General features: G+C 35.8%; 97 protein-coding genes and 1 other RNA gene (1 of these 98 running past the window's edge). 39 read left to right on the forward strand and 59 right to left on the reverse strand.

Annotated elements, in window-relative coordinates; all coding sequences use genetic code 11:
* A partial coding sequence (locus tag DDY94_RS02740) for an Ig-like domain-containing protein (protein ID WP_232817805.1) occupies positions 1-4,774 on the reverse strand: 4,774 nt, incomplete at its 3' end.
* Positions 4,775-5,140: 366 nt separating this feature from the next.
* Here DDY94_RS02740 and DDY94_RS02745 point away from each other — a divergent pair.
* The 4 genes from DDY94_RS02745 to DDY94_RS02760 all read left to right on the forward strand — a co-directional run bounded on the left by DDY94_RS02745 (position 5,141) and on the right by DDY94_RS02760 (position 9,225).
* Positions 5,141-5,626: a SixA phosphatase family protein gene (locus tag DDY94_RS02745; RefSeq protein ID WP_111682517.1), complete on the forward strand. Its 486-nt coding sequence runs from the start codon at positions 5,141-5,143 to the stop codon at positions 5,624-5,626.
* A complete protein-coding gene (gene ppk1 / locus DDY94_RS02750; protein WP_111682518.1) occupies positions 5,626-7,680 on the forward strand; it encodes a polyphosphate kinase 1 in 2,055 nt (684 codons plus the stop codon). The genes DDY94_RS02745 and ppk1 overlap by 1 nt, the downstream gene beginning before the upstream one ends.
* A 1-nt stretch (position 7,681) precedes the next feature.
* A complete protein-coding gene (locus tag DDY94_RS02755; protein ID WP_111682519.1) occupies positions 7,682-8,587 on the forward strand; it encodes a Ppx/GppA phosphatase family protein in 906 nt (301 codons plus the stop codon).
* Between the two features lie 107 nt (positions 8,588-8,694).
* Positions 8,695-9,225: a porin family protein gene (locus DDY94_RS02760; RefSeq protein WP_111682520.1), complete on the forward strand. Its 531-nt coding sequence runs from the start codon at positions 8,695-8,697 to the stop codon at positions 9,223-9,225.
* 51 nt (positions 9,226-9,276) lie between these two features.
* Here DDY94_RS02760 and DDY94_RS02765 read toward each other — a convergent pair whose 3' ends face one another.
* Genes DDY94_RS02765 through DDY94_RS02780 form a run of 4 tightly spaced genes read right to left on the reverse strand, consistent with a single transcriptional unit; the run spans position 9,277 to position 13,344 of the window.
* On the reverse strand, positions 9,277-10,410 hold the full coding sequence (locus DDY94_RS02765) for an META domain-containing protein (protein WP_111682521.1): 1,134 nt from the start codon (positions 10,408-10,410) through the stop codon (positions 9,277-9,279).
* Between the two features lie 37 nt (positions 10,411-10,447).
* Entirely contained in the window at positions 10,448-11,029 is a 582-nt protein-coding gene (gene miaE, locus DDY94_RS02770) for a tRNA-(ms[2]io[6]A)-hydroxylase (RefSeq protein WP_111682522.1), read from the reverse strand.
* 1 nt (position 11,030) lies between these two features.
* Complete coding sequence (locus DDY94_RS02775) at positions 11,031-11,618, reverse strand: hypothetical protein (RefSeq protein WP_157957220.1); 588 nt, start codon at positions 11,616-11,618, stop codon at positions 11,031-11,033.
* Positions 11,611-13,344 (reverse strand): DNA polymerase III subunit gamma/tau, encoded by a 1,734-nt coding sequence (locus tag DDY94_RS02780; RefSeq protein ID WP_111682524.1) that lies wholly within the window; start codon positions 13,342-13,344, stop codon positions 11,611-11,613. Before DDY94_RS02780 ends, DDY94_RS02775 begins: the two co-directional genes overlap by 8 nt.
* Before the next feature lie 100 nt (positions 13,345-13,444).
* On the opposite strand from DDY94_RS02780, the gene rnpB reads away from it, so the two are divergent.
* An RNA gene (rnpB, locus tag DDY94_RS02785) (RNase P RNA component class A) lies at positions 13,445-13,761 on the forward strand.
* A 50-nt stretch (positions 13,762-13,811) separates the two neighbouring features.
* Here the strand turns inward: rnpB and DDY94_RS02790 are convergent.
* The 5 genes from DDY94_RS02790 to DDY94_RS02810 all read right to left on the reverse strand — a co-directional run bounded on the left by DDY94_RS02790 (position 13,812) and on the right by DDY94_RS02810 (position 17,475).
* Entirely contained in the window at positions 13,812-14,339 is a 528-nt protein-coding gene (locus DDY94_RS02790; protein WP_111682525.1) for a nuclear transport factor 2 family protein, read from the reverse strand.
* Positions 14,340-14,418: 79 nt separating this feature from the next.
* Entirely contained in the window at positions 14,419-15,180 is a 762-nt protein-coding gene (locus DDY94_RS02795; protein WP_157957221.1) for a hypothetical protein, read from the reverse strand.
* Between the two features lie 225 nt (positions 15,181-15,405).
* Positions 15,406-15,939 carry a 16S rRNA (guanine(966)-N(2))-methyltransferase RsmD gene (rsmD, locus tag DDY94_RS02800; protein ID WP_111682527.1) on the reverse strand — a complete coding sequence of 178 codons (534 nt, stop codon included), beginning with the start codon at positions 15,937-15,939 and terminating at the stop codon, positions 15,406-15,408.
* Positions 15,939-16,745 carry a DUF3822 family protein gene (locus tag DDY94_RS02805; protein WP_111682528.1) on the reverse strand — a complete coding sequence of 269 codons (807 nt, stop codon included), beginning with the start codon at positions 16,743-16,745 and terminating at the stop codon, positions 15,939-15,941. The genes rsmD and DDY94_RS02805 overlap by 1 nt, the downstream gene beginning before the upstream one ends.
* A gap of 4 nt (positions 16,746-16,749) precedes the next feature.
* Positions 16,750-17,475: a hypothetical protein gene (locus DDY94_RS02810; RefSeq protein ID WP_111682529.1), complete on the reverse strand. Its 726-nt coding sequence runs from the start codon at positions 17,473-17,475 to the stop codon at positions 16,750-16,752.
* A 121-nt stretch (positions 17,476-17,596) separates the two neighbouring features.
* Between DDY94_RS02810 and DDY94_RS02815 the strand changes: the two genes are divergently transcribed.
* From DDY94_RS02815 to DDY94_RS02835, 5 genes are all read left to right on the forward strand, one after another.
* Positions 17,597-19,039: an ATP-dependent DNA helicase gene (locus DDY94_RS02815; RefSeq protein WP_111682530.1), complete on the forward strand. Its 1,443-nt coding sequence runs from the start codon at positions 17,597-17,599 to the stop codon at positions 19,037-19,039.
* 55 nt (positions 19,040-19,094) lie between these two features.
* Positions 19,095-19,808 carry a 3-deoxy-manno-octulosonate cytidylyltransferase gene (gene kdsB / locus DDY94_RS02820; protein ID WP_198658915.1) on the forward strand — a complete coding sequence of 238 codons (714 nt, stop codon included), beginning with the start codon at positions 19,095-19,097 and terminating at the stop codon, positions 19,806-19,808.
* Entirely contained in the window at positions 19,799-20,503 is a 705-nt protein-coding gene (locus DDY94_RS02825; protein ID WP_111682532.1) for an HAD family hydrolase, read from the forward strand. Before kdsB ends, DDY94_RS02825 begins: the two co-directional genes overlap by 10 nt.
* A gap of 117 nt (positions 20,504-20,620) precedes the next feature.
* Positions 20,621-21,703: an iron-containing alcohol dehydrogenase family protein gene (locus DDY94_RS02830; RefSeq protein ID WP_232817806.1), complete on the forward strand. Its 1,083-nt coding sequence runs from the start codon at positions 20,621-20,623 to the stop codon at positions 21,701-21,703.
* 1 nt (position 21,704) lies between these two features.
* The gene (locus DDY94_RS02835; protein ID WP_111682533.1) at positions 21,705-22,253 is read left to right on the forward strand and encodes a 1-acyl-sn-glycerol-3-phosphate acyltransferase; all 549 of its coding nucleotides are present in this window, start codon (positions 21,705-21,707) and stop codon (positions 22,251-22,253) included.
* A 118-nt stretch (positions 22,254-22,371) separates the two neighbouring features.
* Here DDY94_RS02835 and DDY94_RS02840 read toward each other — a convergent pair whose 3' ends face one another.
* The 4 genes from DDY94_RS02840 to DDY94_RS16080 form a co-directional block, all read right to left on the reverse strand.
* On the reverse strand, positions 22,372-22,848 hold the full coding sequence (locus DDY94_RS02840) for a nuclear transport factor 2 family protein (RefSeq protein WP_111682534.1): 477 nt from the start codon (positions 22,846-22,848) through the stop codon (positions 22,372-22,374).
* A gap of 152 nt (positions 22,849-23,000) precedes the next feature.
* Positions 23,001-23,969, reverse strand: coding sequence for a sodium-dependent bicarbonate transport family permease (locus DDY94_RS02845; protein ID WP_111682535.1), 969 nt, complete (start codon positions 23,967-23,969; stop codon positions 23,001-23,003).
* Between the two features lie 44 nt (positions 23,970-24,013).
* A complete protein-coding gene (locus DDY94_RS02850; protein WP_111682536.1) occupies positions 24,014-24,325 on the reverse strand; it encodes a hypothetical protein in 312 nt (103 codons plus the stop codon).
* A gap of 30 nt (positions 24,326-24,355) precedes the next feature.
* A complete protein-coding gene (locus tag DDY94_RS16080) occupies positions 24,356-24,577 on the reverse strand; it encodes a hypothetical protein (RefSeq protein WP_157957222.1) in 222 nt (73 codons plus the stop codon).
* Positions 24,578-24,682: 105 nt separating this feature from the next.
* On the opposite strand from DDY94_RS16080, the gene DDY94_RS02860 reads away from it, so the two are divergent.
* On the forward strand, positions 24,683-25,606 hold the full coding sequence (locus DDY94_RS02860) for a LysR family transcriptional regulator (protein ID WP_111682538.1): 924 nt from the start codon (positions 24,683-24,685) through the stop codon (positions 25,604-25,606).
* Here the strand turns inward: DDY94_RS02860 and DDY94_RS02865 are convergent.
* Complete coding sequence (locus DDY94_RS02865) at positions 25,603-26,694, reverse strand: heparan-alpha-glucosaminide N-acetyltransferase domain-containing protein (protein WP_111683033.1); 1,092 nt, start codon at positions 26,692-26,694, stop codon at positions 25,603-25,605. The two genes, DDY94_RS02860 and DDY94_RS02865, sit on opposite strands and share 4 nt — an antisense overlap.
* Positions 26,695-26,965: 271 nt before the next feature.
* Between DDY94_RS02865 and DDY94_RS02870 the strand changes: the two genes are divergently transcribed.
* The gene (locus tag DDY94_RS02870; protein WP_157957223.1) at positions 26,966-28,003 is read left to right on the forward strand and encodes a hypothetical protein; all 1,038 of its coding nucleotides are present in this window, start codon (positions 26,966-26,968) and stop codon (positions 28,001-28,003) included.
* A 101-nt stretch (positions 28,004-28,104) separates the two neighbouring features.
* On the opposite strand, the gene DDY94_RS02875 is transcribed toward DDY94_RS02870, so the two are convergent.
* The 9 genes from DDY94_RS02875 to DDY94_RS02915 form a co-directional block, all read right to left on the reverse strand.
* Positions 28,105-28,437 carry a hypothetical protein gene (locus DDY94_RS02875; protein ID WP_111682540.1) on the reverse strand — a complete coding sequence of 111 codons (333 nt, stop codon included), beginning with the start codon at positions 28,435-28,437 and terminating at the stop codon, positions 28,105-28,107.
* Between the two features lie 21 nt (positions 28,438-28,458).
* A complete protein-coding gene (locus tag DDY94_RS02880) occupies positions 28,459-29,001 on the reverse strand; it encodes a VOC family protein (protein ID WP_232817807.1) in 543 nt (180 codons plus the stop codon).
* A gap of 15 nt (positions 29,002-29,016) precedes the next feature.
* Complete coding sequence (locus tag DDY94_RS02885; protein WP_111682541.1) at positions 29,017-29,412, reverse strand: VOC family protein; 396 nt, start codon at positions 29,410-29,412, stop codon at positions 29,017-29,019.
* Between the two features lie 38 nt (positions 29,413-29,450).
* A complete protein-coding gene (locus tag DDY94_RS02890; protein ID WP_111682542.1) occupies positions 29,451-29,849 on the reverse strand; it encodes a helix-turn-helix domain-containing protein in 399 nt (132 codons plus the stop codon).
* A 211-nt stretch (positions 29,850-30,060) separates the two neighbouring features.
* Positions 30,061-30,807 carry a YebC/PmpR family DNA-binding transcriptional regulator gene (locus DDY94_RS02895; protein ID WP_111682543.1) on the reverse strand — a complete coding sequence of 249 codons (747 nt, stop codon included), beginning with the start codon at positions 30,805-30,807 and terminating at the stop codon, positions 30,061-30,063.
* 127 nt (positions 30,808-30,934) lie between these two features.
* Complete coding sequence (locus DDY94_RS02900) at positions 30,935-31,222, reverse strand: 4a-hydroxytetrahydrobiopterin dehydratase (RefSeq protein ID WP_111682544.1); 288 nt, start codon at positions 31,220-31,222, stop codon at positions 30,935-30,937.
* Between the two features lie 54 nt (positions 31,223-31,276).
* Complete coding sequence (locus DDY94_RS02905) at positions 31,277-32,107, reverse strand: sugar nucleotide-binding protein (RefSeq protein WP_111682545.1); 831 nt, start codon at positions 32,105-32,107, stop codon at positions 31,277-31,279.
* A 27-nt stretch (positions 32,108-32,134) separates the two neighbouring features.
* A complete protein-coding gene (gcvT, locus tag DDY94_RS02910) occupies positions 32,135-33,217 on the reverse strand; it encodes a glycine cleavage system aminomethyltransferase GcvT (RefSeq protein WP_111682546.1) in 1,083 nt (360 codons plus the stop codon).
* A gap of 154 nt (positions 33,218-33,371) precedes the next feature.
* Positions 33,372-33,848 carry a hypothetical protein gene (locus DDY94_RS02915; protein ID WP_111682547.1) on the reverse strand — a complete coding sequence of 159 codons (477 nt, stop codon included), beginning with the start codon at positions 33,846-33,848 and terminating at the stop codon, positions 33,372-33,374.
* Between the two features lie 105 nt (positions 33,849-33,953).
* Here DDY94_RS02915 and DDY94_RS02920 point away from each other — a divergent pair, with 105 nt between their 5' ends.
* Positions 33,954-36,866, forward strand: a complete 2,913-nt coding sequence (locus DDY94_RS02920; RefSeq protein WP_111682548.1) for an FAD-binding and (Fe-S)-binding domain-containing protein — start codon at positions 33,954-33,956, stop codon at positions 36,864-36,866.
* Here DDY94_RS02920 and DDY94_RS02925 read toward each other — a convergent pair.
* Positions 36,863-37,714, reverse strand: coding sequence for a UDP-2,3-diacylglucosamine diphosphatase (locus DDY94_RS02925; protein ID WP_111682549.1), 852 nt, complete (start codon positions 37,712-37,714; stop codon positions 36,863-36,865). The genes DDY94_RS02920 and DDY94_RS02925 overlap by 4 nt on opposite strands.
* A gap of 206 nt (positions 37,715-37,920) precedes the next feature.
* Here DDY94_RS02925 and aroC point away from each other — a divergent pair, with 206 nt between their 5' ends.
* From aroC to DDY94_RS02960, 7 genes are all read left to right on the forward strand, one after another.
* Positions 37,921-38,985 carry a chorismate synthase gene (aroC, locus tag DDY94_RS02930; protein ID WP_111682550.1) on the forward strand — a complete coding sequence of 355 codons (1,065 nt, stop codon included), beginning with the start codon at positions 37,921-37,923 and terminating at the stop codon, positions 38,983-38,985.
* Position 38,986: 1 nt separating this feature from the next.
* A complete protein-coding gene (locus DDY94_RS02935; RefSeq protein ID WP_111682551.1) occupies positions 38,987-39,478 on the forward strand; it encodes a hypothetical protein in 492 nt (163 codons plus the stop codon).
* Between the two features lie 23 nt (positions 39,479-39,501).
* Positions 39,502-40,824 (forward strand): dicarboxylate/amino acid:cation symporter, encoded by a 1,323-nt coding sequence (locus DDY94_RS02940; RefSeq protein WP_111682552.1) that lies wholly within the window; start codon positions 39,502-39,504, stop codon positions 40,822-40,824.
* A 63-nt stretch (positions 40,825-40,887) separates the two neighbouring features.
* On the forward strand, positions 40,888-41,925 hold the full coding sequence (gene gshB / locus DDY94_RS02945) for a glutathione synthase (protein WP_111682553.1): 1,038 nt from the start codon (positions 40,888-40,890) through the stop codon (positions 41,923-41,925).
* Positions 41,915-42,283: a hypothetical protein gene (locus DDY94_RS02950; protein ID WP_111682554.1), complete on the forward strand. Its 369-nt coding sequence runs from the start codon at positions 41,915-41,917 to the stop codon at positions 42,281-42,283. Before gshB ends, DDY94_RS02950 begins: the two co-directional genes overlap by 11 nt.
* On the forward strand, positions 42,283-43,113 hold the full coding sequence (locus DDY94_RS02955; protein ID WP_111682555.1) for an N-formylglutamate amidohydrolase: 831 nt from the start codon (positions 42,283-42,285) through the stop codon (positions 43,111-43,113). Before DDY94_RS02950 ends, DDY94_RS02955 begins: the two co-directional genes overlap by 1 nt.
* A complete protein-coding gene (locus DDY94_RS02960) occupies positions 43,113-44,273 on the forward strand; it encodes a flavohemoglobin expression-modulating QEGLA motif protein (protein ID WP_111682556.1) in 1,161 nt (386 codons plus the stop codon). The genes DDY94_RS02955 and DDY94_RS02960 overlap by 1 nt, the downstream gene beginning before the upstream one ends.
* Positions 44,274-44,543: 270 nt before the next feature.
* Here DDY94_RS02960 and DDY94_RS02965 read toward each other — a convergent pair whose 3' ends face one another.
* The 3 genes from DDY94_RS02965 to DDY94_RS02975 all read right to left on the reverse strand — a co-directional run bounded on the left by DDY94_RS02965 (position 44,544) and on the right by DDY94_RS02975 (position 49,690).
* A complete protein-coding gene (locus tag DDY94_RS02965) occupies positions 44,544-46,691 on the reverse strand; it encodes a DUF4139 domain-containing protein (RefSeq protein WP_157957225.1) in 2,148 nt (715 codons plus the stop codon).
* A gap of 350 nt (positions 46,692-47,041) precedes the next feature.
* Positions 47,042-47,464: a thiol-disulfide oxidoreductase DCC family protein gene (locus DDY94_RS02970; protein WP_111682558.1), complete on the reverse strand. Its 423-nt coding sequence runs from the start codon at positions 47,462-47,464 to the stop codon at positions 47,042-47,044.
* A 60-nt stretch (positions 47,465-47,524) separates the two neighbouring features.
* Positions 47,525-49,690: an endonuclease MutS2 gene (locus DDY94_RS02975; RefSeq protein ID WP_111682559.1), complete on the reverse strand. Its 2,166-nt coding sequence runs from the start codon at positions 49,688-49,690 to the stop codon at positions 47,525-47,527.
* Positions 49,691-49,793: 103 nt separating this feature from the next.
* Between DDY94_RS02975 and DDY94_RS02980 the strand changes: the two genes are divergently transcribed.
* Positions 49,794-50,465 (forward strand): uracil-DNA glycosylase, encoded by a 672-nt coding sequence (locus DDY94_RS02980; protein WP_111682560.1) that lies wholly within the window; start codon positions 49,794-49,796, stop codon positions 50,463-50,465.
* 374 nt (positions 50,466-50,839) lie between these two features.
* On the opposite strand, the gene DDY94_RS02985 is transcribed toward DDY94_RS02980, so the two are convergent.
* The 5 genes from DDY94_RS02985 to DDY94_RS03005 are packed head-to-tail and all read right to left on the reverse strand — an operon-like array spanning position 50,840 to position 54,808.
* A complete protein-coding gene (locus DDY94_RS02985) occupies positions 50,840-51,694 on the reverse strand; it encodes a substrate-binding domain-containing protein (RefSeq protein WP_111682561.1) in 855 nt (284 codons plus the stop codon).
* 23 nt (positions 51,695-51,717) lie between these two features.
* On the reverse strand, positions 51,718-52,590 hold the full coding sequence (locus tag DDY94_RS02990) for a nucleoside phosphorylase (protein ID WP_111682562.1): 873 nt from the start codon (positions 52,588-52,590) through the stop codon (positions 51,718-51,720).
* A complete protein-coding gene (locus tag DDY94_RS02995; protein ID WP_111682563.1) occupies positions 52,580-53,521 on the reverse strand; it encodes a DUF1835 domain-containing protein in 942 nt (313 codons plus the stop codon). Before DDY94_RS02995 ends, DDY94_RS02990 begins: the two co-directional genes overlap by 11 nt.
* Positions 53,522-53,524: 3 nt before the next feature.
* Complete coding sequence (locus DDY94_RS03000; protein ID WP_111682564.1) at positions 53,525-53,857, reverse strand: translation initiation factor; 333 nt, start codon at positions 53,855-53,857, stop codon at positions 53,525-53,527.
* Complete coding sequence (locus DDY94_RS03005) at positions 53,858-54,808, reverse strand: isopenicillin N synthase family dioxygenase (RefSeq protein WP_111682565.1); 951 nt, start codon at positions 54,806-54,808, stop codon at positions 53,858-53,860.
* Between the two features lie 146 nt (positions 54,809-54,954).
* Here DDY94_RS03005 and DDY94_RS03010 point away from each other — a divergent pair, with 146 nt between their 5' ends.
* The gene (locus DDY94_RS03010) at positions 54,955-56,955 is read left to right on the forward strand and encodes an alpha-ketoacid dehydrogenase subunit alpha/beta (RefSeq protein WP_111682566.1); all 2,001 of its coding nucleotides are present in this window, start codon (positions 54,955-54,957) and stop codon (positions 56,953-56,955) included.
* A gap of 580 nt (positions 56,956-57,535) precedes the next feature.
* Here DDY94_RS03010 and DDY94_RS03015 read toward each other — a convergent pair.
* The gene (locus DDY94_RS03015) at positions 57,536-58,102 is read right to left on the reverse strand and encodes an ExbD/TolR family protein (RefSeq protein ID WP_111682567.1); all 567 of its coding nucleotides are present in this window, start codon (positions 58,100-58,102) and stop codon (positions 57,536-57,538) included.
* Positions 58,103-58,239: 137 nt separating this feature from the next.
* Here DDY94_RS03015 and DDY94_RS03020 point away from each other — a divergent pair, with 137 nt between their 5' ends.
* Both DDY94_RS03020 and DDY94_RS03025 read left to right on the forward strand, forming a co-directional pair.
* On the forward strand, positions 58,240-59,748 hold the full coding sequence (locus DDY94_RS03020; protein WP_111682568.1) for a DEAD/DEAH box helicase: 1,509 nt from the start codon (positions 58,240-58,242) through the stop codon (positions 59,746-59,748).
* Positions 59,749-59,846: 98 nt separating this feature from the next.
* Positions 59,847-60,584, forward strand: a complete 738-nt coding sequence (locus tag DDY94_RS03025; RefSeq protein WP_157957226.1) for a hypothetical protein — start codon at positions 59,847-59,849, stop codon at positions 60,582-60,584.
* Here DDY94_RS03025 and DDY94_RS03030 read toward each other — a convergent pair.
* A complete protein-coding gene (locus tag DDY94_RS03030) occupies positions 60,574-61,131 on the reverse strand; it encodes a pseudouridine synthase (protein WP_394347005.1) in 558 nt (185 codons plus the stop codon). The two genes, DDY94_RS03025 and DDY94_RS03030, sit on opposite strands and share 11 nt — an antisense overlap.
* A 283-nt stretch (positions 61,132-61,414) precedes the next feature.
* Here DDY94_RS03030 and DDY94_RS03035 point away from each other — a divergent pair, with 283 nt between their 5' ends.
* Positions 61,415-64,564: a beta strand repeat-containing protein gene (locus tag DDY94_RS03035; RefSeq protein ID WP_157957227.1), complete on the forward strand. Its 3,150-nt coding sequence runs from the start codon at positions 61,415-61,417 to the stop codon at positions 64,562-64,564.
* A 41-nt stretch (positions 64,565-64,605) separates the two neighbouring features.
* Here DDY94_RS03035 and DDY94_RS03040 read toward each other — a convergent pair whose 3' ends face one another.
* Positions 64,606-65,421 (reverse strand): DUF1853 family protein, encoded by an 816-nt coding sequence (locus DDY94_RS03040; RefSeq protein ID WP_111682572.1) that lies wholly within the window; start codon positions 65,419-65,421, stop codon positions 64,606-64,608.
* A gap of 131 nt (positions 65,422-65,552) precedes the next feature.
* Here DDY94_RS03040 and DDY94_RS03045 point away from each other — a divergent pair, with 131 nt between their 5' ends.
* A complete protein-coding gene (locus DDY94_RS03045) occupies positions 65,553-67,673 on the forward strand; it encodes an elongation factor G (protein WP_111682573.1) in 2,121 nt (706 codons plus the stop codon).
* 12 nt (positions 67,674-67,685) lie between these two features.
* A complete protein-coding gene (locus DDY94_RS03050; RefSeq protein WP_111682574.1) occupies positions 67,686-68,066 on the forward strand; it encodes a hypothetical protein in 381 nt (126 codons plus the stop codon).
* 72 nt (positions 68,067-68,138) lie between these two features.
* Here the strand turns inward: DDY94_RS03050 and DDY94_RS03055 are convergent, their stop codons facing one another.
* The 3 genes from DDY94_RS03055 to DDY94_RS03065 form a co-directional block, all read right to left on the reverse strand.
* A complete protein-coding gene (locus DDY94_RS03055; RefSeq protein WP_111682575.1) occupies positions 68,139-73,040 on the reverse strand; it encodes a PQQ-dependent sugar dehydrogenase in 4,902 nt (1,633 codons plus the stop codon).
* 225 nt (positions 73,041-73,265) lie between these two features.
* Positions 73,266-73,859 carry a hypothetical protein gene (locus DDY94_RS03060; RefSeq protein WP_111682576.1) on the reverse strand — a complete coding sequence of 198 codons (594 nt, stop codon included), beginning with the start codon at positions 73,857-73,859 and terminating at the stop codon, positions 73,266-73,268.
* Positions 73,860-73,863: 4 nt separating this feature from the next.
* Positions 73,864-74,427, reverse strand: a complete 564-nt coding sequence (locus DDY94_RS03065; RefSeq protein WP_111682577.1) for a YceI family protein — start codon at positions 74,425-74,427, stop codon at positions 73,864-73,866.
* A gap of 191 nt (positions 74,428-74,618) precedes the next feature.
* Here DDY94_RS03065 and DDY94_RS03070 point away from each other — a divergent pair, with 191 nt between their 5' ends.
* Positions 74,619-75,407, forward strand: a complete 789-nt coding sequence (locus DDY94_RS03070; RefSeq protein ID WP_232817808.1) for a winged helix-turn-helix domain-containing protein — start codon at positions 74,619-74,621, stop codon at positions 75,405-75,407.
* On the opposite strand, the gene DDY94_RS03075 is transcribed toward DDY94_RS03070, so the two are convergent.
* The 6 genes from DDY94_RS03075 to DDY94_RS03100 all read right to left on the reverse strand — a co-directional run bounded on the left by DDY94_RS03075 (position 75,402) and on the right by DDY94_RS03100 (position 90,892).
* Entirely contained in the window at positions 75,402-76,391 is a 990-nt protein-coding gene (locus DDY94_RS03075) for a PorP/SprF family type IX secretion system membrane protein (protein ID WP_111682579.1), read from the reverse strand. The genes DDY94_RS03070 and DDY94_RS03075 overlap by 6 nt on opposite strands.
* Positions 76,392-76,419: 28 nt before the next feature.
* Positions 76,420-84,636 (reverse strand): T9SS type B sorting domain-containing protein, encoded by an 8,217-nt coding sequence (locus tag DDY94_RS03080; RefSeq protein WP_111682580.1) that lies wholly within the window; start codon positions 84,634-84,636, stop codon positions 76,420-76,422.
* 65 nt (positions 84,637-84,701) lie between these two features.
* Positions 84,702-87,329 (reverse strand): PorP/SprF family type IX secretion system membrane protein, encoded by a 2,628-nt coding sequence (locus DDY94_RS03085; RefSeq protein ID WP_111682581.1) that lies wholly within the window; start codon positions 87,327-87,329, stop codon positions 84,702-84,704.
* A gap of 1 nt (position 87,330) precedes the next feature.
* Positions 87,331-88,800, reverse strand: a complete 1,470-nt coding sequence (locus DDY94_RS03090; RefSeq protein WP_111682582.1) for a T9SS type B sorting domain-containing protein — start codon at positions 88,798-88,800, stop codon at positions 87,331-87,333.
* 51 nt (positions 88,801-88,851) lie between these two features.
* Entirely contained in the window at positions 88,852-90,171 is a 1,320-nt protein-coding gene (locus tag DDY94_RS03095; RefSeq protein ID WP_111682583.1) for a hypothetical protein, read from the reverse strand.
* A 250-nt stretch (positions 90,172-90,421) separates the two neighbouring features.
* Complete coding sequence (locus DDY94_RS03100) at positions 90,422-90,892, reverse strand: hypothetical protein (protein WP_111682584.1); 471 nt, start codon at positions 90,890-90,892, stop codon at positions 90,422-90,424.
* Between the two features lie 431 nt (positions 90,893-91,323).
* Between DDY94_RS03100 and DDY94_RS03105 the strand changes: the two genes are divergently transcribed.
* From DDY94_RS03105 to DDY94_RS03140, 8 genes are all read left to right on the forward strand, one after another.
* Complete coding sequence (locus DDY94_RS03105) at positions 91,324-91,908, forward strand: hypothetical protein (protein ID WP_111682585.1); 585 nt, start codon at positions 91,324-91,326, stop codon at positions 91,906-91,908.
* A gap of 135 nt (positions 91,909-92,043) precedes the next feature.
* Complete coding sequence (locus DDY94_RS03110) at positions 92,044-93,495, forward strand: MltF family protein (RefSeq protein WP_111682586.1); 1,452 nt, start codon at positions 92,044-92,046, stop codon at positions 93,493-93,495.
* 246 nt (positions 93,496-93,741) lie between these two features.
* Complete coding sequence (locus tag DDY94_RS03115; protein ID WP_157957228.1) at positions 93,742-94,236, forward strand: TlpA family protein disulfide reductase; 495 nt, start codon at positions 93,742-93,744, stop codon at positions 94,234-94,236.
* Positions 94,237-94,312: 76 nt separating this feature from the next.
* Complete coding sequence (locus DDY94_RS16260; RefSeq protein ID WP_232817824.1) at positions 94,313-94,375, forward strand: hypothetical protein; 63 nt, start codon at positions 94,313-94,315, stop codon at positions 94,373-94,375.
* 88 nt (positions 94,376-94,463) lie between these two features.
* Positions 94,464-94,886 (forward strand): ABA4-like family protein, encoded by a 423-nt coding sequence (locus DDY94_RS03125; RefSeq protein ID WP_111682588.1) that lies wholly within the window; start codon positions 94,464-94,466, stop codon positions 94,884-94,886.
* Positions 94,883-95,680: a hypothetical protein gene (locus DDY94_RS03130; protein ID WP_111682589.1), complete on the forward strand. Its 798-nt coding sequence runs from the start codon at positions 94,883-94,885 to the stop codon at positions 95,678-95,680. The genes DDY94_RS03125 and DDY94_RS03130 overlap by 4 nt, the downstream gene beginning before the upstream one ends.
* 58 nt (positions 95,681-95,738) lie before the next feature.
* On the forward strand, positions 95,739-96,494 hold the full coding sequence (locus tag DDY94_RS03135; protein WP_111682590.1) for a helix-turn-helix domain-containing protein: 756 nt from the start codon (positions 95,739-95,741) through the stop codon (positions 96,492-96,494).
* 728 nt (positions 96,495-97,222) lie between these two features.
* The gene (locus tag DDY94_RS03140; RefSeq protein ID WP_111682591.1) at positions 97,223-99,418 is read left to right on the forward strand and encodes an amino acid permease; all 2,196 of its coding nucleotides are present in this window, start codon (positions 97,223-97,225) and stop codon (positions 99,416-99,418) included.
* Here DDY94_RS03140 and DDY94_RS03145 read toward each other — a convergent pair.
* Together DDY94_RS03145 and DDY94_RS03150 are read right to left on the reverse strand one after the other, a co-directional pair.
* A complete protein-coding gene (locus DDY94_RS03145; protein ID WP_157957229.1) occupies positions 99,415-100,014 on the reverse strand; it encodes a DUF4251 domain-containing protein in 600 nt (199 codons plus the stop codon). The genes DDY94_RS03140 and DDY94_RS03145 overlap by 4 nt on opposite strands.
* A 116-nt stretch (positions 100,015-100,130) precedes the next feature.
* The gene (locus tag DDY94_RS03150; protein ID WP_111682593.1) at positions 100,131-100,577 is read right to left on the reverse strand and encodes a DUF2452 domain-containing protein; all 447 of its coding nucleotides are present in this window, start codon (positions 100,575-100,577) and stop codon (positions 100,131-100,133) included.
* A 61-nt stretch (positions 100,578-100,638) separates the two neighbouring features.
* Here DDY94_RS03150 and DDY94_RS03155 point away from each other — a divergent pair, with 61 nt between their 5' ends.
* A complete protein-coding gene (locus tag DDY94_RS03155) occupies positions 100,639-100,998 on the forward strand; it encodes a DUF2237 family protein (RefSeq protein WP_111682594.1) in 360 nt (119 codons plus the stop codon).
* A gap of 1 nt (position 100,999) precedes the next feature.
* Here DDY94_RS03155 and DDY94_RS03160 read toward each other — a convergent pair whose 3' ends face one another.
* From DDY94_RS03160 to DDY94_RS03195, 8 genes are all read right to left on the reverse strand, one after another.
* On the reverse strand, positions 101,000-102,643 hold the full coding sequence (locus tag DDY94_RS03160) for a S41 family peptidase (protein WP_111682595.1): 1,644 nt from the start codon (positions 102,641-102,643) through the stop codon (positions 101,000-101,002).
* Positions 102,644-102,761: 118 nt separating this feature from the next.
* Positions 102,762-103,268 carry a Pycsar system effector family protein gene (locus DDY94_RS03165; protein ID WP_111682596.1) on the reverse strand — a complete coding sequence of 169 codons (507 nt, stop codon included), beginning with the start codon at positions 103,266-103,268 and terminating at the stop codon, positions 102,762-102,764.
* Positions 103,269-103,272: 4 nt separating this feature from the next.
* Complete coding sequence (locus tag DDY94_RS03170) at positions 103,273-105,075, reverse strand: adenylate/guanylate cyclase domain-containing protein (RefSeq protein WP_232817809.1); 1,803 nt, start codon at positions 105,073-105,075, stop codon at positions 103,273-103,275.
* A 12-nt stretch (positions 105,076-105,087) separates the two neighbouring features.
* The gene (locus tag DDY94_RS03175; RefSeq protein ID WP_111682598.1) at positions 105,088-105,543 is read right to left on the reverse strand and encodes a hypothetical protein; all 456 of its coding nucleotides are present in this window, start codon (positions 105,541-105,543) and stop codon (positions 105,088-105,090) included.
* Positions 105,544-105,575: 32 nt separating this feature from the next.
* Entirely contained in the window at positions 105,576-106,007 is a 432-nt protein-coding gene (locus tag DDY94_RS03180; protein WP_111682599.1) for a hypothetical protein, read from the reverse strand.
* 15 nt (positions 106,008-106,022) lie between these two features.
* Complete coding sequence (locus DDY94_RS03185; protein WP_111682600.1) at positions 106,023-106,430, reverse strand: hypothetical protein; 408 nt, start codon at positions 106,428-106,430, stop codon at positions 106,023-106,025.
* 15 nt (positions 106,431-106,445) lie between these two features.
* Positions 106,446-107,585 carry a Kelch repeat-containing protein gene (locus DDY94_RS03190; protein WP_111682601.1) on the reverse strand — a complete coding sequence of 380 codons (1,140 nt, stop codon included), beginning with the start codon at positions 107,583-107,585 and terminating at the stop codon, positions 106,446-106,448.
* 274 nt (positions 107,586-107,859) lie between these two features.
* Positions 107,860-109,413 carry a DEAD/DEAH box helicase gene (locus tag DDY94_RS03195; RefSeq protein ID WP_111682602.1) on the reverse strand — a complete coding sequence of 518 codons (1,554 nt, stop codon included), beginning with the start codon at positions 109,411-109,413 and terminating at the stop codon, positions 107,860-107,862.
* A gap of 120 nt (positions 109,414-109,533) precedes the next feature.
* Here DDY94_RS03195 and DDY94_RS03200 point away from each other — a divergent pair, with 120 nt between their 5' ends.
* Complete coding sequence (locus tag DDY94_RS03200) at positions 109,534-110,457, forward strand: M23 family metallopeptidase (RefSeq protein WP_111683035.1); 924 nt, start codon at positions 109,534-109,536, stop codon at positions 110,455-110,457.
* On the opposite strand, the gene DDY94_RS03205 is transcribed toward DDY94_RS03200, so the two are convergent.
* Genes DDY94_RS03205 through DDY94_RS03220 form a run of 4 tightly spaced genes read right to left on the reverse strand, consistent with a single transcriptional unit; the run spans position 110,452 to position 115,162 of the window.
* Complete coding sequence (locus DDY94_RS03205; protein ID WP_111682603.1) at positions 110,452-110,919, reverse strand: GyrI-like domain-containing protein; 468 nt, start codon at positions 110,917-110,919, stop codon at positions 110,452-110,454. The genes DDY94_RS03200 and DDY94_RS03205 overlap by 6 nt on opposite strands.
* A 10-nt stretch (positions 110,920-110,929) precedes the next feature.
* Positions 110,930-112,210: an FAD-dependent oxidoreductase gene (locus tag DDY94_RS03210; RefSeq protein ID WP_111682604.1), complete on the reverse strand. Its 1,281-nt coding sequence runs from the start codon at positions 112,208-112,210 to the stop codon at positions 110,930-110,932.
* Between the two features lie 25 nt (positions 112,211-112,235).
* The gene (locus DDY94_RS03215) at positions 112,236-112,679 is read right to left on the reverse strand and encodes a hypothetical protein (protein ID WP_157957230.1); all 444 of its coding nucleotides are present in this window, start codon (positions 112,677-112,679) and stop codon (positions 112,236-112,238) included.
* A 5-nt stretch (positions 112,680-112,684) separates the two neighbouring features.
* On the reverse strand, positions 112,685-115,162 hold the full coding sequence (locus DDY94_RS03220) for a zinc-dependent metalloprotease (RefSeq protein WP_111682606.1): 2,478 nt from the start codon (positions 115,160-115,162) through the stop codon (positions 112,685-112,687).
* A gap of 154 nt (positions 115,163-115,316) precedes the next feature.
* Here DDY94_RS03220 and DDY94_RS03225 point away from each other — a divergent pair, with 154 nt between their 5' ends.
* On the forward strand, positions 115,317-115,343 hold the beginning of the coding sequence (locus tag DDY94_RS03225; protein WP_111682607.1) for a DUF3817 domain-containing protein. 267 nt of this gene lie beyond the right edge of the window; 27 of the gene's 294 nt are visible here — the first part of the coding sequence; the start codon lies at positions 115,317-115,319; the stop codon falls past the right edge of the window.

The raw sequence follows: 115,343 nt of genomic DNA on the forward strand, positions 1-115,343 counted from the left end.
CACAAGTATCAGAACCTGTAGCGACACCAGTATTGGCAGAAGACTCATCATCAGTACACTCAATAGTGATATCGGCAGGAACATTAATAATAGGATCAGTCGTATCGATAACAGTAATAGTCTGATCTGCAGAAACAGCGTTTCCACACTCATCAGTTACTGTCCAAGTACGCACAATAGTTTTAGTATTACCACAAGCGGCAGTCTCAACGTCAGACTCAGTGATGGTCACTGTACCACAAGTATCAGAACCTGTAGCGACACCAGTATTGGCAGAAGACTCATCATCAGTACACTCGATAGTGATATCTGCAGGAACATTAATAATAGGATCAGTCGTATCGATAACAGTAATGGTCTGATCCGCAGAAACAGCGTTTCCACATTCATCAGTTACTGTCCAAGTACGCACAATAGTTTTTGTATTACCACAAGCGGCAGTCTCAACATCAGACTCAGTGATGGTCACTGTACCACAAGTATCAGAACCTGTAGCGACACCAGTATTGGCAGAAGACTCGTCATCAGTACACTCAATAGTGATATCTGCAGGAACATTAATAATAGGATCAGTCGTATCGATAACCGTAATAGTCTGATCAGCAGAAACAGCGTTACCACATTCATCAGTTACTGTCCAAGTACGCACAATAGTTTTAGTATTACCACAAGCGGCAGTCTCAACATCAGATTCAGTGATGGTCACTGTACCACAAGTATCAGAACCTGTAGCGACACCAGTATTGGCAGAGGACTCATCATCAGTACACTCGATAGTGATATCGGCAGGAACATTAATAATAGGATCAGTCGTATCGATAACCGTAATAGTCTGATCTGCAGAAACAGCGTTTCCACACTCATCAGTTACTGTCCAAGTACGTACAATAGTTTTTGTATTACCACAAGCTGCAGTCTCAACATCAGATTCAGTGATGGTCACCGTACCACAAGTATCAGAACCTGTAGCGACACCAGTATAGGCAGAAGACTCATCATCAGTACACTCAATAGTGATATCTGCAGGTACATTAATAATAGGATCAGTCGTATCGATAACAGTAATAGTCTGATCTGCAGAAACAGCGTTACCACATTCATCAGTTACTGTCCATGTACGCACAATAGTTTTTGTATTACCACAAGCGGCAGTCTCAACATCAGACTCAGTGATGGTTACTGTACCACAAGTATCAGAACCTGTAGCGACACCAGTATTGGCAGAGGACTCATCATCAGTACACTCAATAGTGATATCTGCAGGTACATTAATAATAGGATCGGTCGTATCGATAACAGTAATAGTCTGATCTGCAGAAACAGCGTTACCACATTCATCAGTTACTGTCCATGTACGCACAATAGTTTTCGTATTACCACAAGCGGCAGTCTCAACATCAGACTCAGTGATGGTTACTGTACCACAAGTATCAGAACCTGTAGCGACACCAGTATTGGCAGAAGACTCATCATCAGTACACTCAATAGTGATATCTGCAGGTACATTAATAATAGGATCGGTCGTATCAGCTACAGTTATGGTCTGAGTTGCTGTAGCAGTATTGCCACAATTATCTGTAATTGTAAATGTTCTTAATACAGTTATTGGACAATTATTAACCGAAGTAACAGAATCAATATAGTTTATGATTTGGATATTAAAATCATCAGAAGCATTATAATTTGGGTTCGAAGCAAAAATTGCTTGTACATCACCAGAACCAGTATCATTAAAATCAAACACGGAATTTGCACTCGTAATATCGGAAGTTGTGCAACCTTCTAAATCAATAGTAGAAGGAACTGAAATTTGAGGACTTTCTGTATCATTGATACCGATAATGCCATCAATAGATGCTGTACAATTATTTGCATCCGTAACTAAAATGGTATAAGTACCATTAGTCAGATTTTCAAATAAAACAGAAGACTGATTCGTCGTGCCATTGTCAATTGAGAATTCAAAAGGAGGAGTACCGCCTATTGCAGAAGCCTCAATGCTACCGCCATTAGCTCCAGAACAATCAACATTTGTTGTACTAACAATAACAGCTTCTAAAATATCTGGTTCACTTATAATTATATCAATAGTTTCTTCGCAGTCATTATCATCTTTTACATAAACTGTATAATTTCCAGCACTTAAATTTTCAAAAACACCAGTCGTATTACTAAAGTCAATATTATCTAAGCTGAACAAATATGGAGCTGTACCGCCAGTTGCATTAATAGTAAAAGACCCGTCAGATTCTCCATTACAGGTTACATCTTCTTTATCAACTGCAGATTCAGTTAATTCAATATCGAATACTTCAACACTGAAGTCGCAAGTAAGTTGATCTGTACTACCATCTGGATAAGTATAAGTGGCAGTATATATAACTGTTGTATTTCCGTCAGGGAATGAATCACCAGGGTTAAAGTTCGAAGTAACAGCAAAATTTACTCCATCTAAACAAGCACTTTCTAAAAGTGTAGCATTATAGTATAATCGATCAACTTCGATTTGATCACTTGCATTTAGATTGGTACCATTATCATCAAAATTAAATCGTAATTTGTATGCACCGCTCGGTACAGAGCTAGGTATAATAATCGTCTGAAGACCAGAACTTGCGATGGCAAAAATAGTGCTAGAATAAACTACTGTTGTATTGTCTAATACTTCTATGGTCCAATCAAATGCACCGTTAGGAACTATAAGTTCCATATTAATATCTACACCTGAAGATGTATCAAAATAAGACAAGGGTGTAGTGAAATTTACATTTGTACCACTAGATTGAAATAGTCTTAAATTATTAGATCCAATACGTTGAACTCTATTGTATTCCCAACAAGCATTCCCACTCTCAGGCAAATCAAATTCAACATTAAATGAATAATCATCACCAGGTGAAGAAGTACAGCATTGATATGCAAAACTTGGCGGTGTCCAATATACCGGAGTACCTAAATCATCATTGCTACAAGAAATATCAACAGTTGGAGGGCAATTATCTACTGTTATTTGACAAGGAATTGCCACTGGTTCAGTAACTGTACCAGAATTTGTTGTTGTACAACCATTGGCATCTGTTATAGTTACAGTATAGGTTCCGGCAGTCAAATTTAAGATATCTTCAGTCGTTTCACCATTGCTCCATAAGTATGAATAAGGTGCGGTTCCACCGCTTACTGTTAAATCTATCGATCCAGTATTGTCACCATTACATAAAACATCTTCAATTGCTCTTGTTGAAGAAAGTTGTTGTGAAGGCTGATTAATTGTAAAGTTTTGAGATATTGTACATCCATTTGCATCAGTAACCGTAACAGTATAATTTCCTGCGATTACATTTGAAAGGTCTTCGGTTGTATCACCATTATTCCATGAAAAGGTATAAGGAGGTTCACCACCACCTACATTTATATCAATAGCACCGGTAGCCTCAGTTCTACATAGAACATCAGTCACTGAACCAGACAACTCCAAGTTACTTAATGTGATAGATAAGGCATTTTCGAGTGGACATTCGGTAAATCCACTTTTTACAGAAATTGAGTATGTACCTTCTGCAAGTCCAGTAAAATCTGTTGAAGATTGATAATTTCCACCATTGAGCGCATATTCAAATTCTGGTCCTAATGGAGACGTAATAGTTATGGTAAAATCATCACTTGTTGAACCACAACTTACACTAGCTGTCGGGGCTGGTGGGAGGTCAACAAAGTTCAGTGTTACCGTAGCCTGGTCACAGACTGATGTATTTGGTGCTGGTAAACAAACTTCAAAATCAAAAGTTACGGTACCTGTATATCCTGCAGTAGGAACATAGCTATATGTACCGTCTGCATTAAATGTAAAAGTATCTCCAGCTGGAGTTGGGCCTGAAATTAAAGTAAAAGTTGAGCCGTCAGGAGCATTGCTGGTTTCACCAAGATCTCCGATAACTTTTTGGTCTATACAGCCTGTTTTAAAATCATCAACGGCATATTTTTGAAGTAAAAAGAATTTACCATCGCCGTGGTCTCTTGTTGCAGCAACAAATTCAATTCTTGTGATATTAGAACCTGTAGGAGCGATTTCATTTAAATGGAATAATGCAACACCAATGGTTTGACCATTTTCATTGCATCGACCTGACTGCCAGTAATCCGAACCTGCATTAGGTGGACCAAAATTACAGTCTCTATAGTTATCAGAATTACGAACAAATGTTTCACCTAATTTTTGTTCTAAACCACCGCCAGCTGGTGTTCCGTATACTTCAATATAAAAACAGTTATTACCACCACGTTCTGTAACGGCTAGAACACCACCATCATTGGCAGGAATTGCAGGACTGTAAAATATAGTTTGTTTTTGAGGGCCATCGCCATCGTCCCAATCTTCTTCAATATCTTCAAGTTCATCAAAATCTGAACAGAAATCTTGACCGTTAGAACTTGCTTCGAAATAATGATTTAAGTTTTTGCTTTGAAAAGCCGTTGTAGCAGCAGAAACCCAGTTGGCTGCATTACTAGTACCAACAACAATTCCTCCATTTAATCGTATATTATTTGGATTATGACCATCTGGACCCAGTATGGTCAATTCATAACTTGTAGGTACTACAAAGGTGTTGTAAACAGTGCCATCAATAGTCACCGATCTTATGGTAGCAGGATCACTATTATTAGACTGCGTATCTTCCCATTGAAAAGTTACACCAGTTTGAATAGAAGGTGACTGCTGAGCTAAAAGTATGTTTGGCATTATTACCAATAGCAAAATAGCTAGTGCTTTAGCCATACTTACGTTTGAAATACAATTGTATTTGTTTCTCATACTGTACATAATAACTTATAATGTCTATGATGCACTAAATGATGTATGACGAAATACGCTTAATGTTGGGTACTATCAATCATTCAAAATTTAAGCAACACTTGTTGTTTCGTTAATTGCAAAAAAATAGAGGGAAGTTTAATTACTGTAAATGAAATCTTGAATGGATTAATATATTTTTGATTTGGGGTCATTTACATTAATTTTACAAAAACAAAAGAACTTATAACCAAAGTTTTACACAAACATTAGAGTTAAAGCGGCAAAATAATCGTTAAAACGGATATATGCAACATTTTATCGAAAAAAATTGCATTTAATCGAGAATACATGAAATCAATCGTACTAGTTAGACACGGAAAATCGTCATGGGAATTTAATGTTCCAGACGCTCAAAGACCTTTAAAACAGAGGGGTATCAAAGATGCGCAATTAGTTGCAAATGAGTTTTTTAAAAGTCATAAAATTCCTTCACAAATTTTTTCAAGTCCGGCTAACCGTGCACATTCTACCTGCAAAATTTTCGTTCAAACCTTTAATTTGTCAGAAAATTCTATTTCAATTCAAGATGATCTTTATGATTTCGGAGGTGAAAGTGTTATAAATTTTATCAAGAATTTACCTAATTCCTACGACGATATTATGATATTTGGTCACAATCATGCTTTTACTTCAATTGCCAATATTTTTGGTGATAAGTTTATTGAAAATGTTCCAACAAGTGGTTTAATTAAACTTAAATTTGACATTGACAATTGGAAAGATTTAAAACAAGGAACAACCGAATTAATTATTATTCCAAAGGAATTAAAATAATGACCAAAGACAAGAATATTTACATAAATCGAGAATTAAGCTGGTTACAATTTAATGCTCGTGTACTTCAAGAAGCCGCAGATCAAAGTGTTCCATTAATAGAGCGATTAAGGTTTTTGGGTATTTTTTCTAATAATTTAGACGAGTTTTTCAAAGTACGATATGCCACGGTTAAACGAATCGACGAAGCCGGTAAAGGTGGTAAAAGTGAGCTTGGTGGTATTAAGGCAAGCGATTTATTGGCTGAAATTACCAAAACAGTAATTGAACAGCAAAGTGAGAGTCTAGAGATTCTTGATGCTATAACTAAAGAATTACAGCGTGAGAAGATTCATATTATAAACGAGACCGACATAGACGCTGATCACCACGATTTTATAAAGAATTATTTCTTTCAGGAGATAAGTCCTGCTTTAGTAGTTATTGTCTTAAATGAAGACGTCGGAGTTCCAGAGCTAAAGGATAGTGCCGCTTACCTTAATGTGAAGATGTCGAGTAATACTGGGCCAAATAAATATGCATTGATAGAAATATCAAAAGCTATGGATCGTTTTATAGTTTTACCAAGTCGAGGCGATTCAAACTATATTATAATGGTCGATGACCTGCTTAGGTACTGTTTAGATGATATTTTTAATATCTTCAATTATGATGAGATTTCGGCACATATGATAAAGATTACCAGAGATGGCGAACTCGATTTTGATAGTGATCTAAGTAGAAGTTTTATTGACAAAATTTCACGTAGTGTAAAAGGCCGTGAAAGTGGTGATCCCGTGCGCTTTGTTTATGATAAAAGCATCGATGCTGATACCTTGAGTTTCCTGCTAGAACGTATGAATATTGAGTCTACTGATAGTATTATACCTGGAGGTAGATATCACAACAGAAGGGATTATATGGGATTCCCAAGCTTGGGTAGAAATGATCTTTTGTACGACAAGATAAAACCGTTGCCAGTTAAAGGTTTAAGTTTTCAAGAAAGTATATTCAAATCAATTGCCAAAAAAGACTATTTAGTTTACACGCCTTATCATACATTTTCATATATCGTTAAGTTTCTTCGTGAAGCAGCCTTAGATCCAGATGTGAAAACGATTAAGATCACCATTTATAGGCTTGCTCAGATTTCGCACGTAGCTAGTTCATTAATTAATGCTGCGAAAAACGGTAAGGAGGTTACAGTTTCAATAGAACTTAGAGCGCGATTTGATGAAGAGGCCAATATCAATTACGCTGAACAGATGCAGGATGCGGGAGTTAACATGTTGTTTGGTGTAACTGGATTGAAAGTACATTGTAAAATGTGTGTGATTGAGCGTGAAGAAAACGACAAGCTAGTTAGGTATGGCTTTATTAGTACAGGGAATTTCAATGAATCTACGGCGAAAATTTATACTGATTTTACACTTTTGACTTCAAATTCTAAAATACTTAAAGACGTTAATAAAGTATTTAACTTCTTTGAAGTTAATTATGTAGTTAGAAGATATAAACACATTATAACCTCACCGCATTATACACAAACCAAGTTATTTGCTCTAATAGATAAAGAAATTGAAAATGTAAAGCAAGGTAAACCTGCTTATATCAAGCTTAAAATGAACAGTATAAGCAGTTATAAGATGGTGGATAAACTGTATGAAGCAAGTAGAGCTGGCGTGAAAATACAAATGATTGTTAGAGGTTTATGCTGCTTAGTTCCTGGTGTTGAAGGGATGAGTGAAAATATCGAAGTGATCAGTATTATCGATAAATTCTTAGAGCATACAAGATTGTACGTTTTTGCAAATAATGACGAACCTAAATTATATATTTCTTCAGCTGATTGGATGACCAGAAATATTGATAATAGAGTAGAAGTGAGCTGTCCTATTTACGATGAAGACATTAAAAAAGAACTTTTAGACCTTTATGATATCTGTTGGAACGATAATGTAAAAGCGCGTTACATCAACCAAACGCAAGACAATACTTATCGCAGAAACGACCTACCTAAAGTTAGAGCGCAATTCGATACCTATAATTATTATTTAAATAAGTTAGAAGGATAACATGCTGAAGATACAGAAATATGCAGCTATTGACATTGGTTCTAATGCAGTACGTTTACTTATCTCTAATATTATTGAAGAGGACAACAAACTTGTGAAGTTTAAAAAGAACTCATTGGTTCGTGTTCCTATTAGATTAGGTGCCGATGTATTCATAAATGGTGAAATTTCAGAATATAACCAACAACGCATGGTTGATACCATGATGGCTTTTAGTTTATTAATGAAATCTCATGGAGTCGTTCGCTATAAAGCTTGTGCAACATCTGCTATGCGCGAAGCCAGTAATAGTGTGCCATTGGCAAAAACCATTTCAGAGCAATGTGGCATTAATATCGATATTATTGGAGGTGAAGAAGAGGCTGCAATAATTGCAGCAACCGATTTAAATACCTTTGTCGACCCTAACAAAACGTATCTCTATGTAGATGTTGGTGGTGGAAGTACCGAATTTTCTATCATTCATAACGGAAAGAAAATCATGTCTAAATCCTTTAGAATAGGTACCGTTAGACTATTGAACGATATTGTAACAGATGAAACCTGGAAAGAACTAGAACAATGGATTACGGAAAATACAAGCGCGTACGATAGCATCGCTTTGCTTGGTTCTGGAGGTAATATTAATAAGATTTTTAAAATCTCTGGTGTAGACCTTGGTAAGCCATTAACGTACTTCTATTTAAGTAACTATTATAAGACACTTCAAAGTTATACTTACGAAGAACGAATCACTAAGCTAGACCTCAATCAAGACCGGGCAGATGTTATTATTCCGGCTACTAGAATTTACTTATCAGCAATGAAGTGGAGTAAGGCCAAAGATATTTTTGTACCTAAAATTGGACTCTCAGATGGTATAATTAAAAGTATATATTACGAAACCGTTTCGAGCGTAATTGTATGATTATGAAACAGAAAAATTACAGTTGAACTAATTTATTACTACAAAAATCTATACATTTACCCAGAATTTAGAATTTAAACTATATTCGTCGTCTCAAATTTATTATTATGAAAAAACTTATTCTTACTATTATATGTGCATGTTTTATGTCTGTTGGAATTGCTCAGGAAATAAAATATGGTGTTAGAGGTGCTCTTAATATCTCTAATTTAGATTTCGAACCAGACGCTACTTTCGAAAATAAACATCGTAACGGTTTTGCATTTGCAGGATTTGTAGATTTTGGATTTTCTGAAGAATTATCTTTACATACCGAATTACAATGGTCTGCAGAAGGTGGGAAAGATGAAAACCTAAGAGCTGATTATATTCAAATGCCTATAATGTTAAAGTTGTCGGTTTCTGAAAGATTATCTTTTGGTGCAGGACCACAAATTGCATTGAAAACATGGGAAAACAACGATGGTTTTTCAACCTTTGCATTTTCTGGAGTGGTTGGCGCAGAATACATGATCACTGACGAACTTTTTATCGATGCCAGATTTTCTTACGGTGTAACCAATATACTTGACGAAGATTTAACGGACCTCGAAGCCAAAAATCACGTTATGCAATTTGGTTTCGGTATAAAAATTTAAAACAACTAGATTTTCAAAATATTTAAAGGCTTTAACCTCTGGTTAGAGCCTTTATTTTTTTATAAACTTGAGCGTAGTAAGTGGCTTGTTATTAGATTCTAGATTTAAGAAATACATTCCAGTATTCAATTGGGTTACATTTATTTGTCCATCATCAAAAACTCCCGAAGAAATCCGCTTCCCATCAATTGCAAAGATGGTATATTCTATGTTCTGGGTTACACTAAGATCATTATAAATAAGTTCAAGCTGCTCACTTACTGGGTTTTGTTTTAAGGAAATTGAAAAATTAGCAGGAGAAAAATCGCCTACAGATAAAGACTGTTTACTAAAAGATAAACTTGTTACACTCGAAGCTGACAATCGTCCACCGCTACTAGCAGGAATACTATTTAGTACTAATGTATTGCCATCGTTAATGATTTCAAAATTAAATTTATTAGCATCTTCATCATTTAATATTGAAAAGTAAATAGCCTCAAAATCACTTGAGGGATCGCATGTATTAGTTGTAGGAGAAAAATTTGAAAGATCAATTTCGTCACCCATTCCGAAGTAAATATGATAATCTCCGCTAAAAGTATTGCAATCGCCTTGTCCATTTAAGGCGATATTCCCGAAAAAATTATCATCATCTGTACTAAGAAATAATGTTGGTGAATCAGGAGAATTGATATTATATGTGATATTATTATCTACTATAGTCTCTAAATACCAAGTTCGTGTCAAAACTGCGAGATTTTCAACTTTCGAATACACAAGTTGATCTCCAATGGCATTGGTTAGAGTTAAGGTTTGCGTTTCACCAACGCCTTCAATCACATAGGTAAAACTATTATTAGGAGCTGAAATATTATCTAATACCGATAAGAATAAATATTCATATTGCCCTCTTGGTTCCTGACCGCAATCAACTAAGGTCTGGCCAGCATAGAGTTCTATTTCAGTCTGTGTATATGTATAATCTCCAAAAATAGCATTACAACCTGCCTCTCCATCAAATTGAAAACCGAGGTAACTTGGGTTTTCAGTAAGATTAAGCTGTAAATTTCCATAAACATTTTGATAGGTAAAATTATTAATAACCAAATGATCTAAATACCAGTTACCAACAAGATCTGATTGAGAGTTTAGATTAAAACTAATGCAAATAGACAGGAGTGAGATAAGACAGAGTTGTTTCATTTTAAGATGAGCTAATAACAACTCTAAGTTATTAAAATTATCCGTGAATTGTTTCTTTTTTCCCTAAGTCTTTCATGATTTTTGCTTCATAATCAAGGAGTTGCTTCCATTTTTCATCAACTTCTTGTCGTTCTCCATATTGTCTAGCAAACTTCAAAAACATGGTGTAATGACCGGCTTCACTAATCATGAGTTTTCTATAGAATTTGGCTAATTTCTTATCTTCAAGATGTTCTGATAACAGTCTAAAGCGCTCACAACTTCTAGCCTCAATTAATGCAGCATAAAGAAGTCGATGTACCAATTGAGTCGTTCTACTTCCGCCTTTTGGAAAGAATTTTAATAAGGCAATTACATAGTCATCTTTACGATCTCTGCCTAAAGTCCAACCGCGATCTAAAATTAGGTCATGAACCATTTTAAAATGACTCATTTCTTCATTGACCAGGTCTATCATTTCTTCAACGAGTTCGGTATATTCAGGAAAACTAACAATTAACGAAATTGCGGTACTTGCCGCTTTTTGTTCACAATAAGCGTGGTCAGTTAATATGTCTTCAATATTTTTTTCTACGATATTAACCCATCTAGGGTCCGTTGGCAGTTTTAATCCTAGCATTTTAATTATACGGTTTTCGTTCTATATTCATTAAACCCTCATCATTTATAATCATTGTATGCAAAGTCACCTTATTTGTATTTGGAATGGCATACATGATATCGATTTCAATAGATTCAGAAGTCGAGTAGTTTTCATTAAACTCTATTGATTTTAAGACGCCCAATTCATCAAAATCCTTTAAATCTGATGTCTCAGGATTTTCAAAACGGAATAGCTTATTTACACGTTTTTTATCAAACTGATCATTATAAATTGTTTTTCCATTTTTTTCAACTGAGATCAAAAACTTGAAATTTCTATAATAGGTCTGATAATTAATGGTGTCTTTAATTTGAGTAACTCGGACGGTATTTTCCATGTCTGAAAATGTCTTTATTTTCACTCTGTATCCTGAATGCAATAAGGTATCCACCTCACGCTCCACGTACGATTCAGGCTCATACACCAGGATTTCAACAGTAACAGAATTTCTAAATTCCTCAATATCTTCTGAAAGTGCTTGTGCTTTAGTTTTACGACCTTCACAACTGGTAAATGCAATGATCACTATAAATACAAAGCTTAGTATTCGACTTATTTTAGACATCTAGACCAAAGGTTTTTTTGAGCAATTCAATATTTGGGTTTTTCTCCTTAAGTTTTTCATACTTCTCCTGAGGTGTAAAGGCATATTTTTTGGCCACTTCCTCGTTGACGGTAATTTCTAGATATAGATCGTAATTTTTTAAGGTTCGGCGTAAATAGGAGAGAAGTGGATATTGTGCGCGCTCTAGTTCTATTTTATTCGTCTGGTTTGAATATTCCAATTGAATAGCAGTTCCCACGAGTTTAGGTTCGGCCATTTGAAGTATGGATGCCATGATCTTTTCCCCTTTTTTATCCATTGATAAGGCATAAGCATTCCAGGCTTCAGTGAGTTCTTCCTGATTAACAGGTTCTCTTGGGAGTTCTTCTTCATCAATAATAACGTCCATTTGACGTATCTGATGTTCTTTCTTTTCTTTAATACTTTTCAGTGAAAGGCCGGAAGTAGCAGATTTTGCTCTGTCAATTGATATTTTTGGAATAACAGCCGGTTTAACTGCAGTAGCAACAGGTTCTTCCTCTATAACGGTCTCCATTTCTTGTGGTTGTTCGGCTTGAGCAACCTGTTCTTTTTGAACCGTTTCAGGTTTAGACACTGGAACGGGAGTAATTCCTTTAGCTTCAAAATAAGCTGGTGGAATTATGAAATGTTTACTGTTTTTTTTTTCTCCATCATAAGTGATAGAGGCCAACTGCATAAGTGTTAATTCAACGAGTAAGCGCTGATTTTTGCTGGTTTTATATTTGAGATCACAATCATTGGCAAGTTCAATGCCTTTCATTAAAAATGCATTAGAGGTTTTAAGACATTGCTCAACGTATTTTTGTTGAGTTTCCTCACCAACTTCAAGTAAATCAATAGTAGACTGGTTTTTACAAACCATAAGGTCTCTAAAATGAGACGCTAAGCCAGCAATGTAATGATGACCATCAAAACCTTTTGATAATATAGTGTTGAATTGAACCAACAGCTCTGGGATTTTATTTTCCAGTATGAGATCGGTACTTTCAAAATAAGTTTCGTAGTCTAATACATTTAAATTTTCAGTAACTGCTTGTCTGGTTAAATTTTTCCCTGAGAAACTCACCACGCGGTCAAAAATAGACAGGGCATCACGCATGGCGCCGTCTGCTTTCTGAGCAATAATATGCAAGGCATCATCTTCGGCATTTATTCCTTGTTCTTCTGCAATGTATTTCAAGTATTCTTTAGCATCCTTAACGGTGATTCGTTTAAAATCAAAAATCTGACAACGCGATAAAATCGTTGGAATGATCTTATGCTTTTCAGTTGTAGCTAATATGAAGATACAATGTTTAGGAGGTTCCTCTAAAGTCTTTAAAAATGCATTAAATGCAGCTTGCGATAACATATGGACCTCATCAATGATATATACTTTGTATTTGCCTACCTGCGGTGGAATCCTAACCTGGTCGGTTAAGCTTCTGATGTCATCAACAGAGTTATTTGATGCGGCATCGAGTTCAAAAATATTGAAAGCAAAGTCTTCATCCTCACTTGTATTACCATCACTATTAATCATCTTAGCTAAAATACGTGCACAAGTGGTTTTACCCACACCTCGAGGCCCTGTAAAGAGTAGTGCCTGTGCTAGATGATTATTTTCAATTGCGTTAAGTAAGGTATTAGTAATGGCTTGTTGCCCCACAACATCCTTAAAGGTTTGAGGTCTATATTTACGTGCCGATACTACGAAGTGTTCCATTGAAAAATGACTGAATTACAAATTTAAGAATAACCTATAAATAGCCATTTGCGAAGGACAAAAATTAATAGGAGTTATTAACAATTTATGTACTTTTGCCCGAGTAGATCGCCTTATCGCTTCGCAGTTTGTTGTGGGGAGGAAAGTCCGAACACCACAGTGCAATATAGTGGTTAACAGCCACCAGTCGAAAGGCTAGGAAAAGTGCAACAGAAAGTATGTACAGGTAATGCTGTAGTGAAATCAGGTAAACTCTATATGGTGCAATGTCATGTATACCAACGCTTGAGAGCGGCACGTTCAATGTTGGAGGGTAGACAGCTAAAGTTTGCTGGCAACAGTAAACTGAGATAAATGATAAGGGTTGAGACGGTTATCGTTTCAATACAGAATTCGGCTTATAGATTTACTCAATTAAAAAACCTTCTGAAGTCAGAAGGTTTTTTAGTTTAATTAGAGATTCGTCTCTATTCGTCAGCCCCTTCATCGTCACTTCCTTCAGCTTCAGATTCTTCTTCGGCCTGCATTGCTGCCATTGCGGCGTTCATTTCAGTACCATCAAAGTAAATATGCTCTTCAATAATTTTACCTCCATCGAACTGAACAGCCAAATGCACAGGAATAGACAATTCTGTACCATTGGTCATTGTACCATTATGTTGACCCCAAAAATAGACCCAGGTTTCGTCTTCTTTGTCTAGCACCATTTCTATATAGCTAGATTCTTTATCAAAGCCATAAGAAGAAAAAGCTGCAGTCATCTCGGATAGATTTTTTGCCCTTGCATCTAAGGTCATTGGCTCTTTAGAATTTACATAGATCTTTGCAGTGTCTGCAAAGTGACCTTTCCATGTATCCCAATCACCACCTTCATAGGCGGCTATTCCAGCTTCTAAGGTTTTGGTTTCATCAGATTCGGCAAAATAGCGTTGTTTTTGTTCTTCACACGAACTTAGGAATATTACAAGAATTCCTAGCAATAATACATTTTTCATATTGTTGATTTAAGTTAGGATTATTAAATTTTAATATTAGGTTAAGCTGGTAGATCTGATTTTTGAATGTTACAATGAATTATTCTTCTGGCCAATAACTGAGGTCTGGTCTAAGATTACCTTCAACCTGATCGTAGCGCGTGGTAAGTTTAATAACATCCCAGAAAACGGCATCCTTTTCATCGCCTAATAATTTGTCATTTTCTTCGCCGCCCTTCACAATATCCATTTCCGAAGCTCCAGCTATTGCCACCATGTAGTAGCTTTCTTCACTTCCAAAACCACTGTGGTAAACTTCATATCCATTTTTCACTCCTTTTTCTTTAAACATCTCCTTTACTTTGGTCATAGCTTCGCCCATAGCTTTACTGTTTTTGGGTGCATAATACAAGAAATGATACTCTCTTTGGTTTTTGTCTTGTGTGCTGTAGCCTTCAGGAATATATGAAAGTGTAGGCATGTAGTGAATAATTTCATTACTATGAGAATCATAGCAATCATCCATTTCATCAAACATTTCATTCATTTTTTCCTCTCCAACTTTTTTAGCTACTTCTGCCATTGGATTTTCGTCTAGTTCAGCCATGTTCTTAATAGGTGTCACATGAACATATCTACCATCTTCAACACTAATGGTAGTCCAATTCATGTCTTTGACATTGTTCTCTTCGCACATGGTCTTGAATTTGAGTGAAAGCTCCTCGTATTTGGGCATCATTTCAAACTTTACATTGTCTGTATGTACTACAAACATGGTAGGTTGCTCTTCTTGGGAATTCGCAAAATTGAAAGTAAAAACTGCAGAGATAAGCAATAGCAGTCCCGTTTTAAATTTCCTCATAATAATTGATTTAATTGGTTAATATGATTTGTTAATAGCAAAACATAATTGGGTCAACCAAATAGTAAATCTACGGGCGGAAACTATAGTCTTATAACTCTAAGGGACGGGTATTGAGACCTTTAAGGTACTAAAAAAACTTATTTAGGATTAGTACTACAAATCTAAACCAATAATTTTTTTTGCAAATTTTTATGGAAATTGATGCAATGAACGTTCTGAAAATTATTCAAAAAAACTAAACATACTTCCGCCATACTTTTTTGAATTTGAGAAGTGATCTAGATGAGAAAGGTCTGTATGTTTTGAATGTTCAATGATCAAAAAACCATTGTCTTCTAAGAGGTTGTTCTGAAAAACTAGTTCAGCAATACTAGCAAATTGAGCCTCTTCAAAATCATACGGAGGGTCGGCAAAAATAATAGAGAATTGTTGATTACTATGTTCTAAAAATTTGAAGACATCGCTTTTTATAGCTTGTATAGGCATATTAAAATTTTCAGCCGTTTCGGTAATAAATTTCACACAACCGTAATTTCCGTCCACAGCTATGATTTGTTCTGTTCCTCGTGAAGCAAATTCATAGCTAATGTTACCTGTTCCTGAAAATAGATCTAAGACTGAAATATCATCAAAATAGTACTGGTTGTTTAAAATATTGAATAGTGCTTCCTTGGCCATATCGGTGGTAGGACGCACAGGAAGTTTTTTAGGAGCTGTTATTTTCCTGCCTTTGTATGTGCCCGAAATGATTCGCATTAAAAAGAATTTAAGATAAGAAGGTGTTTATGAAGATCATTTTGACTTACCGATTCTGAGAAATTAAAACTCGAATTTACATCTGAAATGTTTACGTGTCTAATATAGGTATAGACCAATTTAAAGAGCTCATCATCTTTTTCAATTTTACCACTGAGTTGAATAGCTATTGTCTCTACATCGAGCTCTAATTGCTCAAAAACAAAGAGGATATAATATATAAAATCTTCTTTGCTATAATACTCAAAGACATTGAATAATTGCAGTTGTCCTTCATTAACAACCAATATTTCAAGCATGGTTTCGTCTACGTGAACGAAGACTTCAGAATTACTTCCAGTAGTTGTTCTTTGTAAAATAGAGTCGATTAGAATAGTGGAGGAATGCTTATAAGTGAACTCTCCGAATGTATCAAAAATGTAATTATTGATATTTACATACGGAATATAAATATTGACACTTTCATTAATGCTAATATCGTCTTCAGTAATGTAATCTGTTTTCAAGATTTTAGCATTAAACTTCAAATAATTTGCCTTTTGATTTTCGTCATAAAGGTCTCTAGGGACCAATGTAGACAACTCATTTTGATGAATGACATTAACCGCAGTAAACGTATCAAAAAACTTAGAATTGGCACTCAATTCAGTTTTCAAACGGTTAAGAACATCGAATGGAGTAAGTTTGTTTCCAAATGTTATCGAATTTAGAAACTCTACTGAATTCGTTGTTCTGTTTAGTATACAAAAAGAAAGCCCATTCAAATTCACTTGAATGGACAGTTCTTTAATGTTTTTATTATTCAAAATGTTATTCCTTAACTGACAGGTCTTTACCCCAATTTCCACTGGTGTTAACTTCTTCCATCGAACCGATTTTCACAGTTTCACCTTTCACACCTGCGATAGAAACAGCTTGTCTTTCTTTTTCGATCAGGTATTTATCTTGACCATCTAATACAATGGCCTTATCTACGCTAGCTTCAAATACTGGGATCTCGTCTAACTTTCCTGCTTGAAGAGTAAATTTCGCTCCAGGTTTTCCAACGCCAACATCTGCCATAGTTTTATAGCGCATATCACCTTTGAAAATTGAATCTTTTACTGTGTAAAAATCTAAGGTATCTATTAATGTTAAAGTCTTAAAGGTTTCCACACCACCAAAAGCACGTGTTCTTTCTTCATCTAAAACTAAAGTATCTCTACGTTGCGTAATTGGCACTTTACCGTTTTCAACAAAATCAATTAGTTTATTAAAATCTCCAGCATATTCACCGTTCACTTCTTTATAAGCCAATTGTGAATCTCTAATATCCACTAAACGATCTATAACAACTTTGTAGCGATCTACTTTAAGTTTATTGAATTTAATTTCTTCATAAACCGAATTAAATGTTATGTATCCTAGAAAAATAATAAGTGCCCAAAGCAAAATATTGATAACTGGCTTTAATTTTTTAGGTACAAATTTATCTATTAACCACACGATTAACACGGTTAATATTATAATAACTACAACTGCTATAATTACTCTCATTTTAGTTTTATTAATTAGGTCTCTCGCAAATCTACAATTTTTTTTTAATGGTTAAAACTATCTAAATAAAAAATAAAGTTGCAACAAAGAATAATGCTATCTTGCCAATTATTTAACTTCTATGATTACCAATGCCTCAGCCTTTTATTCACTGTTAAAATCAAAGTTTCCCTTTGCACCAACATCTAAGCAAGATAGGGTACTCATGGACTTATCTCAGTTTATTTTTGATAAGTCTACCAACCATATCTATTTATTAAAGGGTTATGCAGGTACAGGTAAAACCAGCATTATTGGAACCATAGTGAGTAATCTTTGGCAAGCAAAAAAAAGTGCTGTGTTATTGGCACCGACTGGAAGAGCTGCCAAAGTCATTTCTAATTACTCAAAAAAGGAAGCGTTTACCATTCATAAGAAGATTTACTTTCCGAAGAAAGAAAAAGGAGGAGGTGTAAAATTTGTTATGCAGCCTAATAAACATCGTAACACCATTTTCATCGTTGATGAAGCCTCAATGATTCCCGATGTGCCATCAGACTCTAAGCTCTTCGAAAATGGTTCCTTACTAGATGACTTAATGCAATATGTATATTCTGGTCATCAATGTAAACTTTTACTAATTGGTGATAAGGCACAATTACCACCGGTTAAATCAGATTTAAGTCCTGCATTAGATGCAGGAAAATTAAGTTTGAATTATAACAAAGATGTTTCAGGCATAGAACTCGACGAGGTTGTTAGACAAGAACAAGATTCCGGGATATTAGACAATGCCACAGAATTAAGAGCCGTTTTAGAAACTGGTATTTTTGAAAGTTTTAAGTTCGATGTAAATCCTTATAAAGATATTGTTCGATTGGTTGATGGACATGAAATTATGGATGCTATAAATGACGCCTATCATAACGAAGGCTACGAAGAAACAGCTATTATCGTAAGAAGTAACAAACGGGCTAATCTGTACAACAAGCAAATTCGTGAACGTATATTATTTAATGAAAGTGAATTGTCGGCCGGTGATTATTTAATGGTCGTAAAGAACAACTATTTCTGGATCAAACCAACTTCTGAAGCCGGATTTATAGCCAACGGCGACATCATTGAAGTATTGGAGATCTTTAGTATAAAAGAATTATATGGTTTCAAATTTGCCGAAGTTAAAGTGAAAATGGTCGATTACCCGCGTATGCGCCCTTTTGAAACCGTTCTACTGTTAGATACAATTAATGCTGAAAGTGCCTCTTTGAGTTACGAGGAATCTAATCGACTATACCAAGAAGTAGCGCAAGACTATGCAAATGAAAGCTCTAATTATAAACGATTTCTCGGCGTAAAGAATAATAAGTATTTTAATGCACTTCAGGTTAAATTTTCATATGCTATTACCTGCCATAAATCGCAAGGAGGTCAGTGGAACACTATATTTATTGAGCAGCCTTATTTGCCAAATGGGCCCGATAAGGATTATATCCGTTGGCTTTATACGGCAGTTACGAGAGCAAAAGAAAAATTGTACCTTATCGGATTTAAGAATGACATGTTTACAGAAAACAGTCTCGATTAATGCAGAATATTTTATTTTTGAATACTGAATTAGCAGTTCTATGAAGATCATTTCAATGATTCCAGCACGATACAGTGCATCACGTTTTCCTGGTAAATTAATGCAAAATTTAGCCGGTAAATCTGTTATTCTCCGAACTTATGAGGCAACCGTTGCTACTAAGCTTTTTAGTGAAGTATATGTTGTAACAGATAGTGACATCATATTCAATGAAATAGTAAATAATGGAGGTAAAGCCATTATGAGCAAGGGCGAGCACGAATCTGGAAGTGATCGGATTGCAGAAGCCGTAGCAGATGTGGATTGTGATATTGTGGTAAATGTTCAGGGAGATGAACCCTTTACAGAGCGTGAAAGCTTATTTAAGGTTTTAGAAGTTTTTAAAGACGATACTGATAAAGAAATCGATTTAGCATCGCTTATGGTTGAAATTACAGATTGGGATGAGATCAATAATCCCAATACTGTAAAGGTCATTGTTGATCAGAATAATTTTGCATTGTATTTTTCGAGAAGTCCTATACCATTCCCACGAGATAAAGAAGCAGGTGCACGATATTTCAAACATAAAGGAATCTATGCCTTTAGAAAAGAAGCCTTATTAGATTTTGCAGTGTTACCGATGCAATTTATAGAAGCCACTGAAAAGATTGAGTGTATTCGATATTTAGAATACGGGAAGAAAATTAAAATGGTCGAAACCCAAGTTCAAGGTGTAGAAATTGATACTCCTGAGGATTTGGAAAGAGCAAAACAACTTTGGAAGTAAATTTTAAGGATATAAAGGTGATCGGCTTCGATGCCGATGATACCCTTTGGGTAAACGAAACTTATTTCAGGGAAGCTGAAGAGGAGGTTGGACGATTATTATCACATTATGAAACGCCCAATAAGATAGATCAGGAATTGTTTCTAATGGAAATTAAAAATCTTCCCACTTATGGATATGGCGTTAAAGGATTCATTTTATCAATAATTGAGCTTGCAATAGAACTCTCTAATGGTACTGTAGATAATCAAATTATAAGTAAGATATTAGATATTGGAAAAGGCATGATCAATAAACCCATAGAATTGTTAGATGGGGTGGAAGAAGTGTTGAAAACCTTATCTAAGGATTATAGACTAATAGTTGCTACAAAGGGAGATTTATTAGATCAGGAACGAAAATTAGAAAAGTCGGGTTTAATTCAATATTTCCATCACATTGAAGTACTGAGTGAAAAGCAAGAAGCTAACTATCAAAAGCTTCTCGATCATCTCGATATCAATCCAGGTAATTTCTTGATGATAGGGAATTCCTTGAAGTCAGATATTTTACCTCTGGTAAATATTGGGGCAAAAGCAATACATGTTCCTTTTCATACCACATGGGAGCATGAGAAAGTGTCCGATAAAAAGGCTAATGGCCAAGGCTACAAAACTGTTGAAAGTTTATCAGACATCATCGAATTACTAAAATGAAATTTGATGACGTCGTAGTTCAGAATAGAAAAAGACATTGTTGTCATAATATTAAAACAGACATGGTTAATAAATACCAAGTTTGTTGTTATTTTTGTTAAAGAATTTAAAGAGTAAATGATATATAAGAATTATCCAATGGTGTCCAGAGTAGTATTTGGACGTGGAAGTTTTAATCAACTAGACGAAATTCTAGCACCAAATCGCAAGGGGCGAAATGCTCCTTTCATATTTTATGTTGATGATGTTTTTAAAGGAAATCATTGGTTGACCTCTAGAATTATGCTATCCTACAAGGATAAGATCATTTACGTTCCAACGAAAGAAGAACCTAAGACGTCTCAAATCGATCAAATGGTCGAGGATATTATTTTAGAATTTAGTGAGCTTCCTTCTGGAATAATTGGTATTGGTGGCGGTATTGTAATGGATATTGCTAAGGCGGTGTCCCTGATGCTCACTAATAAAGGCGAATCTAAAGATTATCAGGGTTGGGATTTAATAAAAAATCCTGGGGTATATCATGTAGGAATACCAACAATTTCTGGTACTGGTGCCGAAGTTTCTAGAACTACGATATTAACTGGCCCTGAACGTAAATTAGGCATTAACAGTGATTACACACCTTTTGATCAGGTGATTTTAGATCCTGAATTGACTAAGGATGTACCTAAAGATCAATGGTTCTATACAGGAATGGATTGTTTTGTTCATTGTGTAGAATCATTAAATGGAACGTTCTTAAACTCCTTCAGTAAAACCTATGGTGAGAAGGCTTTTGAACTTTGTCAGGAAATTTTCTTATCAGATCATCTCAGCACCAAGGAAGCACAAGACAAACTTATGATGGCCTCTTGGCATGGCGGAATGAGCATAGCTTATTCGCAAGTGGGTGTTGCACATGCATTGAGTTATGGGCTTGGTTATTTACTAGGAGTTAAGCATGGCATTGGTAATTGTATCGTTTTTGATCATCTAGAGGACTATTATCCTGAAGGTGTTGCCATGTTTAAGAAAATGAAAGAAAAACATGGCATAGAACTTCCACAGCGTATTTGCGCAGACCTCGACGAGCATCAGATGAATACCATGATTGATGTTGCGCTAAGTTTGGAGCCTTTATGGGAAAATGCTGTAGGTAAAAACTGGAAAACTAAAATTACCAGAGATACGCTTTTAGAGTTGTACAAAAAGATGTAAGATGCGCTGGCTAGCGAAATTCATATACTTTAAACTTCTAGGCTGGAAAATAGTTGGCAATACTAATTTCTCTAAGGACTCATTAAAGAAAGTTGTGATTATTGCTGTTCCGCATACAAGTTGGCACGATTTCTACATCGGACTTTTACTTCGGAAAGTTGTAGACATAAGAGTAAATTTTATTGGAAAGAAAGAGTTGTTCAAATGGCCATTTGGATATTATTTTAAGGCTGTCGGCGGAAGACCAATAGACCGAACTCCTGGGCAAAATAAAGTTGAATCTATTGTGCAACTCTTTGAAAAAGAAGACGAATTCAGATTGGCGTTAGCTCCTGAAGGTACACGAAAGAAAGTAGATCAATGGAAAACAGGATTCTATTATATCGCTAAAGCTGCCAAGGTACCGATCATAATGTTTACGCTCGATTTCAAAAATAAACAGAATAAGATTTCCGAACCCTTTTATCCAACCGATGATAAAGAAGCTGATTTTTTATTTATGCGCTCATTTTATAATGGCGTTGAGGGTAAAATAAAAGCTTATAGCTAGTTCTACCTGATCCGTTAATTTGGCACGAGATTTGTTTATACTTTATGCAATGAAACATAAAGTAAACTAGTCTTAGTCCCTAAAAAGAAACATTGCATTAAAAAAAGCTGTCTTGGCCCTAATCAGATAGCTTTTTTTCATTTATAAACTTATCGAGTAAGTAGTTGGTTTGTTGGTTTAATTTTGTTTTGAAAAACCCCATACCGCCAAATAAAAAGCCTTTAAACCCCATAGCCTGTTTTGCCCAACGGTGAAGATTAAATTCATCTTTGTGGTTAATAATTAAGCCATCTTTGAATTCAAATTTGGCGTCGATCTTATTGTGAACTTTTCGTCCTGTTTTACTGAAGTTGTAGAATGCTTCCCAATGCGCTGACCCTTTCTCAGAATCACCTTCAATTTGAGATGCCACAATCTTGAAGTTCTTACCTTTTTGAGAAGCGCAGAGCATCTGCCACATGGCTTTTGCTTTATCACCCTTCAAAATACCAAAGGCAGGATCTTCAAAAACAATATCATCATGATAACATGCGCACATGGTAGCCGCATCAAGTTCATTAAACGCTCCATAAAACTTTTCAATAGTAGCTTTCATAAGTATTCAATATTTTGAAAAAACAAAATTCATAACGTTGGTTTCAACAAGAATGATCAAGTCCTGCTTCTAAAGGTAATCTAATTCTTTTAGGTTTGAAAAAGAAAAGGCTTCCAAAGTAGAAAGCCCTTTCAACCATTAACTTATATAATCTAAAACAAATTGCAAGCTTGAATAATACAGAGGTATAAAGGCATACCCAACGTAATATTAAATGGGAATGTAATCGCTAAAGCCATGGGTAAATACAAACTCGGATTCGCTTTTGGAACAGCGATTCTCATAGCTGCAGGTACCGCGATATAAGAGGCACTCGCCGCGAGAATAGCGAACAAAAGTCGATTCCCTTCACTATCAGTAAAGGTGGAGCTGACAACAGCAACTATACACCCGTTAATAATCGGAATGACTAAAGCAAATATGAGGGCAAACCATCCCTTTTTTATAAAGGCTGAAAGTTCCTTACCACTCGTAATTCCCATATCTAATAGGAATACGGCTAAGAATCCTTTGAAAATATCTGTGGTAAATGGTGCAATACCTTGCGCCTGTTGCTCGCTCGCTAAAAATCCTATTACTAAACTTCCTAAAATGAGTAATACAGATCCATTGGTTAAGGCATGCTTGGTTACTTTACCCATAGATAGTTTGATATTGGTCTTATCATATATAGAGATAAGTAATAGCCCAATAATTATCGAAGGTGCTTCCATTAAAGCCATAACAGCGACCATGTGTCCACCAAAAGTGATTTGTTCTATTTCTAAAAAGGAAATTGCAGTTACAAAGGTTACCGCACTTACGGAGCCGTAAGAGGCTGCGATGGCGCCGGCATTTGCTACATTGAACTTTCGTCTTAAAATAAAGTAGGTGTAAATTGGTACAGCCACGGCTAAGAAGATGCCAAATAAAAGCGACCAAATTATTTCCATATTGAGGTCGCTGTGTGCTAGTTCTTGTCCTCCTTTAAATCCGATTGAGAATAGGAGATAAAGGGAAATAAACTTCGAAGAATTCGGCGGAATCTCTAAATCACTCTTTAATTGAACGGCTATTATGCCTAGAAAAAAGAATAGGAGGGCTGGATTCGTTAAATTATCGAATAGTAAATGTAAGTCCATTTTAATAAATGATTACAAAAAATTGTATGTGAGGGTTAAGCTATTTACTTAACAAATGAAATGTTTAGAGTGCCGTTAATTACAACATTATATCCTTCTTTACGGGCAATTGAGATGTAATCTTTGGCTATTTGTTTTTCATTAAGTAATTCCTGAATACGATTGCTTTCGTAAGTGGTGTCAGCATCTTCGCATCCTTCACAGATTCTTAATTTTTGTAGTTTATGAAAATTGACTTTTTGCTCTATAAGTACATTAACGATGTGGTTAGCTTCTGAAGGCGTAAATAATCCTTCAACTAATTGTACTTCCTGAGTTGCTTTTTCTACGTTCTTTTCAATTTTTGTGTTTGACATGATAAAATGTGCTTGAGGTTTTAAATATTGTTAATTGGATTCCATTGATTTAATAATTGCTATGCATGAAATTATGAATGCACTCACAGCAATGTATTCCATAAAGATGTTGCCATTGATGTACGACAGTGTAATTAGCCCAATGAGGACTAGAAAGATCGATGCTGCTCTAATTTTAGACCTAAGAGCAGATTTTCTAACATCAGAATTCTTTAATTCTTTAAAAGTTGCATTGTTTTCAATTCTCGACATTCTAATTTTGCTATTAATTGTTAAATAATTTTACCGGTGCAAAGTTGGAACAAATTTTTTATTTATTTTTATATATATTTTTTATCATACATATAAACATTATTTATGAACTATACTTTGCATCAGCTTCAAATATTCCTTAAGATCACGCAGTTAAAGAGTATTACAAAGGCATCAGAAGCACTTTTTTTGAGCCAACCTGCCGTATCAATTCAGTTAAAAAAATTTCAAGATCAATTTTCAATTCCGTTAACTGAAGTGGTAGGACGCCAATTATATGTTACCGATTTTGGTTGGGAAATTGCAGAAGCGGCTGAGAAGATACTCAATCAGGTTCAGGCTATAAACTACAAAACCATGTCTTTTAAAGGACAGATTGCTGGTCGATTAAAGATCTCTGTAGTATCGACTGGTAAATATGTGATGCCCTATTTTTTATCTGATTTTACCAATCGGCACAGAGGTGTAGATCTTATCATGGATGTGACCAACAAAACTAGTGTTATTAAAAGTCTTGAGAATAATGAAGTAGATTTTTCTTTGGTTTCTGTAGTGCCCGAACAATTAAATTTGAATAGGGTAGAACTCATGGAGAATAAATTATACTTAGTTGGTGGCACTAAAGAGAAGTTTGATCGTAAGGTAAACAGTAAAAAAATCTTTGAAACCTATCCTATGCTTTACAGAGAGGATGGGTCAGCAACCAGAAATGCGATGGAGAACTTTATTGCCAGTCATAATATTTCAACCTCTAAACGCATGGAGTTAACATCGAATGAAGCATTAAAGCAAGCCGTGATCGCTGGGTTAGGATATTCTATCATGCCACTAATTGGTTTGAAAAATGAATTAAAAAATGGAGACATTCAATTAATACCATTTAAAGGCCTGCCGATTATCACAAACTGGAATTTAGTCTGGCAAAAGTCTAAGAATTTATCGCCTGTAGCTATGGCTTATCTCGACTTTCTTGAAGAGGAAAAGAACAGAATAATAAAAGAAAACTTCGACTGGTATGAGGCGTACTAATTGCCCTTAATACGATCGATAACTTTTCTAATTCCCTTATAAACAAAGGCATTAGTTTTTACGTAGTAAAATGCTATAAAACAGACCGTTGTTAAAAAAATTGCGGCTCCAATAATAGCTTGCCAAGGCTCAAGAGTTCTTCCGAAAATTTGTCTAAGACCAAGACCTGTAAAACTACCGTAAATTATTATGAAATGTATCACGTAGATCGACAAGGTTTTTTGTCCGATTTTTAATATCAAAGGCTGTTTAATATAGGTCTCAAACAGATAAAATATCGCGAATATTACCAGTACATTTCCTAGTCTGGTATACAAATAATTGAAATTGGCGACTTCCTTAAAAAGATTAACATCAAACCAATAATAAAGTTTAATAAACAGTAGCGAAGACTTATGAATTAGAAGTAATCCTAAGATGATAAACCCAGATACTATTGCTAATTTAAACCTTGGTCGTTCGACATATCTGTAAAATAAAGTTGAAATGAAAGCCCCAAAACACATATAACCAAACCAAGGAATTATTGTAAATATCGAACCATTTGCTTTAGTGAGATAATTGGCAAAAAACAATGGGACCTCATTAAGCTCTAAAAATCTGTAGAGTGGAGCAGTGGTAAATATTAAAATACCAAACAGCAGCATTATAATTGAAAACAGCAGCGTTTTTTTGCAAGTAAGGGTATAAATCACAACGATTAAAATGAGTGATAAACCAATACATTGCAATACATCGATCACTAAAAAGTAAGTTCTGAACTCACCAATTAACCATTCGAATATAGGGATACGTAATAAGTAACCAATCCCAATGAGCATAAGACCTCTCACCAATCCTTTCCGCATACGTTCCTTTGTATTTCCTTTCTGTTTCGCCCTAATTAAAAGATAGGAGAAAATAAGACCAGATATCGTAAAAAACGTGGGCGCAGTAATACCTCTGAAGTATTTCCAACATTTATAGACCATGTTGGTTTCATCTCTATACGATACATCTAATAAGGTATCAATAAAATGACCCTGCAGCATCATTAGAATTGCAAATGCCCTAACAGCATCAATAAAATAAAGACGGTTTGTACTCAAAGTTCGATTGGTTGAAAGACAAATATAATGGATAGATATTAATAAAATTTTAACATTCTGTTTTAATGACACCATATTTTCTATGTATAAAATGCCGCAAACGGTAGGTCATAATAGAGATTCTGACTGTTATAAATGTAATTCTGTTTGATGCTCAATTAATTACAGTAATTGTCAGAATTTGTTAAAGTATGTGTCATTCATCGAAAAAAAATGTAGATAAGCTTGGTTTTTATTAATTTCAGCTAACCAAATCTTTAAATAATCTACCATGAGAAATTTGCCCCTTCTATCATTGGCAATAATTTTCTCCCTCCTAGCTTGCGAAAATGAAGCCGACTCACAATTTAATCAACCATCATATGCTTACGACACAAGTCAGCAATATGTTACAACAGAATCATTCATTATTGATTTTGAAGAATTCAATCCTGGCGATATCGTTTCAGAAATAATGTTTATCGACCCATTTAATGAGGCCGCCGTCAATGGAATTACAATGGCATTTCCCAATGACAATGCCGCCATGATATTCGATTCTTCAAATCCTACTGGAGGCGACTTCGACATCGGTACACCAAACGAATTATATGGAGGTCCGGGCGTAGGAAATGGTGGAGCCAGCAATGATACTGCATTAGGTAATGTTCTTATTCTTTCTGAGGATCTAGACAGTAATGATCCTGATGATATTTTCGAAGTTGGTGCGCGATTTGTTTTCGACTTTAGCGCAAACGAAAATGTGACTTTAAACGGTTTTGATATCCTTGATATTGAAGAATCTAATAATCCTACAGTGGTCAGTTTGTTTGATAGCAACAATGTGCTACTTTTAAGTGAAGAGATTACTCCTGGTGGTGACAATTCAAAGACTTATGTAGATCTAATGAATACAGGAAATGTTGCTTATATGGAAATTGCTATGAATAGTTCTGGTGCTGTCGATAATATTGCTCTAGAATTGGAGACTGAAGAACCTTGCGTTGAATGCGATAGTAGTATTGTAGAATTGACCTTAAAGTATATCGGAAGTTTTCCAGAGGCCAACATCCGATTTGAAACAACCACAGGCGATATTATTTTCGATGAACTCGTGCAACTAGACGAAGAATTTACAATTACTGGTAATGCTGGCGATGGATCATTTAGTAGCGAACTTCTAATATTTGTTAATGATCAACAGGTTGATCAATTGATAACAGATTGTTCGCAAGTCATCGGACCAGGATTTTTCTTAGATAGTTTGGAAGTCATCGCAGGGACAACCTTAAGTGGCGGACAGTTGTGTCCTATCCAAATATTTTTTTAGAGATTAGATACAATCCCTCGATCTAACCTGATTGTTAAGGATGAGATAAAAGGTGAATGCTAATAGTTAATAGGTTAAGCTTTATTAATTTGAAGCGTATATCACCTCCAAGTGAACTGTTGAAATTTAATTTTATTTTTTCTCATAAAATCGCCAAACTCAGAATAGGCGTCATTACCATTGAAATGTTCTTTCACAGTATTTAGAAAGGTGAGTTGATCATTTAAATCTGTTTTAAGAAGTACAGCAATTTTCTTTACTTCTTCAAATTCAATGATGTATTTATATTCATAGTCTGAATCTCCCATCGATTGCTCTACAAAAGAACCGATATCATAACCATCAAATATGAGTTGCTCATCTTCATTGAAATACAACTCCATAGTAGATTTAACATTAGGTGATTCTAATTTGAAAAGGGTAACCTTTTGCATACCGATATGATCAACTGATTATTATTTCAAATTTAATTGCCAAGACACACCAAATTGGTCAACAACCCAGCTAAATTGCTGACTAAAACCATAGTTGCCAGGAGGCATGAAGATTTGTCCGTTTTCCGAAAGAGCCTTGAAAAATTTTTGAAGCTCATCATTGTCTTTGCACTCTACAAAATTTGAGATGGCAGGAGAAAAGTCCCATTTATGTATGGGTGGACTATCACTACACATATACATTTTACCATCTAGACTAAAAGTGGCTTTTTTTATGGTTCCAGCCTTTCCCGGTTCATTTTCATCCCAATGCTCCAACTTAATTATTTCCGAATTCTCGAAAAGATTCACATACATATTCATGGCTTTTTCGGCGTCTTCCTTTTGAAAGGTCATAAAAGAGTAGATCTTTTTATTCTTGGCGTCTGAATTTTCCAAACTTTGCTTTAAACTATCGAGTTCAATTTTTAAAGTACTTATTTCAGTTTCCTGCTGCTGATATTTGGCGTCATTACAACTAAAAGCGAACAGTAATAAAACGAGAATTATGAGGTGATTTTTCATATTGAAATAGTTTAATTAGAGTGTTTCTGCAATTTGAATATAATTACCACAAGTGTCGTTGAAAACAGCATACTTTACAGTACCGAAAGTTGATGGTTTAATGCTAAATTCTACACCTAAATTTGTTAGTCGTTCATATTCACTATCTACACTATCTACTTCAAATTGGGTGTAAGGAATTCCGGCTTTCACAAGTGCATCTTGAAAGACTTTACAGGGTTCAAAATGAAGAGGCGCAGGTTCTAGAAGAATTTCGATACCGTCCTGAGCATCCTTAGAAACAAGAGTTATCCAACGATTTTCACCATCGATCGGTGCGTCTTTCTTTTTGATAAACCCTAAAGTATTTGTGTAAAATTGTAGTGCTTTTTCTTGATCTCTAACAGGAATACTTATAATCGTAACTCTCATTTTTCTATTGGTTTTTAATTAGAAGACTAAGTTCTGAACTAAGAATTTAATTTGCTTCTCGAAAGTTGCTCTTTTCGATATTTGCTAGGTGTTTTCCCTGTTCTAGATTTAAATAATGTGCTAAATGAGCCTACGCTCTCAAATCCTACCGCGTAGCAGGTTTCAGTTACTGACATCCCATCAGACAGTTTTAATTTAGATTTTTCGATCCGTGTATCAATAAGGTATTGCCTTGGAGTTAATCCGTAGTACTTTTTGAATAAGCGCAACAAATGGTATTTAGAGACGTATCTGGTGTGCGATAAAAAGTCTAAATTCAATTTAGTATCATAGTTGTTATCGATGAAGTTTTTGATACCTATAACAGTTTCGATCTGTTTCTCGTTTGAAAAATTACTCTCTTTTATTCGTTTTATCTCTGATTCGAAAAATGTCATCGATCCTAAATTGTTGCCGAATTAAAGTTAGTAAAAAAGTAATAGGTGACAGCGGCAACAGGATTAAACTACTAGGTATTATATTCATTTTAAACACTTGATCGCTGATTGATTGTCAATTCATATTCAATTAAAGATAGAAAATATAACTAAGTAAAGCACAAAAAAAAGAGGGCCAAAGCCCTCATTTTCAAGTGTTATTTGATGATGGTTAGTCGGTTGTTTCTTCCATGGTATGATACACATTTTGAACGTCATCGTCTTCTTCAAGCTTTTCTAAAAGTTTTTCAACATCTTCCATTTGCTCAGCAGATAATTTCTTAGTCACCTGCGGAATGCGTTCAAAACCAGATGAAATAATTTCAATATTATTCTCTTCTAAATAGGACTGAATACTACCAAAACTCTCAAAAGGTGCATAGATCATAACGCTTGTTTGTTCGTTACCATCGGCATCTTCATCAGTGTCTTCAAAAATCTCTTCAACTCCAAAATCGATCAATTCTAATTCAAGTTCTTCCAAATCTAAACCTTCACCATTAATCTTGAAATTACACGTATGATCAAACATAAAAACCACTGAGCCTTGTGTTCCTAAGCTACCATCACATTTGTTAAAATAGCTTCTAACATTTGCAACGGTTCGTGTATTATTATCGGTTGCAGTTTCTATGAGAATAGCAATGCCATGCTGTGCATATCCTTCAAAAAGGACTTCTTTATAATCCCCTTGGCTTTTATCAGATGCACGTTTTATAGCACGTTCTATGTTGTCTTTTGGCATATTTACAGACTTGGCATTCTGTATAACTGCTCGTAGACGCGAGTTACTATCAGGATCAGGACCACCTTCTTTAACAGCTATCACAATATCTTTACCAATGCGCGTAAAGGCCTTGCTCATAGCTGACCAACGTTTCATTTTCCTTGCCTTTCTAAACTCGAAAGCTCTTCCCATTAAAATGTGTATTTGTAATTCCGTTCAAACGGAAATTGTATTAAACTAAATTTTTATCTGTTTTCTTCAGAAGATTTCAAATATAGTTCATTTGAAAATTTATACAAACTGAATAATTCTAAGAAAATTATTCGTCTGCCTCTACTATGGTTTCTATGGCTTCAGCTAGATCAAAGTCCTTCTGAGTGACACCGCCAGCATCATGAGTAGATAATGAAATTTTCAATACATTATAAACATTGCTCCAGTTGGGGTGGTGGTTTTGGGCTTCGCATTCAAAGGCAATTCTACTCATTGCACTGAAACAATCTTTAAAATTATCGAACTCAAGCTCAACATGAATGGCGTTATCAAAGTAATCCCATTCAGGAAAATGTAGTAATTTTTTTTCAATAGTAGCGTCGTCTAATTTCATAAGTCTGTGTTTTGATTACTCTAAATTTAGGAAAATACCCATTAGCTAACAAGCTTATTTTTTAAGTTCTTCTAAAACTTTATCACTCGTAATTTGAAGGTGTTTAGGTAACTTATTGAATTTAGGTAAAACTGCTAAATAACGATCTTCGTTGGTGGTGTATACGTGTTTGAGTAATACTTTTTTTGAGGATATTATTTCTAAAATATGTTTTAAAAACTCATCGTGGTGCACTAAATCAGTACTGCCTAAATGAAAGATGCCGTGTTTGTTACGATTAATGATATAATGGATCTGCTGCGTGATCTTCTTGTCGAGCGTAACGTTCATGATTAAATTTGGAAAAATCTCAACAGAGGTATCTTCAGAGATCAATTGCTTCATTTCCTGAATTCTAGGACAGTTTGTTCCAAAAACCATGGGCAATCTTAAAATTGCAACTTGGGTCTTGGGCAAACGAAGGAGCATATTTTCAATTTTAATTTTAAAATGCCCATAAATACTATGACTTAAGGTTTTATCGAGCTCATAGCTCGGATACTTGCTGTAGGCATCAAATGCATTTGCAGATGATAAGAAAATAATTTTTGAACCAAATTCTGAAGCGTATTCGGCAATGTGCTGATGTGCAATGGTCTGCGCATGAAAATCGCCACGCAACGCCGAAATAATTACTGTAGGTTTGGTGGCTTGAAGAATTTCGTAAACGTCATCTTCCTCAACCTTATAATGAAAAAATTGCTTATTTTTTTCGTATTCTCTTTTGGGCGTTTGGTAGGTACCATAGGTCTTGAAATAAGGCCCTAACTCTTTATAAATGGCATTTCCTATAAATCCACTCGCGCCAAGGATTAAGATTCTGTGTTTGCTTGAATTCTTCTTCATTTATCCAGCGACATTCAAATACTGTAGTTAGCCTTTGTAAAATGGTAATTTAACTACGGTAGCAGGAATAGCTTTTTTTCGCACCTGAATATTAATCTTGCTATCCACTTTAGCAAATACTTTTGGAACATATCCCAAACCTATACCAACTCCCAAACTTGGGCTCATGGTACCTGAAGTGACATTACCAATCGTTTTTCCACTATGATCTACGATGTCATATCCATGACGTGGAATTCCACGGTCATCAAGTTTAAAAGCAACTAATTTACGCTCTGGCGTGCGTTCTTTTTCAGCTTGTAAAGCTTCACTATTTGTGAAAGGTTTATTGAATTTACAGATCCAACTTAAACCAGCTTCAATAGGAGAGGTGCTATCGTCAATATCATTTCCATATAAACAATAACCCATTTCAAGTCGAAGTGTATCTCTTGCAGCTAATCCGATAGGTTTAATTCCAAAATCAGCACCAGCCTCCAAAACTTTATCCCAGATCTGTTTTACTTCTGAATTTTTACAGTAGATCTCAAACCCACCGCTACCTGTGTAGCCAGTGGCCGAAATTATCACATGGTCTATCCCAGCAAAATCGCCAACCACGAAATTGTAGAACTTGATTTCTGCTAAATCATGACTCGATAGCGACTGCATGGCCTCGACGGCTTTAGGCCCCTGAATTGCCAATAAGGAGTAGTCTTCACTGATATCTCTCATCTCAGCGCCTACATCATTTTTAGATGAGATCCAGTTCCAGTCCTTTTCAATGTTACTAGCATTTACTACTAATAAATAGGTTTCATCTTTGACTTTATAAATAATAAGATCGTCAACAATACCACCGTCGTCATTTGGCAGGCAACTGTATTGCGCTTTACCAATCTCTAATTTAGAAGCATCATTACTCGAAACTTTCTGGATCAATTCTAAAGCATGTGGGCCTTCAATAAGAAATTCGCCCATATGAGAAACATCAAAAACACCAACACCATTTCTTACGGTTTCATGTTCAATGTTAACGCCTTCGTACTGTACTGGCATTTTATAACCTGCAAAGGGAACCATTTTAGCTCCCAAGGAAATATGTGTTTCTGTTAATGCTGTATTTTTCATGAATTGTTATTTCTAATTTTTAGATGTGCAAAATTAAATAAATTTTATGGCAAATATGAACCTTTAACAATCGAGAATTTTGGCCAGATGTATATCTATTCAAAATAAAAAAGCCACCATAATCTGGTGGCCTTAATGTCATTTATTTTTTACTCTAGAATTGGTATCTAACACCCAAGGCAATATCAAAGCCAAGGTCGTCTCTAAAATCTCCAAATCCTAATTCTGGTCTAAAATCTAAGGATAATAACAGTGGAATATTGAAGTTGTATTCAATACCAATATCTCCTGCTAAGAAGAAAAAAGTATCACTGTCAATGGCATCGTTATCAAAGCTATAAGACCCTAAACCACCACCGGCACCAGCATACCAGTTAAAATTGCCATCGAGTTCCCAAACCCATTGGTATAGACCAGTAATTTTAAAGCCATCAAATCCGTCACCACTGCGCCAGCCTAAATTGGCTTCTAGTCGATTATTATCTCCAAGGGCGCGTTGATATGAAATTTCAGTTCCAAAACCGTCGTCATCGCCAATTCTTAAACCTATTGCATTATCTGATATCTCCTGTGCGTTAACAAATAATAAACCTGTAAAAATTGCAAACGTCGTTAAAAATAATTTTCTCATTGTATTTCGTTTTTTAATGATTTTATATTGATTTACAAAAATAACGCCAAAACTAATTTTATATTAGAATTCTTTATAGATTTATTAACAAATAAACACACATAAATGGATCAAAATAGGGCTTTAGAGGAATTAAGATTACAACTCGAAGGTGAACTTTATTTCGATGATCTTATGTTGAAACTTTATGCTACTGATGCTTCCGTCTACAGGATTTTACCAACCGCAGTTGCGATACCAAAAGATACTAGTGATCTCAAACTGTTAATTCAATTTGCTAAAAAAAATAAAACCCCATTAATTCCTCGAACTGCAGGAACTTCTTTAGCCGGACAAGCAGTAGGTCATGGCATCGTGGTAGATGTTTCAAAAAACTTTACGCGCATACTCGATGTAAATGAGAAAGCCAAAACCGTCACGGTTCAACCTGGTGTAATTAGGGATGAATTGAATAATTATTTGAAACCATTTGGCCTGTTTTTTGGGCCAAATACTTCGACTTCTAATCGTTGTATGATCGGTGGTATGGTTGGTAACAATTCATCAGGAACAACCTCTATACAATACGGTGTTACCCGAGATAAGGTATTATGTTTGAAAACACTATTGAGTGATGGAAGTATGGTAGAATTCAGTGAGCTAACTTCTGATGAATTCAAAAATAAGTTGCAATTAGATACACTTGAAGGTGATATCTATAAAACAATATACAACGAGTTAAAGTCTGAATCTGTTCAGAAGCATATTAAATCTAGTTTTCCAAAGCCAGAAATTCATCGTAGAAATACGGGTTATGCTATTGATGAATTGATCAATTCTGAAATCTTCGATGATTCAGATTCAAAATTTAATGTGTGTAAATTATTGACCGGTAGTGAAGGTACGCTGGCATTTACAACAGAAATTACTCTTCAGTTAGATGATCTGCCGCCAGATCACAATGCCATGATTGCTTTACATTTTGAAAGCATTGCCAACTGTCTTAAGGCCGTGAAACCCTTAATGCAGCATAATTTACATACCTGTGAGATGATGGACGATTCTATTTTGAATCTCACAAAACATAATAAATCGCAGCAAGAAAATCGAGTATTTATCGATGGTGATCCTGTTGCTATTCTAATGTGTGAATTGAAAGCTACTTCTGAAATAGAGCTTCAGAAAAAAATAGATGAATTCTTAACAACAGTCAGAGAAATCAATCTAAGTTATGCGCATCCCATATTGAAAGATGATTTGATCACAAAGGCATTAGAACTCCGAAAAGCGGGTTTAGGGCTTTTAGGAAACATGATCGGTGATAAGAAGGCAGTTGCTTGTATTGAAGATACTGCTGTTGCTTTAGATGATCTGGATAATTACATTTCAGAGTTTACTGAGTTGATGAAATCCTATGGTCAAAACGCTGTATACTATGCACATGCCGGCGCTGGTGAATTACACCTTAGACCAATTCTGAATCTTAAAAAATCGGAGGACGTTCAGCAATTTAGAGCGATCACTACTGACGTTGCAAAACTTGTAAAGAAATATCAAGGCTCAATGTCTGGTGAACATGGAGATGGCATAGTCCGTGCTGAATTTATACCGATGATGATTGGCGAGGCCAATTATGAGATTATAAAACGTATAAAATCAGTTTTTGATCCGGAATCGATTTTTAATCCAGGTAAAATTGTTGATGCGTTTGCTTTAGATGAAAATCTTCGTTATGATATTGACAGAGCAGAGCCAGAGATTGAAACGGTTATTGATTTTTCTGCATCTCAAGGTATTTTGCGAGAAGCTGAAAAATGCAATGGATCTGGTGATTGTAGAAAACTTCCAGAATTTGGCGGAACAATGTGTCCAAGTTACCGCGCAACACGAAATGAAAAAGATACCACTAGAGCGCGAGCAAATGCGCTACGAGAATTTTTAACTCATTCTGAAAAGGTCAATAAATTTAATCATAGCGAACTGAAAGAAGTCTTTGATCTTTGTTTAAGTTGTAAAGCCTGTGCTAGTGAATGTCCGAGCAGTGTGGATGTGGCGCTTTTAAAAGCAGAATTTCAGTATCATTATCAGAAAGCCAATGGTTTTAAGTTTAAGGACAAATTCTTTGCAAATGCGACTAAATACAATAAGATGGCTTCGCGAGCACCAGGGTTTTTCAATGCTTTATTTCAAACCAAATTTGTTTCAGGATTTATGAAACTAGGTGTTGGTATTCATCCAAAAAGAAGCTTCCCGGTGTTTTCTAAATCATTTTCAAAATGGGCAAATAAGAAATCATTTCTTGTAAAAAACCCAAAAAAAGAAGTGTATTTATTTATAGATGAATTTAGCAATTTCCTTGATTTTGAAATTATTTTAGATATTAAACGATTACTTTGGCAATTAGGGTATAACGTACATGATATTTGTAATTTAGAAAGTGGAAGATCATTTATTTCAAAGGGGTTTTTAGACGAAGCAAAGGCCATAGCAAACAAGAATGTAAACTATATAAATGATTTAGTGACTGATGATTTTATTCTCATCGGAATTGAACCTTCAGCTATACTAACATTCAAAGATGAATACCTTAAATTGGCTAATAACAAAACTACAGCTGAGCAAATTGCGGCTCGCACATTTTTGGTCGAAGAATTTCTTCAGCAGGAGATCGAATTAGGTAATATTACTTCTGAACAATTCACTACGGAAACACGCGAAATTAAGTTTCACGGTCATTGCCATCAAAAGGCGCTTTCAAATCAGAAGTCAAGCTTTGATATTCTAAACCTGCCTAAAAACTATACGGTCACTATTATTCCAAGCGGATGCTGTGGTATGGCTGGTAGTTTTGGTTTTGAAAAAGACCATTATGAGGTCAGTATGCAAATCGGTGAGCAGACTTTATTTCCGGCAGTTCGAAAAGCTTCAGAAGCTACAATTATTGCTGCGAACGGCACGAGTTGCAGACATCAGATCAAAGACGGTACATCAAGGATTGCAAAGCATCCAGTGACCATTTTACGCGAAGCATTGCTTTAATCTCTGCGCTTATTATTTGGAGATTCAACTATCGTTATTGCAGCAATAAGATCTTTAACATCCATTTCCTTAAGTTCTTCATCCGCAAAGAAAGGAGAGAGTTTGTCATTGTTGTAGTTGTATATTTTCCAACGTTTAAATTGATATTCTAAAGCCGTAAAATTTTCGACCCAATCGCCTGAATTGAGGTAGGTGGTTTTTCCTTTTTTGTTTTCTTTCACCACCATTTTTGGCTGATGAATATGTCCGCAGACAACATAGTCATATTCATTTTCAATGGCTAAATCCGTTGCTACAGTTTCGAAATCATTGATGTACTTCACCGCACCTTTTACACTGTTCTTTATTCGTTTTGATAAAGAATAGCGCTCTTTACCCATTTTTTCTAAACTCCAGTTAACACATCGATTTAATAAGATGAGTAAATCATAACCCCAACTTCCAAGTTTTGCTAACCACTTGGCGTTTTGGATAGAAATGTCGAATACATCACCATGGAAAAACCATGCTTTTTTGCCATCAAGATTTAAAACCAATTTATTGACTATGGAAATATTTCCGATTTCAGTATCAGTGAATTTTCTGAGCATTTCATCATGGTTACCTGTTATATAAATGACCTGGGTACCATTGGCGGCAAAATCCATTATTTTCTTAATCACACTCAAGTGAGATTTTGGAAAATACCGCTTTTTGAATTGCCAAATATCTATGATATCTCCGTTGAGAATTAATTTTTTTGGCTCAATACTGTTTAAATAGGTGAGTAGTTGCTTAGCATGGCATCCGAAGGTGCCAAGATGAACATCAGAAATAACTGCTATTTCAACTTTACGTTTTAGATTCAAGACAAAAGATTAATAGTGCAAATTACTTACTCAAGTATTAATTGATTGTAACGTCTGAATTATTAATCCGTCAGGAAAATGTTACTAATTTGTTACTAAATTTTTAGTGGATCAAATTGGGTTAACGTTGCAATAACATTGCAAAAAGAGAGGGCATATTTTTGTTTCTGTGATATTAGATTTACTTTAGCATAAAATAAGATTTAATGGCAGGAAATTCCTTCGGAAAATTATTTAGACTCACCACATTCGGAGAGTCGCATGGTGCAGCTATTGGTGGAATTATTGATGGTTGTCCGGCAGGATTAACACTTAACCTCGAAGCTATTCAGCATGAATTAGATAGACGAAGACCTGGTCAATCAAAGATCGTTACACAACGAAAAGAACCCGATACTGTTGAATTTCTTTCAGGCATTTTTGAAGGCGTTACCACAGGTACACCAATTGGTTTTGTTATAAATAATACCAACCAAAAATCTAAGGACTATTCGCATATTAAAGACGTTTACAGACCAAGTCATGCAGATTACACCTATGATAAAAAATATGGTGTCAGAGATTATAGAGGCGGTGGGCGCAGTTCAGCAAGAGAAACGGCTTGTAGAGTTGTAGCTGGAGCTATTGCAAAGCAATTTCTTAGCTCAATAAATATCAATGCATTTACCTCTTCCGTAGGTGATATATTTATGGACAAACCTTATCAAGATTTAGATTTTTCGAAGATCGATTCTAATGATATTCGTTGTCCAGATGAAGAAACCGCTGAACGAATGATCAATAGAATAAAGGAAGTAAAGAAGCAAGGAGATACCATTGGCGGGACAATTACTTGCGTAATACAAAATGTCCCAGTTGGACTTGGAGAACCAGTGTTTGATAAACTTCATGCGGAATTAGGGAAAGCTATGCTGTCTATCAATGCAGTGAAAGGTTTTGAATATGGTAGTGGTTTTAAAGGTGCCCAAATGAAAGGTAGCGATCACAATGATAAATTCAATGAAGACGGTACAACGCAAACCAATTTATCTGGTGGTGTACAAGGTGGTATAAGTAACGGAATGGATATTTATTTCACTGTTGCTTTTAAGCCCGTTGCCACAACATTACAAAAACAAGAAACGATCAATAGTTCTGGAGAAACCGTTGAAATGCAAGGAAAAGGAAGACACGATCCTTGTGTAGTGCCACGAGCAGTGCCCATTGTTGAATCTATGGCAGCCTTAGTATTAGCTGATTATTTCTTATTAGATAGAACCTCAAGATTATAGAATGAGTCCGAGAGATTTCTTCAAAATAGTTATTAAAGTGCTAGCCTTGTTAGTTATAGTGAATGGGATTGTGCCAGCTATAGCTAATGTCTTTCCGTGGTTTGGTTCAGAAATGTCTTCAGGTTTAATTTTACTAGGATTAGTTTTATTATTCTCGGCCCTAGTATATATCATGTTAGTGTACTCTGATACTATTGTCTCTTTCTTTGGACTTGATAAGGGTTTTGATTCTGAAAAGTTTGATTTTTCAAAAATGGAAAAATCTTATATTCTAGAGCTCGGTGCCGTAATAATTGGACTCAGTTTAGTTTTTAATAGTTTACCAACGCTATTATACGATGTGTTTGCTTATTTTAGGTCTGAAGTTCAAAACTATTCAGCATTAGAACCATTATACAACAACGAATACTTTTTATATCAGAATATAATTTCAATAATAGTAGGAATAGCATTAATTTCCGCTAGAAAACTAGTCACAAAATTATTTGATTAGTAAAGATTAAAGTAATTTAAAATATGAAGAAACTCGCACTACATTGGAAAATCCTTATAGGAATGGTATTAGGTATTCTATTCGGATTTGGAATGACGTACTGGGACGGCGGAAAGGAATTTGTAGCCGATTGGATAGGACCATTTGGTAAGATATTTGTCAATTTGCTTAAGCTCATTGCAGTGCCCCTTATATTAGCCTCTTTGGTAAAAGGAATTTCTGATCTTAAGGATATTTCAAAATTTCGGGATATTGGTCTAAGAACTATTGGAACTTATATCGTGACTACTGTGGTTGCAATTACTATAGGACTTCTGTTAGTAAATACAATAAAACCTGGTGATGGTATTTCTGAAGAAACTATAGCAAAGCTTGAAGCCACTTATGCCAATGATAGTGGGGTTCAATCAAAAATTATGGAAGCCTCCAAAGAAAGAGGACCACTGCAATTTTTAGTAGATATGGTACCAGATAATGCCGTAGCTGCTATGGGTGATAATAAAATGATGCTTCAGGTTATTTTCTTCACCATTTTATTTGCGATTTCAATGTTATTAATTGGTGAAAAGAAAGCAAAACCGTTGAAGAGTTTCTTCGACTCATTAAATGAGGTTGTGCTAAAAATGGTCGATGTCATTATGCTTTTCGCTCCGTATGCTGTATTTGCATTATTAGCTCAGGTAGTTGTAACTGCCGATGATCCTGAAATATTAGCCAAACTACTCAATTACTCTATGGTGGTGGTACTGGGATTAATTTTAATGATCGGTTTTTACCTAACTTTAATAGGTCTTTATGTGAAAAAGAACCCATTCTGGTTCTTAAAACAAATCAGCCCAGCGCAACTACTTGCATTTTCAACGAGCAGTAGTGCAGCAACCTTACCTGTAACTATGGAACGCGTTGAGGAGCATATTGGTGTAGACAAAGAAGTTTCGAGTTTTGTATTGCCGGTTGGAGCAACTATAAATATGGATGGAACAAGCCTATACCAAGCTGTAGCTGCGGTTTTTATTATGCAAGTTTTATGGCCTGAAGGATTGGTGTTCAGTAATCAAATGTATATCGTATTGACAGCGCTTCTGGCTTCTATTGGTAGTGCAGCTGTACCTGGTGCAGGAATGGTAATGCTCGTTATTGTTCTCGAAGCGGTTAATTTCCCTTCTGATCTATATCCTGTAGCATTGGCCTTAATCTTTGCGGTAGACAGACCTTTAGATATGTGCCGAACTGTAGTCAATGTAACAGGTGATGCCACAGTTTCTATGGTCGTTGCAAAATCGGTTGACAAGCTTGGCACACCAGATGTGAAGAATTGGGACGATAATTATGAAGCTGTAAAATAGTTTTTCATAACGCTGAAATTCATTACTTTTAAACTAAACATTAATCAACCTAAATATACGGAGATGAATATTTGCTTTATCATGTATCCTTGGGAAAAGATCGACCCTGAAAACGATACCAGTTTAGCTTTAATTAAAGAATGTGTAAAACGTGGTCATGGTGTCGCGATGTGCACACCTTCAAATTTAACAATCAGAGATAGTGTTACCAACGCCTTTTGTACCGTAATAGGTAGAATGGATAAGGTACCTTCAACTTTAAAATCGTTTTATAATAAGGCGAAATTAAGAGAAGAAATGTTACCATTAGCAGGATTTGATGCCATCTTTTTTAGAGCGAATCCACCTTTAGATCCTTTGATGCTTAATTTTCTAGATTCTGTGAAGGATGATGTTTTTATCGTGAATTCTTTACAAGGCATGCGCGAGGCAAATAATAAATTGTACACCGCAGCTTTCGGTGATGCGCACAGTAACATCATTCCTAATACGCATGTTTCGAAGAATAAAAAGTATTTGATTGAACAGATCAAAGAATCAAAGTGCGACAAGATGATTATTAAACCACTGAATGGTTTTGGTGGTTCTGGCGTAATTCTGATTGAAAAGTCTGCCATGAGCAATATTAATTCTTTGCTCGATTTTTACATCACTAATTCCGACGGCACATCCAACTACGTGATTCTTCAGGATTATATAGAAGGTGCAGATCAAGGCGATGTGAGAATCCTGTTATTAAATGGCGAACCTGTTGGTGCCATGAAACGCGTTCCTGGTTCAGATGATCATCGTTCAAATGTCTCTGCTGGCGGAAGTGTTCAAAAACACTCATTGACTAAAGCTGAAAAGGCACTGTGTAAACAAATAGGCCCGAAATTAGTAAAAGATGGTCTTTACTTTGTAGGTATAGACGTTATTGGCGGAAAGCTTGTAGAAGTAAATGTAATGTCTCCTGGCGGAATTACTTATATCAATAAGGTTTACAAGAATAAACATAAGGTAGAGGAGAAGGTTATAGATTTCTTAGAAAGTAAAGTCTTAGATCAACTTCAGGCGTTCGATAGACGTACACGTCTTCGCAAAGCTGTAGATGAAGCTTAACCTTTTATTTGTTCCACATTATATGAAAACAATGGACTGGACTAGAGATGAGCTTGTAGCCTACATTCTTTTGTTTGCTGCTCATTCAGATTTTAAAGAAGACAACCGCGAACGTGATGTGATCATTTCAAAAGTAGATATGAATACCTTTCAGGATATTCATGACGAATTTGATGGAGATAATGACTACCAAGGTATTCAGAAAATATTGACCAGTTTACGGCAGCATAATTACGATAAGGACGATGTGTCGCTATTGCTTGCCGATATTAAGACCTTATTCTTTTCAGACGGTGAATTTAATATCAACGAGCGTAACATGCTGAAATCTTTAGAACGCTTATTTAAATCATTATAATGCAACGACTTTCAATAGAGACTATTATTTCAAAAATTGAAAATGAAGACACCTTTCATGCAGTAGCTGAAGATTATTCATTCACACTAAAAATAGACGATTATGTGCCCTATGCTTGTGGGGCAGTGCATGATGGTCATCAATTTAGGCAAGACCTTTGGGAAAACTGTCTGCATTCGGCTTACGACCGTTGGTATGAAGAAGACCCGGAAACCAAAAACATGGTGAAATCGCATCCAATTCTTATCTCAGGCTGTGATTCTCGCTTTGAATATGATCTCAATAGAACGCCTGAAGAAGCCGTTTTCGAAACAGCTTGGGGCAAACAATTATGGAAACAACCTTTGCCAGAATCAGAAAAGCAATTGAGTCTTCAGAAGCACACAAATTTTTATAAGGTTGTTCATGCATTAATCGCAAAATTAGAGTCAAAATTCAATGTCTGTATCGTTTATGACATGCACAGTTATAACTGGAAACGATGGGATAGGGAAGTGCCTACTTGGAATTTAGGAACTTCAAATATCGATAATGATCGTTTTGGGGCACAAGTAGAATCTTGGAGACAAATGCTGGCAAGTATAGAATTACCTGACGATATTAAGCGAACAGCGAAGATCAATGATACCTTTCAGGGAAACGGATATTTTCTTAAATATATTACCAGAAATTTTCAAAATACCTTAGTTTTGGCGACCGAAATTGCTAAGGTGTATTGCGATGAATACAAGCAAATTATTTATCCTGAAGTAGTTACTGCTGTTGAACAGCAATTACTTACACTATTGCCAAAGCATGCTGAAGAATTTTACACGAGGTTTAGAGACTAATGGCACAAATAAGAACAACAGAAGAATTTCAGAATCTTTTTGATATCGATGCAAACCTGAATCGATTAGTTAAGAATATTGAACTTCTCAATTATATCAATCCACAGAATATTGCAGCCGAAAAGAAGAAATTCTTTTCATCTAAATACAATTACGAGCCTGAGTTTAAGTATCCTAAAATGCGATTTAACGGCTACAAACTTCATCGATTGTTTTTTTCGCAACGATTAGAGCGCATTGAAGATGATGATATACGTCAGTTGTACGAGGATATAATCTATGAATATTCAGGATTGATAGAATGTATCGAAACCATTGGTTATGGCCGGAAATTCTATTTCAATAGTTTGAAGAGTTTTGGAACGCCAACAGAAAAGGATATCGAAAATGCCAAGTTTATTCTTCGTTTTGACGATTCAGAATTTGATGAAGAAATGCTTCCTATGTACAATGCCACTGAAGCAAAAGAGTATTTTTCAGAGTTTTCAAAACGCTATGAATTTAACTATAATATAAAGATCTCCAACAATCTTTCAGCTGCTGCTATGGTTCTTAATAATACCCAAACATTGGTATTAAGGAAAAGCCATAAATACAGTTTGAATCAACTGAAGGTATTAACAAACCATGAGATTGGTGTTCATATGGTTACCACATTCAATGGGTTAGAACAGCCTTTGAAGGTCTTTTCAAACGGATTACCCAATAATGTAGAAACGCAGGAAGGCTTAGCAGTTTATTCAGAATTTATGAGTGGTTGTCTTACCATTGAACGTTTAAAAGAACTAGCGTTTAGAGTCATTGCTGTTGACAGTTTAAATAAAGGATATAATTTCTCTGACACGTTTCATCTGTTGCATAATCAGCATAAATTGAATAGAGATAAGGCGTTCGCAATAACGCTCCGTGTACATCGTGGAGGTGGTTTTACTAAGGATCATTTGTATTTGAAAGGCATTCGGAATATTTACAAATATGCGAAAGCTGAAAAGGACCTTGGGATTTTATTGACCGGAAAAGTAAGTTACGAATATATACCTACTATGGAGAAACTTATTGAGCTAGGTTTGGCTGTTCGACCTAAATACATGACCGACTCCTATCTTGAAAATAATAACACGAATCCTAACTTAGATTTTATTTTGAGTAGTTTAAAGTAAAAACCTCAAAGCTAAACATAGATCTATCACTATCATTTGATACCATAAAGGGGCTAGACTTCTTCCTGTATGGAATCCGACTCATTCCCAACTAACGGAAGCCAGGGTCGGATTAACATTATTTTGCTTTGAGGCTTATTGAATTACCAAGCTTAAAAACCATTAACAAAAAAATAAGCTCTTAGCTAAAATTAGGTAGTATTAACAATTAAAAAAACCTATTTCGAGTGAAATAGGTTTTTTTGTGAGTAAAGCGTCTTTTTGAATGAGTTAAAGATTAATTTTTTTCGTCTTGGGGTATTTTATGGAAAACGAATGTTCAAGCTTTTTAGTTTCACCAGAATTTAGTCTTAAGGACCATTTCAAAATACCCTTTTCACGATCATAATTTGAATTGCCTGTATCTATATCATCTAATTTAATGGCTCTGTTTTGAGTAATAGGGATTCTATCTAAGACAGTTAATTGAATTAAAGAGGTTTTATTGTTTCTAACCTCAATATCATAGGCTTTATAAACTACTTTGTTGTTTCCAATAAATGTAGTTTTCTTATAGTTGTTACGTTGTTTACGTTTTACAACGATATTAGGATCAACACCAAGTGAAATTGTTAGGCTATCAGTAGTGGCGCCAGGATTAATATTTGTTTTACCTGCATAGCTACCTTCAAAATAAATATTCGCCTCTGCTGGTAAAAGATTATACTGTTCCCAGTTACCTATTTTGGCTGTTAAAAATACATTTTCATTAAGAATTGGCGCCGTAAAATAATCATAAACGGCAGGAACAATAAACTCGTCTATTTCAATTACGGTGATATCGCCATTTGATGGAATAGAGTAGTTTTTATCTATTTCAAATCGGGTATTAGTAATTCCCGTTTCAACAACAATTCCAAAATTATTTTTTCTCTCTTCTGATTTATTTTTAGTTTTTATAACAATAACCCCGTTGTTGCCGCGATTACCATAAATGGCTGTCGCACTGGCATCATTTAAAACTTCGACTGAAGCTATTTTGCTTTCGTCTAAATATCTTAGATCATTATCACTAACAGGCGAACCGTCAATAATATATAACGGTTCAGCATTTCCATTTATTGATGCCACACCACGCAGTTGGACCAATGAATTTCCGCCAGGTTGTCCTGAGTAAGTATTCGCATTAAGACCTGCAACTTGACCTGATAAGGATTGAATAAATTCAGAATTTGGTTTGTTTGAGTTTGCTCTTCTAGATGAGGAGTTGTATCCAACTACAACAACTTCTTGGAGTGCAGAAGAGTCTTCATTTAAACTGACATTCATTATACTAGAATGAATTGGTAAAACCTCAGTTTGCATGCCGACATATGAGTATTCTAGTTCGTTTCCAGTTGTCGTTTTTATGGTATAACGGCCGTCAAAGTCTGTTTGTACACCATTTGATGTTCCTTTTTCTATGACGTTTGCACCAGGCAATGGTAAACCGTCAGATGACATTGTTACAACTCCTGATACCGTTTTCACCAATGGATTATATTTATAACTATAGGTTTTTGTAGCCCTTTGTGATTGATAATTGCTGTATCGATTTATAAAATTGAGGTACTTTGGATTTACGATTGGCTTTTCATTATTGGTATTTGGATCGCTAGTGGATAAAATTAGTTTTAGATTATTCCAGTCACAACCAGAATTCTGGTAAACATGTGCTTTATATTGAAGACTGAGAGGTTTATTTATTTTGTCAGCCTTTAGATCATATATTGGAAACCAACCCGCATTTTTAATACTGTAAGTTATTTTAAGCTCAAGTTTTTGTGATTGGTCAGTATTTAATTTTATTTTTATCTCTCCTGTTTGATCTTTTTCATCTACATTAAACTCATTAAGTTGATTAATTATTTCTTCTTTTTTCAATTCAAGGTTTTTGATGGTTTTATTTGCAGTTCGTGTATCGGTTCTCAACTGCGTTATTCGTACTCTATAATAGGTTGCAAATTTTTGAAGTTGCTCTAAGGTTACTACCTGAGTTTCGTTACCGAGACGTTTATTAGTTTGAATAAGGCTAATTTCTTCATTATACCCTGAAATGAGATGCATTTGTGTCTGAATGTCATCGTCTATTGATTTAATTTCATTTTGCAAGGTTATAATTGAATCCGACTCTCTCTGTTTCGATAAATAATTAATACCATAGTTAATTGATAAAATCGAAGCATCCTTCAAACCTGAAATTTGAATACTACTTTCTTCAATAAAGGGTGATAATTTATCAAGAACCAATTCGGTAGTACCTTTATTGATATTTATTGAAGCATTTCGAGTTATTTCAGCACCATCAAGATATACGGTGACTTCAGTTATAGTACTTGAGGTTTGGCAATTTGCAATGGCTATAAAGCATAGAATTAATAATTGAAATAAAATTTTCATATTTAGCATATTTAGTTTTCCCAAAATTATTTTCTATTGTCAAGCTTAGAAAGTTTAACTGAGTGAGTGGTTAATGAATTTTAGTGAAGTCTAATTTCTAGTTAGTATAACAGAAGATACACCTCATAGATATAATTTGCATTTTTAACATTTAAAACAATTAATATGGACTTATATCGAGTTTTTTTAATTTGAACTTCGTCCTTGTTTTATTTTTGAAGTAACAAAATGTGCTATTAACCATATTCGTTATTCCCTCAATAAGAATATGGATTTTGTTAAGATTAAATTAGTTTTAAGTAAGTTGTTAATTTAAGAAAGCCTGTTAGAATAGTTACTAACAGGCTTTTTTATGCAATAAATTTTGGTTTTAATTCTGGAGTAGGAATCATACAGCTTTCTTTTTTGCCATACCATTTGTAGCGGTTTCTAGCCACAAAATCGTACACCCAATTTCTTATAAATGTTGGGATAATAAAAAACACTACCGCTAAATTTGTTGGAAAATTCAACCATTTTGCCACGCGTAACGCCGCTGAAGACTTCTGATAAATTCTACGTTCTTTGGGATCAAAAAGAATTATAGAATCTGTTTCTTCGGTATCTATATTAAATGCATTAATAATCTCATGTCCGATATCACTTTGTAAGGGCGCAAATAAAAACTTGTTTTTACTATCGCGTTTTATAACGTAGAGAACACTGCTATTACAAAGGTTGCAAACACCATCAAATAAAATAAGCTGCTTGTCGTTTGGGATCTGGTCTAACATACTGCAAAGATAAGGCTTAGAAAAATTCTGATAAAACTATTAACAAGCCCTTAGGACAGACTATTTTTTAGCTTCCACCAACTCAAGGAGGTCTAGATTTATGTTGGTAGTAAACATTCCGTAATTTACAGTAGCCTTTCCTTTTTCAATAACATCAATACTACCTACGGCTCTACCATCGTGCATTCTAACGCGATCGCCAATTTTTAATACTGGTTTCGGAGGGGCAACAACTACTTCCTTAGCTTTTGCAGCCTTTTTCTTTTTGCGGATGACTTCAACCTTTTTATCAGCCTCTTGCTTGATCTGTTTTTCTTGAGCTTTCTGAGCGCGTTTCTGTTTGGCTGATATTTTCTTTCGTTTGGCATTCTCGATTTGAACCAAGCGGAATAATTCGGCCATAAGTTCGCGTTTCCGCTTATTGTCAAAGTATTTTTCAGCAAGATCGTTTACCTTTTGTCCGAGGTAAATGAGGCGTTGATTACTATCGTAAAGTTCTTGAAAGCTTTCTAATTTCTTTTGAATTTTAGCATTCGTCTCTTCGAGTTTCTCGGCTTCAGATTGCTTCTTTTTTTCATTGGCTTTTAGAGAGCGCTCAGTACGTTCTAACTTACTTCGTTCTTTCTGAAGTTTAGCAATGGTGGCATCAAATCGAACTTTACCACGTTCGATCTTTTTCTTAGACTTATTAATAAGACTATATGGGATTCCATTTTTCTGCGCTACTTCAAACGTGAAAGAACTTCCTGCCTGACCTGTTACCAGTTTATACATCGGCTCTAAACTCTTTTCATTGAAAAGCATATTTGCATTTTCCATATGTGGCAATTCGTTAGCCAATAACTTAAGATTAGAGTAGTGAGTTGTTATAATTCCGAAGGCTTTTTTATCATAAAATACTTCTAGAAAAGTTTCAGCTAATGCGCCTCCAAGTTCAGGATCACTACCTGTGCCAAATTCATCAATGAGGAAAAGGGTTTTGTTGTTTACCTTCTTCAAGAAATAATTCATCTGTTTTAGGCGATAGCTATAGGTGCTTAGATGATTTTCAATCGACTGGTTATCTCCGATATCACTAAGTACTCTTTCGAATAAACAAACAGCGCTGCGCTCGTGAACTGGAATGAGCATGGCACTTTGAAGCATAACTTGCAACAATCCTACGGTTTTAAGAGTGATACTCTTTCCACCGGCATTAGGACCAGAGATCACAATAATACGATTATCACTACTTAACTCTATAGTTTGAGGAAACGTCTTTTCACCTTTTTCTTTATTGGTTATGTAGAGTAGAGGATGATAAGCTTCTCGCAAATATAATTGCCTATCACTTGTTATTTCTGGTAAGATCGCATTGATATTTCGAGCAAATTTTGCCTTTGCTGATATAACATCAACTTTTGTTAAAAATGCTTGGTAGTCATGTAATAAGGGTAGAAAGAGTCGAATGTAATCCGTTAATTCTTTAAGGATTTTTATGACTTCTTCCTTTTCTTCATATTGTAAATTGTTAAGCTCCCGTGAATATTGCAAAGTCGTTTCGGGCTCTATATAAACAATACTTCCTGTTTTGCTACCGCCCATAATGGCACCTCTTACTTTACGGCGATACATCGCCTTTACAGCCAAAACACGTCTGTTCTCAACTACAGATTCTCTAATATCATCAAGATAATCAAGACCGTGATAACGATTTAAAGCTGAAGAAAAACTACTATTTATTTTCCCTTTCAATTTTTGAATTTCTCGTCGTAGCTCAAGTAATTGAGGCGAGGCATCATCTTTTATATCCCCAAAACGATCAATAACCGCATCAACCTGTTCGATGATACTAGTTGTAACCTCAATATGCTGACTGTATTGATGTAGTTTTGGGTAATATTCTTTGAATTTCGCTAAAAATTTCACAATCGAATTCGCCGTTAAGGAAATGCTTACGAGTTTTTGTAAACTTGAAATTTCGAGAAAGGTATTTTCAATTTCTAAAAGCTTCAATTCTTTTGAAATGGTTTCGAAGCCGTGATTCGGAATTCGATTATCATTATCAAATGAAGACAGATATTCATTGACATAATCTAATTCACGTAATAGCTGAGCTTCGACCTCAATAGGGCGTACAGCCAATACAGCCGCTTTTCCTAAAGCCGTGATGGTATGCTCTGCTATATGTTCCAAAACCGTAAAGAACTCGAGGTCGTTTAAGGTTTTTTCATGAATTTTGATCATGCCAAGGTTTAATTTTTGAATTGCAAATTTAGGGTAAATGTTGTGATAAGCCTAACATCGACTATTAGGATGCTAATGCTTATTTTTGAACAAACGTTTTTTTATGAATGTAGACATTCATCCGAGTTGGAAACCTCACTTACAAGCTGAATTTGAAAAACCTTATTTCAAGAGTCTTGTCGACTTTGTAAAGTCTGAATATCAGGAACATAAATGCTTTCCGAAAGGTTCTGATATATTTAATGCATTTAATCATTGTACATTCGAGGATGTTAAGGTGGTTATTATTGGGCAAGATCCTTATCATGGTATCGGCCAAGCTAATGGATTGTGCTTCTCGGTAAATGATGGTATTGCCCATCCACCATCACTTATAAACATCTTCAAGGAAATCGAACAAGATCTCAATATACCATATCCTCAATCAGGGAATTTAATGCCGTGGGCAGAACAAGGTGTCCTCTTACTAAATGCTACATTAACTGTTAGAGCGCATCAAGCTGGTAGTCATCAAAACAAAGGCTGGGAAGAATTTACGAATGCTGTGATTAAACTGATCAGTGAGAAACGTAATAACGTCGTCTACTTACTTTGGGGTGGCTTTGCTAAAAAGAAAAAGCGTTTGATAGATACAAATTTAAATTCTGTGTTAGAATCTGGACATCCTTCACCGCTCAGTGCTAACCGAGGGTATTGGTTTGGCAATAAACACTTCAGTAAAACTAACTACCTGTTGCAGCAAGCTGGCCTGCCGGTAATTGATTGGAAACTATAGTAGGAGTAGGTTTATCTGTGCGAATAATGCGCGGTTTTGTGCTTTCTGTTTTCTTAGAAGTTTTGTTGCAACTAAAGATTAATAGTAGGAAATTAACTGCAACTAAGAAAGATAGAATCAGAGTAATTGTTAGAATCATACAAGTCTTTTCTAGTGTTAATAGCACCAATTTGGTTAAACAAATGTAACTAAAAATTTGAAATACTGAAAGTTATGAACAGCTCTTGTGAGAAATTACCTAAATTACTTTAACATTTTTTAACGCTCTTTGTCGATATTTACTGGTGTTTCAGCGACTTCTGATAAAAAGTAAAAAACTGAATATTTTTCTGATAAAACGGTAGAAACTGTGGTTAATTAGGCATTTTTGGAGTTTAAAGCTTATGTATAAGCTCTGAATAATTGACTTTTTCAGGTATAATGTCTAAATGAAAAAGTTGATCTTGAACATTATTGATCGTTTCTTCATCAATTAAATCCTGAGACCATTCAGTAATAGAAAGCCATTCTTGTACATCTTCTAATTCTTGTTCATAACGATTGGCAATTGTGCGGTCGATACTTGGTATTGATTTAAACTCAGATGTCGTTTGATTTATAATATCTAATATGGTTCTTAAATCATCTTCATTATTCTCAATAAACTCATTTCTTACAGCAATAACAAAACATGGCCAGGGTGAAGGACAATCACCTATGCGTCTAAATGTACCGTCATCTACAAGTGGTTTAGTGGTAAATTTTTCCCACATAAAATAATCGGCCACGCCATTTGTTAAACCTTCTACAGCACCATTTAAATTTTGAATGACTTCAAATTGAAGATCGGTATCTAAATTCCAATTGTTTTGTTTTGCGTTTAGATAGGCCATGAGATGAGAGCCAGAGCCAAAACGACTAATGGCCGCCTTTGTTCCTTTAATGTCGTCTATAGTTTGATACTTCGACTTATCAGCAACATGTATACCCCAAATTAAAGGTGTTTTAACAAAGGTTTGAACTATTCTTGAAGGATTTCCTGCAATGATGTCTTTTATAATACCTTCAGTTAAAATAACCGCAATATCGATATCACCAGATCTAAGTCCTTTGCACATAGCACCAGTACCTCCAAAGTAGTCGTGCCATCTTAAATTAATCCCTTCAGCTTTATATTCTCCATTTTTTAGGGTAAGATACCAGGCCAAATTAAAATGCTCAGGAACACCGCCAATATTTACTTTCTTCATATGATTAGAACTATTATGATAGATTAAATATTAACGATACGCTCTAAGGCGTATAAGATTAATTTTTCAACAGTTTTTTTTGGATCTTTACTAAAGTCTCCGGTTGCCCTATTTGCAATAATGGCATTAAGTGAAAGGGCTTCATGTCCTAAGAGTTTCGAGAGTCCGTAGATCACAGAAGTCTCCATCTCGAAGTTTGTAATTCTGAACTCCTTGTAATTAAAGTTATCGAGTTTAGAATTCAAATTGGCATCGTGTAAAGGTAAACGCAGTACGCGACCTTGTGGACCGTAAAACCCACCAGCTGTTCCGGTCATACCTTGATAGATCTTGTCGCTTTCAAAATACTTTTGAAGATACTGACTGTTATTTATAATGATAGGTCGTGCCTTATTTTTATCCCAATTGGTGTGCTGAATAAAGGCGTCTTCGATTTCGGGATTACTGATGCCGTCAATTTGATAGAAGTGAAGCATCCCATTAACATCAAGTCCATGTGTACTCATTAAAAAGGCATCAACAGGAATATCAGATTGAAGCGATCCTGAAGTACCAATTCTAATAATATTAAGACTAGTGAGTTCTGTTTTTGGTTGACGCGTTTTAAGATCGATATTAACTAATGCGTCGAGTTCATTGAGAACAATATCAATATTATCTGGTCCAATACCCGTTGAAATAACGGTAATTCTTCGGTCTTTATAATAGCCTGTTTGTGTTTTGAATTCTCTTTTTTGAGTGCTGAATTCAATACTTTCAAAATGTTTGGTAATCTTTTCTACCCGATCCTGGTCACCCACGAATATGATGGTGTCCGAAATGTTTTCAGGCTTTAAATTAAGATGATAAACACTGCCATCTGGATTTAAAATAAGCTCAGAACTTTTAATTGACATGCAGTATAGTTTTTACAAGTTTATTTTGCTCAACACTAAACTGAAAACCTAAGCGTTCAACACCACCGTAGATCATGTTATTATTTAGTTCTGTCGCAAAATTATGAGTTCTAACTAAGGCTTCGTGGCCTTTTCTATTCAGTTTAAGACTTGATTCATCTTCGTCAAAAAAGATACTTAATTTGTCTATGAGTCGTCGGTGCTGAGTATCACCAAAACCATAGTATCCTTGATAATTCAAACTATAGCCTAAGAGATGATGTCTCGATTTTATTTCATTGTCTCTTACAATTCTAAGGATATTATCTTCAAGAACACTTAACCCACTTTTTTGATGAGGGAAACGTTTTAAATGAGCTTTCAAACAGTTGCTCATGTATTTAAAGCTAGAGACCGTAATAATATATGGTTTTAATATGTTGTGGTCTTTACCGCAATAAGTTCGCCATAAAGCAATGGCTAGTTCCTTGTCCTCGTGCGTCAGTAAAACACGATTATTATAATGGTCTAAGAGTTGTTCTGGCGATAATTCTCCGAGTCCCTTAAGATTCTTTTCACCTTCAACACGGCCGCTGCAAATGAGGTATAAAGGCTTATTTATTTCTTTTTGGTGAAGTAAATTAATGACACCCAATAGGTTGATATGACAAAAAAGATCGTATTCAAACCAAAGATGAATTTCATCATACTTGTCGACCTTGTCTAATTTTGAAAGCTCCGCCTGAAGTTCTTCGTTATCAACTTCAATATCATAATGATCTTTGAGAAACTGACTTCTTATTTTGAAAAATTCGTCCGAAGCAATAGCCGGAATTGTTGGTCCTTCGCATAGCATTTCTTGCCATGTTAAAATATCGTCTTTAAAATCGAGTTCTCTTAAATATTCAGTTAGTGAATTACCATTGGTAATATGTAGAATTTGCTTTGTCATAAATTAACCTCCAACACGTTTTACATTAAAACCTTTTTCTTTCAGTATGATCATGATCTTATCGCGATAGTCTCCTTGAATGATAATTTTATCATCTTTAAAACTACCGCCAACACTGAGCTTGGTTTTTAATTGTTTAGTTAGTTTTTTAAAATCTTCTGCAGCACCGTTATAACCCTCAATTATGGTTATAGGTTTTCCTTTTCGCTTTTCATATTTACAGAGAATTGGCTCATCTTGAAGCCAAATATCAGAAGGTGTATGAACAGGATTATCTGCAGATTGTTCTTCAACATGATCTGGAAATTGTTTCTTAAGCTGATCTTGTAAATCCATTTATTTCTTGATCAATCCGAGTTCAACAAGTCGCTCATTTAAGAAATCACCAGCAGTAATATCATCAAATTGCTTTGGGTTGTCTTTATCTATACAACTATCTAATACATCTAATTTCATTTCACTTATAGGATGCATAAAAAATGGGATAGAGTAGCGCGACGTTCCCCAAAGTTCGCGTGGCGGGTTAACAACACGGTGAATAGTTGATTTAAGTTTGTTGTTGGTATGTCTAGATAACATATCACCTACGTTGATCATTAATTCATCGGGTTCTGCAATGGCATCTAACCATTCTCCATCATGGCGTTGCACTTGTAAACCACGACCTTGAGCTCCCATAAGAAGAGTTATTAAATTAATATCTCCATGGGCTGCTGCACGTACAGCATTCTTTGGTTCTTGAGTTATTGGTGGATAATGAATTGGTCTTAAGATGGAGTTTCCGTTGTGTATATAACCATCAAAATAGGTCTCTTCAAGATCTAAATGTAAGGCAAGTGCTCGTAGAACATACTTGGCAGTTTTTTCAAGCATGGCATAGGCTTCCTTTCCTACCTCATTAAATTCTGGAAGTTCTTTCACTTCAACGTTTTCAGGATATTCTTTTCTTCGCTCTTCGTCATCTTCAACATACTGCCCGAAATGCCAAAACTCTTTTAAATCGCCTTCTTTTTTACCTTTAGCACTTTCTTTTCCGAAGGAAACATATCCGCGCTGGCCGCCAATTCCTGGAATCTCATAACTTTCTTTAACCTCTAACGGAAGATTGAAAAAGTTTCTCACCTCACCATATAATCTATCCACTAAATCATCCTCTAAAAAATGGCCTTTTAGCGCAACAAAGCCTATATCTTGATATGCTTTTCCAATTTCATCTATAAATTTCTGTTTTCGTTTAGGGTCTTCAGATAAGAAATCCTTTAAATCGACACTTGGTATTCTATCCATGAGAAGTATGCTTTAAATTTTAGTCAATATACAAATCTAACGAAAATGCTCTAAAAATATGATTTTGGAATCACGACATTTTCATCTTCATTTTAACAATTTTAATGCTTTTTAATTACATTTGATGCATTACACAATTCGAACTTATGCCTACCATAACCAAAAGTAATATTGATTACGACAAACGTAATTTGAGCGATAAAACCCTTTTAAAGCTCTATTACAACATGCTTCGTCCTCGATTAATAGAGGAAAAAATGCTGATCTTATTGCGTCAGGGGAAGATCTCAAAATGGTTTTCTGGCATAGGACAAGAAGCAATTTCTGTAGGCGTTACAATGGCCTTGAAACCTAGCGAATATATTTTGCCGATGCATCGTAATCTGGGTGTTTTTACTACGCGCGAAATTCCTTTACATCGCTTATTTTGTCAGTGGCAAGGTAAGGCGAGTGGTTTTACAAAAGGAAGAGACCGATCATTTCATTTTGGTACTCAAGACTACAATATTGTCGGAATGATCTCCCATCTCGGTCCGCAACTCGGCGTTGCCGATGGTATTGCTCTGGCAAATTTATTAAAAAAAAACGGACAGGTAACAGCTGTGTTTACTGGTGAAGGTGGAACAAGTGAAGGCGATTTTCATGAAGCTTTAAACGTTGCTTCAGTATGGCAACTTCCGGTGATTTTCTGTATCGAAAATAATGGTTACGGATTATCAACACCAACAAACGAGCAATATCATTGCAAGCATTTGGCAGATCGAGGTAAAGGTTATGGCATCGAATCATTTATTTTTGATGGTAATAATGTCATCGAGACCTACTCTAAAGTGAAAACCCTTGCTGAAAGTGTTCGAAAACGTCCGAGACCAATACTTATTGAGTTCAAAACTTTTAGACGTCGTGGACACGAAGAGGCAAGTGGAACAAAGTATGTTCCGGAACAATTAATGAAAGAATGGGAGGCCAAAGATCCCATTGAGAATTATCGTAGTTATTTATTTAGCAAAAAGATATTATCGGCAGAAATAGATAATAAATATGTTGATGAAATTAAGGCAGATATAGACAAAGCCTTAGAATCTGCATATGCCGAGGAACCAATAACTCCTAATTTAACCGAAGAATTAAATGATGTATTTAAACCATTTGAATACAAGGAAGTTAAGCCTAATAAAAAGACAAATGAACTACGCTTGATTGACGCCATTTCAGAAGGATTGAGGCAATCGATGGAGGCTCATGACGATCTCGTAATTATGGGTCAGGATATTGCCGAATATGGTGGTGTATTTAAAATTACCGAGGGCTTTGTGAAGCAGTTTGGAAAAGATCGCGTCCGCAATACGCCAATTTGTGAATCAGCGATCGTCGAGACCGGAATGGGATTGTCTATTGCAGGATTGAAAGCTGTAGTAGAAATGCAATTCTCTGATTTTGTTACCTCCGGATTTAACCCAATTGTAAATTATTTGGCCAAATCATATTATCGATGGGCGCAACAAGCCGATGTTGTTGTCAGAATGCCTTGTGGAGCAGGAGTTGCAGCCGGACCATTTCATTCACAAACTAATGAAGCTTGGTTTACAAAAACACCTGGTTTGAAAGTAGTCTACCCAGCATTCCCTTACGATGCTAAAGGATTACTAGCAACAGCCATCAATGATCCCAATCCAGTGTTGTTCTTTGAACATAAGGCGCTATATAGAAGCATTCGACAAGAGGTTCCTACAGAATATTACACTTTACCATTCGGACAAGCTTCGGTATTAAAAGAAGGTAATGATGTTACGATCATTAGTTATGGGGCCGGTGTACATTGGGCTTTAGATACACTCGAAAACAACGGTGATATATCTGCAGACCTTATAGACCTTAGAACCTTGCAACCTTTAGATAAAGAAGCAATTTTGAGTTCAGTAAAGAAAACAGGTAAGGCAATTATACTTCAAGAAGACTCTTTATTTGGAGGTATTGCTAGTGATATTTCAGCTTTGATCATGGAAGAATGTTTCGAATATTTAGACGCACCGGTAAAGCGTGTGGCTAGTCTTGAAACACCCATACCATTTGCTGCTCAGCTAGAGGATCAGTATTTGGCAAAAGGCAAGTTTAAGGAGGAACTGCTTAAATTGATCAACTATTAAAAACTAAAAAGACCAATACAACTTTTAGTATTGGTCTTTTCAATTCAACCTAATTGGGCGATTAATCCAATTCATAATTTAATTGTTTGTAAGTCATCATCGAGACTGTGCGATGTATTGACGATTTTTGATAATGCTCTCATGATTTATTGATTTTTTGATTGATGAATAACGTTAGTAACTATCTGTAACGTCTTTTACTGTTCCAAGTAAAGCTCTTTGTGTCTGTACCTGTGCTCGAAATTTGATTGTTGTTTAAAGTTCTCATAATTGTTTGTTTTTGATTGATGATTGATGATTTTTGATTTAGCGCTACGATTATGATCTGTAACGTCTTTTACTGTTCCAAGCAAAACTCTTTGTGTTTTCACTCGTATTCGTTAATTGATTGTTGTTTAAAGTTCTCATGATGTTTTTCGTTTTTTAATTGATTACACTTTATAGACGGCTAAAAAAGAAAAATGTTACAGTACTTTGCATAACATAGTAATGATTTAACAAATTTTAACTATTCAATCTGTAGAATAGGGGCAAGAAAAGGTGATGCTCAATGTGGAACTATCTCAGGAATACTAAAAGTTTAGTCGCGTTTTACCATTACTTCAGATACGGTAAATGGATAAGCGCTTTTTACTTTTTTAAATTCTGAATCTGTGATCTCATTAGGTGATTTATTAAATTTCACCCTTATATATGCTTCTCTCAGATCATAAAATGCCTTGGTAATTTCATCCTGAACCGAAATAAACAAATGGTATTTGGTTAAGGCATCATGACTTAATGAAATAACAGCTTCCTTTGGGTGATCTGACGAATCAGATTTTCCCTCACCATGACAATAGTCGCATTGGGATAAACCATTATTATCTACAAACGCCTTTACAAGGTTTTCAATATCTTCTAATTGCACCACTTTATCTTCGATAAATATTTCTTGTTCGTGGTTCAGTTCAATCCTTAGAATATTTCGCTCAGCCACTGTTCCTATACATTCATTAATGTCCAAGCATTCACTTGGTAATTGTCTTAGTATGCCTTTATCGGCCGAAATTGTGGTGGTCACTAAAAAGAAAATTAGTAGTAGAAAGGCAATGTCTGCCATGGAACCTGCGTTGACCGTCGCAGGTTGTCTTTGAAATGATCTCATAATGTAATTATTTAAAATGTTAATAATTTTTAAGTCACAAGAACAGTACCAATGTTGTTAAAGGTTATTAACAATTCAATAGAAAAACCCTTACAATATGCTATTTTTGCGAAATTAACATTCGACAGAATTAGTCTATGTCATCAGACACTATAAAAGAAACAGTTACAGAAAAAAGACTTTACGATTATCAGATCAAGGATTTGTATCGCATCTTTGATGTCATGGCCGAGGAATCTGCTGATTTTAATCTGCTATACCAGTTGCCAACTGGTGGTGGTAAAACTGTTATTTTTTCTGAAATTGTTCGTAGATACATAGAAAAGCACAAGAAGAAAGTTGTCATTCTTACGCATAGAATTGAATTGTGCAAGCAAACTTCAAATGTACTTTCTGGTTTTAAAGTTGAAAACAAAGTGATCAATAGTAAAGTGAAAACTTTACCAGATCAGGATGATTATCAGTGCTTTGTTGCAATGGTTGAAACCTTAAATAATCGTCTTTCAGATAAAGACTTTGAACTTAAGAATGTTGGTCTTGTGATTATTGATGAGGCGCATTATAATTCCTTCAGAAAACTATTCAAATTTTTTGAACATTGTTTTATCCTTGGTGTAACAGCAACACCTTTGAGTAGTAACATTAAACTACCCATGAAGGATAACTACGATAAATTGATCGTGGGTGATGATATCTCAACTTTGATAAGTAATGGGTTCTTAGCAAGTGCAGAATTATACCATTATGATGTTGGCTTAACCTCTTTAAAAATTGGAATCAACGGAGATTATACTGTAAAGTCTTCCGAAGCACTTTACACCAATAGCCTGATGCAGACCAAGCTTTTGTCGGCTTATGAAGAATTGGCAAAGGGCAAAAAAACCTTGATTTTCAATAACGGGATTTATACTTCAAAAGAAGTGTATTACACATTTAAAAAAGCAGGTTATAATGTTCAGCATTTAGATAATACAGCAAGTAAACAAGAACGAAAAGACATCTTGAAATGGTTTAAACATACACCTGATGCTGTATTAACCTCAGTTAGTATCTTAACTACAGGATTTGACGAACCTTCTGTGGAGTCTATAATTCTGAATAGGGCAACACGTTCTTTGACTTTATATTTTCAGATGATCGGTCGTGGTAGTCGTATTTTTAAAGATCGTACAACATTTCAGGTTATAGATCTTGGAAATAATGTGGCGCGATTTGGTTCATGGTCGCAACCAGTAGATTGGCAACATATATTTAAGTATCCAGATCTGTACTTGGAGAATATTATTGACGATGAAGATTTAGAGCGCGATTTCGTTTATGTGATGCCAGATGTTCTGAAAGAAAAATTTAAAAACTCAGAATCTTTAGAGTTTGATGTAAAAGCTGCCTACAAAGAAGCCATCGGTGCTGGAAAGAAGTCTTTCACGGTAATAGAACGTTCGATTGCCCAACATTCTCAAATTTGCATTGAGAATAGCGAAGATGTATACGATGCGCGGGCCTTGGCAAAATTACTTCAAGATGAAATTGCCTATAGAATTAAACAGTATTGTTATTGCATAATGAACAGTACTCAAAACTATAAAGACTGGTTATTTGATGAATATAACCGCAAGTTACGCATCAGTTTTAACGGTAAGTTTTAACGTTTTTTTGTAAGGAATTCCATTTTTTAGCGTTTATTTTGAAGTAGGTATGATTTTTGCAATAAAAAGTAAAAAGACCAAATACAATTGAATAGACCTTGAAAGCCTTTAAGTCCATATTACTCATTATCTTTATGTTAGGTGGCACTATTGTGTACGCCCAAGTGACTGATAAAGAAAAAAAGTCTATTCGTATTCCTGCTGAACCTTCCAAAACTAAAAAGGATTCACTACCAAAGAAAATAAAGGTTGCCCCTAAGCTTGAAAAGAAAGAAGACAAGGCTAGCGGAAAGGACGAAGAGAAAAAGAAATTCATTATTAAAGAATCTGAAAAGCCTTTTTCAATGATTGAAGAGGACGGGCTTAAAAGCCCGTCTGAAATATATGAAAAGCGATGGAGTAAAGATCTTCAAAAAGGTGGTGTAATTCAGACTATGTCAGATCAGTTTCTTGGTGAGCACCGCGTTGATACAAAGTTTGTTAATATCGTTTGCCGCGATCACGAATACCCAGATGGTGATCGTGTGCGCATTTACATTAACGGTTTAGTTGTAAAGGAAAACTTGTTGCTCAAGAGTGCTTACCGACGTGTAGAAGTTAATCTTACTCAAGGTAAAAATACAATAGAAATTGAGGCCTTAAATCAAGGAGACTCCGGTCCAAATACTGCTGAGTTTATTGTCTATGATGATAAAGGAACTGTGATTTCTTCCAAAGAGTGGAACCTTCTAACTGGTGTAAAAGCTATTATCGTTTTTCAAAATGAAAAGGTGACGATCAAGGAAAAAACACCTGAAGAAAAAGAAAGCGATAACGACGAAGCTTCTAATAATTAATGGCAACCACATCGCCTGGTTGCATAGTCTCTAGTTTATAATCACCAATTCTAACACGCACTAATCGTAAAGTAGGAAAGCCAACACTGGCAGTCATCTTCCGTACTTGCCTAAATTTTCCTTCAGTCAATGTTAAACTGATCCAAGAAGTCGGACCATGTTTTTCATCACGTACAAACCGATCATAAATATGAGTGGTATCAGTCAACAAGACTGCCTTGCAGTTTTTTGTCTGATGGGACTTTCCATTAACCGAAATTGTAACACCTTCTGATAATCTTCTAATTGATTCTTCATCAATGATGCCATCAACCATTACATGGTATTCCTTTTCGACCTTAGAACTTGTTATGTAGTTACTGAATTTACCATCAGTTGTAAGCAATAATAGACCTTCAGATTTTTCATCTAAACGTCCAACAGCCATAATACCATTAGCGAAATCATAAAACTCATTGAGTAGTTTTTTGTTTCGCCTTTTATTCTGATTATTAACGAATTGACTTAAATAGCCATAGGGTTTGTAAAATTTATAGTAGCTGCTCAAAATTATTTATGCTTGGTCGGCAAGATACTATTTGCACAAATTAATAGCAATTCGTCTCAATTATATGTCAATGGTCGATAATAAAATTCCCTCAAAGGAGAATTTCTGTAACTTCTATACTTTAAATACCTTGAGTATTTCATTTACAAGCTATTAATTAATCCATTGTACCTCGCCAATGACTTCTAAAACTACGCATTTGAAGGGCAACTTATTTATGCCTTTTTTTAATAGAATCAACCTTTTAATTTTACTTTTTCTCACTTCGTTATGGCTTACAACCTTGTCAGCACAAACAACTTGGACTGGCGCCGTAAGTACAGATTGGTTTGTGCCAGGTAATTGGAGTGATGGTATCCCAGACGCCAATGACGATGTAACAATTAGTACATCTGCGAATAACCCTGTAATTGCGACAACAACGGCAGTAGCAAATTCGATCTTGGTAGAATCGGGCACAACTTTAACCATTGACGCTTCAGGAACCTTGAATGTGGATCTTTTAAGTAGTGCAGTTACAAATTTTCCTGTTCGAGTTTTTGGAACAATGAATAATTCAGGAACGGTAACAATAGGCGCGGCAACTAGTGCTGGAGACCGAGGGCTAGTCATTGGTCAAGTTTCACCTGTTGAACCCGGTATATTTAATAACCTAACCGGAGCCGTATTGCAAATTGATAATTTTTCATTTATTGGAATTGCATTGTCAAATACAGTCGGAAATAGTTTTGTTAATGACGGTACCGTCGAAATAGGCATCACAGCGGGTTCTAGTCATGGTATATTTGGTGAAAATGGCACATTTGAAAATAATACTGATGGTGTGATTACTATGGATAATCTAACAGGAAATGGGCTTTGGTTATTTCAGAATTTCACTTTTAACAATAATGGAACAATTAATTCAGGATTAGATTCGATGTCAGCGGGTTCATTTGCTATTGATACAAGAGGTACGTTTAATAATCTTTCTGGAGGAATAATAGATATCTTTGGTTTTACCAATCGTGGCATATATAATAATAGTGGTACGGATATGGCTTTTCCTGCTGAATTTAACAACTCAGGAAGTATCTTTTTAAATGGACAAGCTGCAGCGTCTGTAGGTGCTTATGGTATTGTTGTGCAAGGGCAATATGCAACCTTTAATAACTTATCGAGCGGTACCATTGAAATAACAGATGTAACTACTATTGGAGTTGCTGCAGGTTTTGCAGGGGCTAATGATTTTGGTTCTGTATTTAATAATTCAGGAGATATAACAACACAAGGTATCGATGAGATACCAAATCAAGGTATTCGCTGCTGGGAAGGGACTTTTAATCATGATGCAGGAACGATCACGATTGATAATGTCTCAATACCAATTAGTATCTCTGCAGCACCAAGTTTTTTCGATAATTCATCAACCATAATTACACAAAATCTACCATTCGCCACAACAAATATTGTAAGTAGTCCTGAAGGACAATTTGTTCACAACACTGGCGGATTAATCAATGGCTTTGGTCAGATCAATGCAGGCGATTTTACCAATAGTGGTGGCGCTTTCACACCTGGTGAGCCTTACGGTATCATTAGATTTAACGGTAACGCAGATCTGAGTAATGCAACAATCAATATCGATGTTAATGGAAGCTCTGCTGCTGGAACGGATTACGATAAAATTGAAAATAACCCATTTGGTGATGACACCATCACCATAGGAGGAGTTTTAAATCTGAATATAACATTTTCCCCAACAACAGATTTGGAATATATAACCATTATTGAAGCTGGTTCTGAAGTCATCGGTGAATTTTCTACTGTAAATGGACTTCCTCCATTAGAATGGGAACTCCTTTATAATTTTCCATCGAGCGGTGATGTTACCTTAGAATTTGGTGCAATCAACAGTATCCAATCTGGTGCTTTTAGCGACCCTAGTACTTGGGCCGATGGCGTCGTACCTGATTTAAACAGACCTGCTGTTGTTGAGGATGGTCATGTTGTAACGCTCGATACTGGTCAATCTTTTGAAGTGGCTCGCTTACAGATTAGTGAAACTGCTTCAGTCGTTGTCCCAGAATCCTCTTCCTTGGTTGTAAATGCATCGATGGGAACCTCTATAATTAATTCGGGAAATCTCGACTTAGGCGGAACTATAGACATTAATGATTCGTCATCTATAGGAATAGATAATGAGGGTACAATAAGTGTTACAGGAACAGCTACAACCACAGCTGTTGTAGATATTTCGAACTCTGGAACTACGGCGTTCGTTAATAGTGGTACCTTAAATATTAATGACTTTGCAACCGTAAATATAAATGGTGCTATGGTAGGATTAGAAACTAGTGGTTTTATTGATATTAGTTTGGATGGTTTATTGGATATTGACTTTACCACAGAATCAGGAATCATTACTGAATCGGGTTCTGAATTTTATAACAATGGACAAACCTTAATTGGTAGAGATCCTAGTGCAACCAATACTACAGGTCTTTATGGCATTGATCATTTAGGCTATTTTATAACTTCAGCAACCGGATTGTTAGAAATTGAAGGTGCTTCAGACACACAAATACTTATGCCTTCTGTATCAACGACTAGACAAGGCACTTTAGATGGACAATTTGGAAATGAAGGTGAATCCTCAGTATTTGGACAACAGACTAATGCCGTTGAACAAGGTGATAATCCAACTGCGGTAAAAGGGAAATATAAACATGTTCTTAAAAAGCGCCCAACACCAAATCCTGGTAGAAGTAATAGTTCTAATTCTCAGTTTTTTAATCAAATACTTTCACTATTGAGAGGTGATGGTATTGTTGAGTCCGATATTACCTTCTTAAATGGTGGTATCATTTCGCCAGGATTTACAAACGGTGACGAAGGAATACTTGTTTTCGATGGCGATGAGGACTTTTCGAATGTTACGCTTAAAATCGATGTAAATGGAAAAACATTAAAAGGTACTGACTACGATCTAATTGCCTTGATTGGTACAACAACTTTAGGTGGTGAATTAGATGTAGATATTACATACACACCAGAAATTGGTGATATAATTACGTTTATTGAATCAGATGACGTTATCGATATTTTTGATGAGCCAATTTTACCAGCTAATTGGAATATTAGATATAACTATCCTAATCAAGGTGATGTGTCACTGGAGTTTGGAGTGCTGTCCATTGACGACAATGGTTTGGATACGATTAAGATCTATTCAGATTCTAAGTCTGAAAGTATTGTGATCTATGGTAATCTACCGGCGCCAACAGAGGTAGAATTATACGACATTACAGGACGATTAATTCTGAATAAAGGCTTAGAGCTAAGCACTAATTATAATCCAATAAATGTCGCTAAAATTGCTTCTGGCACTTATATTGTGAAGTTGAAATCCGATTCAAATTCAGAAAGAACACAAAAAATAATAATCAATTAATATAATGATAGCCGCATCTAGATAATTCTAGGTGTGGCTTTTTACCACCAAGTAATAAAGCATTTTTGAATCTCATTATGCGTGTTTTTAATCCAGCATAAAGGAGACTGGTTTCTTTCAATGTATTCAAGAATTGCTGATTGCGCTTCTTCAAATTTTAACCACACAACAGAATCAACAGGTTCTTTTAGCCATTCTAGTTTTTCCGGAATATAGAATAGATGCTCCTGAAGCATTTCCAAGTTATCAAATCCCAAATGCCAACCATAAATACATTGAGTATTTAAAGGCTTATTGTCGGTTAATTTTTGATGATACGGTAAATATAATTGCGCTTTAAGATTTACAAACTGCTGAAAATTATCAGGATTTAAAGAATGCTTTTGAAGCACCTCTCGTGTTTCCTTCCGATAGAGTAGTGGCAACTGTTTATCTCTTAACTTTTCGATTTTAAACAACAAACTATCGTTGCGATTCGGACCTATCCACGGTGTAATTGCATCATTATAATTTTGTGTATGGTCGAATAAATAGAATTTGTAAGCAATCTCTAAATGAATAGGTTGGCTATCTTTAAGAAATAAGAAATCTAGCTCACCAATAGTTTGTTTATCACGGTTAATTTTCGTATTTTCTGATATAATTTCAATACCCGTTTGCTTTTTTAATTGGAAGCTGGTATACGCTTCTATCCATTTCCCCAAGCGCAGAGGTTTTGACTTAGGTTCAGTAATAAAGTTAACGTTGGTATTCTGAATATGAAACTGCTTCAAACTGAAGAGTTCATCAGTAGTCCACAGCTTAGGTGTGTTTTGAAATCCTTCAAATAGTGCTTTGTGATCGATAGACTTTTTCAAGTTTTGCTTATTACTTCATTGCGTTTCAAAAATATCGAAAACCTAACTATTATCATGTTTTTTATTTCAAACTAAAAGTACCTTTAAGGATACAATTTCAAGGAGGTATAATTTCCAAAATTTAAATGTTTATGAAAGTATTCGATAATAAACACATCAAAAATGTGGCCTTTGTTGGTGCTCATCGCTCTGGCAAAACCACATTATCTGAAACCATGCTTTTTGAAGCTGGTTTAATAAATAGAAGAGGTACTGTAGAGCAACAAAATACAGTATCGGATTATCACGAATTTGAGCACCGTAGAGGTGCTTCTGTTTTTGCCACCCCTTTACACACCGAATGGCGAAACTACAAGATCAATATAATTGACACACCTGGTTTAGACGATTTCATTGGCGAAATTATGTCATCGATAAGAGTAGCCGATACTATTGTTACCGTCATCAACGCTAAACATGGTGCAGACATTGGTACTGAAATTATCTGGAATTATGTAGATAAATATCACAAGCCAACACTTTTTGTCATCAATAAAATTGATAGTGAAAAAGCAAACTACGAGATGAGTGTGAACAGTTTGAAAGAACTCGTTGGAAATAACGCCGTCTTAGTTCAGTATCCTATTAAACTCGATGGTGCACAATGTATTATTGATGTATTAAAAATGAAGTGCTATAAGTTTGGTCCAGAAGGCGGTAAACCTGAAAAGTTACCTATTCCTGAAGACCAATTAGATTATGCGGAACAACTTCATAATGAGCTGGTAGAAAAGGCCGCAGAGAATGATGAAGAACTTATGGAGCTTTATTTTGATAAAGGCACTTTAAATGAAGCTGAATTACGTCAGGGTATTAAATTAGGAATGCTAAATCACGATTTCTTTCCTGTATTTTGCGTATCAGCCTTAAATGATATGGGTACAGGTCGTTTGATGGGCTTTATTGATAACGTCGCGCCTGCAGCGGCAGACCTAAAGCCAGAACAAACTTTAGAAGGTGATCTCATTAAACCTGAGGTTGACGCTGACACCTCACTTTTTGTTTTTAAAACCATCTATCAACCTAGTCTAGGACAGGTTACATTTTTTAAGGTGAAATCTGGTGAGGTAAAGGTTAATGACAAACTATTCAACACACGAACTGGTGAATCTGAAACCTTAAACCAACTCTACATAATGGATGGTAAGGAAAAGCATTCAGTTCAGAAATTAACCACAGGTGATATTGGCGCCACCACTAAGTTAAAATACACTGAAACCAACGATACATTGGCTTCAACCCCTGAAGGCGGGACGATTAAACCAATTAAATTCCCGCAACCGCGACTTGTAAAAGCTGTCTTTGCCGAAACACCAAGTGAAGAAGAAAAGCTTAGTGAAGCACTAAAACGTATCCACAGTCAGGATTTAACGGTAGATCTAAGTTATAATAACGAAACGCATCAGACCTTAGTAGGAACACAGGGCGAATTACACCTTTCAACTTTGATTTGGCTCTTAGAAAACATTTATGATGTAAAAGCAAGATTTGAATCACCATTAATTTCCTATCGGGAAACCATTCAACGAAGTGCCACAGCAAATTACAGACATAAGAAGCAGAGTGGAGGTGCAGGGCAATTTGGTCAGGTGCATTTAAAAATAGAACCTTATTATGAAGGTATGCCTGAGCCCGAAGGATTTTCGATAAGAGGTAAGGAAGAAGTTAATTTGCCATGGGATGGTAAATTAATATTCTACAATTGCATTGTTGGTGGTGTAATCGATCAACGTTATTTACCATCAATAATGAAAGGTGTTCTCGAAGTTATGGAATCTGGCCCATTAACCAAGTCTTACATCAGAGATGTTAGAGTTATGGTTTATGACGGTAAGATGCACTCTGTCGACTCTAATGATATTTCGTTTAAGATCGCAGGTTCTCATGCATTTAAGGAAGCATTCTTAAATGCTAATCCGAAGTTACTTGAACCAATAGAGCAAATGGAACTTCGAGCGCCAGAGCTTATGGTAGGAAATGTTATGACCGAACTTCAAAGTCGACGCGCTGTTATTCAAGGAATTGAAACAGAGGCTCATTATCAAATATTGAAGTGTACCATTCCAACGTCTGAATTATCAGATTTTTCGACGCAACTTCGATCACTCACTCAAGGTAGAGCGACTTATACCACCAAGTTTAGTGGTTACAATGCTGTACCTGGACATATTCAGAAAGAATTAGTAAAAAAACAAGAATTAATAACCACATAAAACGACCGAGATATGCAAACTAAATTAATGTATTTAAGCGATTTAAGGTTCAATATAGATACATGGAAACGTGAATTAAGATTTCATTTCAATGAAATGGACACCTTTGAAGAGAAGTTAGAGGAAATTGTTAAACGTGAACAAGATCCTATGAACTTGATAAAACTTGAAGTTTTTCAAAACAGAATAATGATTGAAAAAGACGCGATCTCCAAATTATTGCACCGTTGTAGAAATAAGATTGCTAATATTAATAATGTAGATTTTAATGAAAATATAGATGGACGCCTTCAAAATGAACAGCGCACATTAAAAGAAGATATGCGAACGTATATAAAATTGCACTACGATCTTAAAGAAGAAATGATGGATTACTTTTTAGAAGTACTCTAGCTTTTGCTTTAACTAACTCAATTAAAAAAAGCCACGATATTAATCGTGGCTTTTTAATTTTATAGGATTGCATCACCTAATGATCAGTTTTTCGATCCGTTTTTGGTTAGCTGTATTATTTAGTTCGATAATATAAACCCCAGAAACAATTGTAGATGCATCAATTACTTGTCTTAAGGAATTAACATCTAGAGCATTATTTAGAATTACTTTTCCATTGATATCATACAATGTGAAATTGGTATCGAATGGAAGCTGCCCGTTTATAATGATTGTTTTATCCTTTTGGTTAGCAAATATTTCTAATTGATCGATTGGCGATTCAGAAACACTTAGTGCATTTCCTTCAAACCTTAAATAGAATCGTCCTTGCCCAGAAATATCACTTTGTGCCGTAAATACATAATTAGTATCGTTTAATAATGTGAATGTATTATTCTGAGTATCTTCTAAGTAAACATTAATATCTGAAGGTAAATCAGTCTCTGCAATACTAAAGGTAATGGCCTGTCCCTGATCTGCATTTACTCCAAGAGGAATGATAACATTATCTATTGCCGTTTCTGACATGGCTTGAATCGTAAATGGTAAACCACCAGTTATATCTTCAACTAAAATAGAATACAATGAAAAATCTGGTGCTGCTCCATTAAATATAGCGGCGTCGTATCCTGGATCTAAGCCAAGAGTAGCATTTTCATTAAAATAAAAGTCTGTACTGTATGCCGAAGACTCTGCTTCGATTCTCAATTTTAAGAACCCATGATGTGGCGATGAACTCGAGTTTCTTCCTAATATGAAATCATCATCAGTGCCCGTCACTCTCATATTTGGATTGAAGGTTACTGTTCCACCTCCAGATTTACTCTTCACGAAGAAACCTTGTCCGGGAGCGACTATTCTACCTGTTGTAGCATTATTTAAAACTGTCCATCCATCAGAAGCGTTGCCGTCATAACCATAAATTGCTTGGTACGAATTAAGATCGAGCTCTGCACTGTTTTGACTGAAGAACATATCGAAATCTAAATAGGCAGTATATGGATTACCAATTAAATTCCAACCTTCAAACGACGTTCCAGCCGTTGTAAGCGAAGTATTTACAACACCAGACTCAATTTCACCAGTAAAAGTAAAAGTGGTTCCGTGTGTTCCATCTTCTGAACTATCTCTTGCTGCTCTGAAACCGACTCCAGAGGTTAAAGGTGAAGCACCATTAACGGTAATATCATAGATCTCATAACTACTTGTCGATTCGTTAAACGGACCAAACAACTTTTGATTTGTATTACCCGGATTCTCAAATATATTAGGATTATCTGTGGCAAAATTACCGAAGGTTTGATTTTTCAACGGTGTTGAAATCAGGTCATTACCAGTAGATCCATTAAAGGCATTGACATGTCTCTTATATTTTATGGTACCGGTCGTAGTGCCAGTAACAATTAAACTAGAATATTTATCTGAAACTGAATTTAAAGTGACATCGCCAATTATAGTGAGGTTTCCATTAACGGTTAAACTTCCACCTTCCATAATTTCAATACTTCCTGAAGCAGGAACCGTATGATCACCATTCATTACCATATTCTCATCTTCACCAATGATAATATCATCACACTCTGCTGGTGCAGTGAATACGGTTGCATTACTTAAGTATAATGACTTAAAGCCATCGGTGAATTCTGCTGTAACTTCAACATCGAGTCCGTCTGAATCCAATCCTGTAAGTGTAATTGTTTGCGGACTAGTTGTAATAGGGAAGGTCTGACCATTTACAACCAAATCACCAGTTTCTGGTGGATTCGAATAGGTAACAACTAATTCTTGAGTATAAGTATTATCGGCAGAATCACAAGCAGTTTGTGCACCTGCAACCACACTATCTATAGTAGTTTGAGCATCAAACGGTAGGAATTGAAACATGGTTGCTTTTGGTTCAGTAGCCGTGTCATCTCCACCATAACGCGTTGTTCCGCCGCGACCTCTAACATGAATACTTACCAAGTCGTTTACACCATCACTGTATAATTGAACGCGAACAGCATCTGCAAGCTTCGGAGCTTCATTAGAACCATCCCATTCATAAATACCATTATCTATCCATCCACCTGTTCCTTCTTCAATTGTGATCCAACTACCATTATTTAAATAGCTTACGCGCCACATTGTATTTGGCTGCGGCTGATTTGGAAAACATCCACCGATGGTAATGTAATTTACAAATTGAGGGTTTGGCCAATCTACACGCCAGTAAAATCCATTATCAGCATCAACAGTTCCAAGATTTTGTTGGAATGCCACACCATATTCGGCAAAATTTGAACTTTCTTTGTAATCACCTACAGAAGGATCATAGAGAATGTCGATAAGATCACCACGGCCTGTACCTTGCGCGACAGAACTACTCAACTGAGCATTCGGCAAGAGAGCCAAATTGATAAATGGGTTAGGACCATTATCTTCGTTTATTGTTTCAGCATCTAATTGATTAATCCATTGTTCTATTAAGTCTACAGCTGGTTGATCGAGAATAGACTTTGCAAGTGGAGGCATCATTATTGCCGGATCCACACTATTCATTCTATGGAATAAAATAGACTTTGACGCATCACCAGCAAATAGAATTTCTTCATTCGGATCAATGCCAAGTGGACTTAAAATTCCGGCAGTTAATAATTCGGTTGCTTCTAGATTGTTATAATATCTAAGATCAAATTCTGCTCTGTTATCCGTATCATGTCTATGACAATAAGCACAGTTTAGATCGAGATATGATCTCGCCTTTTCATTCAGAGTAGCATTGGTGTCATCTAGTCTTTTATTTGTAATTATATCTGGTGTATCTGCGTCAGTAATGGTTTCATTTAGTATTCCTAAATGACTCATAGTCACTAACTGATTTGCGGTTAACCCAGTTTCGGCATAAGTATAATCTGTATTCAGATATCTTGTTTTAAGTCCTAAGGCGCCTTTGTTGGCTGTATTATGACATTCAATACATTGCGAATTTGAAGGATACAACCAGGTTTGGGTTCTTGTACCTCCACCAACAGTAGCAATATCAACATCTTCCTCTAAACTTGAAGCCTGGAGTATAGCATCTGTTTCGGTCTCGTTCCAATTATAGGTCAGATAGTACATATCACCATTTTGGTCTACAACAGACAATCTTGTTTCAATTTTCTTGGTGATATTAGGGTCATTGTCATCAACTTTAAGATCAAAGTGTTTAACAATTACAGTTCCCGGAGGAAAATCCCAGTCGTCATATTCTGAATAATCAATTTGCTCGCTAGTGCCGGAGTGAACACCATCATTATTTGGTACAGCGATCCAACGTCTTTTCAAAGCCCCATCTGACCAGAATGACTCGTAAAGTTCATAGGGTACAAAACCATCAACTACATCGAGTGTATTCATATCTGTAAAAACACCGGTCTGTGAAAGCATCTGAGGAGGCGCCGTAAAATTCGGGTCATTGTCAATGAGCTTATAAATATTTGTACTAAACCCTAAACGAAGTAGAAATAATTCACCTTCGTCATCTTCACCAAATGAAATGATATCTTGTGGTAAAAAGGTGGCGATTTCGTTGTATTCACCAGTTGCGACATCTACAGAAAAGATTTCATCACCACTACCATAATCAGAACAGATATATCTACCATAAAGTTCTGGAATAGCAGTACCTCGGTATACAAATCCACCAGTAATAGAATTGGCATCAGTAGGGCTAAAGGCTACTAACGGACCAGTATGGTCCATCTCATTGAAGAGATCTGAATAACAACCTGGACCAGCAATATTGCCTTCAAACAGTGGCCAACCAAAATTTGCACCAGCATTTACGACATTAATTTCTTCGTGAGTGTTAAGTCCAACATCACCAATATAAAATTCACCTGTAAAACTATCCTTGGTCATTCTAAATGGATTCCGAAGACCTATTGCATAGTATTCCTCAAAGAAATCACCAACTTGATAAACATCATTTGGATTTTGGGTCGTTAAATCGGGTTGCCCATATAAGTTTGTCGTAGAACCAGGTGTAGAATCACAAAATGGATTATCGTTCGGAATCCAATATTCAACACCAGTTATTTCATCAGAATGACCAGCATCTGTAGGTTTTACTCTCACAGGAGGGTGACTCTTGGTTGGATCTTTATCGACATCTATTCTTAACAAACCACCAGAAAGATTATCTGCAATATCCTGAGAACGCTGCCATGATGCCTGATCACCAGTTGTTAGATATAAGAAACCGTCGTCACCGAATTCTAAACCTCCACCATAATGTGTAGTTCCATACATTCTATTCTTCATGATCGTTGTTCTTGAATTAGCAACAAATCCCATGGTTGCCGGATCAACTTCAAAACGTTCAAGAATTAAGAAATTACCCTGATATTCACTTTCCCCATAAGTACAACCTTGATTGGTATATTGCCCAAATCCAGGCGAGTCTTGTCCTAATGAATTTTTAGTGGCGTAATAGACATATATATAATTCTTTGGATTGGTGGAAGCATCAAAATCTGGATGAACCGCCATGCCTAAAAATCCACCATCAGAAACGAGTCCAACTTCACCAGAGAGATCAAGTAATGTATTTTTAACGGTAGTGGCTTCATCATCGTCAAACCAATAAATAACACCGTTAAGCTGACCAATAATCACCTTATCTCTCGAGTCGATATGCTTGTAAGTAATTGGATAGAAAAAGGTGAGGTTAGGAAAGGCCACTCTGTAGGTAGCATCAATATCTAAATCTGCACCAACAGGTAACATATTATTTGCATAAGGACCGATCACTTTTGGAGACGGCAGACCAGAACCTGAAAAATAATGAGAATAGCTAAATAGTAAAACAGATGAAATTGCAACTAGAGCAATTCGTATTCGAAACGATTTGGGTATAAAATATCTTATTATACTTCCAATAGGTTTTTTGGAAATAATACCTTTCATGTTAAATTGATTAATAGCGAGTAAATAAATTAATAGCGATACTAATGTATAATAACTCTGTAATAATTAATCAATTAATCGATGATAACATATTAAATCCGTTAAAGTTAGCTAGGATGAAAATTGTGTGTTACTTATAGAATAAAAGCTTAGACAAAACACTTAAATTAATAAGAAAAGAACTACTGTATTTGTTAATTATTTTAATTGCAATTCTAGAATACGCTAATTCTTATCACAATGATTTGCAGTAAGTTGTATCGTTTGAAGTTGATTCCAAATAGTGCTTTGATAATCTAAGGTTGAAATACGAAACAGCAACATGTATTTATTCTGATCTATACAGTAAAAGGACTCAACCTTAGCATACAAAGTGATGATTTTCTTAGTAAAAAAGGCATCATACACCTTCATAATACCTTTGAAATTTAGCGCATCTGAACTATCCTCATCTATCTCAAATTTGATCTCAGAATCTGGCACTGTAACTGACTGGTCTTTATTTACAGCAGTCATTAAACCATCGTAATACAAGGCCATATATTCATTCAACATTGAAGCATTTGGAGGCTCTTCTAAATTAATATTCCAGACAAATGCATAGGTAAAAAATGAATCACCCTTAGGATCATTCCAACCCTTAGCAAAGCGAATATCTTCGTAGCCTTCGTAATCGATCTCAGGCGCAAAACCCAAAGGAAACATAATGAGTTCTTTAGACCACGTACTATCAGCAACAAGTATTTCTTTATCCTTATGATCTTGCGCAAACGCTGAAAACGAATAGAGTAGTGCTAATAGTACGAAGAACTGTTTCATTTTTTTAAAGACTTAAAGTGACCTCAAATCCTATTCCGTCTGCAATGGCACCATCTCTGATCTTGCTGTTATAGTCAATACCCCAACGCTGTCTGTCGATCTTAAATTTTGTAGTCATTTGTTGTTTATCATAATCAACTTTCGCCTGAAAGTTTATGGGTAAGGTAATACCTTTTATAGTAAGATCTGCACTGATCTTCATATTTGTTTGGTCATGATATTTAACGTTTGTGATCACCAATTTGGCCGTTGGGAAATTTTCAACTTCAAAAAAGTCTTCATGTTTAAGGTGATCAACTAAGCTCGCATTTCCTTCTTCATCCTCAATATCTAGGCAAACAATAGAATTCATATCGATAATAAATTCACCGCCTGAAATAACATCACCAGTTTTAATGAAATGACCTTCAGAGAAACTAATTGTACCGTTATGACCTCCAAAGTAAAATGAATATTCCCCAGTCCATTTGAGCTCACTCTTCGAAGTATTGATCTCTAATTTTTCCTGGCCATAAACAAAAGCTGAAGAAAGGATAATAAATGTTAAGCATTGAAATAATTTTCTCATGATATAGATTTTTGATTTATTGATGGAGTAAAACTAGAGGCCACACGCTTAGCGAATGTCAAAAAAGTGTAAAAGAAGTGTCAAAGCCTTGCAAAATTTATAGGAAAAATTGGTTATTTGTAAGTACTATGAAATTCCGCCTAATCATTAAATTCATAATTGTTGCTTTAATTGTCTGTTTATCGTCGTGTATGGCTGATAAAGATGATTTTTCTAAACAAGTAAAAATTGCTTTACGCGATGCAGGGAATAAGTTATTGTTAAGTGAAAATGATTCTACTTCTTTAATCTTACCTGTAAAGAAATTACAGGCTAATAAATACCAATTAGCTTTTAATGCGCCACTTACTTTTGAACCTAATATACTCGTAAGCCAAATAGAAAGTAGCTTTAAAGCTTCTAATTTACCTGAACACTATATTGTAGAAGTCATTCAGTGTGAAGACCAAGAGGTGGCTTACAGTTATCAAATGACGGCTGTGCTAGAAAGCACAATTATTCCTTGTACAAGTCGCTTCTTACCAAAGGCCTGTTATTATATTGAAGTTGATTTTTTCAAAAGGGCAGTACCCAATTCTAAATATAATTTTGTTCTAGGTGCAATTATTGCCTCATTCGTGGCCTTGGTATTGTTCTTATGGTACAAGAGAATCTATTTAAAACGGCATGAACAAGAAGTTATCAATTATGAATCTATTGGTAGTTTTAAGTTTTATCCTGAGCAAAATAAACTGATTAAAGAAGCTGAGGAAATTGCGCTGTCGAAAAAGGAATGTGAGTTATTGGCGCTATTTATTGAACGTCCTAATGAAGTTATTAAGCGCGACGAGCTCACCAAAAAAGTATGGGAAGACAACGGCGTATTTGTAGGTCGAAGTCTAGATACTTATATATCCAAATTACGTAAAAAACTTAAATCAGACACCTCCATTAAACTGACCAATGTTCATGGTGTAGGGTATAAGCTCGAAATTCTATAACCTATAATAACTCTGACTCGTACCTTTAGTACACGGACAGTTACTAGCACTTTGCAGTAAATTCAATCCGATAGTAATGACGTGTGTCCCAGAATTAAATCCTGAAAGATCATTAAACGTCATTTGGTAAGAATAGGCAAAATAAAGCTTGTTATGTAAAATTCCGGCCATTGGTCCAAGATTCAAAGGATCTAAAAATTGATCATTAAGGAATCGATATGAAGCTCCAATCCAGTAATAATCGCCATTTCGATTGAATTTACGGTATTTAAAATTCAAATCAGTTGCAGAACGATTATCACTATCAAAAAACTGAAAGAAAACAGAAGGTTCAAATTCTACATTTTTATTGCTTTTCGGTGTGATGACATATCCCGTGTAAAGTTGATAATTCAAAAGTAGGCGAGGCTCAATCCCACCTGTAAAATCATCAATATCTTTAGATACTAAGTTGTTGGCATTAAAACTCAAATAGAAATTATTCCAACGGTAAAGCAAACCAGCATCAAAATTATTATTGTTTATCGCTCTGTCGCCATTAATCGCTGGATCGAGGATCGGGATTTCATAAGTGGTATTAAAATTTTCGATATCAATTCTGAAATTGTTAATATTATAAGAAATACCAAATGAAAGGTATTGCTTCGATTTCCAATCTAGGATTAAATGATGGGCAAATGATAGCTTAAGACCTTTCTGTCTTGTATTACCATTCTTATCATTATAGGCTGAAAATCCAATCCCTGATCGGTTTGAAATCCTGAAGTCTGCATAAAGCGATTGATTGTCTGGGGCGTTTTTAATACCAACCCATTGTGTTAAACCATTGGCTCTAATTTTTAAATTATCACCAATACCTGCATAAGTAGGCGAGATCACAAAATCGTTATCTGCCAAATATTGGGTCCATACAGGTAAGTTTAACTCTTGACTAAAGCCTTGAGCTGAAATCAGAAATATAATATATAGTAAAATTCTTTTCATCTTAGTAGGTTTAATTCAATAGATTCTCTTATCTGTATAGGGTAAAATGTCCAACAAACTCTCTATTCACATTTGGGTCATTCGTTTGAACAACAAACCAATAATCGCCTGTTGGTAATTCGTGACCGTTATAACGTCCATCCCAAACTTCACCCACACGATAAGTAGCTACTTTACGACCATAACGATCGAAGATATCGAAGGTTAAATTTGGATAATTCTCAGTACATCCTGGCGCCCAGGTGTCATACTCACCATCACCATTAGGCGTAAACCAATTTGGAATACAGATGTCTACAAATTCAAGTTCTATTTGGGCTTCAGCATAACATCCATTGCTATCTGTCACAACAATGGTATAAATACCAGTTTCAGAAATTATAAAGCTATTTTCGCTACCATAATCTTCACCATTCATAGTGAAGGTATAATCACCCGTACCACCTGTAGCATTTGCAATGATTTCATTAAGCTCGCCTTCAGACAATGCTAAGGCAACCGGTTCTGTAGGGTCAATATCGAAAAACTCCGTATTCACAATACAGCCATTGGTATGTCTAACACTGATATAGTGATCCATGCCAACAGGAACATTAGCAAATACATTACTTAATTGATAAGGTCCACCATTTAATGAATAATCAAGGTCTGCTAAGTCAACAGTTGTGTCGTCTACAGTAACCGTCACCATATTACTTTGAACATTATCATCACAAGTAGCTTCGATGAGTAACTCAGGATTAATGCTTACTGATTCTGGGAAAGTAATATTCCATTCAGATTCGCAACCTTCAGCATCTCTGATATATACTATATGGTCACCACCTTCAAGATCAGTAAAGTCGAATACAGTTTGAGTCGGTCCGCCCGTAGTATATGGTCCGTCGTAATTATCAAGACTCACACTGTAAGGCATATTTCCACCATCAATATCAATACTGAATTCACCATTCGCATCGCCTTCACAAAGTTCAGGGAAGAAAGAATCGCCAATAATGGTGATGATCACTGGTTCTGGATCGAGAATTGTGAAATTAAACGTTAAGTAACATCCTAATTCATCTTGAACGATGAGATCGTAATCACCAGCAGCTAAATTTTCAAAAATGTTGGTTGTAAAGAATTGATTCAACTGTGGAGAAATCGCATATTGAATAACACCAGTTCCACCAGTTGCAGTTATTTCAACTGAACCATTATTGTTGCCAGCACAGGTTACATTATTTACAGCAATAGTTGCATCTAACTGTGTTGAAGGTTCAGTGATAGAAATCGGTGCAGAAACGGCGCTACAATCACCACTTTCAACAAGTACAATGTAATCACCAGCAACTAATTCAGTAAAATAACCAGGCGTATTTTGTGTCGCAGCAATTGGGTTTCCTTGACCATCCTGAAGCGTATAACTATAATCTCCTAATCCACCTTGGGCATCGGCTAAGATTGATCCGGTATTATCGCCTGCACAATTAATAGACGGATTAGAAGATTCTAGGTTCACAACTAACTCTGGTAGAGGATCAACTGTTATTTCATTTGATATGTTTGAAATACAACCATTAGCATCTCTAACGTAGTAAGCGTATTCACCTTCAGGAACAGAGAAGGTTGTAGAAGAAGCAAAACTTCCTAAAATGGTTGTAAAATCATTTGTATTACTATATTCATAAGGACCTGTTCCGCCTGAAGCTGATAGCGTCAATGTAGATTCGATAAAACAGGTTTGTGTTGAAGCTCTTACTAAGTCAACATCTAATTCTGTTGGGTTGGCAATGACAATATCTAAAGACGTCATTTCACAATCAAATCCATCAGTTATTGTGATATTGTACGTACCAGCACCTAGATCATTAAATACATTCGACGTTTGCGGTCCTGAAGAACTCACTTGCGGAGAAATCATATTCAGGGTATAGGTGTAATTACTACCCTGACCACCAGAAACCATATCTACCGTTATGCTCGCATCCTGATCACCAAAACAAGCTAATGTAGTTGTACTTGGAGTAAAAGTTGCAGTAATTGGAGCCGGTTCAGTAAGTGTGATTACTTCAGAAGTTAAACATCCTTCAGCATCTCTAACGGTCACGGTGTAGGTTCCAGCTGATAATCCAGAGAATACATTGTTACTTGAGTAAGCAACAGTTGCATCACCAGACAATTCAAATTCGTAATCGCCCCAACCACCATCTGCGATGGCCGTAATTGTACCTTCATTATTATTACAAGTAACGTTTGATGTTTCTTGTAAAGCAAGAGTTAAGGCTTCTAGTGGCGAACTAATGACAATTATTCCTGTGTTTGAACAATAAGGATAATCTGTTTGAGTGATTTCTACAGTGAAAGTTCCAGCTTGCATACCAGTAACCGTCAATGGATTTGTAGACATATTGGCATTCACTACACCGGTCACCGATGCACCTAGGTCATCAAAAACTTCATAAGTATAATTGCCAGTAAAGTTCGATACGTTGATATCGAATGAACCAGTATTATCTCCAAAACATGTTGTAATTGAAGACGTTAGGTCGAATAATGGAACTATTGCTTCAGGTACCGTAATGGTAACTTCACTTGTACATGATAACACTGTATCTGTAATTATAACGGTATATATTCCTGAAGGAACACCAGTAAATATATTTCCTGCTAAACTAATTGAAGCCGGGTTAGGAGCTATACTATAGGCATAAGAACCTGATCCACCCGATCCTGTTACAGTGATCTCACCATCATCATTATTACATGAAGGTAAAGCTGTAACCTCAGGTGTAATGTCTATTGGCCCATCAATGTCTATTGAAATTGTATTTCCACAACCATTAGCATCTTGAATTTCGATGGTATGTGTACCTGCAAATAAGTTTGAAATAGTAAATGGAGTAGTCTGCGTTTGAAATGCACCACCATTAATACTAAAGCTGTAAGGTGCTGTTCCTGGTGTGTCAAGATTTACGTTGATCTCATAATTGCCATCTGTAATCTCACACGCATTGCTTAAAGTTGCAGAAATCACTGGAGAATCATCCTGATCTACAATGGTAACAGGACTAGAAACAATACATCCGAAAGCATCTAAAACATGTATATAATAGCTACCAGCATCAACATTAAATGTACTTGCTGAATCCCATCCAGTATCTGTAGCTAAAGGTGCCGCAGGAGTTGTTGTTATTTGATATTGGTATGGAGCAGTTCCATTTTGACCAATTGCACTGATCACACCAGAATTTGGATTACAATTTGCATTCTGATCAACAGAAACTGTAAGATCTAAAGGTACTGGCGATTCTAATATTTCAAATATTTGTGACGCTGTATTACAGCCATTAAATGAGCCTGTTCCGTTTTCGGTAAATACCAGATAATATTGACCAGGAGATAGGTTTCCTGCTGTGGTCACCGTTTCAGGAACTCCAAAGGTCACAGGAACATTAAATGGTCCATCCACTAGTTGATTATCAAAAGCCGAGTAGATTGAATAATCAACAGATGTTGTAGTCACATCAAAATCATCTATAGTAAAGGTCACACTTCCATCAGCAGTACTTGTACAAGTAACATTATTAGGTTGAACTGTTGATGTCAATGTAGAAGCAGGATCGATCGCAAAATCTGCAGATTTCACGAAGTAACAGTCCGTTACCAAATCATGAACCACGAAAGTATAAACAACCCCTGGAATCAAATTTGTAAACGTTCTTACATTTCCGCCAGGTGTATCTGGTGGAAAGAATGTTGAAGTGTATGGAATCGTATTGAATTCTAAAATACCAAACTCATAACTACCACTACCAACTGCAGATACTGCAGTAACTTCTGCTACGCCTCCAGTTGTACAATCTGGAACAGCGATATTCACATCAATTATAAGATCAGATGGAGGAGATGCCATCACTATTTGCTGAGACATGCTACACCCATTGGCATCTACAACATTAACCGTATAAACTCCAAAATTGATAATGTTAAAGGTGTGGTCTTCATTTGAAGCCGCCACATATGGGTTACCTGGAATTACATCTCCAAAATTATTCGAAATATAATACGTAAATGGTGCTGTTCCACCGACTATATTTTCAACTGTAATTGAACCCAATGACGATCCACCTGGATTACTACAGGTAATATCAACCTTACTAAGGTCAAAATTTATGGCATCTGGTTCAGAAATAATTATAGTATCTGTAGTAGCACACGAATTAGCATCCGTAATGGTAATTGTATATGTTCCGGCAGGTAAACTTGTGGTTTGCGTACCGTAATCAGTTCCAGTTATATCATTATTTACATTAATTGTAAACGGTGGATTACCAACTGACGTGTCAATAGTAATATCGATTGCACCATTTGCATCACCATTACAAAGTATAGGTTGACTTTCAATTATAGCGCTGAATGCAGGTGGTGAAATTGGATTTACTGTAACTATTGAAGATTCAGCAGTACAACCATTAGCATCTGTGATAAGGAATTGATAGGTACCAGCAATTGCTGTGTTGTATGTAAATGTTGCTCCTGTTGAGCCAACACTCGCATAGGCCGCACCATTATATGAAACTTCATAACTATATGGCGCTGTACCTGTAATGGTTCCTGTGATTTCAGCATCTGGAGTCGCAGTACAGTCTAATCCTTCTGTTAATACAACATCAATGGTTGGTGTTGGAATTGGATCGATTGTATAAGATTCAGTATAAGTACAATCGTTTTCATCTCTCACTTGGAATGTATAAGTATCTGGCGCTAATCCAGTAAATACATTTGAAGCTTGGTAAGGTGTAACCGCAGTTGCTGGTGCTATGATCTGATATTCTAATACACCGCTTCCACCAACTACGTTTGTAATAGTAACATCGCTTGTTAAAGCCGGACAAACAACTGGTGTATTTGCAAAGTCCATGTCAGTTGGAGGATCTAACGGATCGATGGTGATGTCATTAGTAACCGCAGTACAAATATTTGTGTCTCTAATGGTGATGCTGTAAGTTCCTTGTGTTAAACCAGTAAAAACATTACTCGCTTGGAAATTAACACCATCAATACTGTATTCGTAAGGTGGATTTCCTCCTGAAACACCAGTTACTGTAATACTTCCAGTACCATTACATGTAAAGTCTGAAGTCAATTCTGCAGTACCTGAAATAGCCGTATTTTCAATTATTGTTACTGTTTGAGGTGTGGTAATACATACCGACGCACCTGAAGAATATTCTAATACCACATCGTAGTCGCCAGCAACTAAACCTGTAAAAATATTGGAGTTACTAAAGTTTACTCCTCCATCTATACTATATGAAATTGAATTGCCATTAGGATTAGTAACATCAATGGTTATAGTTCCGGTATCACCAGTGCCACCACAAAGAATATCAGTGGTAGTAATATTAAATTCTGGAGTCGGAATCTGATCTACAGTAATGGTGGTATTCGCCGAACAGTTGTTGGCATCAACAACCAATATATCAAAAGTTCCTGGTGCAGTTACTGTAATTGTTGGCACAGTTTGGAAATCTGTTGAACCATTAATAAAATAGAAATAGGGTGGAGTACCACCTTCAGGATAAATAGTGATCTCTCCTTCAGTACAAGTTAAAGGTGTTGTTAATGCCGCAGTAACGGTCAATAAAGGCGGCTCTGTAATTGTAACATCTTCAGAATAAAAACAACCGTTTTCTGTTTCAACCGTTGCTGTATAAGTCCCAGGATTCAAATTATCGAATAAATAGGTGTTCTCCATAATCGGACCAACTGTATTAACCAAAGTACCGCCTTCACTAAGTGTGAAAGTATACTGAGGATCTACGTCGTTTGCCGCAAGTTGTATGCTACCTAATTCACCATAACATAGTGGCTGTGATATTGTTGAAGTCACCGTAAAATTACGATCTCTAATCAATACATCAGGTACAGAGAAAATACATGGATTCGTAGGAACACCAATTTGTCTTACATAAACAGAGTAGGTGCCAGGTGTTGTAATTGTAAATACATTACTTGTTTGGAAATTAACACCATCAATACTGTATTCGTAGCCAGAAGGCACATCATTAACCGTTATACTACCATTTGTAGCACAAATAATATCAGTTGAAACGACTGTTGGCACTAACAGATTCTGATAAACATTAAAGTAGAATTGATTAAAACAACCACCAGGATAGTTAATTGTTAATCTGAATTGCCCAGCAGTATCAGCTAGGAAGTCAGAACCGGTAGCTACTTCGTTCCAAGTACAAGCAGGATCTTCATTGGCACAATCAGGGTCACTAACTGCAGCACAACTAGATTCATCTAATTGTTCCCAGATAATTGAAATTGAATCTGAAATATTAGTCTGAATAAATCTCGAATCGTTTGCACCACACAAGAAAATATTTGGAAGAAGTTTACCGTCATTCGGACAAGTAACCACTTCATCAGCATAAGGTATAACTGGGTTTTGAATGTCACCACCAAATAATTCAACTTCAAATACTTGTTCAATAGACTGACAAGGCGCTATGGCATTATTGAATGAATAATAAGTACCTGTTGCATCTACAGTAATAGTCTGTGTATTTCCAATAACAGGAGTACCTGACGGACTTGTAGACCAAGTGTATGAATCGTAACCATTGGCAGCTGTAAGTTCAACCGTATCACCACAGAGAACAATTTCTTCTATAAATTCACAATCGAGATCTGCTAAAAAATTAGTGGCCTGTGGACTTAATAAACAACCCGTATTGCTATTTAAACTAGGATCATCTGTAATCTGGAACGTAGGGTTGAAAAACCCATTATACGTAGCAAAAGCCTGATTATTAATAATGTTTGAACAAGCATCAGCAAGTTCACCACAAGTATCCACGACCTGAACTTCTATTCTTATTTCGTATCGCGGATCGTCTTCTTCAACTAAAGAATTATCTATGTCGAATATCAATTCGCGTGTTATCGGATCGTAACTTGCAACAGTCACACCTGGAGGTAAAATAAGATCCGTTGGATGGTTATAAATTATGTTGATTGGTAAAACATCACGAATCTGAAAGTTTGTGGCATTATCATTTCCGATGTTTTGAAAACCAATCACATAATTTAATGGAGCGCCAAGACCTACTAGCTGTCCTCCAATGTCGTTTCCAGCATCGTCTTCAACAATTTTTGTAAGAACAATGTCTGGTTCAATGATTTCAACCGCGAAAGCAAAGAAATAGGGAAAATAAGTGTCACCACTAGTTTCTAGTCGAATTACACCATTTGTTGCGTCATTTGCTATAACTGAATTCCCAGGATTCGGAATAGCGATAGTACCTGTATCAAAACCGAGTGTGTTTGTACTATTTGGTACGCGATTGTTAACTGGCGTGGCATCAAGTCGTGTTACTGAACTATTAAAAAAGTTGGCTACAGGTCGATCTGTAGTGGATAAGCTTACACCGTTTAATCTAAGTCGATCACCTAAAATTGGACTATCACCTTCAAGCGTAGCAAAGGCAAAATTTGCTCTTACTGGTGCAGGCGCAGGTACTGTTCTAAAGCCATCAACAGGAATATCTAAGTTAGGGTTTCCACCAGGAACACTAATCGCGCTAAAACCATCAAAGCTTGTAATTGATTTGCCAGGTAGAGTAGGGTCTTCATAAACTATGAATAGAGACCAACCCGCAGATTGTCCTGTACCGTTATATGGTGTAAAATTAGCCGTTTCACCTAATCCTGAAGAAACGTTGGCAACAGTATATGTTCCGAGGTCATTACCTTGCCCATATGAAGTTACAATGTCGGTTACATCAGCAAAACAAGCATAAGAAAAACTATCACCTCCATCGATTGTAGATCCGTTAGCATCAAAAATAACAGTACCGGTAACATCATTATATCCTCCTGATGGCCCTCTAAAGCGAACTTCAGTAATAGGTTCAGCACCAGGATTTACAGCACCCCAATATAAGCCAGCATATATGATCTGATAACAATTTGGATTTGGTATTTCTAGATCTGCACTCGATGAACTAAATGTTGTTGGATCACCATCAATATCGATGTATTGCATGTCTACGTTGTGATTGTAGACTGAACCATCATTAAATGGATCATTATTAGGTCCCAGAATATTATTCCCAATTAATACTATGTCACCTTTTAAATCTTCGTTGAACCTAGGTGTGAATGGCACATAATTTTGTGCGTAGGTTACCACACTAAAGCATATAGCTAGAAGTGCAATTAATGCCTTTGAAAAAGTAGGTTTTTTCATGATACTCGGTTTTACTTCCTCACTAATTCAAGGGGCATTGAAAAAGTGAAGAACTGCTTAACTTATTAATTCTCTATTTTCACGAGGGACATATTTACGTTATATGGTCTATCTCCTTTAGCTTCCATGGCTTTATTAGCGGCACGGATACTATCAAACTTACTGTAGTAAATGTAATATTTACTCGTACTCACATCGTAGAAGAAATCAACGTTCGCTCGACCAGATGCCACAACTTTGGTCAAGAATTCATTTCTCTTACTTATATCACTGTGTACTGCAATAATGAGGTAATAACCACTTTCAGTATTGCTTACATTTTTCAAAATTTTAATATTTTCACCTTGATTCTCACCGAAATCAAAATCAGCTTCAGTATATGGAGTTCCGACTGGTTTAGTCGTTCGCTTTATGTTTTGAAGCATTGCTCTATCCTGAGCATATCTATCAGCTTCATTATCATAAGCCGCACGTTTAATTCGTCGTCTCTTTTCAAATTCAGTAGCTATTCTAATGGTTTCTAATCTAGCATCTAAGCGATCTCTTAGAACTATAGCCTCAGCCTGTTCATTAGAGAGTGCCTCAATTTTCTTTCTGTAATAAACCGTAACTTCATCTAGCTCTGTTGTCTTAAAGCGCTCTTCATATAGCGTTCTCAACGAATCGATCTTTTTGCTCTGAGCATCGATCACTTCATCTAGATTTGATTTAATTGATGCCAATTTATTATTCTCGGCTGTTACACTTTTGAATGGTTTAGGCTGAACTGCGATTCCTTGATCAGACAGATCATTTTCCTCTTTAAGGTCTTTAAGGTCTTCATCTTTAATATCAACAATTGACTCAAATTCTTCTAACAGTCGTTTTTGTGTTCTTGTAGATTTCTCTGCGTCCTCAGTTAAGGTTGCTATAGTTTTACCAATTTCATCTTTCGGATTGGCAATTAATTCTTCTTTGGCCTTAGCTTCCGCTTCAGCAGCTTCTTTTGCTTGTTGTTCAGCTTGAAGTTTAGCTTGTGCTTCTGCTTCTTCTTTGGCTTTTCTTTCAGCTTCTTCTTGAGCTTTTTGCTCAGCTAATAAACGTGCTTGTTCCTCAGCTTCCTCTTTAGCTTTTTGTTCAGCCAATAAACGCGCTTGTTCTTCAGCTTCTTCTTTAGCTTTTTGTTCAGCCAATAAACGTGCTTGTTCAGCAGCTTCCTCTTTGGCTTTTTGTTCAGCCAATAAACGCGCTTGTTCCTCGGCTTCCTCTTTCGCTTTTTGTTCAGCTAGTGCTCTTGCACGGGCTTCAGCTTCTTCCTTAGCCTTTCTATCAGCCTCTTCTTTTGCTTTTTGTTCTGCTAATTGTCTAGCTCTTTCGGCAGCTTCTTCTTTGGCCTTTTGTTCCGCAAGTGCTTTTGCTTGGGCTTCTGCCTCAGCTTGCTCCTTGGCTTTTTGTTCAGCAAGTTGCTTGGCTCTTGCTTCTGCCTGTTCTTTTGCTTTCTGCTCAGCCTCCTCTTTAGCTTTTTGATCTGCTAATTCTTTTGCCTTCTTTGCTTCAGCTTCGCGTTGAGCACGTTCTGCTTCTTCTTTCTTAGCCTTTTCTTCAGCGGCAGCAATAGCATTGGCCTCGGCATCTTTCTTGGCTTGTGCTTCAGCTTCACGCAGTTGTTTTGCTTTTGCTCTACGTTCTGCTGCTCGTTCTCTTATTCCTGCAAGTTCTTCTTCAGTAGCTTCAACAATTGGACGGTTTCGTTTTCTTGAGAATAAACCACTTACTTCTTCATCACCACTGTAATCATATCGTTTTTTCGAAATAATTCTATAAGCGAGCGTTATTTCGTGGGAAGGGCCAAACTCTACTAGTTCACCAATGGCTTTTTCAACATTGTATTCTAGTGCGATATTTTTAGTGATATTCAGACCCACACCTCCTGATACACCAAATCGGTTGTTGTAACCAACTTGGAACCATAAGCCTTTAGGAACATTAAGAGATGCAATACCAGAAATAATAGTTTCGTCTTGTTGAAATTCAGACATTAATATTCCTGTGAATTTAGTGTCTTTAAAAAATCCTCGTCCATTGAAATAACCTGTATGCATTACATGGGCTTGGATACCTTGTCTTGGATCATCCTGAATCATTTCTGATGATTCAAAATTATATAGAACTAGGTTATTGAAGGACACACCAAAATCTAAAAACTTTGTACCATAATTGATTCCTGGATTAACGGTCATTAAAAAATTAGATGGTACATTTTGTAATGAAGGATCGTCAAAATTAGTGACAATATTAGAAGTATTAACACCACTGCTGTAGGCGCCTACATTAAGTCCGAAGGTTAGGTTACTATCCGTATTGAGTTTCACATTATATGCGAAGTTTAATAAACCACCAAAAGTTGTTAAAACACCATAATTTTGCTGAAATGCAGCAATACCTGCACCAATATTTTCAGAAAAACGACCAGAATAACTTCCAATAAACGTTTCTGGTGCATTGTCAAATTGAATCCATTCGCGCTTATTATTAAAACTGATGAATTTATTTTGTTCTCTTACAAATGTGAAGGTTGGGTTGATAGCATATCGATTAAAAACCAATGAATTTCGTACTGGTAAATCAAAAGAAACCACGCCGTCATCTTGCTGGGCAAATACCATTTGCAAGGAACAGAAGTATACTATGAGGATCAGGAGTGGGGCTTTCATACTACTTCACTATGGTTATTGATCCTTTTTTTACTTCGCCGTCAACCGTTGTAATAATATAATAGAACAGTTGGTTTACACTGGTAAGATTTAAATCATCTACAGGCCAGTTATTTTGGTAATCTATCGTCTGAAAAACAACAACACCTTGTTCGTTAAGAATAACGACTTCAGTATTAGTGCCAGTTGTATATTGTAATGGAATAACCCAAGTGTCATTAATTAAGTCGCCATTTGGACTAATCACATTTGGAATATTTGGAACATCTGGAAATGGGTCTATGCCACGTTCAATCGTAAATTCATAAATAACTGAAGCTGTGCAACCTGAAGTTTCCGTGATTACTACTTCATAATCGCCCATCTCTGTTGCGAGGATAGAGTTTTCAGTCTCACCAACTATTAATTGGCCATCGAGATACCATTCGTACTCAGGGCTTATGGCATTATCAGTAACCGTAACTGGTAGAGACTCACCTTCAAAAATATAGTTTAATTCGTCTACATTAATATCACTTAAGAATAATTCACTCACTAATTCAATAGAACCAGAGGCAGAACATTCTCCTAAATCAACTTGAACGGAGAAATTACCAGACTCATTCGTCTGATATAATTGACTTGTAGCATTAGGAATTTCCACACCATCTTTAAACCATTGGTAACTGTTACCACCAATAGTAGATAAGGTTGTTAAACCTTGCTCCGGACAATAAGGATTACCTAAGCTAGAGGCAATAGTGGCATCCGCTTCGCCAGAAATACTCACTTCGCTGATGGTTACGCGATTCGAAAATGAATTTGAAGTACAGGATCCATAGTTAGTTTCTACGAAAAATGTGCCTTCCTCACTTACAGTTAGGGTAGGACCTTCAGAAACAAAAACCGAAGTGGTTTCACTAGTTTCTTTATACCAATTAAAGGTTAACGAAGGATAATTTAATGGAGAATCATTAGTTTCTGTGCCAGGATTGTCAATGGTTAAAAGGTAACTTCCACCTGTACAATACGCACCTGTTGACACCAAATTATTAATTGTGAAAGGCGAATCCTGTAACTTATAATACGCAGCAAATGAAACAGAGCCAGAGCTTGTAGCTACTGGAGAACTGCTTTTAACTCGAATTCTATAGTTTTCACCAGCGGTAGTCTCAGGTAAAGAGAAATCTATAGTGGCCGGAGATGTTGTAATAGAACCTGCATTGGAAGTATAAACTACAACTGCATTGGCAAAATCGCCATCAGCATCTGATAATTCTATTGTAAATTGATTGGATGGTCCTAAGGCAGATTCAGGAGAAAATACAAATGTTGTACTATAGGTGTTAAAATCATCACTAGCACATGCCTGACTAAACCCAAGTGTGGGTTGCCCAATAACAACCTGTGAATAGACTTGTTCTTGAAAAAAACAAGCTACTACAAGGCATAAAACAATTAGCGGTTTATTTAGTTTATGAGTTGGGAGCATGATTTAGCTGTAATTTTTTAACCTATAGGCTCTTAGTATTTTGTTAGTTTATTAATCGTCATCGTCATCGTCGATGAAATCATTAGAAGCGATAATTCGATTTACTTGTAACCTGAAATCAGGGTGTCTGCTATTTTTCACATCTATAAAGGTTTCTTTATCAGAACCTTTTGCATAGAGGTTATTGAATGCTCTACTACCATACCAGCTTTCAAGATCATCGTTGTTGGTATAACCTTTTCTAAAAATATTCCCTTTACAATTATTGAAATACGTTCTTGTAAATTGTATTTTCTCTAAATTCTCATTGTTTAACTTGATTTGATCATCAAGAATAACAGCAGGGTAGAACCCAGAAATAACACTTTTATTAATTGCAAATGAAGCATCCGCATCAATGTAAATAGCCTCTTGAACCAATCCGATTTCCATATCAGATTTAATATCGTCAGAAACATTAACCAGTGTTAAATTCTCTGCATTTACAAACGTCTGACGCTTTGAAGAATCTGTTTCTTCTTTGTCTTCGAAAGACTTAATAACCATTGTTCGTGAACCATTGGCACTCGATATATATGGGGATCTTATTGCTAATGAATTGATCAGTTGACACTGCGTGCCTTGGCTAAATTCGTAGTCATTACTTTTTGAACGGTAAGACACTAATTTTTCAAGAATTACAGAGCCACCAAGAACGTTGAATGCATTACCAGCACTATAGCTGACCATAACATTTTCGATTACCGTTTTGTTTCCAACACCCGCTAATGTTAGGGCATTTAAGAAACCATATTTTTTGGTTCTTTTACCTGCAAATTCAATTCTTACATATTTAAAAACACCTGAACTGCTCTCAGGATTTTGACCACCATAAGCAATGCTTTCTGTTGATGATGGGCGTAAGCCATAGTTTAGAGAAGCTTGTTCTCCGTATGTATTTAAAGGTGCATCACCTAGAATAAAAATGCCACCCCAATCACCAGGTTTTTTATTATCTCTACTCGACGAAAAAACTATAGGATCAGTTTCAGTACCGCTAGCGATTATTTTAGCACCTTTACTGATAATTAATGAAGCTTTAGTTTCAAAATCTCCGATGATCTTTGTTCCTGGCTCAATAGTTAAAGTAGCACTATCTGTAACAAAAACATCACCTAATAACAGGTACACATCGCGTTTTAGAAGTTTAGTATCTTTTGTGATCTTTCCACTCAAAATTTGAGTAGGCTCACCATAGTCTGGTTGACTAGGTTTAAATTCAGTCCATGAATCTAGCCAATTGTTATAGCCAATAATTCCTTTCTCTTGCTGTGCAAAACAATTGCTTAACACTAATAGAAAAATAAGCGCGGTTTGAATAAAATTTTTCATAGTAGTTAAATTCGTTTGTTAGATTTTTTGGGTTTTTTACTATTAGCATCAAACATAGGAATAAATCCTATGAAATACAAGAAAATATCGATGAAATGCACTTTTTTTACATTTCATTCATAATTTTCTTACATTTTCTTAAAAAATTACGATTAAATTAATAGTAGGTCAAGAATAAATCTTTGTTAATCAACATCTTGAAAACAAAAAAACCCCACCAATAGGTGAGGTCAATGTAATTTATATCAGATTAATCTTCTTTAAAGTCGTTGTATGTATGAAGTGACTTTAATGTAGACTCATAAAACAAGATGGCCGCGATTAGATCATTAGTATCTGAATATGGTAATATCTTGGTTTGAAACTCTACAGTACTTTCAAAATAATCATCTGAGGCTTCAATATTTTCTTCTAGAGCTTTCTTGTTTTCCTTAGTTTCAGGGATACCTAATGATTTCATGGTAACACCTGGTTTAGTAGCGAAGGCTATATTTGGTAATATATTTACGATAACTTCAATACGCTCTATATATAGGGTAAGAAGTTCACCTTTAGACATCTCATCTAATTGTTCGCGACTATGGTATTTTGAAATATTTACCTTACCACTAATAATACTTAGTGATTTGTCATTATCCTTTTTAGTGGATTTATCTTGAGAATTTCCTAAGCCGATTGCTAGAAAAAATAATACACTAAATAAAGTAAGTTTTGCTTTCATGTTTACAAATTTGATTTGGACTAACGGAGACAAATCTATACAAAATAATGACAAAAACAACAAAATTTCACCTTTTTTCGTAATTTTTTTTAACACTCTAAGTGCATAAAAATCGGATAAACTGCGTATATACTGGATAAAATACACATTTTACCGATGAAAGACTTTTTGTTCATTTTGAGTCAAAATTGCAATTTTTAAGCATAAAAAAATCATATTTCGGCAAATTTTAGTGGTCATAATTTTGTGTCAAAAGTTAAATTTCAGCGCGTTTTTATTCAGAAATGACATAAAATATTATAGGAATGTAGTTCATCGTCATTTTTTGCATTAATCATCATTTTATCGCAAAAATCCCATCGTTAATGTGATTTTTATGGATTGACACGTTTTTTACTAGACTTTTGACGCAACCCAAATCTTATCTACCCATGAAAAATGTAATTGTTGCGTTTTGTTTGATTTGTTTCTACAGTGCTATTAATCCTATATACGCACAGAACAGTCCTATATATGACAGAGCAGAAGATCAATTAACTCATACAGATACTATTCCTGATTTTAGATCAAAAACAAATAAATTAAAATTAACTGGCGTTGTTTACCAAAGTGATGGTGTAACACCTGCTAAGGATGTGATTATCTATATCGAGCAACCAAATGAAAATGGTGACTTTGATCTAAGAAAGACTGGCGATGAACGTTATGTATTTCACAGAAGCTGGGTAAAGACAGATTCAGACGGAAAATATACCTTCTATACATTTATTCCTGGAGGTGATAGACGTTATAATCAAATGCAACAGATCTTTCCTATTATAAAGGAATCTACTAAAGAAGAACAACAATTAGAATCTTTATTATTTGATAATGATCCTCTATTAACCAAGCGTTGCCGAAAGCAATTAGCAAAAAAAGGAGATGTTGGAAGAATCTTAACAACAAAGAAAGAAGATGGTATTTTAGTTGCCAGAAAAGATATAGTATTATCCTCAGATACTGAACCGACAAAGTAAGTCAACATATGCTATTAATTAACCGCAAGGGCTCTGGATTTTCATTCAGGGCTTTTTTGTTTATTGTAACTTCTTAGTCCTTCTATTGTTATTGAATTCAAAAGCATTTCTGAATTATTTCTATATTTATGATGCATGAAGACTATTCTGAAACCATACCTATTAGTACTCATTTGCCTTACATTATTAGCCTGTCGGAAGGATAAATCGTCCATGTCGGATGACCCAAACTACAATCCGATTGTAGCCAATTCAGTAGATAGAGATCTTGAGGATATCAAAAAAGATGGTGTATTAAGGGCGCTAGTCGTTTACAGCAGCACAAGTTATTTTCTATATAAAGGTCAGGCTATGGGATTTGAATATGAGCTCTTAAATCAGCTGGCTGAACATCTCGATCTTGAACTTGATCTTGTGGTATCTAATGACCTTGATTCTGAGTTTGAGGTTTTGAATAGGGGAGATGTTGATTTAATTGCTCATGGTATGACCATTACCAATCAACGTAAGTGGGAAGTCAGTTTTACCGAACATCTATATCTTACTAAGCAAGTTTTAGTGCAGCGGAAGCCAGATAATTACAGGAATATGTCTTGGAGCACTTTGCAAAAACATCTCATCCATGATCCTATAGAATTAATTAACGACACCGTTTCGATTCGTAAAAACTCAGCTTACCACGAACGCATTTTAAGTTTATCTAATGAAATCGGCGGAAAGATCATTGTAGATACATTAGACAGCAAGTTAACCACGCCCGAAATAATTGATATGGTAGCCGAGGGCAAAATCAAATATACAGTAGCCGACGAGAACCTAGCAAAGATCAATGCCTCTAATCAGCCAATTCTAAATATCGATGTTCCAATCTCATTTTCGCAGCGTATTGCTTGGGTAACCAGAACTAAATCTGTCAATTTCAGGGAAGTCGTCAATAATTGGATCACCGAAAAAAAGAAAACCACCAATTATAGAATCGTTTACAATAAATACTTTAAAAATAAGCGTTCATTCAACAGAAGGATTAAAAGCGATTATTATAGTTTGAAAAATAATCAGATCAGTAAATATGATGAACATATTAAAACTCAAGCCAAAAAAATAGGTTTAGATTGGCGCTTATTGGCATCGCAGGTTTATCAAGAATCGAGATTTGATCCTGAAGCACAATCATGGGCTGGAGCAAAAGGTCTTATGCAAGTAATGCCTGCAACCGCTGAATCATTGGGAATAAAAGATATCTCAGACCCGATTGAAAGTTTACGCGGCGGCACGGCCTATTTACGACAGATGTACAGATATTTTGATGACATTTTAGATGAAGAAAATCGAATAAAATTTGCACTAGCTTCATATAATTGTGGCATTGGACATGTTCTTGATGCACAACGTCTTGCTGAAGCCAATGGCTTAGATCCGCATATCTGGACTGGCCATGTAGACCAAATGATTAAAGCCCTCAGTAACCCTAAAAACTACAACAAACCCTTTATAAAATACGGCTATGTGAGAGGTTCAGAGCCGGTGGCTTATGTAGAACAAATTTTTGAACGCTATAATCATTACAATCAGTTTATCAGTCTTTGATAGATAATAGAGTCAGACTACAGAATACTAATATTTAATGCAACATGGTTGCATTAGATAATATTTTGAACTATCTTAGTAAGCGTCGTTACATTCATTAACATAGTGATTGCATTCGACGCATTACACTAACCATGTTCAAAAAAAGCTATGAAAAAGAGAAATTGTATCATCTTCTCTGTCTTACTATTTTCTATTCTATTTTATAAATGTGACGATTCTACAAAGACAAGAGATAAATTCAAAGTGACAAACCGAGTATTTATTGATTCACTTAAAATACCTGATTTTACAATTTATACCATAAATGATAGTACTGATTTTAGAACTAAGGATATTCCAAAAGAAGGTATTGTTCTAATAAAATATTTCAGTCCCGATTGCGAACATTGTCAAGAAGAAGCTCAATATTTTGTATCACTGAAAGATAGCTTAAAAAATGTTAAGACTATTTGGCTTTCAGGAGATTGGACGACATTAGACCAAGTAGAAGGATTTTCAAGAACATATCAATTAGAACAGCTTAATCCATTAGCTATTGGTAGAGAAATAAATAGAGAGATTATAGATCATTATGATATATCCGGATTGCCTTTTGCAGTCATTTATAACAATAATCAATTAATCAAGACTTTTAACGGTTCAATAGATTTTGAAGAGTTAAAAACTATTAATAATGGGTCATATATTCATATGCCAGAGACACCTGAAGATCTAAATACCATGACAAAAAGCGATTAGATTGTTATTTTTTAGTGCTTGAATTGTATCATCTCTATTTGCACTTGCAGGTTTTCATGGCTATGGCGAGAATCTTATCGATTTCAACCATAAACAGACTACGGTAGGCTTGGGCTTTTCTTTAGTGAGATGGCGATGATAATTGGTTTCCTCCATATGAAGTAGAGTAGTAGTGCTATTTGAAAATTTCGTACTTTAAACTAGTAATCTTTTAATGTACAGAAATTATGTCCGTCTCCGAAGTATTTTCAATTGTCAATGTTATCGCTTTGCCTATGTGGGTTTTAATGATCTTTTTACCCAAATGGAAGGGAACCCGCTTTCTAATCGATTATAAGATCATTCCCCTGGTGTTATCACTTTTTTATGCCTTTTATATCGGCAACTCCATGCTAAGCGGACCGCCGATGGATTTCGGAAGTCTAGAATCTGTTATGCATTTATTCACCTTTGAAAATGCTGTTTTAGCAGGCTGGGTCCATTATTTAGCATTCGATTTACTTGTAGGAATGTGGATGCTCGATCAGAATAAATCTCTAAACATTCATCCAATACTTATGGCGCCTTGCCTTATCGGCACTTTTATGTTGGGTCCAATTGGATTTATACTATTTATGATCATCAGAAGCTTTAAGCTGCGCACCGCATGAATGGTCTCAAACACATAGTGAAAACCGTAAAAGGGGAGAGCCCCATTCTATTTGTTATTGTACTTATACTATTTTCTGGTGCTATTTTATGTGTTCCGGCGATGCTATGGGATGATAGAGAACTCATGGGCATCAATGTTTGGATTAAGCCTTTAAAATTCTTTATTTCAACGGCGGTCTATACACTAACGGTTGGGTATTTAGTTACACTTTATCCATTTTCAAACCTTAAAAAACATATTATCCGAAATCTAGTGGCATGGACCTTACTTTTCGAATTGGTGATTATAACCATACAAGCGGCTAGAGGTGTACAATCGCATTTCAATACGTCGAGCGCACTAAATGGAAGTCTGTTTTCCGCCATGGGTATACTCATAGCCATTAATGTTCTTATCATGGTATGGCTTGCCATCGAAACATTGCGTGTAAAGCTAAAAACACCTAGAGCGATACAATGGGCTATATTTTTAGCCTGGATCATTTCTATATTTAGTAGTTGGGTGGGCGGGCAAATGATTGCGCAGATGGCGCACAACGTCGGTGTTACAGATGGTGGCGTTGGTTTACCACTTCTTAATTGGAGCACGGTAGCTGGTGACCTTAGAGTGGCACATTTCTTTGGTTTACATAGTCTTCAGATTTTACCACTGTTTGCCTTAGTCATCCACCGGAAACTTAAAACCAACACTAAAAATGAAATAGCTATGGTTCTTATTTTCAGTTTTAGTTTCGCGGCATTTGTCTTTTATACCTATTACCAAGCGAGCCGAGCATTACCATTTATTTCCTGAAGAAGTTTGAGTTGACAATGAAACATAAATTCATTAACTTGTTGTAAAATAGATTCCTATGGTTTTAATGGTTATTGAGATAAGCGATTTTATGTCGAGAGTAGAAGCATCTCAGTATACCATTTTCACGCAAAAGTTTCACTCTAGCGTTGCCAAAACCGTACAAAAATATAAAGGCGATATAAAAACCACCGATAATAACAATTATGTGGTATTCTTTGGGGATATAACGAATGCTGTGCAATGTGCTTTAGATGTTCAGTATAAATTTAAGTATGTAACGCCTAAGCATAAGTCATTTAGTCGGAAGCTTAATATCGCTTTGGTTGAATCGCAAAATGCTAGTGAGCAAGCACTAAAAAAATGCCGACGCTATTGTGAAATTATCAAAGACCAGTTGGTGATTACCAGTGCGGTAAAAGAAGCTTACCAGAAGAGTAACACACATGCCGAAATTGATAAAAGTTTAATTAGAACACTAAAACCCAAAGAAGAGCATTTTATAAATGCCTTTATGGATCATCTTGAAACTCATTGGCAAAATGTAGATCTGGGTATCCAACATTTTACAAAGGCCTTAGACTTAACCTATGGGCAGTTATTTTGGCGATTAACACGATTAACTGGTGTTACGCCAAGAAAATTTATTAAAAACTTTAGATTGCACAAAGGCATGCTTTTACTTCACAAAAGGCGCGCGAGTATTGCTGAAGTCTCCAACCGTATTGGGTTTAAAAGCGCCACACATTTCTCGGATAGCTTTTTAAAAGCCTATGGTATTAGACCTTCTAAGTATGTGCAGCAGCATGGTTAGTGGATATAGTATCTATAATTATATAGAATAGAAAAATCATTATAAGAATCCATTTTAAATAATATCACAAACTACATTTCAAAATATTCGTAATAGAGAAGGAAACTTTTTTACTCAAATTCCAATCATCTGAGAAATACGCAGCATTCTTGAGCACTTAAGACAATATAAACGTCGCGAAAAATCGCTTTAAACAATTTTATTCTTTATAAATGCTTGTTTAAGCAAATTTTGAGGAAGCTTTCAGATTTGTTTAAATTCATTACAGCCATAAATCAAGCTCCAAGATTAAATTATATTCATCAACTGGATCATAAATTATGAATAAGGTGTTATTGCGCTTGTTAATTGTCTTTTAAATCAACGCTCAACATAATTATGGCCGATATAAAACACCGACGTGTTGTTATATCTATAATTATGTAGAATACCACCTTCGGTGCTATTACGCTTAATTGTTGTTTGTCCTATAAATCACCACTCAACATAATTATGGCCGATATAAAACACCAACGTGTTGTTATATCTATAATTATGTAGAATACCACCTGCGGTGCTATTGCGCTTATTTATTATTTGTCCTATAATTTACATTATGTAAAATAGTACTTTTTGTAAGTAGAGCCTACTTCTACTTTAATTATTATTTTTCTTTCATAGTTTAGTCAAATAGTCATATGCTGTTTTCAGGAATATTACTAAATTGAAATCATGCTAATTAACCATTAATGTCTAAAACCACTTCAACCATTAAAAAATTTGGCACCTTTGGCGGTGTTTTTACGCCCACATTGTTAACCATCCTCGGTGTGATCATGTACTTGCGCTTGGGTTGGGTTGTCGGAAATGCCGGTTTACTCGGTGCTTGGCTCATTATACTGATATCGTTTGTCATTACGCTTTGTACGGCATTATCCATGTCTGCAATTACTACAAACATTCGTATTGGTGCTGGTGGCGCCTACGCCATTGTGTCACAAGCCTTAGGTCTTGAAGTTGGCGGTAGTCTCGGGATTCCAAGATATATTTCACAAGCTTTAGCCGTAACCATGTATATCTTTGGTTTTCGTGAAGGTTGGCTCGGTATTTTCCCCGATCACAATGCGTTTTTAGTTGATCTTATCGTATTTGCGTCACTCTTCACCATTGCCTATATCAGCGCTAACCTCGCCATAAAAACACAATATCTCATTATGGGAATTATCATTATTTCCTTTATGTCTATTGTGATCGCCGCTTACGACGGCTCTATGCAAAAATCTATTAGCGATACCTTAAGCTGGGGTTCCTTTAAAGGTTCTGTAGAAAATGGGTTTAGTGGTAGTAGTTTCTGGATCGTTTTTGCGGTATTCTTCCCCGCCGCTACAGGCATTATGGCAGGTGCAAATATGTCGGGCGAACTCAAAGATCCTAAAAAGAGTATTCCCACTGGTACACTTTGGGCCATTGGTGTTAGTTTTATCATTTACATGCTTTTAGCCTTTTGGATCTCACGCAGTGCTTCAGAAGCAGAATTGTTGAATAATTACTACGTCATGGTAGAAAAGGCCTATTTCGGTCCGGCGATATTAGCTGGTATTTTGGGTGCCACCTTCTCCTCCGCTTTGGCTTCCATCGTAGGTTCATCACGTATACTTTATGCCATGGGCGAACACAAAGTATTACCCTATTCAAAAATAATTGCCGGCACTAGCAACAATGGGCAACCAAGAAACGCCATGATCGTCACCGGATTATTTATTTTCCTCACACTTCTGGTAAGAAACCTCAATGCTGTAGCGCCTTTGGTAACTTTGTTTTTCCTCATCACCTATGCCATGATCAATATTGTGGTAATCATCGAGCAGCGCTTAGGACTCATTAGTTATCGCCCAGTTTTCAAGATTCATAAATGGGTGCCTTGGTTTGGACTGATATCTTCAGTTTTCGCCATGTTTATCATCAATCCGACTGTAAGTTTAATTTCCATTGCCATCGTTTTAATGGTCTATTGGTACCTATCTCGACAAAATCTCGAAACGCCTTTTGAAGACGTACGTTCAGGCTTATTTGTTTCTTTTGCTGAATGGGCCGCCAAGCATACCTGGGGAATGAAACAAAAGCAGCAGCGCGCCTGGAAGGCCAATCTTATGGTTCCTGTTAGAGATATTAATGGGCTCCGTGGTACCTTCGAATTCCTTCGAAATATTACCAAACCCAAAGGCTCTATTAAACTTTTAGGGATCGAACCTTTTACTGAGCATAGTACACTCGCTACCCAACTCGAAGAGATCTCGGCATCCTTTAGAGAGAAAGGCGTCTTCTCCTCTTCTACCGTTATTCATACAGATCAATTTGCCAATGGAATCAATTACGGGAGTCAGGCATTGAATGGGGCTTTTTTCAGACCTAACATCATGTTCTTGAATCTACAAGACCACGATGATTATGAGAATGAGCTAAAGCCAGTGATGAAGGAATCGATGCGATTAGAGATTGGAATATTGCTTTTCAACCTGCACACCACTACCCTTTTGGGACAGCGCAATACGATCAATGTTTGGGTTAGCGATCGCAGAGGAAACTGGGAGCTTGGCGGATTAGATATAGGAAATTTAGATCTGTCTATTCTGGTTGCTTATAAATTGAAAATGAACTGGAAAGCCAATATCCGATTAATCACTGTAGTTGAAAATCCTGATGACGAAGCCAAGGCTCGTAAGTTTTTAGCATCATTGAAGGAATTAGCCCGATTACCTGATATTCAGATTGAGGTTTCCGTTGGGAAATTCAATAATTACGTTACCGAAGCACCACCTGCTGACCTCAATATCTTTGGAATGCAAGACACCTTGCCTTATGATTTCATAAAGAACATGTCGCAAAAAACGAATAGTAGCTGCTTATTTGTACGCGATTCTGGGCATGAAAGTATTTTAGCCTAAGGCCTTGATTGCACAACGGACGGTTCAATTTGTTTAAGTGTTCCTGTGAAACGAATGGAGGTCTTTAGGGTTGAAGTGATATTAATTTCAACATTTCTATTTGGGAATACCAATAACTGAATGTCGTAAACTTCAATGTCTTCATTGGTGTCACTAATAGAATATTTTATTTCCCATGCTGTTTTTTTATCGTGCTTCTTAATGCTATATTTTTCGGGTGCTCCGTCAAAAAAGATACTTCGATCTATATTGTTATAATGGTTGCCACTAAAGCGCTGCTCTCCAAAAAATGGAAGATCACCCTTCGTATGGTTACTGCCGTGTAGTTCTACAAAATGACCGTCGCCTGTAACATCAATTCTATTGGCGTTGTTTCCTGTTCGAGGCACCATTATGGTATTAATCGCATTTATCGTTGCGGCCGTATTAAATGGATAAACCGTATTGACGTTAACTCGAAAACTCTTATCCTTTATGATGGTTTCTAGCTCAGCTAATTGTGCAGCAGCTTCCTCAGGCGTTAAGGATTCTGCAGGCTTACAGCTAAAATTGAAACTTAATGTGCTGATTAAAAGCAGTATAACTAAATTCCTCATGACGATTTTGTTTTTCATAACTATCTCAAATATAAGGATTTAAAGCCATAATTGCTATAACATTAACAGTCTGTTAGAAGTTTAAATGATGACTTAATTGAATGCCTAAGCGTTTTTTATTCAGGAAGTTGTTGGTCAACCTTTTGCTCTACCCTTTCCCATAAATAATCTGAAGTCAATCTGAAACTTCCCAAATACACGAAATTGCAACTGTTAGGATCGATGATCGATAAGAAGGGTTCTTCCTTTTCATTGTTATATAAATGATAGGTTTCTCCTATGATGGGTTCAAAAGTAAATTTGGCATTAGTCACCAATTCGTTGTACTCCAAAACTTGTAGTAATTCTTCATACTCGGCTTTAATAGCTTCGTATTTAGCTTTAAGGTGCTTATTGGCCTTGTAGATCTGTGAGCTTTTCCAACTGCCGTTATTTGGTAACTTAATTTGAGGTGCACCAACATTTGTAGCATACGGTCTAAACGCGGCACCATAGCGTTGCTTATCCTCATCATATACTACCAGATCTGGTCGTTTTTTCTTTTGTTCTTTATTCTTTTCCATAAATATTGCGGTGCAAAAATACGTATTTTTGCAGTGTTAATAGTCTTAAAGAATCGCTAAAGTGAATGCACTTAATGTTTATGGTGAACCTCTAATGGCCTGCTGTACAGACCCAATGACTGGTTATTTCAGGGATGGGTTTTGTAGAACTATGCCACAAGATACGGGTACGCACGTTGTTTGTGCTCAGGTGACTGAATCTTTCTTAGCCTATACCAAATTACGTGGTAATGACCTTTCAACTCCAATTCCACAATGGCAATTTCCTGGGCTTCGTCCTGGCGATAAATGGTGTTTGTGCATATCGCGATGGTTAGAAGCCGAAAAAGCTGGCGTAGCGCCTAAAATTGATTTAAAAGCGACACATATCAAGGCTCTGGAATTTACCAGTTTAGAGCTATTAGAGTCTTATGCCCTTTGAATTATAACTTCTTTAAGGCTTCAATTTTTTGTTTAGCTGATCTTGCCATCATGCCTTTTGGTTCGAGGTCGATGATTTTTTGATATGAAGCTATGGCGTTTTCAAACTGTTCGAGATCTTTCTGAACATTCGCTAAGCTAAACCACGTTCCTGTTGAATCTGGATACAATTCAGACATTAATTTGAAAATAAATAGAGCCCCTTGTAGATTGCCTTGGTCCTTCACGCGGTTTCCGGCATTGCTGAATTCTTCTTTGAAATCGTAATATCTGTATTTTGGATCTTTTGCAATCTTAAACGCATCGCTCTTCAGAGTTTCTAGATCGCCCGTCATAAATAACTGCGTTAGATGTTGCATGGGGTCTAAAATAAAGCCATCGTCCTTAAAATTCATGGCAGCTTCCAACACAGGATCGGCATTAGTTATATACTCTTCATAGCTCATATCAACAGCAATATGCGGCAATGTAGCGTCTCTGTTTTCCCACTGAGGTTTATCTTGCCACCAAGCAAAAGATAGATAAGCATTTAAACCACTATTTGGTAAACGAACTGGCCTGTTATCTCCATAAAAATTAACGTTTTCAGCTGTAGGTTCTCCAACCAGGATTGCTTCTGTATAAGTTGTGATTTCATTAGTCAAATTCTGGCAAGCAGAAAAGGTATCTCTACCGATAATAAAGAAGAATTTTCCTTTTGAATTGATCTCAGGTCGTGCTAAAAGTCCTTTGATCAAATTGAGGTTGTTGTAATTATTTCCACCACCATTCAAACGGACATCATAAACAAGCTTTTCAACGTCGTTAGTGTCAATAAAGTCGAAAAGACGTTTGTAAAATTCTTTCAAACTTTCTGACTCGTGATCAAAAACTGAGCTTTGTCTAACGTAAACCGTTTTATCATTTTCTAAGTATTCAAAATAATAGAACTTTTCAGCTAAATACTTTAGATAATAAGGTGTGGTTGAAATATCTCTTGCTGTTAACCAGTTTTCGGTCGGCACCGTAAAATTGAAGGATCGTGGCTTTTCTTCTCTTGGAATAGTTGGGAAATCGTAAGTGAATGTTTCACCATCTTTTTCTAAAGTCCAGCTTACTGTCGTCGTCATTTCAGGAATAATTCTCTGAGCATGAAGTACTTCAGGAGATAATAAAAATCGCATACCATAAGCCTTAAAATAGCTGTCATTTTCTACCGGAACCACTGGCCGAACAAGCTCTAAAGCCTTTTCAATAGGCGTTTCTCCAATCTTAATCACTTTAGCGCCGAGGGCTTTCTGGTGGTCTTTATGCACACCTTCTATGTACAATCCATCGTTGAATAAAAACAGATTAATAGGAAAGATGCCCGACTTCGTTAAATAGCTATATGGAAATTGAGTATGACCATATTCGAACAGTGCCACTAATCGCGACAACCCAACACGGATTTCATGATCTTCTAAATTGGGTGCCTCATTGTATAATGCTTCTACAACTTCATCAAATTTTTCAGCGCTTACTTTTTTAAATAAAAAGGGATAATCTTTATGAACCGTAGTTTGCAAATAGCGGATATCTTCTTGCCACTTGGCAGTATCCATGGTTGATTGACTGATTCCAGAAAATCCTAAAAATAGGCTGATGATGATGAATGCTTTTTTCATTTTGATTGATTTCTTATGATATACACTAAAGGTCTGAAAGTTTCAGAAACTATCGACAAATTAATGACCCGATTGTTATTTTCTGTATCTGAACTGTTAAATTATAACAAATAAAACCCTACACAAAAATGAAATAGTAAAAAGCGAATAAGAATGCGAAGGCAATACTCAGTGTGAAAAAGACGATGGATTTATTAACGTTTATAAATTTCCCGTTAATGATTTTGCTCTCAACGTGAATTTGCTCAGCTAAGGCTTCATACATTTCATCTTCAGAACCACAGACTTTAGTGAGTTCTTTGACGTAATCTTCAACGGTATCGAATTTATTGACGGCATCTTTAAAGAAAAAAACGTTGGTCTTGTACTTGAGTTCCATTACTGGTTTAAAGCAAATAAAGCAGAAGATGATGGAAATAATCACAGAAATAATCCATAAAACCGTAATTACAAGTAGGACTTTATTTTCTAGTATAATTGATCTAAAATCATTTAGCCGATCAACAAAAAGACCTAAAATAAGACTGTGAAAAGAAAACACGACACCAGCCTTAAGCTCGGAGTTTTTAATCAATTTTTCTAAGCGTTCTAATTGTTCCCAATAATTGTTAGGATCTTGAGCCATAGGTTTAATTATTTACAAAGTACATATTGAGTTCACCTCTATTCTTTACTGCCAATTTACCTCTAAATTCGCAATCAAAGTCGTCTTTTATCAAATTATAAGTGTCTTCTGAAATATTTATGCGTCCTGGTTGAGAGTTACTTTCCATCCGCGCAGCAACATTTACTGTATCTCCCCAAATATCATAAGCGAATTTTTTAGAACCGACAACACCCGCAACCACAGGCCCCGTGTTAATTCCAATTCGGATATCGAAGGTGGCATCCGTAATGGTGTCTTCTTTAGCTTTTGCTACAAAATCAATCATTTCCTGTGCAGCCAGTACCATGGTTTTAGCATGGTTGCCATCAACATCATTGAGTCCACCGGCTGCCATATACGCATCGCCAATTGTTTTGATCTTTTCTAGACCATGTCTTTCAATAATCCTATCGAACTCTGAAAAATAATGATCAACCGTTCGAACTAAAACTTCAGGTGAAAGATTTTCAGCGTATTTGGTAAAGCCTTTAAAGTCTGAAAAAAACACAGATACCGTGTTATATTTTTTAGCTTCTACTCTACCCTTTTCCTTTAATTCTTGGGCGGTCTCTTCAGGTAAAATATTCAAAAGTAAATTATCAGAGCGTTCTTTCTCGAGAGCGATGACCTTGTTGGTTTTCTTAACAAATTTATTCTGTTTGAATAGACTGTAAGCAAGAATTCCAATAAGCAACAGAACACCCGCAATCGACCAAAGAATAATACGTTGGGTTTTTCGTTTTTGAGTCTCAGCCTCTAACTCAGCATTACTTTTACCTACCTCGAGGTTAGCCATTTTCTGAACATTTTCAAGATTGAGAATGCTGTCTTGATAGATATCATGGGTGATGTAACTATCGAGGGCTTTTTCGTAATCCCCAGAATTTCGCATTAATTCAAATAACTGTAAATAGGCATTACTGATCTGATCTTTCAGATTATACTTTTCAGATAATTCAATACTTCTATTTGTATACGCCAAGGCAGTATCAAAATCATTTTGTTCTTGGTAAAGATCCGACATGTAATTCAAGAACTCAGAAATTGCATAATAATCTTCATTTTCTTCAAGGATAGTGATGGCTTCATTCATGTTTTTTATTGCCAATTCATCCTTACCTTGTTTGGCATATACCATTCCTGTATTGCCAATGTTGTAAGCCTTACCGATCTGAAAATCTAACAGTTCGAAAATCTCCCCAGATTCTGCGAAATTATGTAAGGCTTTATCATATTGTTCTGTTTTATAATATTCGTCGCCAGCGTTAAGGAGTGCCGTAGCCAGATTTAGCGAATCTTCAGCTACTTTTAGTGATTCTCTCAATTCTGCAATCGCCTGATCGTAATATTTTTCAGCAGAAGCAGAATTACCGATCATGGAATAGGTATCGGCAATTGAAACTAAAATGTTTTTAATGTTGTTATTTTTATTTTGCTTTTTTGCCCATTCAAGACATTCGAAATAGGCACTTAACGCTTCATGGTATTCTCCTTGAAGTTGAAGAGCATTACCCTTTTGTAAGTATCCGATTTTAATGAAGTTGATGTAATTGAGTTTTTTCGCTTCATTAATTAGTAAATCAGAATAATGAATTTTTTCGTCAGGGTTAGTTTCATTCATGGCAATACCAGCCAGGATATGGAAATCATCTGCGCTGGTATTGTCACTTAATAAAGTCTTTAAACTATCAACTTGCTTTTGACTGTAAGGAATATCTTCATAGTCATTCTCTTGGCAAAAGAGTGAAAAGCTGACAAAATAAAGAATGAAAACTAGGTATTTCACCACGATAAACTTCTAACTACTTGGTTTACGGATTTGAAGTTTCGGATCTAGCGTATAAACTTGCTTACCACCATTAATAGTAAACTTTATGTAATACTGAAATTCTAATGTTCCTGTACCATTTTCGTTACTTACTGTAGTAGCTTCCCAATCTTCACTACCATCTTCCTTTTGTTTTGGTCCGTCTGAAAAATAGTCACCAGCGTTATCTGGTGCAATTTTTGTCATGTGAATGCTATCGACACCATCCGTAGATTGCGCATGCCAAACAATTGATGCTTGTCCGGTTACTTTAGTATCAAAAGTTGTTGAGTCTCCTTTTTTATCTTCTTTATCACCAAGATTATCAACGAGATTAACATAGTTTTTTACGGTGTCTTTACTTGGGTCTAATGTCGTAGAATCATTAGTGATGCCTTGTGCATCTACAATTACTGTGATGGTGACATCTGGATTTTTTTCTTCCATTATAATGAGTTTTTAAGATTTGTTTTTAATTATTAAGACGAAGGTTTTCTTATTTGAAGTTTTGGATCGATAGTAAAAAGAGCATCACCTCGATAGCCACTATCGAAGGTAATTGTATACTTAGCCATCAAATTATGGTCTGTACGATTACTTCCTAAAAGAGCTACCCACGATCCGTCACCTACATCATAAGGTGGTTTTTCAAAAAAACCTTCAGGAACATTCTCGAAGGTAATGTCTGTAATAAGAGCGAGATGACCTCTGGCACTATTATCTGTGATACCCCAGCTCACCAAGGTGTTTTCATCAGCAATACTATCGAATGTAGTTTTATCTATAGGATTATCGTAGCCATCACCTGGCACATTATCACTAAATTCCACATATTTCAGAAAATTAGCACGATCAGAGTGCATTTTCTCAGCGTTTATTTCGATTCTTACATCAACGGATTGATTTTCCATAATAAAAATTGATTTTTAGGATGAAGGTTTTCTTATTTGCAATTTTGGATCTTGCGTATGTTGCTTACCATTAACAGTATAGGTTATTGTGTATTCTACGATAAGACTATCGAAGGAAATATCTTTTCTTAACTCGGCAGACCAATTTTTTGTTCCGTTATTCATTAATGAGGGTTTTGATTTAAATATTGGCGCTATTACACCAATTTTACCAAGCCTCGTTTCTAACTGGGTAATTGCATCGATACTAGAAATATCAGAATATATATCAACTTTCCATATGATTGTATCGCCTTTGTTAAACGTCGTGGTTAAATTTTTGTCACCTCCGTCTGTATTCGATTGATGACCTTCATCATCGAGTATAGTTAGAGGTGTTGGTTTTTCCTTGGTTGCGAAAAGGGTTATTATATGTGTTGCCATAATTGTTAGTTTTGATTATCGAGATGATGGTTTTCTAATCTGAAGCTTAGGGTCTATTGTAAAGGCCCTTGGATCGAAAGGTATTGGTGCAACAATATTCCAGGCCTGAGCACCATAATTATTCATATAGGCAACTTCAGAACCTGAAAAGATTATCGGCCCAGCAGAATTATTACCTGAAATACCTTCAATATTGAAAGGCGCATTTAGAACCGATGTCCATGCTCTACTACCATAATTATTAATATAAGCCACCTGATTATCAGAATAACCAACAACACCTACACTATTATCTCCTGAGATGCCTTGGAGTAAAAAGGGCGCATCGGCAACAGGATGCCACTTGTTTTCACCATAATTATTCATAATTCGAACAGTACTACCAGAATAAATAATAGCACCTCGTGTGTTTTCACCAGCAATACCTTCAATATCAAATGGTGCCTCAGCTACCTCGTGCCATTTATTCTCTCCATAGTTGTTCATATAGGCGACACGGTTACCACCAAAAGCTATAACGCCATGATAGTTATCGCCTGCTATTCCGTCGATTTTAAATGGAGCCGGACTCAAAACATGCCAAATATTACTGGCATAATTATCCATATAGGCTACTCGATTTCCAGCATATACAATCATGCCTTTAGTGTTTTCACCTGCAATACCCTCAACATCGAATGGTGCATCAGAAACCACGTTCCAAACGTTTGTTCCATAATTGTTCATATAGGCACATTTTGCACCTACCGAAATTATGGCACCTGCCTGATTATTTCCGGCTAAACTTTCATATCCAGCTAGATTGAAAGTGATGCTATAACTCTCTTCATCCCCTTCATTTATTGAATTGTCATCTTTGATTTTAGCGGTATATCTATTGGCGCCATCACCTCTACGAATGTCTTCCATTAATAAAGAACCGCCATCTTTCTTAACGTTTTGAATTGCTATTGGGGTAATTCCATTTTTTGCAATAGCAGTCCATGTGACCAATTGATTTTTATACACTCCAGAAACGAAATCTTCTGGGTCACCTATTACACTTATTGGATCACCGAGGTCATCAGAAAATGCGACCATTTGACGTTTGTTGGACTCCGTAATGTTTTCTGTATCGATGGTAACAGTAACATTTGTATCCTTTGCTGTACTCATAATTATATTGATTTTTGGTTAATTGCTAAATTGTCAGGGTTCAGAGAATTATGATGTATAAGGAAATTTAGGCATTACTGATATTCAATAGAATGCCACTTTTGTAATTGAAGTAAATAGAATAATATCATATGTTAGTCAACAATTTTACATATGATAAGCAGGAAACGGTTAAACCGTTACATTGTAAATTAGGGATAACAAGAGAAAGGAAAATTTGTAGAAAGGGTGATTATAAAACTACATAATATTTTTCTTAAAAACTAATTGACACTTAATCCTCTGGTGGAAAGCCGTGAATTTCTTCAAACTTTTCATCAAAATTTGCTCTTAAATAAGAGTTCAGTTTCTTCTGATAATCGTCCTTTAACCATTTTAAAAAGTTGCCTGTACTTTTGCTAATACACTTTGCATAAATTTCAATTCGTTGATTGATATCATCCTTTAGGAGTTTAGCTAAAGCCAACGCATCATACACATCTTCGCTATTTTCGATACAGATTTTTGCGTGTTGTTCTATGGAACGTTCCAATACTACTTTTGAGGATTCACCGGCGTCGACCGCATCTTTATAGGTTTGTCTGATATCGAAGTAAGTCTCTTCAGATTTAGAAAACTCATCTTTGATCTCATCGGCAAGTTCATGCTTAAAATTCGCCTCAATTGCTTCATCGCTTTTAATACGATCAGCAAACCAATTTGGGGATTTAAATATCAACTGCCAGTCGAGATCAGCGCCCCAGGGTCCAAATCGGTATAAATTATTTCCTAGATCTATCACTTTGAAGGTGGACTTGTTATTCAAAATACGAGACCCGCGACCAATCATTTGATAATAAAGTGTCAATGACTTCGTAGCTCTATTCAGAATAATGGTATCTATAGTAGGTTCATCAAAGCCTGTTGTAAGAATACTTACTGAGGTTAATATAGCATCTGGTGTTTCGTGAAACCAATCGAGAATTTGACGACGTTGTTTTTTAGTGGCCGTATTATCTAAGTGCATAATTGGTAAACCTGCTTGTCTAAAAGCATAATAAACACTTATGGATGTGTTTATACCATTATTAAAGATCAAGGTTTTCTTACCCAAAGAATGTTTTTTGTAAGCATCAACAGTCTTTTGAAGCATCGCCGGACTCGTGTAAAGATCTTCAGATGATTTTACGGTATAATCGCCATTAGAGCCTACTTCGAGAGATGTTAATCCCATATCATAAGCATAGGTTTCACAGCTGGCTAGGAATTCATTTTCTATAAGATTTTCAATGGTTTCACCCGCAATCAATTCGTCATAATTATCCTTCATGGGTAGTTCTTTGTTTGAACTCAAAGGGGTTGCTGTAACTCCGAGAATAAATGACTTTTCAAAAAACTTAAATAGCTTCGTAAACGAATTGTAATGTGCCTCATCAATAATAACCAAACCGACATCAGAAATATCGAGCATATTGTCGTTCAAACGGTTATTTAGAGTTTCAACCATGGCCACAAAACACGAATAATTTGATTGATCATCTAAATTGGCTTTACTATAAACCACCTTATTAGTAACCCCAAAGCTTGTAAGCATTTCAGAGGTTTGCCTACAAAGCTCAATACGGTGGGTCATGACCAAAACTTTCTTATTGTGATTTTTCAAGTATTGTCTAACCATTTCAGAAAAAATAACGGTCTTACCTCCTCCTGTTGGTAATTGATAAAGTAAATGGTAATCTTCAGGAGCATTATCAAACTTATCAAAGATCTGACTAATTGCACCTTGTTGATACTCATATAATTCCTTATCTGTTTTCTTTTCTTGAATAGCTTGCTGATTCTGCGACATATAAATACTTGTAAAATTTAAGTTGCAAAATTAAGTTATTTTAAGAGATGTTAAAGGCATTTGTGGTTAACAATATTTGTTTTAATTTCGCGTTCATTCAGTCAAAAGTTAATTGAATTAATGAGAACCCTAACCCTCTGCCTCACATTTCTAATGTTTTGCTGTTTTGCTTCTGCGCAAAATGATAGTCTGTCTCAGAAAATTACGATTAAACTCCCATCAACCCTTGAAAAAGCAGCCTTAGTCAACGAAATTGAAATTCCTATTCAATCACATTCAGAAACTCAAAGTGTTGATATCAAAGGGGAGTTTTGGGATACGACCGTTTATAATCCCTATAAAAATACAATTACCGAATTTCCTTTAAATATAAAGTTTGAAGACAGCACCTACGCTTCCCCAATTTCTCGAAAAAAAATCATCACATCGCGCTATGGATGGCGAAGAGGACGACCACATAAAGGTATTGATATTGATTTGATCACAGGAGATTCTGTAGTAAGTATGCTTGATGGTGTGGTACGTTTTGCACGCTATAGCCGAGGCCATGGAAGAACTGTAGTTGTGCGTCATTACAATGGTCTAGAAACCACTTACGCACACTTATCAAAAATTGGTGTGAAGGTCAATGACACCGTTGCCAAAGGGCAGTACATTGGAAAAGGCGGTAATACGGGTAATTCTCGTGGTAGTCATTTACATTTGGTAACGACTTATAAAGGCGAAGATATTCATCCTGAATACCTATTCAATTTTGATGAGACCAACACCATGAGATCTAAAGATATTTGGGTTACACGTAAATGGACTAGACCAAGTTATCACAGCTCGAGACGCTTATCTAAGCTGGCACTTTATGAAACTAAAGAAGAAGCTCTAGCCAGTTTAGAAAAACAACGCAAAGTATATGTAGTTCGAAAGGGTGATACACTTTCACGAATATCTCAACGCAATAACACGACGATTACGGCCATTTGCAGAACGAATAAAATAAAACGTAATTCTACACTTAGGATTGGTCAGAAATTGATTTTGGAATTATAATTTTCGAATAGGAACGTAAAAATCCTCCTCAGAATCGGGACTCCCGTTTTTATACTTTTCACCCATCACCTGAAAATGAGGTCTGTTATCTATTACATATCCCGATGAAGGCAACCACTCCGTAGTGATGTATTGATAAGTTTTACCTGCATCCATGCCCTTATGCAAGAAAACTGCATACAAGCCTTCAGGAATGATGAACGAATTCATTTTATCAGGAACATGACGCTCATCAGAAACTTCTACTGCCGCCCAAATGTCGAAAGGTTCTTCAACATTATTTGAGTCATTATACTCTTGAAGAGCTATAAATTCACGGTTTATTGCATTTGTAATTTCCTGTCTTCTGGGCATAAATTGTTTCCAGAGCGAAACAATCTTTTGAAACTCACCATGCTTCATTCGACTTTTCATACCGATGACCAACTTTTGATCAATGTCAACGATTTTTGGTGATTTCATTATATTCTATTTAAATATATTCAGAAGTGAGATTATCGACCTTAAGGCCATCTTCCAAGCTCATAATTACACCTTGTGCCGCACGTTCACCAGAGATCATTGCTGCGTTTAATGAGCCATTGAGTAAATAATCGCCAGCCAAATAAATGGTTGGTTTTAATTGCGACTCGGTTGGTGAAATATCATATTGTAAAAACTCTACATCTGGCAAAGCTCTAGGAATATGATAGCATTTTATGAATCTAGAGGTCTGAATATTGCAATACTTTAAAAGGTCCTCCTCCACTTTCTTTATCAGTTGCTCCTCACTTAAGTTATGGTCTTTAACTACAGTTACTGAGAGTAGTTCTTTGTTTCCTTTATTGGTAGTCGATACACTATTATGAAAGAAAACATTATTGATCAAGGCTGAATCGTCAGCAATTAAGCCAATGACTGGCTTGTTAATCGTTCTACTATCCACTTCAAAATATAGATTGTAGCACGATTTCCAGGCATGGCTTTGATCTTTTAAATTACCAACAAGATCATTGGCCATGGTTGCAATTATGGTAAAATGCGTATCGATCTTTTCTCCTGAGTCTAAAACAATATTAGTATCATTAACCTGACGAACCATTTTTTCAAATTCGAATTTAGTATGCTTCAAACTGTCTTTAAGTTGTTCGGAGATTGCCGATATACCATCTTTGGGAATCATTGCCAAACCTTCGCCGAACATTTTATATACAAATTCGAACATACGACTCGAGGTCTTTAGGTCTGGTTCAAGAAAAATTCCAGAGAAAAAAGGCTTAAAAAACGTATTAATGATTTTGTCTGAAAATCCGGTATCCTTTAAATAGTCTAGGGTTGATTTTGAATCAGATTCGAAAATTTCCTCAATAGACTTTCGTTTTAAATGCGTATTGAGTTTTAAGATTCTAATTTTGTCGATCAACGAACCAACATTAGCTGTCAACGTTGGAATTGTAAGACTTAAAGCTCTAAATGGATCACCGATTAAATGTGACTTTCCATCTTTGAAAATTAAAGCTCCAGGAAGAAATTTTTGAAGATCTAATTTAGAATAATCTAAGTGCTTTTGGGCATAAGGATATGCTTCTAATAACACCTGAAATCCGTGATCTAGCTGATATCCGTCGATGATATCAGTCTTTACTCTTCCTCCTACACTATTGGTTGCTTCTATGATAATTGGGTGATAGCCGTTTTCTTCTAAAGTTTTTGCAGCAATCAACCCACTTATTCCAGCACCTACGATATGAATTTTATAATCTTCTCGATTCATTGAATTAAGCACTTATGTCGAGTGATTAAAGCTTTGAGATTTTTCCAACTTGAGTGATTTTTCCTAATGGTCCATCCATCTTAATAAATGCCTTCCCATTAGGTTTTAGATCAATAATGATATTCTGACCACTAAGAACAAATTTAATAGTAATCTCCTGTTTTGAATCATTAAAATTCACCTTGTAATCAGACAATTCATCATTATAGGTAATTACTCGTCTTTCTGAAGACAGAGCATGAAACGTACCCTCAACAGCCTTACCATCTATTTTCATGAAGTTATTGGAACTAACGAGCTCTTCACGATTTCTTCCTTCAAAAACCCAATCACCATTAAATTGGTAAATGTTAGAATTTATGATGGTTTTATTCTTTTCATACAGAGAATCGAATTTCTCCGTTTGAGCCGAGCTCATAGTCGGGATCGCAAAACTTAACAATAAGGCAAAAACTAATAACTTTTTCATGCTGATTATTTTGGGTCTAAGATAGTATTAATTCTCTCAATACAGTCTCTATAATGGTATTTTGTATCTGTATTTACTGCCGATTTTGAAGCCGAATTTAAAACACGCTTTAATTGATTCAACTCACCTCTTACAATAGCTCTCACATCAGACTGGTTAACATTATAGTATTGTCGCGTGCGTGATGGATTGAGACTTTCGGTCATTAAATAAGCCATACGGTCGATGTATGCGCGTTGTAAATTTCTTCGGAAAACATTTACATTCGATGCTGTAGTCGTTTCAGACCAAATACCTAAACGCAAATCCTTAAGCATATCTAAGGCTGAATAGTTTTTACTATCCATGGCTTTATGATCGATCAGTCTTCCTAAGCGCTCAAAATTCATGAGGTTATTTAAATGACGAGATTGAAGACTTCTAATACGATCGGTATAACCAGCGTAATTAATATTTTTCAGAATGTCTTTGTCCATTAACCAATTTGGAGTTGCGAAAGCATTTTTATGTAGCCATGCTATTGCCGCTTTTTGGTAGGCCTTGTCAACCGGATTGTAGACTGTACCTTCTTGCGATGGGTTTTTACTATCTTCAACAACACCGCCGACATGTGTTACAACATGACCAACATAACGACTCCAAACGCCTAGTAATTCGCCATATAATTCTGCTAGATCACTGTAGTTATCGGTTTTATCGCTTGTCCAACTAGGTAAATTTTCAGCAACAATTTTAAGATTTTTTAAGCCGTAGGTACTCGCTAGAATACTATTATTACCAATATCTTCGGTCTGTGCAGTTGGATCAAAACGGCTACTCTGCTTTCCAAATTTATACATCGGATCACCTGCCTTTTCCATGATCCAGCCATTTAGAGTTTCTTTTTCATCATCTGCAGATTTAGCATCTGGGATAAAACGATATCCATAATTAATGGCATAATCATCATAAGGTCCTAATTGACGTATAAATCTGATATTTTCATCACCAGGCTGCGCAATATAATTGTAACGTGCATAATCCATTATAGTGGTGGCTATACCCATTTTCTGAGTAAATGCGCCATCTCGATAACTTTCAACATCATAGGCATAACTGGCGCTCATATTATGCGGTAAACCAAGCGTATGACCAACTTCATGAGCAATCACCATTTTCATCATTTCCCCTATTTCTTCATCTGGAGTGTTAAGCGTTCTTGCCGAAGGATTTGCAGCCCCTGTTTCTAGCAAGTATCTATTACGATACGATCTTAAGTGGTTATGATACCAAATAATATCACTTTCAATAATTTCACCACTTCTAGGGTCTGAGACACTCGGACCTGTAGCATTTCTAGTTGTACTGGCGACATATCGAACTACAGAATATCTGATATCCTCTGGACTAAACTCAGGATCTTCTTCCTTAGTTGGTGGATCTTTTGCAATGATGGCATTTTTAAATCCGGCCGCTTCAAAGGCTTTCTGCCAGAGTTCAATACCTTCTTTCATGTATGATCTAAACTTCATTGGAGTTGCAGGGTCCAAATAGTAAACGATTGGTTTAATAGGTTCAACCAATTCACCACGTTTATAGGCTTCTATATCTTTTGGAATCAATTTCCAACGGCGAATATATGTTTTGCGATCTGCTTTGAGTTCATCACTGCCATAATCGTACTGACTTAAAGTAAACCAACCTACTCTATCATCGAAATAACGCGGTTGCATAGGTTCTTCCGGCAACAGAATCATCGATTGATTCATCTGAACACTTATCGTTTCGTCACCACTATTGTTTGGTGGTTCGGCAGCATTATATGTGAAATCCTGAATGACTTCAATATTTTTCGGATAACTTCTAACTGAATTGATAAAGCTTCTTGACTTATCTAAATTCCTAACTTTATATTGTCTTCTAAAAAAAGCTGGCATACCACTTAAGGCCTTCACATCTGAACTGTAAAAATTCGTTACGTCTATGACAACGTTCAGGGAATCTTTTGAATAGGCAGCAATATCAAACGCATATAAAGTAGGTTCGTAGTTATTAGATCTTACGGACACATTGATTGGAAGACTATCGGCTGCCACGGCACTCGATGATTTTTCCTTTATCAAAATTTTATCTTTAAAGCGTTCCCAATTAATCATTCGTGTATTGGTCTTCGTTCCTGCATTGACGTAACCACCACCTAAATTTGCTGGTAATTTCGCTATTCTACTTACCAATAACATGTCTGTATTTAAATACTCAATGGGGATCTCATAATAGTATTTTTCACCAACTAAATGCACATCAAAAAGACCTACATCAGTTTTGGCGTCTGATGTGATCACTTCATTGTAATCTTTGATTTTTCCTTTCTTTTTCTTCGGTGCTGCTGGTGTAGTTTGTTCTTTTTTAGCGTCTTTTTTCTTCTTTCTTCTCGATTGAGCATCTGTTGTATTAACAGAAAAAATTAAACATAAAATGAGCAGTAATGAGAATTGTTTTTTCATGTCAGTTAATAGATATGTTTTTGGATGATTTATTTGAAAAAATTTCGATTGGATAAAGATAATTAATTGAAATCATGTTGAGGTCGATTTCTTAAATCCTGTTAAAAATCTATGGTTATTCTTGATTTCTAAAGTATTTTTGCAAAAACTTTCTATGTCAACATTATTAACGACATTTCGA

It is taken from the genome of Winogradskyella tangerina, from assembly GCF_003260205.1.
GTDB lineage: Bacteria > Bacteroidota > Bacteroidia > Flavobacteriales > Flavobacteriaceae > Winogradskyella > Winogradskyella tangerina.

Bases quoted from the DNA above. Each gene is read 5' to 3' on its own strand.
- DDY94_RS02780 (WP_111682524.1), bottom strand. From the start codon at position 13,344: ATGGAACACTTCGTAGTATCGGCACGTAAATATAGACCTCAAACCTTT.
- DDY94_RS03200 (WP_111683035.1), top strand. From the start codon at position 109,534: ATGAGAACCCTAACCCTCTGCCTCACATTTCTAATGTTTTGCTGTTTT.
- DDY94_RS03220 (WP_111682606.1), bottom strand. From the start codon at position 115,162: ATGAAAAAACAATTCTCATTACTGCTCATTTTATGTTTAATTTTTTCT.
- DDY94_RS02900 (WP_111682544.1), bottom strand. From the start codon at position 31,222: ATGAAATTAGACGACGCTACTATTGAAAAAAAATTACTACATTTTCCT.
- gshB (WP_111682553.1), top strand. From the start codon at position 40,888: ATGAATATTTGCTTTATCATGTATCCTTGGGAAAAGATCGACCCTGAA.
- DDY94_RS03005 (WP_111682565.1), bottom strand. From the start codon at position 54,808: ATGGATAGAATACCAAGTGTCGATTTAAAGGATTTCTTATCTGAAGAC.
- DDY94_RS03125 (WP_111682588.1), top strand. From the start codon at position 94,464: ATGTCCGTCTCCGAAGTATTTTCAATTGTCAATGTTATCGCTTTGCCT.
- DDY94_RS03175 (WP_111682598.1), bottom strand. From the start codon at position 105,543: ATGGAAGAAAAAAATCCAGATGTCACCATCACAGTAATTGTAGATGCA.
- DDY94_RS03010 (WP_111682566.1), top strand. From the start codon at position 54,955: ATGCCTACCATAACCAAAAGTAATATTGATTACGACAAACGTAATTTG.
- DDY94_RS03160 (WP_111682595.1), bottom strand. From the start codon at position 102,643: ATGAAAAAAGCATTCATCATCATCAGCCTATTTTTAGGATTTTCTGGA.
- DDY94_RS02755 (WP_111682519.1), top strand. From the start codon at position 7,682: ATGCTGAAGATACAGAAATATGCAGCTATTGACATTGGTTCTAATGCA.
- DDY94_RS02875 (WP_111682540.1), bottom strand. From the start codon at position 28,437: ATGCAAAAGGTTACCCTTTTCAAATTAGAATCACCTAATGTTAAATCT.
- DDY94_RS02920 (WP_111682548.1), top strand. From the start codon at position 33,954: ATGGATCAAAATAGGGCTTTAGAGGAATTAAGATTACAACTCGAAGGT.
- DDY94_RS16080 (WP_157957222.1), bottom strand. From the start codon at position 24,577: ATGTCGAGAATTGAAAACAATGCAACTTTTAAAGAATTAAAGAATTCT.
- rsmD (WP_111682527.1), bottom strand. From the start codon at position 15,939: ATGCGAATCATTTCGGGCACATACAAAGGCAGGAAAATAACAGCTCCT.
- DDY94_RS02850 (WP_111682536.1), bottom strand. From the start codon at position 24,325: ATGTCAAACACAAAAATTGAAAAGAACGTAGAAAAAGCAACTCAGGAA.
- DDY94_RS02980 (WP_111682560.1), top strand. From the start codon at position 49,794: ATGAATGTAGACATTCATCCGAGTTGGAAACCTCACTTACAAGCTGAA.
- DDY94_RS02915 (WP_111682547.1), bottom strand. From the start codon at position 33,848: ATGAGAAAATTATTTTTAACGACGTTTGCAATTTTTACAGGTTTATTA.
- DDY94_RS03100 (WP_111682584.1), bottom strand. From the start codon at position 90,892: ATGAAAGCAAAACTTACTTTATTTAGTGTATTATTTTTTCTAGCAATC.
- DDY94_RS03150 (WP_111682593.1), bottom strand. From the start codon at position 100,577: ATGGAAAAGAATAAAGAACAAAAGAAAAAACGACCAGATCTGGTAGTA.
- DDY94_RS02795 (WP_157957221.1), bottom strand. From the start codon at position 15,180: ATGAGGAAATTTAAAACGGGACTGCTATTGCTTATCTCTGCAGTTTTT.
- DDY94_RS03210 (WP_111682604.1), bottom strand. From the start codon at position 112,210: ATGAATCGAGAAGATTATAAAATTCATATCGTAGGTGCTGGAATAAGT.
- DDY94_RS02860 (WP_111682538.1), top strand. From the start codon at position 24,683: ATGAACTATACTTTGCATCAGCTTCAAATATTCCTTAAGATCACGCAG.
- DDY94_RS03060 (WP_111682576.1), bottom strand. From the start codon at position 73,859: ATGAAACAGTTCTTCGTACTATTAGCACTACTCTATTCGTTTTCAGCG.
- DDY94_RS03105 (WP_111682585.1), top strand. From the start codon at position 91,324: ATGAAAAATGTAATTGTTGCGTTTTGTTTGATTTGTTTCTACAGTGCT.
- DDY94_RS03065 (WP_111682577.1), bottom strand. From the start codon at position 74,427: ATGAGAAAATTATTTCAATGCTTAACATTTATTATCCTTTCTTCAGCT.
- DDY94_RS02870 (WP_157957223.1), top strand. From the start codon at position 26,966: ATGAGAAATTTGCCCCTTCTATCATTGGCAATAATTTTCTCCCTCCTA.
- DDY94_RS03045 (WP_111682573.1), top strand. From the start codon at position 65,553: ATGAAAGTATTCGATAATAAACACATCAAAAATGTGGCCTTTGTTGGT.
- DDY94_RS02890 (WP_111682542.1), bottom strand. From the start codon at position 29,849: ATGACATTTTTCGAATCAGAGATAAAACGAATAAAAGAGAGTAATTTT.
- DDY94_RS02990 (WP_111682562.1), bottom strand. From the start codon at position 52,590: ATGTCAATTAAAAGTTCTGAGCTTATTTTAAATCCAGATGGCAGTGTT.
- DDY94_RS02845 (WP_111682535.1), bottom strand. From the start codon at position 23,969: ATGGACTTACATTTACTATTCGATAATTTAACGAATCCAGCCCTCCTA.
- DDY94_RS02775 (WP_157957220.1), bottom strand. From the start codon at position 11,618: ATGTCTAAAATAAGTCGAATACTAAGCTTTGTATTTATAGTGATCATT.
- DDY94_RS02970 (WP_111682558.1), bottom strand. From the start codon at position 47,464: ATGTTAGACCAGATCCCAAACGACAAGCAGCTTATTTTATTTGATGGT.
- DDY94_RS02790 (WP_111682525.1), bottom strand. From the start codon at position 14,339: ATGAAAAATGTATTATTGCTAGGAATTCTTGTAATATTCCTAAGTTCG.
- kdsB (WP_198658915.1), top strand. From the start codon at position 19,095: ATGATTCCAGCACGATACAGTGCATCACGTTTTCCTGGTAAATTAATG.
- DDY94_RS03050 (WP_111682574.1), top strand. From the start codon at position 67,686: ATGCAAACTAAATTAATGTATTTAAGCGATTTAAGGTTCAATATAGAT.
- DDY94_RS03095 (WP_111682583.1), bottom strand. From the start codon at position 90,171: ATGAAAAATTTTATTCAAACCGCGCTTATTTTTCTATTAGTGTTAAGC.
- DDY94_RS03020 (WP_111682568.1), top strand. From the start codon at position 58,240: ATGTCATCAGACACTATAAAAGAAACAGTTACAGAAAAAAGACTTTAC.
- DDY94_RS02815 (WP_111682530.1), top strand. From the start codon at position 17,597: ATGATTACCAATGCCTCAGCCTTTTATTCACTGTTAAAATCAAAGTTT.
- DDY94_RS03205 (WP_111682603.1), bottom strand. From the start codon at position 110,919: ATGAAATCACCAAAAATCGTTGACATTGATCAAAAGTTGGTCATCGGT.
- gcvT (WP_111682546.1), bottom strand. From the start codon at position 33,217: ATGAAAAATACAGCATTAACAGAAACACATATTTCCTTGGGAGCTAAA.
- DDY94_RS03015 (WP_111682567.1), bottom strand. From the start codon at position 58,102: ATGAGATCATTTCAAAGACAACCTGCGACGGTCAACGCAGGTTCCATG.
- DDY94_RS02885 (WP_111682541.1), bottom strand. From the start codon at position 29,412: ATGAGAGTTACGATTATAAGTATTCCTGTTAGAGATCAAGAAAAAGCA.
- DDY94_RS03080 (WP_111682580.1), bottom strand. From the start codon at position 84,636: ATGAAAAAACCTACTTTTTCAAAGGCATTAATTGCACTTCTAGCTATA.
- DDY94_RS02830 (WP_232817806.1), top strand. From the start codon at position 20,621: ATGATATATAAGAATTATCCAATGGTGTCCAGAGTAGTATTTGGACGT.
- DDY94_RS03075 (WP_111682579.1), bottom strand. From the start codon at position 76,391: ATGAAAAGAATTTTACTATATATTATATTTCTGATTTCAGCTCAAGGC.
- DDY94_RS02935 (WP_111682551.1), top strand. From the start codon at position 38,987: ATGAGTCCGAGAGATTTCTTCAAAATAGTTATTAAAGTGCTAGCCTTG.
- DDY94_RS03090 (WP_111682582.1), bottom strand. From the start codon at position 88,800: ATGCTCCCAACTCATAAACTAAATAAACCGCTAATTGTTTTATGCCTT.
- DDY94_RS03165 (WP_111682596.1), bottom strand. From the start codon at position 103,268: ATGGCTCAAGATCCTAACAATTATTGGGAACAATTAGAACGCTTAGAA.
- DDY94_RS03055 (WP_111682575.1), bottom strand. From the start codon at position 73,040: ATGAAAGGTATTATTTCCAAAAAACCTATTGGAAGTATAATAAGATAT.
- DDY94_RS03140 (WP_111682591.1), top strand. From the start codon at position 97,223: ATGTCTAAAACCACTTCAACCATTAAAAAATTTGGCACCTTTGGCGGT.
- DDY94_RS02965 (WP_157957225.1), bottom strand. From the start codon at position 46,691: ATGAAAATTTTATTTCAATTATTAATTCTATGCTTTATAGCCATTGCA.
- DDY94_RS03145 (WP_157957229.1), bottom strand. From the start codon at position 100,014: ATGAGGAATTTAGTTATACTGCTTTTAATCAGCACATTAAGTTTCAAT.
- DDY94_RS03000 (WP_111682564.1), bottom strand. From the start codon at position 53,857: ATGGATTTACAAGATCAGCTTAAGAAACAATTTCCAGATCATGTTGAA.
- DDY94_RS03085 (WP_111682581.1), bottom strand. From the start codon at position 87,329: ATGAAAGCCCCACTCCTGATCCTCATAGTATACTTCTGTTCCTTGCAA.
- ppk1 (WP_111682518.1), top strand. From the start codon at position 5,626: ATGACCAAAGACAAGAATATTTACATAAATCGAGAATTAAGCTGGTTA.
- DDY94_RS02950 (WP_111682554.1), top strand. From the start codon at position 41,915: ATGAAGCTTAACCTTTTATTTGTTCCACATTATATGAAAACAATGGAC.
- DDY94_RS02985 (WP_111682561.1), bottom strand. From the start codon at position 51,694: ATGAAGAAAGTAAATATTGGCGGTGTTCCTGAGCATTTTAATTTGGCC.
- DDY94_RS03135 (WP_111682590.1), top strand. From the start codon at position 95,739: ATGGTTTTAATGGTTATTGAGATAAGCGATTTTATGTCGAGAGTAGAA.
- DDY94_RS02835 (WP_111682533.1), top strand. From the start codon at position 21,705: ATGCGCTGGCTAGCGAAATTCATATACTTTAAACTTCTAGGCTGGAAA.
- DDY94_RS02765 (WP_111682521.1), bottom strand. From the start codon at position 10,410: ATGAAACAACTCTGTCTTATCTCACTCCTGTCTATTTGCATTAGTTTT.
- DDY94_RS02745 (WP_111682517.1), top strand. From the start codon at position 5,141: ATGAAATCAATCGTACTAGTTAGACACGGAAAATCGTCATGGGAATTT.
- DDY94_RS03180 (WP_111682599.1), bottom strand. From the start codon at position 106,007: ATGGAAAATCAATCCGTTGATGTAAGAATCGAAATAAACGCTGAGAAA.
- DDY94_RS02940 (WP_111682552.1), top strand. From the start codon at position 39,502: ATGAAGAAACTCGCACTACATTGGAAAATCCTTATAGGAATGGTATTA.
- DDY94_RS02975 (WP_111682559.1), bottom strand. From the start codon at position 49,690: ATGATCAAAATTCATGAAAAAACCTTAAACGACCTCGAGTTCTTTACG.
- DDY94_RS03190 (WP_111682601.1), bottom strand. From the start codon at position 107,585: ATGAGTACAGCAAAGGATACAAATGTTACTGTTACCATCGATACAGAA.
- DDY94_RS02905 (WP_111682545.1), bottom strand. From the start codon at position 32,107: ATGAAGAAGAATTCAAGCAAACACAGAATCTTAATCCTTGGCGCGAGT.
- DDY94_RS02995 (WP_111682563.1), bottom strand. From the start codon at position 53,521: ATGACAAAGCAAATTCTACATATTACCAATGGTAATTCACTAACTGAA.
- DDY94_RS02760 (WP_111682520.1), top strand. From the start codon at position 8,695: ATGAAAAAACTTATTCTTACTATTATATGTGCATGTTTTATGTCTGTT.
- DDY94_RS02810 (WP_111682529.1), bottom strand. From the start codon at position 17,475: ATGAGAGTAATTATAGCAGTTGTAGTTATTATAATATTAACCGTGTTA.
- DDY94_RS03195 (WP_111682602.1), bottom strand. From the start codon at position 109,413: ATGTCGCAGAATCAGCAAGCTATTCAAGAAAAGAAAACAGATAAGGAA.
- DDY94_RS03110 (WP_111682586.1), top strand. From the start codon at position 92,044: ATGAAGACTATTCTGAAACCATACCTATTAGTACTCATTTGCCTTACA.
- aroC (WP_111682550.1), top strand. From the start codon at position 37,921: ATGGCAGGAAATTCCTTCGGAAAATTATTTAGACTCACCACATTCGGA.
- miaE (WP_111682522.1), bottom strand. From the start codon at position 11,029: ATGCTAGGATTAAAACTGCCAACGGACCCTAGATGGGTTAATATCGTA.
- DDY94_RS02895 (WP_111682543.1), bottom strand. From the start codon at position 30,807: ATGGGAAGAGCTTTCGAGTTTAGAAAGGCAAGGAAAATGAAACGTTGG.
- DDY94_RS02960 (WP_111682556.1), top strand. From the start codon at position 43,113: ATGGCACAAATAAGAACAACAGAAGAATTTCAGAATCTTTTTGATATC.
- DDY94_RS03185 (WP_111682600.1), bottom strand. From the start codon at position 106,430: ATGGCAACACATATAATAACCCTTTTCGCAACCAAGGAAAAACCAACA.
- DDY94_RS02840 (WP_111682534.1), bottom strand. From the start codon at position 22,848: ATGAAAGCTACTATTGAAAAGTTTTATGGAGCGTTTAATGAACTTGAT.
- DDY94_RS02880 (WP_232817807.1), bottom strand. From the start codon at position 29,001: ATGAAAAATCACCTCATAATTCTCGTTTTATTACTGTTCGCTTTTAGT.
- DDY94_RS02955 (WP_111682555.1), top strand. From the start codon at position 42,283: ATGCAACGACTTTCAATAGAGACTATTATTTCAAAAATTGAAAATGAA.
- DDY94_RS03215 (WP_157957230.1), bottom strand. From the start codon at position 112,679: ATGAAAAAGTTATTAGTTTTTGCCTTATTGTTAAGTTTTGCGATCCCG.
- DDY94_RS03130 (WP_111682589.1), top strand. From the start codon at position 94,883: ATGAATGGTCTCAAACACATAGTGAAAACCGTAAAAGGGGAGAGCCCC.
- DDY94_RS03070 (WP_232817808.1), top strand. From the start codon at position 74,619: ATGGCTGATAAAGATGATTTTTCTAAACAAGTAAAAATTGCTTTACGC.